Here is a 113194-nt window from a genome sequence, read left to right on the forward strand (position 1 = left end):
CAGGTTCGCCGATGCCCTTGGCACCGTACGGCCCCAGCGCCGTGGGCGCCTCGATAAAGATCGCCCGCACCTCGGGCATGTCGTGCACGGTCGGAATCAGGTAGTCATGCAGGTTGTTGTGCTTGCCGGGATGGTATTTCTCCATCAGCGCCAGGCCCACACCCTGCGCCACCGCACCTTCGACCTGGCCTTCCAGCAGCGTGGGATTGACCATGCGGCCCACGTCATGCGCGGCCACCACCTTCAACACCCGCACACGGCCGGTCTCGCAATCGACCAGCACTTCCGCGATCTGCGCGCCGAAGGCATAGGTGGCATAGGGCTTGCCCTGGCCTGCGCCGTCCAGCGCCGTAATCGGCGGGTCGAAGCTTTCCTCGGCTGCCACGGCGTAGCCGTGAGCGTCGACCGGCAGTGCCCGCAGGTCCAGCGGCCGGCCGTCGACGCGCAAGCCGTCAGCGTGGCCGGAAATCGTGGCATCTGCCGGCGCGTCCGCCAGCCGCAGCAACTGCTGCCGCAGCGCCGTGCCCGCCAGGAATGCGGCGCGGCCAGTGATAAATGTCTGCCGCGATGCCGAAGTGCGGCCGCAGTCCGGCGTCAGGTGCGTGTCCGGGCCCACGATCTGCAGACGGTCGACCGGCACGCCCAGCGCATCGGCCGCGATCTGCGGAATCACGGTGTTGGCGCCCTGCCCGGCATCCACCGCGCCCTGGTGCAGCACGATCACGCCGTCAGGCCGCACCCCGAATCGCACCGTCGACGGATTCGGCAATGCCGTGTTGCCACAGCCATAGAAGAACGCGGCAATGCCCACGCCATGGCGCAGCGGCCCCGGTGAGGCCGCATTGAGCGTGGCGATACGGTCGCGGGCCTCGCGCCATACCGGGCGCAGCGCATCCAGGCATTCGATCAGCCCGACGCTCTGGTCCAGCACCTGGCCCGTTGGCAACGAATCACCGGGGCGCAGCGCGTTCATCGCGCGGAACTCCAGCGGATCGATGCCGGCCCGGTGCGCCAGATCGTCGATCAACTGTTCCTGCGACATCATGGTCTGCGGTACGCCAAAGCCGCGAAACGCGCCGGCCGGCGTGATATGCGTATGCACCGCCCGTGAATGTGCGTGGTAGTGCGGCACGACATAGGGGCCGCCAGCATGCACCGGCACCCGGTTCGCCACGGCGGTACCCCACGACGCAAATGCGCCGGTGTTGTAGTCGCCCTCGAATTCCACCGCGCACAGGCGCCCGTCGGCATCGGCAGCCATGGTCGACACGATCCGGGCCGGATGGCGCTTGGTGGAAGTCGCCATCGACTCCTCGCGCGAGAACACCATGCCGACCGGCCCGTCCACATGCCACGCAGCAAGCGCCAGCCAGGGCTGGACGGTCATGTCCAGCTTGCCGCCGAACCCACCGCCCACGGCAGTGGCCACCACGCGCACGCGTTCGGGCGCAACGCCGAGGATGCGTGCCAGATCCCCGCGATGCGGGTGCGGTGCCTGCGTGGAAGAATGGATTTCCACGATGTCGCCTACGCGCCGGGCCCAGCCGGCCTCCGGCTCCAGATAGGCATGCTCGACAAAGCTGGACGTGAACGTGGCGCTGGCAACGTAGCGCGCATCCCGCCGCGCGGCCGCCGGGTCGCCCCGGCGTACCAGCCCTTCGATCAGGATATTGCCGGGTCGTCCGGCGTGTAGTTGCGGGCAGTCGTCCTGCGTGGCCTCATCCACGGTCAGCACTGGCGTCAGCGGCTGCCACGTCACCGGGAAACCCTGCAGGTCCAACGCAGTCACGGCCTCGCGCTCGCCCACGATCAAGGCGACGGCCTCAAGATAGTGGCGCGTTTCGTCAACCGCCAGCACGGGCTGGTCGGCGTAAGGCGTCGCCACGCCATGGAGATTCAGGCCCGGCACATCGGCATGCGTCAGCACGCGTTTCACGCCCGGGTGCGCCGCGAGCCAGGCATCGAGATCGCCAAAGGCAAAGCGCGCCCGGTGATGCGGACTGCGAACGGCCCGCAGCACCAGGCTGCCCGCCGGCCAGCCGTCTGCGCCAAAACACTGGCTGCCATCCGCCTTTTCCGGACCATCGAGCCGGGTCAGCGGCACGCCCACCGCAGGCCCCTGGCCTGGCGGCAAGGTACAGGGCCGGGCGGCGCCGCCGCACCCCACCTCGGTCACCGCGTCGACGATCTTCTGATAGCCCGTGCAACGGCACAGCACGCCGTCAATGGCGGCACGCGCGCTGGCGCGATCCGTGACGCGGCCGGCGTCGATGGCGGCGGCGGATGCCAGCAGCATGCCCGGCGTGCAGAAGCCGCATTGCACGGCCTGGTGCGCAAGAAACGCCTGCTGAAGGCGCCCGCCGCATTGCGTGCCCCCGGCGATGCCCTCCACGGTCACCACGCTGCGGCCTGCCACCTGCCCCATCGGAACCAGGCACGCGTAGCGCGCTTCGCCATCCACCAGCACGGTACAGCTGCCGCAATCGCCCTGGCGGCAGCCTTCCTTGGTGCCGAATTGCCGCAGGTCGGCGCGCAGATGGTCGAGCAGCCGCATCGACGGGTCGGCCGGCAATGCATGCCATGCGCCGTTGAGCGCGAACCCGTTGTCGTCTGCCGGAACGGCAGCCGCATCGGCGGCGACTGCATCGGCGCAGTTGTCCTCAAATACCGGAATCGTCATGCCCTGACTCCTCGATGCAATGGCCGACCGCCCGCGCAATGGCAAGACGGGCGAGATCGATGCGATGCGCAGCCGTGGCGCGGCAGTCGTCGATCGGTGACAACACCGCCAGCGATGCGTCTGCCACCACGGCCGCAAGCTCGCACCGCGGCCGGCCGGCCAGCGAGGCCTCCAGCGACGCCATGCGCAGCGGCACCGCCGACGCCCCGCCGACAACGATGGCGGCGCTTGCCAGCGTGCCGTCATCGGCCATGCGCAGACGCACCGCTGCCGAGACCACGGCCAGCGCCATCCCATCGCGATTGGTGTATTTCACGAACGCCGTGCGCTCCGTCACTGCCGGGAGCGCGAACGCAACCGCCACCAGCAGTTCATCGGCCGCGAGCACGGTACGGTGGCCGCCCAGCACAAAGTCGCGCAGCGGCAGGCGGCGCACGCCCCGTACGCTAGCCAGTTCGACTTCGGCATCCAGCGCCAGCAGCGGCGGCACGCCATCGGCCACCGGAGATCCATGGCACAGATTGCCGCCGACGGTGCCCTGCACGCGGATCTGCCGGGAACCGATGCTCGCCGCGGCATCGCGCAGGGCCACCGGCAGCCACGTTGCCTGCACGATGGCTTCCCAGGTTGTGGCCGCACCCATACGCACACCGCCGCCGTGCCGCGCAATGCCGCGCAGCGCGTCGATGCCGCTGATATCCACCCATTCGTGCCGGCCGGGCACCAGCGCCGGCGCCGCAAAGCAGTCCGTGGCGCCGCACAGCACGCGCCGCGGCCGCTCTGCGAGCCTGGTCAGCGCGGCATCGATGGTATGGGGGCGAAGGTAATGCATGGTCAGGCGGGCTGGCGGCTATCTCGCGCGTCCGCACGTACGGTGCGCAACACGCTGTCAATCACAAACGACTCCCAGTGTTGCACGGCCTCGGGAGTATCAAGTTCCTCGCCCAGAAACGCGGACAGCGTGTATCGGTTCGACGTATAGAAATACGCCGGCGAGGCGATCAGCAAAAAAACGTCGCGCGCATTGAGGTCCGGGCGAAACAGGCCTTTGGCAACGCCGCTGGCCAGGATCTGCTCGATGATCTGCATGGCATGGGACGAGTACTCGCCCCGACGCCCGGACTTGGATACGTGCCGGCCCTTGTGCAGATTTTCCGTATTGAGCAGATTGACGAAATCGGGATTGCGCCGGTAGTAGTCCATCTTGAAACGGATCACGGTCTTCAGCGCTTCCACGGGATCCGACGCATCTGGCGCCACCTTCGCCTCGGCCTCGTCCATCCGCCGGTAGATGCCTTCCAGCACGGCGATGAACAGGCCCTCCTTGCTGCCGTAGTAATAGTAGATCATCCGGTCATAGGACTTCGCCAGACTGGAGATCTTTTCCACGCTGCCGCCCTCGTAACCGTAGCGCGCGAAAATCTTGGTCGCCGCGCGAAGAATCTTGTCACGGGTGGCCTGCGCCGCGGCCTCCCGGACGCCGGTGCCACGTACGGCCTTTTTTGCTGCTTGTGTCATATCGCTCCTAGGACAGCGACCCGTCGCCGCTGACTCATGAATCCGCACCGATGGATTCGCTCCGCGTCATTTCATACAGGGAACACTACATGAGTGAACGGATGATACCCGGCGCGCGGTCCAGTCGCAAGATGAATCAATAAATCCTTATGATTCAATACCTTGTTCAGATCTTTGCACGACAGGAGGGCAGCTTTTCGGCACCCGCGCAACGCTTTCGAATTTGTCATTTCCGAAAACAATGTGCTAAGGTTGATTTATGGAGCGTTCACTACATGAGGGGCGATTCGAAAGGGCCTGGCCGGATCGAACGGAACGCACGATCAGCGGGCGGAGGTAAAAGAACATGAACCATGAACTCGACGATTTCCGCTGCACCGTTTCGGCGCATGCCACGCGGCCACCGGGCCACGACTTCGGCGCAGCAGAGATTGCGCCGCCCGACATGCAGGCCCTGCGCCAGATCTCGCACAGCCTTTCCACCGAAGTCATGCCTGCCAGGCGCATCGAAACGCTGTTGCAGGCGGCCTTGCAAAGCACCGACGCCTCCTGGGGCTGCCTGGCCGTGCTGCACGATGGCGGGTGGGACATCGCGGCCAGCGCCGTCGCCGCCGACCCGTTGCTGACACTTGCCGACCCGGACGCCTTCCTGCTGCCGGTCGCCATGGGCGTGCTGCCCATCGGCATCCTCGATGCGGCCGTGCGCCTGCGCAACGGGCTGGTGCTGCGCGATGCCCTGGATGCCCGCGATGCCCCCGCCTGGCAGGCCGACGACTATGTACGCCGCTTCCGGCCCCGCTCTGTGATCTGCGTGCCGATGCGCTGCAATGGCGGACTGGTCGGCGCCCTTTACCTGGAACACCTGCATACGCCGGGCGTCTTCACGCCGACCCGGACTGCCGTGGTGGAAATCATCGCGCTGCAGGCCGGGTTTGCGCTGGAGAATGCGCGGCTGCACGACGCGCTATCGGAACAGTGCGCGCGTCTGAGCAGCACCGAGGAGAAGATGCGCGACACGCTATCGGAACTGGCCCGCGCGAGCCGCTTCCAGGCGTATGGCGAACTGGTCGCGTCAATCGTGCACGAGGTGGCGCAGCCGGTCACGGCGCTGGACTCGTCGGCGCGGGCGGGACTGCGCTGGCTTGACCGCAGCAGCCCGAATATCGATGGCGCCCGCGAAATGCTCGCGCATATCTCGGCATGCGCGCTGCGTGCGCGCACCATCATCAACGGCCTGCGCGCCAAGGCCCGGCAGGCGCCCCCTGCGTTCGCCGTCTTCGATCTCGATGACGCCCTGCAGGAAGTGGCCGGCATGGTTTCCTGCACGCTCGATGCCATGCAGGTGGAACTTCGCGTGGATGGCCCGCCTGCCGCAACACCCTTGCGCGGCGACCGCGTGCCGCTGCAGCAGGCCATCATCAACCTGCTGATGAACGGCGCCGACTCGATGCTGGGCATTCCCACGGACAAGCGGTTGCTGACGCTGGCCTGCGAGCCCGCGCAGGACGTGTTGCATATCCATATCGACGACCATGGCGAAGGCGTCGCGCCCGAACTGGCCGACCGCATCTTCGAACCACTGTTCACCACCAAGCCCAATGGCATGGGCATGGGCCTGGGAATCTGCCGATCGATCGTCGACGCCCATCACGGCCGGCTCGACCTGACGCGGCGCGCCACGGGCGGCACACGGGCCACCATCACGTTGCCGCGCCTTGCCAGCTAGGCCAGCCGCTTGGCAACCGGCTATTTCCCACCGGCCGTCTCCATTGGCCCGCAGCACGTTTTCAAGTCGATCTTCCGGTCGCGGCATGCCGGAAGCGCTGGCGGGTTCCTGCATAGCAGCGAGGACGCTGGCCGTGCAAAGCGGAATTGCCGGTCGATCATGCACAACTGCGCCGCTGCAATGTCGTTCAGCTTCATGAAGTCGGCAGGTTGGATCAGCGTGGTATATCCACACGCCGTCATGGCCTGCCTGACACCTGCGATATCGGTGCCAGGCCGGCTCCATTGCGTGTAGGCCGGGGGCAGCCTGGGACGCTGGTCGAGCAAGGCGGGATCGAAATCGGCATCGGTGCCGAAGGTCTTGCCACGCGGCACGTCGGCGCAGGCGGGCAGTTCCGGCGCGTGGGCGCACACAATGCTTCGGTCGGTATAGGTGAAGCCATGATCGAGCATGCACAGTTGGGCACGGGCATAGTCGTTGCGCGCCATCTCCACCGGCGTGACATGCGCCGCATCGGGAAAGCCGCATTCGAGCAGCGCGCTGCGCACCACCTGCTGGCTTGCGCCCGGCTTGGCCCACGTCTCGAACAGCGGCGGTGGCGGCTGCATCGGCCGTGTCGTGCAGGCGCCAAGGCCGACGCAAAGCAGCAAGGGAATCAGTCTGGCAGGACGGAAAAGCATATTGATTTTCTTTTTGGCATTTTTGCCGACATTCTATGGCATGCCCCGATGCCGGCGCGCCGGCCTGCCACCGGGCGCGCGCCGTGCCGGACGTCGCCGACTACTTGCCCTCGACGTGCCGCCTGAAGTTGTCGAGGATGCTCTGCCAGCCCTGCTGCTGTTGCTCCACCGGGTATTCCGATTCCGGGTCGAAGGTCACGCGCACCGTCACGCCCTGGGGCGTCTCCGCAAAATCGACTTCCGCGTGCCGGTCGCCGAAGGCGTACACGATGCGCCGGTTCGGCACGATCTCTGTGTAGGTGCCCGCAAAGTCGAAACCCATGCTGCCGTCCTTGGCTTCCATCCGCGACGAGAACGCCCCGCCCACACGCAGATCGACTGACGCGGCCGTGGTGTGCCAGTCGTCGGACGCGGCATTCCATTGCTTGATGTCCTCGGGCGTCGTGTAGGCGCGCCACACATTGGCGATCGGGGCGGCAACCGTGGTGTGTACGGTGATCTTCATCGTGGCGTCTCCTTGATAGTTAGCCGGATGGATAACTATATGTCGCAAGGAGGCCAAACGCAATCTCAATCTTCCCGGGCATCCCGCACCCTGGCGGCCTGACCTGCCACATTTCCGAACGACAGCCGATTCTTTGGCAATGAGCAATATTGGCAGCACAACATGCTGCTACACCGCACTTCTGCCGCGTAATCCGAAACGTTCTGTTTCGGTTCGACACCTAGAATCGATGACACCACAAGGGCATTCGTATCAGGAGACAGGTCATGGGCCGCGCCGAACCGCTTCAGCCGTTGCAGATCGATGGCGATATCGATCCACTGGAAACCCGGGAATGGATGGATGCCCTGAGCGGCATCGTGGCGGCGGCGGGGCCGCAGCGCGCGGGGTTCCTGCTGGATCGGCTCGGCGAGCATGCCAGCCATCTGGGCCTGGACAAGCGCACGCATCCCTACTCCGCCTACCAGAACACGATTGCGCCGCAGGCGCAGCCACCCTACCCCGGCAACCTGGCGATCGAGCAACGGCTGACGGCCATCCTGCGCTGGAATGCGCTGGCGATGGTGGTCCGCGCCAACAAGGCCTACGGCGAACTGGGCGGCCACCTTGCCAGCTACGCGTCGGCCGCCGAGATCTTCGAGGTCGGGTTCCAGCATTTCTTCCGCGCCGACACGCCGGAGCGCAAGGGCGACCTGGTCTTCTTCCAGCCGCATTCGGCGCCGGGCGTCTATGCGCGCGCCTTCCTGGAGGGGCGTCTTTCCGAGACACAGCTGGGCCGCTACCGGCAGGAAGTCGATGGCGGCGGCCTGTGCTCGTACCCGCATCCATGGCTGATGCCCGATTTCTGGCAGTTCCCGACCGGCTCGATGGGCATTGGCCCCATCAGCGCCATCTACCAGGCGCGTTTCCTGCGCTATCTCGAGCATCGCGGCATCGCCACCACGGCTGGCCGGCGCGTCTGGGGCGTGTTCGGCGATGGCGAGATGGACGAGCCCGAATCGCTGGCTGCCCTGTCACTGGCCGCCCGCGAGGGCCTGGACAACCTGACGTTCGTGATCAACTGCAACCTGCAACGGCTTGATGGTCCGGTGCGCGGCAACGGTCAGGTCATCAACGAGCTTGAGGCGCTGTTCAGCGGCGCGGGCTGGAACGTCATCAAGGTGATCTGGGGTTCCGAATGGGACGCGCTGTTCGCGCGCGATACCCAGCACGCCCTGCTGAAGCGCTTTGCGGCCATGGTCGACGGCGAGTACCAGAACCTGGGCGCCAAGGACGGCGACTACAACCTGCTGCACTTCTTCCACCAGGACCCCGAGCTGAAGGCGCTGGTGGCGGGGATGAGCGCGGCCGATATCGACGGCCTGCGCCGTGGCGGCCACGACCTGCGCAAGCTCCATGCGGCCTACCTTGCCGCCGCCCGGCACCCTGGCCAGCCCACCGTGATCCTGGCCAAGACCAAGAAGGGCTACGGCATGGGCAATGCGGGCGAGTCGCGCATGACCGCCCATCAGCAGAAAAAGCTCGACCTCGATGCGCTGCACGCATTTCGCCAGCGCTTTGCGCTGCCCATCGACGATGCTGCGCTGGAATCGATGCAGTTCTACAAGCCGGCCGACAACAGCCCCGAGATGACCTACCTGCGCGAGCGCCGTGCCGCGCTGGGCGGGCACCTGCCGCGCCGCACCGACGCCGCACCGGTCTTGCCCGTGCCGCCGCTCGACAGCTATGCCAGCTTCGCGCTGGCACCCGACGGGCGCGAGGTGTCGACCACCACGGGTGTGGTGCGCCTGTTTACGAACCTGATCAAGGACCGCACGCTGGGCCGGCGCATCGTGCCGATCGTGGCCGACGAGGCGCGCACGTTCGGCATGGCCAACCTGTTCCGCCAGATCGGCATCTATGCGCCGCAGGGGCAGCTCTACGAGCCCGAGGATGCCGGCTCGATGCTCTATTACAAGGAAAGCCGCGACGGCCAGCTGCTGGAAGAGGGCATCACCGAGGCCGGCGCGATGGCGTCCTGGACTGCAGCTGCCACGTCCTACAGCGTCAGCGGCGAACCGATGCTGCCGTTCTATATCTATTACTCGATGTTCGGCTTCCAGCGCGTGGGCGACATGATCTGGGCCGCCGCGGACCAGCGCGCCCGCGGCTTCCTGATTGGCGCCACTGCCGGCCGTACCACGCTCTCCGGCGAGGGCCTGCAGCACCAGGACGGCAGCAGCCAGCTGGTGGCGGCCACGGTGCCCAACTGCCGCGCCTACGATCCGGCCTTCATCGGCGAGGCCGCCGTCATCATCGACCATGGCGCCCGCGCAATGCTGGAACAGCAGCGCGACGAGTTCTACTACATCACGGTCAACAACGAGAACTACGCGCATCCGCCCTTGCCGTCCTCGGCGCATGCCGACGTGGTGCGTGGGATGTACCGCTTCGGTACGCGCGGCGACGGCGCAGCCCGGGTGCGGCTGCTGGGATCGGGCCCGATCCTGCGCGAAGTGATTGCCGCCGCCGACCTGCTGGCGCAGGACTGGAATATCGCCAGCGAAATCTGGAGCGTGACGAGCTTTCCGGAACTGGCCCGCGAGGCGCGCGAGTGCGAGCGGCAGCAAATGTTCGGCGCCCATGCGACCAACGCCGATACCACCAGCCATGTCGCGCGCTGCCTGGCCGGCACGGCCCCGGTGATCGCCGCCACCGACTACGTCCGCGCCTACGCCCAGCTGATCGCGCCCTATGTTCCGGCGCGCTATATCGCCCTGGGTACCGACGGCTTCGGCCGCAGCGATACGCGGGGCGCGCTGCGGCGCTTCTTCGAAATCGACCGCCACCATATTGTCACCAGCGCGCTGCATGCGATCGACGCCACGCTGCATGCGCAGGCACTGGCGCGTTACGGGCTCGCTACGGGCGCCGCGCCCTGGGACCGCTGATCGGCAGAAAATCTCCGCAAACCTGACCGACGACACATCGATTTGTGGCGAACGCGGCACGGCGACACTGGACGCCGCGTCGTCGTTTGCCTAAAATGCTGCATCGCAGCGATCCACGCGTCTGCGCGCGCTGACATCGCGCAATACCCCAAGCCCCCGCACCGAGATCCCGATGTAACGCCACCGCGCAACCTCCCCTCGTTACCGACCCATCGACAGAAGCCGATGGTCCCAACCGAACGGAGGTTCGTGGAGCACGTTTACCCAGCGCATCGCAGTGCGCCGGACCATCGTGGCATCGCAGCATCGCCAATCCCCTCTTTTTCCGTCGTCGCCCGGCCTGGCCGAAGTCGACGTCCCAGCAGGTTTTTCTCATGCATTCGCGTACCTTCGCGCAAGCCTTCCGCGAGGAATGGTTCTCCAACGTCCGGGGCGACATGCTCGCCGGCATCGTCGTGGCGCTCGCACTGATTCCCGAAGCGCTCGCCTTTTCCATCATTGCCGGCGTCGATCCGAAAGTGGGCCTGTATGCCGCCTTCAGCATCGCGGTTGTCTCGGCCATCGCGGGCGGCCGCCCCGGCATGATCTCGGCCGCCACCGGCGCCGTGGCGCTGGTCATCGCGTCGCTGGTCAAGGCGCACGGCGTGGAGTACGTGCTGGCGGCGGGCATCCTGGCCGGCCTGCTCCAGATCGGCGCCGGCTACCTGCGGCTTGGTGCGCTGATGCGCTTTGTCTCGCGGTCGGTTGTCACCGGCTTTGTCAATGCACTGGCGATCCTGATCTTCCTGGCCCAGCTGCCGCAGCTGCAGGGCGGTGCCTGGTACGCATATGCGATGGTCGCGGGCGGCCTGGGCATCATCTACCTGCTGCCGCGCCTGACCCGCGCCGTGCCCTCCCCGCTGGTCTGCATCGTGGTGATGACGGCGATCTCGATGGCCCTGCAGCTCGACCTGCGCACTGTGGGCGACATGGGATCGTTCCCGGACGAACTGCCGGGCTTTGCGCTGCCGCAGGTGCCGCTGTCGCTGGACACGCTGCGCATCATCTTCCCGTACTCGGTCAGCATTGCCGTGGTGGGCCTGCTGGAATCGCTGATGACGGCCAGCATCGTCGATGACTTCACCGATACCGCCAGCGACAAGAACCGCGAATGCCGCGGCCAGGGCTGCGCCAATATCGTGGCGGGCTTCCTGGGCGGCATGCCTGGCTGCGCCATGATCGGCCAGACCGTCATCAACCTGAAGTCCGGCGGGCGCGGCCGCCTGTCTACCTTCGTTGCAGGGGCCTTCCTGCTGGTGCTGGTGGTGTTCCTGGCGCCATGGGTGCGGCAGATCCCGATGGCGGCACTGGTGGCCGTGATGGTGATGGTGTCGATCAGCACGTTCGACTGGCGTTCGGTCGCCAGGCTCCGGACGAACCCGAAAAGCTCGTCCGTGGTCATGGTCGCGACAGTCATCGCCGTGGTGTCGACCCACAACCTTGCCATCGGCGTCGGCCTGGGCGTGCTGCTGAGCGCGGTCTTCTTCACGGAAAAGGCGCGCCGCGTCCTGACCGTGTCTTCGACGCTCGATGCCGCCACGCAGGCCCGCCACTACGTGGTGCGCGGCCAGGTGTTCTTTGCGTCGTCGGAAGCATTCGTCGCCGAATTCGATTTCCGGGAGCCGATCCAGGCGGTCAGGCTCGACCTGTCACACGCCCATTTCTGGGACATCACCGCCATCGAGGCGCTGGACCGCATCGTCCACAAGTTCCGCCGCAACGGCATCGCCGTCGATATCGCGGGCCTGAACCGCGCCAGCGCGACGATGATCGAGAAGTACGCCACGCACGACAAGGCGGCCGGGGGAGCCGGAGCGGCCGGCGCCGAACTCTCGCACTAACCGCACCAAACCACATTAAATCGCGCGCCGGGGCGCCCGCAGGCACCCGACCCGCTGCCCACGTCAGGTCATCTGCTGGATACGAAGCATGTTGCCCGCGGGGTCGCGCACGCCCATGTCGCGCACGCCATAGGGCTGGTCGGCAGGCTCCTGGACGATCTCGGCGTCACAGTCCTGCAGCCGCTGGAACGTGGCATGCAGATCCTTCGCGCCCAGCAGCAGCATCGCGAACGTGCCCTTGGCCATCATTTCGGCGATCGTGCGCTTTTCGTCGTCGGTGACGCCGGGCGTGGCGTTGGGCGGATACAGGACGATCGATGTCTCCGGCCGGCCCTTCGGTCCAATGGTGATCCAGCGGTTGCCGCCGAACTCCACGTCCTTGCGGACCTCGAAATCCAGCGCGTCGCGGTAGAACGCCAGCGAGACTTCCGGGTCGCTGTGCGGCAGGAAGGTCGAATGAATGGTGATGTCCAAGATCGGTCTCCGTGTTGGGAATTGTCAGCAGCAGGCCCGGCCGGAGGCGCTGGCCGCTATGGCTGCTCCCGTGTCCGGACCCTGGAAGCCAGTCTAGCCGGGCGGCTACTCCTGCGCTTCTCGATTCCTGATCGGTCGTGTGACCTGCTTGGCGACGCAGGACGGCAGCCCCTCGGTCTGAAGCGCGCACGCGCGCCGGTAGGCACTGGGCGACATCCCGACCAGCTCGGCAAATCGCGTACTGAAGGTACCCAGCGATGCGCAGCCCACCTCGAAACAGACCTCTGTCACGCTCAGGTCGCCGCGGCGCAGCAACGCCATGGCGCGCTCGATGCGCCGCGTCATCAGGTACGCATACACGGACTCGCCGTAGGCCAGCCGGAACTGGCGGCTGAGGTGACCGGCCGACATATGGACACCCCGGGCCAGCGCCTCGACGTCGAGCGGCTGGGCATATTCGCGGTCGATGCGATCCCGCACGCGGCGCAGGCGGGCAAGATCGCGCAAGGTGGTGTCAGGGGCGGTGGCGGACATCGGCCTATTCTGTCATCGGCATCCGCCATCGATCAAGACGCTGCCCCGTACCGCCGGTCCGGCATCATCAGGCCTGGATGGCCCGCTGCGCCTGGCAGCATTCTCGCGGCAGCGTCACCGTGAATACCGTGGTGCGTTGCTCGGGGGACGATTCGGCCACCACGGTGCCACCGTGGAGCATAGCCAGTTCCCGGGCGATGTAGAGACCCAGTCCCAGCCCTTCGGAACTGCTGGCGCCAGTTGCAGCGGCCGTCGCGCCCATGCCCGAATGGAAGGCATCGAAGATATGCGGCAGCATGCGGGCATCGATCGCACCGCCGTTCGATATCGTCACCGTCACGCTGTCCCGGGCCGTGCCGTCCACGCGCACGGTCACCGGCGCACCGCCATCCCCATGCTGCAACGCATTGCCCACCAGGTTCTGCACGACCTGGGCGACCAGGTCCGGATCGATCGTCACGCGGGTATCGCCCACTTGCTCCAGCACCAGTTCCAGCGCCCCCCGCGACACCTGGCATTCATCCACGATGGCCGCGCAGATGGCGCCCAGGTCCGCCGGCTGCGGCATCAGGCTGACGCGCCCGCCATGCAGCCGGGCCACGTGCAGCAGCTGGTCCACCATGCGCGCCATGCGCTGGCTGCTGCGGGCAATCCGGTCGGTGGCGGGCCTGAGCTTTTCCTCTCCGCCAAAGCGGCCCAGGAACGACGCCGAGGCGATGATGGCCGACAGCGGCGTGCGCAGATCATGCGCCAGCACGGCCATCAGCATTTCGTTGGTCTTCAACAGTTGCTGGGCGGTTTCCAGCTGCTCGGCCAGCAGCTGCTTCTGTTGGGCCAGTTGCACGAACACATCGACCTTGGCCGACAGCACGCGCGCGTCCACAGGCTTGAACAGGAAATCGACCGCGCCCGACGCATAGCCGCGAAACGCGCGCTGGCTGTCCTGCCCCGCTGCCGTCAGGAACAGGATCGGGATCTGGCTGGTGCGCTTGCTGCCGCGCATCAGTTCGGCCAGTTCGAAGCCGTCCATCTCGGGCATGTGCACGTCCAGGATGGCCAGGCCGAAATCATGGTCCAGCAGCAGTTCCAGCGCCTGGGCGCCGGAGTTGGCGTGGACGATCTCCACGCCCGGCCTTGCCAGCACGGCATCGAGCGCGGTCAGGTTCGCGGCAATGTCGTCGACGGCGAGGATTTTCACGGGAGCTTGCATGGTAGGCATCATTCAATCAGGCGGGCCAGCCCGTGGCCAATCGCTTCCAGGTTCAATATGCGGTCGGCCGCGCCACGCGCGATGGCTTCTTGCGGCATGGTCTCCACCGTGGCGGATTCGGGCGACTGCACCCACGCCTGGCCGCCCGCCGCGCGAATCACGGCCAGGCCGCGCGCGCCGTCGTCGTTTGCGCCCGACAGCAGCACGCCCAGCACGCCTGCCCGCCAGGCCACGGCCGCCGATTCGAACAGCACATCGATCGACGGCCGCGAAAACCGCACGGGCGGCGCCACCGACAGGGCCAGCCGCGCGCCTGCCGGCGCTTCGGGGTCCTGTTCGAGCAGCAGGTGGTAATCCGGCGGCGCCAGGTAGAGATGGCCCGGCTGCACGGGCAGCTTGTCTTCGGCCTCGTGCACTGGCATCGCACAACGCAGGGCAAACAGTCCCGGCAGCAGGCTCGGGCCCGAAGACAGCTGGTGCATGACGACGATCACTGGCGGCATGAAACGCGCCGGCAGCATGGGCAGCACGGCGTTCAGCGCTTCCAGCGCGCCGGCCGACCCGCCGATCACCACCCCGCTGCACGGTTGCGTCATGGCTTTCATGATCGCGCCTCAGAGCTTGCGGTACAGCCGCTCGCGCGACGACACCGCCTCGAAATCCTGCACATGGGCACTGAAATGCAGGCTTTCCTTGCTACCCAGCCCCAGGAAACCGCGCCGCGCCAGTGCATCGCGAAACAGGCCGATGGCACGGTCCTGCAGCGGCCGGTCGAAGTAGATCAGCACATTGCGGCACGAGATCAGCTGGGCCTCCTGGAACACGCTGTCGGTTGCCAGGCTGTGATCCGCAAACACCGATTGCCGGATCAGCTGCCCGTTGAACTTGGCCTTGCCGTAGGCAGCGTGATAGTAATCCGACAACGACGCCCGCCCGCCGGCGGCCAGGTAGTTGTCACCGAAGCCGCGCAGGCGCCCGGCATCGTACACGCCCGCGCGTGCGGCTGCCAGCGCTTCCGGGTTGATATCGGTGGCATAGAACACGGTGCGCGACGCAAGCCCCTCTTCCTCGAACAGGATAGCCAGCGACCATAGTTCCTCGCCGCTGCTGCAGCCTGCCACCCAGACATTGACCGACGGATAGGTCTGCAGCACCGGCACCACATGCTCGCGGATGGCCCGATAGTACGAAGGATCGCGGAACATCTCGCTGACCTGCACCGTCAGGTATTGCAGCAACCGGCCAAACAGCACGGCGTCGCGCAGCATGCGGTCCTGCAACTGGGACAGCGTGACCAGGCCCAGGTCCCGCAATGCCTGTTCCAGCCTCCGCCGCAGCGACGCCCGCGAATAGCGCCGGAAATCGTGCTGGTACTTGCGGAAGATGGCCTCCAGCAACAGTTCCAGTTCGATGTCGAAATTGACGTCGAGCAGCACCGTGTCGTCGTCCGTCCGTGCGTCGACCAGGGGCTCCCCGCTCCTGGGTTTCAGTTTGCGTGTAGCCATACGCGACACAGCGAAAGCAGTTTGTCCACATCGATCGGCTTGGCGATGTAGTCGTTGGCGCCGGCCTGCAGGCAGGCCTCGCGGTCGGACTGCATGGCCTTGGCCGTCAGCGCAATGATCGGCAGCCGCGCATACTGGGGCATCTGACGGATATGCCGCATGGCCGTAATGCCATCCATCTCGGGCATCATGATGTCCATCAGCACCAGGTGGATGTCGTCCACCCGGTTCAGCAGATCCAGCGCCTCGCGCCCGCTGCGGGCAATTTCCACCGTGGCGCCCAGCGGCTCGATGACCTTGGACAGCGCGAAGATATTGCGCGCGTCGTCCTCCACCAGCAGCAGTTTGCGGCCGTCGAACGTGTCGTCGCGGCTGCGGGCGGCGCGCAGCATGCGCTGGTGTTCGGGCGGCAGCGACGACTCCACGCTGTGCAGGAACAGCGTCACCTCGTCGAGCAGCCGGTCTGGCGAGCGCGCGCCCTTGATGATGATCGACTTGGAATAGCGGCGCAGCTTCTGTTCGTCCTCGGCCGACAACTGCCGGCCGGTATAGATGATCACGGGCGGCATCGCGCCGGCATTGGCCTGCGCCCGCTGCGCCATATGGGCCAGCAGCTCGTGACCGGAGCCGTCGGGCAGCACCATGTCCATCACCACGCAGTCGAACGGCGTGCCGTCCAGCGCCGCCGTGGCCCCCGCCACGCTGTCGGCGGTCACGATCTCGGCCTCCAGCGACCTCAGCAGCGCGCGAATGCTCTCGCGCAGCGCCGGGTCATCCTCGATCACCAGCACCCGGCGCTGGCCGGCCGCCATGCGCGCCTCCAGGCCGCGGATTGCCGCAGCCAGCTTGTCGCGCTCGCTGGGCTTGAACGTGTAGCCCACCGCGCCCAGGTGCAACGCCGCTTCGGCATGGTCGCTGACCGATACCAGGTGCGTGGGGATATGGCGCGTGGCGGGGTCGCGCTTGAGCCAGTCCAGCAGCGTCAGCCCAGACTGGTCGGGCAGCGCCACGTCCAGCAGGATGCCGCACGGCTGGTGCTGGCGCGCCAGTTCCAGGCCCTGTGCCGACGTGGTGGCGTGGATGCAGTCGAAATCGAGTTCGTGGGCCAGGTCGTAGAGAATGCCCGCGAAGTCGATATCGTCCTCGACCACCAGGATCAGCCGGTTGCCACGCGTGCGGTGGTCGCGGTCGTCGGGAATCGGTGCCGGATAGCCCGGCTGCACCCGTTCCAGCGGCTCCTGCGCCGGTGCGGGTGCCGGAGCAGGCGGCACGGCGCGGGGTGGCGGCGCCATCACCAGTTGTGCCGGCGCGCCGGCCTGCTGCGTCATCAGGCCGGCCTGCGTGGCCGGGTCGCCCGCCAGCAGGCGTGGCACCGTAAAGGCAAACACGCTGCCCTGGCCTGGCTCGCTGGCGACCGAGATCACGCCGCCCAGCAGGCGGCCCAGTTCGCGCGAGATCGACAGGCCCAGCCCCGTGCCGCCATAGCGGCGGCTGGTGGTGCCGTCGGCCTGCTGGAACGCATCGAAGATCACCTGCTGCTTGTCCTTCGGGATGCCGATGCCCGTATCGCGCACCTCGAAGCGCACCGCGTCGTCGCCCTGCGCGGCCAGCGCCAGCGTGACCGCGCCCGACTCCGTGAACTTGAACGCATTGGACAGCAGGTTCTTGAGCACCTGCTGCAGACGCTGGTTGTCCGACACGATGGCGTCGGGCACGCCGGGCAGGAATTCGACCCGGAACGGCACGCCCTTCTGCCCCGCAATCGGCCCGAACATGCCCTGCAGCGTTTCGGCCAGCGCCTTCAGTTCGACCGTTTCGTGCTCGATCACCAGATGGCCGGCCTCGATCTTGGACAGGTCGAGGATGTCATTGATCAGGTTCAGCAGGTCGGTGTTGGCCGCGTGGATGGTGGCGGCGTAACGCACCTGCTCCGTGGTCAGCGTGCCTTCCTTGTTCTCCTGCAGCAACTTGGCAAGGATCAGCGCACTGTTCAGCGGCGTGCGCAGTTCGTGCGACATATTTGCCAGGAATTCGCTCTTGTACTGGTTGGAACGCTCCAGCGCGCGGGCGTTGGCGGCCAGTTCGGCCTGGAAGGTCAGCATCTCGCGCTTCTGGCCTTCCAGCCGTTGCGAGTGTTCTTCCAGCTGGACATTGGTCTGTTCCAGCTCGGCCTGCTGGGCTTCGAGCCGCGCCTGCGAATCCATCAGGGCGCGGCCACGCTCTTCGAGCTCCTCGTTCGATACGCGCAGCTCTTCCTGCTGGACCTGCAGTTCCTCGCTCTGGCGCTGGGTTTCGCCCAGCAGCTTTTCCAGGCGGCCCCGGTAGGCGGCGGCCCGCAGCGTCATGCCGATCGAGTCGCCGATGCGCTCCAGCAGTTCCACGATGTCGGCGGTATCGCGCTGCATGGCGACGAAGCCCAGTTCCACCACGCCCACCACCTCGCCCTCGGCCGTCAGCGGCGCGGCCACGATCTCGTTGGGCGACGTGCGGCCCAGCGCCGACGACACCTGCAGGTAGTTGGCCGGCAGGCCGCCGACCGCGATCACGCGGTTCTCGGCTGCCGCCTGACCGGCCAGCGTCTGGCCCGACGCCAGCGTCTGCGGCAGGTCGTCGTCATTGGCCAGCGCCCAGGTGGCTACGCGGCGCATCTGGTCGCCATCCACCTGATACACCACGCCCACGTGCGCCTGGAAGGCCTGCGCCAGCACGCGCACCAGCGCATCGGCCACGTTGCCGGCCGACTGCGGATTGCGTACCGCCTGATGCACCCGCACCTGCGCCTGCTGTAGCCACGCCGCGCGCTGCATGGCCACCTGCGACACGATATAGCGATAGACCACCGCCGCCAGGAACCACAGCATCACCACGCCCGCGCCACGATTGATGATGGCGTAGATCGGCCGGACGGTGCTGGCCGGCGACACCGCGTAGCCAACGCCGATCAGCACCGTACCGACGGCCGCAGTCATCAGCGGCAGCTTCGGGTCATTGCCGTACAGGGTCAGGCAGACCGGCACCAGGTAGAACAGCCACGCCGCCAGGCCCAGGGGTGTCAATGCATCGATGCCAAACACCACGGCCATCGAGACCGGAACAAGGATCGCGCCAAACAGGAAGCGTTGCAGGGAAGACGGTTGCATACCGGCCGGGTAGAAGGAAGTCGCGGCTGCACGCGCCGAACGACCGCACGGCGCGCAACAACAAGCCAAAGCGACTTATGCTACCCCGCGGCAGCCGAAATGGATGTCAGTGTCGCGCCGACATCGGGCGGGCCCCCGCCGGGCCCGGTAACCCTTCCGGATCAGGCCTTGGCCTTGGCTTTCGGCTTGCCGGCCGACTGGTTCAGCGCCACCGCCGCGCGGATCAGCGCCTTCAGGGCGGTCTTGTTGATGGCCTCGCCTTCGCGGAAGTCGATGGCACGGCGCACGTTACCGTCCAGGCTCGAATTGAACAGCCCCTTGGGATCTTCCAGCGACGCGCCCTTGGCGAACGTCATCTTGACGGCGGCCTTGTAGACCTCGCCGGTACAGAGGATGCCGTCGTGCGACCACACCGGCACGCTCCATTTCCATTCCTCGACCACATCGGCATCGGCTTCCCTGACGATGGCCCGCAGTTGGGCAAGCATCTCGCCGCGCCAGTCGCCAAGCTCCGCAATCCTCGCATCGATCAACTCGGCGGCCGGCACGCCAGCCTGCGGTTCTGCCTTCTTCATATCACTGTCTCCGGTGAGTTGTTATCGCCATGCAGCTTCCCCTGGCGGTAGGGCTCCGAGCCAGCCCGATGCCCGCCATGCGTTAGGGTGCCGCTGGCCGGGCATCACTATAAATCACAGGTCAGAGGTTAGGCCGGCAGCTGTGACCGTGGCGATCCTGGCCGCCGCCCGGTCCTTCCCGCCTTGACAAAACATTCTCCAATCACAATACTAATTACACTTTCATTCTCAATTGGAGAACGACACCATTGTGTCGTGACACAGCTTGGAACTGGCAGAACTGGAGATTTTTCGCGCGGTAGCGCGCGAACAGAGCATCACACGCGCCGCCAAATCGCTGGATCGCGTGCAATCGAACGTCACCACGCGCGTGAAACAGCTGGAAGAAAGCCTTGGCGTGGACCTGTTCCTGCGCGCAAACAAGCAGATGATCCTGACCCCTGCCGGGCAGCGCCTGCTGGGCTATGCCGACCAGTTGCTGGCCCTGGCCGAAGAGGCGCGCCAGTCTATGCGTGCCGATGCCCCGAGCGGCCGGCTGCGCGTGGGATCGATGGAAAGCACGGCGGCCACATTGCTGCCCCGGCCGCTGGGCCGCTTCCATGCCGCGTGGCCCGATGTCGAACTGGACCTGACCACCGGCACCTCGCAGGCACTGGCCGGTGCCGTGCTGGAACGCCGGCTCGACTGCGCGATCGTGGCCCACCCCGGCACAGGCAGCCCCCACGACATCGCCGTATCGGATATGGGCGACGGCCTGGAAGGCGTCTATCTGACCACCGAGGAGCTGGTGCTGGTGCTGCCGGCGACCCATCCGAAGGTACGGCGCCCCGAAGACGTAACGCTGCGCCAGCTGGCCGCCTTCTCGCGCGGCTGCACCTATCGCCGCTGCGCCGAAGACTGGCTCGAACAGGCCGGCGACGATGTGCGCCGCCATCTCACCGTGCTGGAACTCCCCTCGTACCACGCCATCCTGGCCCAGGTCACGGCAGGCTCGGCGGTAGCCATCGTGCCGCGCTCGCTGCTTGCCATGCAGGGCGATGCGGGCGCGCTGCAGACCGTTCCTGTCCGGAAAGTGCATACGTACCTGATTCGCCGTTCCGGCTTCACGACTTCCGCCTACGACGCGTTCGAACAGGAACTGCGCCGTAGCCAGCCCGCATGACAAGGATCTTCGCCATGGAACCCACCCGTCAGAACCCGTCCCGCAACCTGTTGTCGCGCCTGGGCATTCGCCTGCCCATCATCCAGGCCCCGATGGCGGGCGTCAGCACCCCCGCCATGGCTGCCGCCGTATCCAATGCCGGCGGCCTGGGCTCGCTCGGCGTAGGCGCCATGGATGCGGACGGCGCGCGCAAGGTGATTCGCGAAACCCGCGCGCTGACCGCCCGGCCGTTCAACATCAACCTGTTCTGCCATGTGCCGGCCACACCCGACGCCGAACGCGAATCCGCATGGCTGGGATACCTGGCATCGGCGTTCGCCGAGTTCGGTGCCACGCCGCCTGCTGCGCTGCGCGAGATCTACAAGAGCTTTGTGGTCGACGACGCGATGTACCAGATGCTGCTGGAAGAAAAGCCGGCCGTGGTGAGCTTTCATTTCGGCCTGCCGGCACAGGAATGGATCGATGCGCTGAAGGCAGCCGGCATCGTGCTGCTGGCCAGCGCCACGTCGCTGCAGGAAGCGCGGCGGATCGAAGCCGCAGGTGTCGACGCCATCGTCGCGCAAGGCATCGAGGCAGGCGGCCATCGCGGCGCCTTTGACACCGAAGCCGAGGACGAAGGCCTGGGCACGTTCGCCCTGACGCGCGTACTGGTGGCCCGCACCCGCCTGCCCGTGATCGCCGCCGGCGGCATCATGGACGGCGCCGGCATTGCCGCCGTGCTGGCACTGGGCGCCGCCGCCGCACAGCTTGGTACGGCCTTTGTCGCCACCGACGAATCGGCCGCCGACGCCGCCTATCGCACCGCGCTGACCGCCGCCGAAACCCGCCCGACCACACTGACCCGCGCCATCTCGGGCCGAGCCGCACGCGGCTTCACCAGCCGCTTCACGCGCCTGGGCACCGACGCAGGCGCACCCGCCATCCCCGACTATCCCGTGACGTACGACGCCGGCAAGGCCCTGCACGCCGCCGCCAAGGCCAAGGGCGTCAGCGAATTCGCCGCCCAGTGGGCCGGCCAGGCCGTGCCGCTGGCCCGCTCGATGCCTTCGGCCGCGCTTGTTGCCGTGCTGGAGCAGGAGTTGCGCGATGCGCTGGACCAGTTGAGCGGCGTGCGGGCAGCGCTGGGCTGACCCCCCAGGTTGGCACCCCGGCCCCTCTCCCGCATTGCGGGCGAGGGGCACAAACCGGTCTGGAGAGATTGTGGTGGGGGCGAAGCGAGCGAAGCTCCGGCGGTTTGATTCCCTCCCCATCTCATGGGCGACGGGAGCACATTGCGCCGGAGGCACTATCTCGCCAGATGCCCCTTCAACAGCCCGTTCACCTCCCCGGCCTTTTCCATCTGGCTCATATGGCCGGCGTCGTCGAACACCGTCACGGTGGCGCCTGCCGGGGCGTTTTCCGCGTGGGCGGGCGGGACGACCTGGTCCCTGGCACCCCAGATCACCAGCGTGCGCTTGCCGGACCCGGCCAGGCGGCGGCCCGGCTGTTCGCGCTGGCGGCCTTCGGCGAACAGGCTGGCGCCCAATGCGGCCAGCGCTTCGGGCACGCCATCAAGCCGCTTGTAGCGCAGCAGGTCGTCCAGCATCTGCCGGCTGACCAGATCGGGGTTGGCGAACAGCAGTTCGATGACCGGCTTCAGTTCGCGGCGCGACTGCGCGTTGACAAAGCCTTCCGTGTAGCCGTTGTTGATCTCGTCGCCAAAGCCCACCGGCGACACCAGCGCCACGGACAGCACGCGCTGCGGCGCGTCCACGGCCAGTTGCGCGGCGATGCCGCCGCCCATCGAATGACCCACCACGTGCGCCTGCCCGATGTCCACGGCATCGAGAAAGCGCGTCACGAACCCGGCCATCTCCGCCAGCGTCGTGCCAGCCAGGCGGGGCGTGGTCTGTCCGTGCCCGGGCAGATCCAGCGCCACCACGGTGTACGTGTCCGCCAGCGGGTCGAGGTTGAACAGCCAGTTGTCCAGATCGCCGCCAAAGCCGTGGAGGAAGAGCACCGCTTCGGCGCCGTGGCCCCGGCGGGCGTAGCGGACGCGGAGCCCGTCGACCTCCACGAACTGGTAGGCGGGGCCGGCTTCGTCTTCGTCCTCGTCATCGGCCGGCGCCTCATAGCCGGCGACATACGCGTCGATTTCCGCATCGCTGACCTCATCGGGCGCCAAGACGCCAAGCAGCGCCTTCACGGGCAGCACGTCGCCCGCTTCGGCCACCTTGCGCCGCAGCGTGCCGGCGTCGGGCGCCTCCACGGCGTTGGCAATCTTGTCGGTTTCCACATCAAGGATCGGCATGCCCACCGAAATCTCTGCGCCGGTGTCGACCAGCCAGGCATTGATGGTGCCTTCCTTCATCGACAGGCCCCATTTGGGCATCACGATCGGGGTGATTGCTGCGGCCATCAGTGCTTGCCTCCCTTCATGGTCTTGCGCACGGCTTCCACGATGCGGGCCGCGCTGGGGATATACAGGTCTTCGAGCGTGGGCGAGAACGGTACCGGCGTATGCGGCGGGCAGACCATCTCGATGCCCGCCTTGAGCGCGCCAAAGGCCTGCTGCGCGGTCTGGGCGGCGATGTCGGTGGCGATATTGCAGCGCGGGCTGGCTTCGTCCACCACCACCAGGCGTCCGGTGTTCTCCACCGATTCGAGCACGGTGTCCATGTCCAGCGGCGACAGCGTGCGCAGGTCGATCACCTCGGCCTCGATGCCGTCCTTTGCCAGCGTGGCCGCTGCCTCCAGCGCGCGATGCACCATCAGGCCGTAGGCAACGATGGTCACGTCCTTGCCGTCGCGCGCGATATTGGCCTCGCCGAACGGGATCGCGTAGGCGCCCTCGGGCACGTCGCCCTCCAGTCCGTACAGGTTCTTGTGCTCGCAGAAGATCACCGGGTCGTTGTCGCGGATGGCCTGGATCAGCAGGCCCTTGGTGTCATACGGCGTGGATGGGCACACCACCTTGAGCCCTGGGATATGCGTGAAGATCGGCGTCAGCATCTGGCTGTGCTGGGCGGCCGCACGGAAGCCGGCGCCGACCATGGCGCGGATCACCACCGGCGTTTCGGCCTTGCCGCCAAACATGTAGCGGAACTTGGCGGCCTGATTGAAGATCTGGTCGAAGCAGACGCCCATGAAATCGATGAACATCAGTTCGGCGATCGGGCGCATGCCGCACGCGGCGGCGCCGATGGCAGCCCCCACGTAGGCCGATTCGGACAGCGGCGTGTCCAGCAGCCGGTCGCCGTGCTTGGCATAGAGCCCCTTGGTCACGCCGAGCACACCGCCCCAGGCGTCTTTCTCTCCATCGGCGCCTGCGCCGCCGACGATATCCTCGCCGAGCATGATCACGCTCGGATCGCGGGTCATTTCCTGGTCGATCGCTTCATTGATCGCCAGCTTGATGCTGAGTTTGCGGGCCATGTTGATGTCTCCTTTTATCGGGATGGCTTGGATGCCTGGACGCTTGCGTCCGGCCGCTCAATCAGTAGCTCACATAGACATCGGTCAGCAGGTCTTCGGGCCCCGGCAGCGGGGCGGCCTTGGCTTCCTGCACGGCGTGGTCGATCAGCGCGGCCACCTCGCGGTCGATGGCATCGAACTCGTCGCGCGTCACCACGCCTGCCTGGGTCACGGCACGCGTGAACAGCTTCAGGCAGTCCTTGTTGGCGCGGATATCGTCCAGTTCGCCGGCGCCCCGATAGGTCTGGGCATCGCCCTCGAAGTGCCCGTAGAAGCGAACCATCTTGCATTCCAGCAGTGACGGGCCGCCGCCCTCGCGCGCACGCCGGATGACCTCGCCCGCTGCCTCATGCACGGCGAAGAAGTCGGTACCGTCCACGGTCACGCCCGGGATGCCGAAGCCTGCTGCGCGGTCGACATAGCTGTCGACGGCGGTGCCATAGTCGCGCGAAGTGGATTCCGCATAGCCGTTGTTCTCGATGACGAAGATCACCGGCAGGTTCCACACGGCCGCCAGGTTCAGGCTTTCCAGAAAGGTGCCCTGGTTGGACGCCCCGTCGCCGCAGAACGTGATGCCGACCTCGCCCTTGCCACGGAACTTGGCCGCCAGCGCTGCGCCGCAGACCAGCGGTGCCCCGGCGCCCAGGATGCCGTTGGCGCCCATCATCCCCCTGGACAGGTCGGCGATATGCATCGACCCGCCCTTGCCATTGCACGAGCCGCCCTTCTTGCCGTAGATCTCCTTCATCATCGCCACCGGGTCCACCCCCTTGGCAATGCAGTGGCCATGGCCCCGGTGCGTGCTGGCAATGCGGTCGCCATCGTGCAGATGGTGCAGGATGCCCACGCCCGCCGCCTCCTCGCCGGCGTAGAGGTGCACGAAGCCGGGAATGTCCCCCCGGCCAAAATCCACATGCAGGCGTTCCTCGAAATCGCGGATCGTCCGCATCTTGCGGTACACGGTCAGCAATGTCTCCTTGTCGAGGGGCATCTGCGCTGACTGCGAAGTGCTGGCGCTCATGGTCGTCTCCTTTGGTGGTGGTACTGCCTTGTAATGGGTGGGATAAAGGATTCAGGTCAGCGCCGGCACGCTGCGCATCAGGTGTTCGCACGCGGCATGGCGCATGCAGGCGGCCACGTCGATGCTGCGAAACGCGTGGTCGTGCAGCGTGACGGTGACTTCGTCGCGCGGCCCGAACGCCAGCTCGCGTTCGCCGTCCAGTGCAACGATGCCGGCGCGCTGGCGCACGCGATGGGGCCGCGCATGGGCGATGCGGTGCCAGCCCGCAATCGGCACGTTGCAGAGCAGCCCCGGGGCAATCGGTGCCAGCAGGTCGAAGGCGCCCTCGCCGGCCGGTGCCAGCTCGATCGCCAGGCCGCCCGGCTCGCGCCGGCCTACCGGTTCCAGCAGCCCGGCGATGGCGGACAGGCCAATCGCCTGGGGATCGGCATAGGCTACGTAGACGGCGGCCAGCGTGTCGGCGCGCCATAGCGCGCGGGCACCGATGAACTGCTCGTGCGCGATCACGGCGTCGACCAGCGCAATATCGCGGCGGAAGCCGCCATCGGCATCGCGAATCACGATATCGAGCCGCTTGTTCGATGCCAGCGCCCGGCTGGCCGGGATTTGCCCGGTGGCATAGAGGCCTGCGGCCAGCCCGGTGATGGTGGGCTCGCGCATTTCGGGAAAGGCGTTGTTGGTGCCGGTGGAGAGCCCGGCAATGGGCACCGCGCCGCATTCGCGCACCACCGCGCGGTGCGTGCCGTCGCCCCCCAGCACGATGATGACGGACACGCCGGCGTCGGCCATATGGCGGGCGGCATGCAGCGTATCGTCGACGCGCGCCGTCACCGGCATGTCGATGAACTCCACGGCCGGCAGACCGGCATCGGGGCCCTGATGACGATCCAGATGGCGGGTCAGCATGACGCGCAGGCCCTCGCGGTCGGGCATCATCATCACGCGGCCGATGCCGCAGGCGGACAGCGCCGCCAGCAGCCGCAGCACGATATTGACGCGATCAGCCAGCTGCAGGCTGTTGGCGTTGGCGATCACGCGGCGAATATCGCGCGCCGATACGGGATTGGCGATGATGCCGACCAGCGGTACCCCCATGGCCTGTCTCCTGTCGCTCTTGTCGTGACAGGGTCATTGCAATGGGTGTGCCAAGGGATTGCGGACGGCGCCAGCCGTCAAATCGGTGGAAAACCGGGTCCGATCCGCGGGATAACCCGCAGACGGCACGCCGTTCAGGCGTGCCAGGGTGTGACAGGTGTCACAGTACAGCTGTCCAGCGGTGGACAGTCGTCACGGCTCGCCGCCATCGCGCCGGTTGGGCGACGCGATGCCATACCGCTCCATGCGCCGGTACAGGGTCATGCGGCTGATTCCGATCTGCCTCGCCACGGCGCTCAGGTTCCAGCCCGATGCGCGCAGGTACTGCATCAGCAGCATGGCATCGGGAGATAGCGCCTGGGGCCAGTTGCCGGCATCGGCATCGGCAGCGGCGTCCGGCCCGACCTGGGCCGCAGCAAGGGCCCGCGCCGCGGTGGCGCCGGCGCCAAGACCGTCGGGCAGGTCGTCAGGCGTCACCACGCCACCATGACAGATCGCGCAAGCGTATTCGATGACGTTGCGCAGTTCGCGCAGGTTGCCCGGCCAGCGGTGGGCATGCAGCCGTTGGCGGGCCGTGTCGGCCAGCGTCACGCTGCGCTGACCACCATCGCCATCGGCCAGCATCTTGTCGATCAGCCAGTCCAGGTCCTGCCGCTCGCGCAGCGGGGGCAGTTCGAAGCGCGCCCCGTTCAGGCGGTAGTAGAGGTCCTCGCGGAACTGCCCGGCCTCCACAAGCTTGTCCAGCCGGTGATGGGTGGCCGAAATCACGCGCACATTGACCGGCACCGGCCGCGTGGCGCCGATGGGCAGCACCTCGCCCTCGGCCAGCACGCGCAGCAGCCGCGACTGCAGGTCGCGCGGCATGTCGCCGATCTCGTCCAGAAACAGCGTGCCGCCATCGGCCTCCTGGATCAGGCCGCGCTTGCCGCGCGCCCCGGCCCCGGAGAAGCTGTTGGGCAGGTGCCCGAACAGTTCGCTTTCGATCAGCGTCTCGGGAATTGCCGCGCAGTTGAACGCCACGAAAGGCTGCGCGCGCCGGCCGCTGGCCTGGTGCAGCGCCTTGGCAAAGTACTCCTTGCCGCTGCCGGTTTCGCCGTGGATCAGCAGATGGATGCGCGCATCCACCAGCCTTGCCGCGCGCAGCAGCTGCTGCTGCATGGCGGCGTCGCCACCGCTCAACGCCGCCAGCGCGGCCGGCAGCGGCGCTGCGGGCTGGGCCTGGGTACGGGACTGCCAGCGCAGCGCTGGCGGCATCACGCTCAGGTACAGCAGGCCGCCGCTACGGTGCAGGGCCACCAGCCGCTGTTCGCTGGGCCGGGAATACACAAAGCGCCCCAGATCGTTGATCCGGGCGTCGAACAGTGCCTCGAACGACTGCCCCAGCACAGGCGTGCCCGGGATTTCGCCCTCCAGCATCCGCCGCGCGCGGTTGTTGCAGCCGACGATGCGGCCGCCTTCATCCAGCGCCAGCAGGTATTCGGGGCTGACGTCGACGAACTCGGGCGCCACATTCAGCTTCAGGATCCAGTCCCGATGGTGGACGCGCAGGAAATTGGCGTTTTCGATATGGGCCGCGTAGATGCGCACCATCTGCAGGGCCAGGCCCTGGCTGGCCTTGGCGTCGGGCGACGTCAGCGCGGAGATGTCCAGGATCGCGTTGAGCCGGCCCTGCGTATCGAACAGCGGCGCGGCGGTACAGGTCAGCGGGATATGCGTGGCATCGAAATGGTCGGCCTGATGCACGGTCAGCGCCTCGCCCGTGACCAGGGCCGTGCCGACGGCACAGGTGCCCGCCCCGGCCTCGCTCCATTCCGATCCCAGGTACAGGCCGGCATGGCGCAATGCGGCGTCGGTGTTGGCATCGCCGATATAGTCGACAGTCACGCCCTGGGCATCGGTCAGCAGGACGACGTATCCAAGACCGGCCACGTGGCCATACAGCGATTCCAGGCCGTGCCGGGCGATGCGCGCAAAGTCGTCGATGCGCTGCTGGTGCTCGCGCAGGCAGGACTGTTCCACGATCCGCGCCTCCTGCATGCGCGATGGGTCCAGGCCGTATTGATGGACGCAACGCCGCCACGAATTCTGGATCATGGCGTCGTGCCCGATCGGCGTGGCGGATTCGGCAGGCAGGGGCAGCCAGGTGGTGGCATGCACCACGGTCTCGATGTGCTCGCGCTGCCGCAGATCCATCGCTGTCTCCTTATCGGTCTGCGGGGTACTGTATCCCACCGCCTTGCTGGCGCAAACGCGGCGCTGCAGCAAAGCGCCGCGCAATGCCTATGGCAGCGCGTCTTGGCGGTTAATCGCATTTTTAAATGCAGACCTGCCTGCCAAGGCCAGGCGACCGGAGTGGCGACAACGCCAACTGCCAGGGCCCTGGCCTGCTGTTTTGGCCCCTGGCTGGCAGTTAATGGCATTTTGTTGTCCGATCATCAAAACAGCGTTTCCAGTGCCGATACTTCACTTGCCTCCCCGTACGCGCCATCATCTGGGGTTGCCCATAAACCGAAAGAGTCCCTTATATGTTCGAGCGTCGTTATGGCGCCGTGGCCCTGTCGGCCTGCGGCCTGATCGTCCTGACCGCGCTGGCGGCCACGCGTGCCGTGTCGTGGTGGTGGGTGGTGCTGCCGCTGGCGCTATGCCTGGTGGGTGTCCACGACCTGCTCCAGCGGCGCCACGCCATCCTGCGTAACTATCCGATCTGGGGCCACGCGCGCTTCTTCCTGGAGTTCATCCGGCCGGAGATCCGCCAATACTTCATCGAGGACGACACGTCCGAGGCGCCCTTCTCGCGCGCCCAGCGCAGTCTGGTGTACCAGCGCGCCAAGAACGAGGTGGACAGCCGCCCGTTCGGCACGGAATCCGACGTCAAGCGCCCTGGCTACGAATGGATCAGCCATTCGCTGGCTCCGACAAGGATCGCATCGGCCGATTTCCGCATGACGGTGGGTGCCGACCGCGCCCAGCCCTACGACATCTCGGTCTTCAACGTGTCGGCCATGAGCTTCGGCGCGCTGTCGGCCAATGCCATCCGCGCGCTCAATCGTGGCGCGAAAATCGGCGGGTTCGCGCACGACACCGGCGAGGGTTCGATCTCGCCCTATCACCGCGCCGAAGGCGGCGACCTGATCTGGGAACTCGGCTCGGGCTACTTCGGCTGCCGCCGCCCCGATGGCGGTTTCGATCCCGACCTGTTCGCCAAACAGGCGGCGGACCCGCAAGTGAAGATGATCGAGGTCAAGCTGTCGCAAGGCGCCAAGCCGGGCCATGGCGGGGTGCTGCCGGCGGCGAAAATCACGCCGGAAATCGCGGCCACGCGCGGGGTGCCGATGGGTATCGATTGCGTGTCGCCCGCCGCCCATAGCGAATTCTCCACGCCGCTGGAGCTGCTCCAATTCGTCGATCGGCTACGCAACCTGTCAGGCGGCAAGCCCACCGGCTTCAAGCTGTGCATTGGTCATCCGTGGGATTTCTTTGGCGTGGTCAAGGCGATGCTGGAATCGGGCATCCTGCCGGACTTTATCGTGGTCGATGGCGCCGAAGGCGGCACCGGTGCGGCACCGCTGGAATTTGTCGACCATATCGGCGTGCCGCTGCAGGAAGGGCTGCTGCTGGTACACAACACGCTGGTCGGCGCCAACCTGCGCGACAAGATCCGCGTGGGCGCCAGCGGCAAGCTGATCAGTGCCTTCGATATCGCGCGCACGCTGGCGATGGGCGCCGACTGGTGCAATGCCGCCCGGGGCTTCATGTTCGCGCTGGGTTGCGTGCAGGCGCAGAAATGCCATACCGACCGTTGCCCGGTGGGCGTCGCCACGCAGGACCCGGTGCGCCAGCGCGCCATCGTGGTGCCGGACAAGGCCGAGCGCGTGGCCAACTTCCATCGTCATACCGTGCATGCGCTGCAGGAGCTGCTGCAGGCCGCCGGGCTGCATTCGCCTGCCGAACTGACGCCGCACCATATCGTGCGGCGCCTGTCCCCCAGCGAGGTCAAGCCGATGTCCGAGCTGTTCGATTTCCTCCAGCCGGGCGATCTGGTCAACGGCAACCTGCGCTTCAGCCTGTGGGAGAAATACTGGCCGATGGCCCGCGCGGACCATTTCGGCATGCCGGGCTGATCAGTACTCGCCGAGCATCCATCCGCTGATATAGGCGAAGTACTCGCGCAGCCAGGCGTTGTAGCGCACGTAGAGCGGCGTGGGCGCGGCCACACCCGACACGGCGCCGAATCCGGCCTTGCGCGCGATGCGCCCGGCGCGCGGCAGGTGGAAGTCGCTGGTGACCATGACCAGTGCCGCGTCCGCGCCGATGCCATGCTGTTCCAGCACCCGGCGCGAGAACCGCATGTTCTCGTCGGTGCTGGTGCTGCGGTCCTCGCGCAGAACGCGCTGCGGCGGCAGGCCCTGGCTGGTCAGGTAGTCAGCCATCAGCCCGGCTTCGGTGCAATCGAGCCCCCCGAAATCACGTCCACCGCTCACCACGACCGGCGCCGCCGGCCACTGGCGAGCCAGCGCAAGCCCCACGTCGAGGCGAGCTTTCAGCGTGGGCGAGACTTCGCAATTGGGGGATCCGGACCCCAGCACCAGAATGGCCGCCGGCGGCTGCGTGGCCGCTTCGGGCGTGATGGGCGCGTGTGCGCCCTGACTCAGAAAGCGGAAGAAGATGGCAACGCTGATCAGCCAGACGATCAGCAACGCCCAGCCGGCGCACCACAGCCAGGCCACGCCGGGATGCGTACGGCGCCAGCGCGCGACGGTGTCCCAGCGTGCCGCCAGGGCAAGCGCGGCCAGTCCGAGCACGCCCGGCACGACCACGCCAAAGTTCATCACGCCGCGTATCGCCAGCATCAGGGCATCGCCAAGCAGCAAGCTGCCCGGCAACGCCATTGCGATACGCCAACCCTTCGATTTGTTCGCCATCCTGATCCCGCAATCTTTACCAGGCGGCGATGCTACATCCGAATGGCGGCCCCTCGATTGTCAGCCGGCAAGAAACTTGACCACTGCCTCGGTGAACCCATCCACCTGCTGCAGGTTGGAAAGGTGCGCGGCGTACAGTTCGACGTACTGCGCGCCGGGGATGGTCTCGGCCAGGTAGCGGCCATCGGCGGGCGGCGTCGGGATATCGCCCGAACCGGCGATAACCAGCGTGGGCGTCGTAATACGGCCGATTTCGGCACGCAGGTCCGAATCGCGCACGGCCAGGCAATTGGCGGCGTAGCCACGCGCATCGGTGGCGCCCAGCATGGCGCGCAGCTGCTGCACCAGTTCCGGCTGCTGAGCCGCGAAATCGGGCGTCAGCCATTTGTCGACCACGGCGGCGGCAATCGATGCCACGCCATCGCGCTCCACGGCGGCAGCGCGATTGGTCCAGTTCTCGGGCGGGCCGATATAGGCGGCCGTATTGCAGAGCACCAGCTTCTGCAGGCGGTCAGCGTGGTTCAGCGCCAGCCACATGCCCGTGATGCCGCCCATCGACAGGCCGCAGAAATGCACGCGCTGCAGGCCCAGGTGATCGAGCAGCGCGATCACGTCGCCGCCCAGCTGGGCAATGCGGTACGGGCCCTCGGTCACGGCCGACTGGCCATGGCCACGCGTGTCGTAGCGCAGCACCCGGAAGTGCTTCGTCAGTGCAGCCACCTGCGGCTGCCACATGTCGAAGTTCGTACCCAGCGAGTTGGACAGCACCAGCACCGGCAGACTGGCATCGCCATCCAGCTGGTAATGGATCTTCACATCGGACGGCGCGGACAGTTCGGCGAACGGCATGATCGGGCTCCCGCTCAGTTCTGGGCGATGGCCGAACCGTGCTGCGCCAGCGCGGTGACCTTCATTTCCATGTACGGATACAGCGGCAGCGCCGTCAGCATCGTGTGCAGCTCGTCGGCATCCTTGACGTCGAAGATGCTCACGTTGGCGTATTGGCCAGCCACGCGCCACAGATGGCGCCACTTGCCGTCGCGCTGCAGTTGCTGCGAGTACGCCTTCTCTTCAGCCTTGATCTTGTCCGCCACCTGCGGATCGAGCGAATGGGGGATACGGACAGTCATTTCGACCATGAACAGCATGGTGGCTCCTTTGGATTGAACGGGGTGACAGGATCAGACAGTGGCAACGGGCGTCACTGGCGAGCCCATGGCGCCGGGCAGCCGCAGCGGCGGCGCCGACAGGAAAAAACGATGGCGGCCTTCGGCACGCAGACAGGCGGCCAGGTCGCGCAGGAGCCACAGTTCGCCCAGGGGCAAACCCAGCTTGAACAGGCAATGGTGATGCAGCGGCAGCATCGGCACCGGGCCGGCGCTGTCGGGTACCGGCCGCGCCGGATAGCGCTCCACCGCATAGTTGTCGGCGGCAATCGCGGCAATGCCGGAGTCGGTGATCCACTGCAGCAGGCGGTCGTCGCGCCCGTCGAGCGCGCAGCAGCTACGGTGCAGCAGGTCGGCGTCGGGCTGGCCGGCCATCTCGACCAGCATCTCGGCAAACCCGGTGCGCAGCACCAGGATGTCGCCGCTGCCCACTTCGACGCGGTCGGCGTCGATCACGCGCATCAGGTCATCGTAGCCCACCGTGCGGCATTCGCGGCCGTAATGATGGGCCAGGTCGACCAGCACGCCGCGCGCCTGGATGCCATGGGCGGCAAACGTTTCGATGCCAAGCGCTTCGGCGTGGCTGTGGTCGTGACCGCAGGCGTGCGCCGCGAAATGGTCGGCTTCGGCGTAGTCCACCGGGCCGACGATATCGGTATTGGGCCGGAACCCGTTGTAGTAGACCCGCTCGGCCACGCCGTCGCCGTCGGCATCGAACAGCGCGCCCACGTGCGCCAGCGAATCCCATTGGGTGGAGTACTGCATCGACAGCAGCACCTGGTCGTCGCTGAGCACGTCCAGCGCGCGCGGGTCGACCTTCGCCAGCGGAAAGTTGACGTAGGCCACGTCGTCGCGGAACGTGGGACGCAGCACCGGCGGATGCCGCCGCGGGTTCAGCACGTTGCCGCCGGGCAGGTCCAGCGGCAGCGACAGGCAGAACGTGCGGCCGGTGCGGATTTCCTGGGCGGCGGCCCGCACGCAGGCCGGGGTGATCAGGTTCAGGCGGCCAAGCTGGTCGTCATCGCCGAAGTCGCCCCAGTTGGCACCTTCGGGCCGTTGCTTCCATCGTTTCATGTGGACTGCTCGGATATCTGCTCAGATATGGCGGACGCCATCCAGGTACGCCTTGCGCCAGCGCACGATCTTGACTTCGGCAAACAGGTCCGCCTGGTGGAACGGGTCGGCCTCGATAAAGGCCTGGGCCGCCTCGCGCGTGTCGACGTCGAGGATGTAGATCCCGCCGCCGCCATCGCTGCCGTCGTCATTGAGCTTCGCGCCACAAGCCAGCAGCAGTTGCTTGTTGGCTTCCAGGTAGTCCAGGTGCGTGGGCCGGTTGGCCTGGCGCACGTGCTGGTGGTTGGGCTTGTCGAAGGTTTCGATCAGGTACGGCATGCGAGGTCTCCTGTTTGTACTGCGTTGTACTGCGCAATGACTTCAGTGGGTGGCCATGCCCCAGGCCAGCAGCGCCACGATGTAGATCGCGCCGACCCAGAACATCATGATCACGGTGTAGCCCATCACGTCCTTGAGCTTGAGCTTCGAGAGCGCCAGCGCCGGCAGGATCCAGAACGGCTGCACCAGGTCGTTCCACGCGTTGCCCAGCATCACCGACATCGACGTCTGTGCCACCGAGCTGCCGATGGCCTTGGCCGCATCGATCATGAACGGACCCTGGATCACCCAGTGGCCGCCACCCGACGGGGCAAAGAAGTTGATGACGAAGCTGCTGACCAGGCCCCAGAACGGCAGGGTCTGCGGCGTGGCGATATCGACGAACACGCGCGAGATGGTATCCACCAGCCCCGAGCCCGCCATCACCGCCATGATGCCTGCGTAGAACGGATACTGCAGGATGATGCCTGAAATCGTCTTGATGCCTTCGTTCAGCTTGGCGACGTAGTTGGCCGGGGTGCCCAGCAGCAGCACGCCGATAAACAGGATCAGGAAGTTGATCAGGTTCAGGTCCAGCGTGCCGCCCTGCACGAAGTACAGCGCCGCATAGGCCAGGCCGCACAGGCCGATCAGCAGGCTCAGCAGGCGGCTGTTGTTCATGCGCGCGGCCAGCGTGTTCTCGATGCCCATGCTGTGGCCGCCGGCCGCAGATTCCTTCGTCTCCGGTTCTTCCTTGATCTCGGCCACGTCCTTGGCGTCACGCGGATGCAGCATCGCGTTGAGCAGCGGCAGCGTGACGATCACGGCCAGGCTGGTCAGGAGCATCGGCACCGAGAAGATGGTGTCCTTGAGCGCGATCACGCCCATCAGCTTTTCCATCGGGTGTCCCGGCGTGGAGATCAGCACCGGGATGCTGGCGGACAGGCCCAGGCCGTACATCGTGAAGCCGCTGTAGGCCGAGGCAATGATCAGGGGGTAGTGCACGCCCTTGACCTTCACGGCCAGCTTGCGGGCGATGATGCCGCCGATCACCAGACCGAAGCCCCAGTTCAGGTAGCTGCCGATGCCGCCAACCAGCGTCGCCACAATGATGGCGCCACGCGGCGTTGCCACGCGCGCCACGATGCTGTTCAGGAAGCGGTCGACCAGCGGGGCGGTAGCCAGCACATAGCCCATGGCCAGGATCACGGCCATCTGCGTGGTGAACGAGAGCAGGTTCCAGAAACCCTTGCCCCAGTTCATGATGATGGCGTTGGCGCCCTGCCCCTCCACCACCATCGCCATCACCATGCTGAGCAGCGTCAGGCCGATGGCAAATACGAAGGGGTCCGGCAAGTACCGGCGCATCAGTTCGGTAAAGAACCCGGCAACCTTGTTCAAGGCTTGTCTCCTGAGAGTCGAAATGACCGCATATCGAACCAGCGTTCTATATGCGAACGTCTTTTGTACATGGCCGGGAGCGTAAGACTTTGGATCACGCAAAGTCAAGGCAATGAATTGCCTGATTCATTCTGCAGGGCACAACAATTCGATGTTGCAGCGCAGCGCAACATGACCCCGGCCGAATGGCAGGAAGTCTGGTCTGATTCAGGGGGAAATGGGGATTTTGCGCTGCAGCATCAACCTTTCAGGCCAGAAAGGCTGGTGACCGGTATCCGCACAGAACGCGCGGCCCGAAATGCGGGTATCAGGGCCCGATTCGCCAGCCAGGAAGGCCCGGGGCGCGGCCGGGCCCTCGACATCAACCGCCGTGGAGGATCGATCAACCGATTCGCCGATCCTTCGTATCAACGAATGCGCAGTTCGTTGTGGACGTCCTTCACGCCCATGACATGGTCGGCAATGTCCTCGATGCGATGCTTGTCACTGCGGTCGTGGGCCGCGCCTCGCAGGGTGACCACACCGTCGGCAACATCGACCTCTACTTCGCGCAGATCGACATGGCCGTCGTGGGCCAGGCGCATGCAGACATCGTCGCGAATGCGCGCGTCCGAGCGGACGTAGCCCTTGGGCCAGACTGGCTCGGATCGATGAACCGGCTCGCCATAGCCTCCGCCGTACCCTCCGCCATGGCCGTCACCGTACCCGCGCTCTGCCTCGCGTGGCACACCGGCGACGCGCCCCCCTGCCCCGGCCCGATGGCGCAGCGCGCCGTCCTCGTGCCGGTCCTGCCAGTTCACGTCGGCTGCGCGGTGCCAGCGGGCGCGGCCGGGCGCCGTGCGCAGGCCGTCGTCGTCGGCAATGCCATAGGCGGCCGGGTCGACATGCGATGTTTCGTAGGCGCTTGCGTCGGGGCGCGGCCCTCGTGCCCATGGCCGCGGATACGAATCCGGTCCACCGAAATCCTCGGTCTGGTCGTGCACGGCCCAGTCGCTGCCTTCACCGGGCACACCGGGGCGGAACCAGGGGTTTTTCTGCTGCGTCTTCTGTGTCATCTGGGTCTCCTTAGCGCGTCTGCCGCAATCTTCGGAATCCACGCAAGTTCTGTACCGCTGCGAATGGGCCGGAACTACCGCTGAAATCCCGCCATATTGGGGATACGCGAGGGCCACCCGTGTAGACCTGCCCCCCGCGATGGAAGATTTACCGCACGGTGCCTCAGTCCGTATCCAGCCTTGCGCGCAGGAAATCCACAAAGGCACGCACCTTGGGCGATGCCACGGCACCGCGCGGGAATACCGCGTTGAAGTCCTGCGCCGGGCCGGTCCAGTCGGGTAGCACGCGCCGCAGCCGGCCGGCCTTGACGTCGGCGGCCATGCTCCGGTGCATCGCCAGTGAAATCCCCTGCCCGGCGCACAGCGCATCGTGCAGCAACGCCGGATCGCTGGCGACGATGACCGGATCCACGCTGAAGTACTGGGTTCGCCCCCCTTCCTTGCGCAGCGGCCACGCATAGCCTCGCTCGCGGCGCGCCTGGTGCAGCGTCAGCGTGGCATGGCCTTCGAGTTCGGATGGGTGCGCCGGCGTGCCCGCGCGCTTCAGATAGGCAGGGCTGGCATAAACGCCCGTGGCAAAGCTGCCAAGCCGGCGCGCCAACAGGTCGGAATCGGGCAATACGCCCAGGCGCAGCGCGACGTCGATGTCATCGGCCACCAGATCCAGCGGCACGTGCGACGCCAGGATTTCGAGCCTGACGTCGGGGCAGGCCGTGCGGAAATCGGCCAGCAGCGGCGCAATCCACGCCGCGCCGAACGAATACGGCAGCGTGACACGCAGCCAGCCACGCGGGCCGGCCTGCAACTGCTGGACAGCCGCTTCGGCGTCGTCGATCTGGCGTACCAGATCGCGTGCATGCGCGTAGTACAGCCCGCCCGCCTCGGTCAGCCCGAGCCGGCGCGTGGTCCGATGCAGCAGTTGGGCGCCCAGTTGCGCCTCCAGTGCCATCACGCGGCGGCTGACGGTGGTCTTCGGCATCTTCAGCAGCCGTGCACCAGCCGTGAAGCTGCCCGCCTGCACCACGCGTACAAAGATCAGTGTGTCGTTGAGATCCGCAGCCATGGCGGTTCACTCCAGAATCGAAAGTGCGCCGATTGTCCCACCAATGGGCCAATGATGCCCATCTCGGACGGCTAATCAGCAGCCCGGGCCATCCGTACGATGAGCGCATTCCCACTGCATACCGGAGCAAACATGAAACTGAACGAATACGTCGGCCATGACGCGCTGGGCCTTGCCGCCCTGGTCGCCCGCAAGGAAGTCACGCCTCGGGAACTGGCCGAACTGGCGCGCCAGGCCATCGTCGCCGTCAACCCTGCCATCGGCGCGGTGGTCGAGCACTGGCCCTTGGCCGATGCCGGGCACGCTTCGCCCGATGGCCCCTTTGCGGGCGTACCGTTCCTGATCAAGGACCTGGCGATTGCCATGGCCGGCAAGCGGCTGGAACTGGGGTCGCGGATTGCGGCCAGGCTGGTGGCACGGGCCGATTCGACCCTGATGCAGCGGCTGCGCGCCGCCGGGCTGGTGACGCTGGGCCGCACGACAACGCCCGAAATGGCGTTCAGCACGGCCACCGAATCGGTCCAGCAGGGCCAGACCCGCAATCCGTGGGACACGCAGCGCAGCGCGGGCGGATCGAGCGGCGGCGCTGCCGCAGCCGTGGCGGCCGGCATCGTGCCGATGGCGCACGCCACCGATGCGGCGGGGTCGATCCGCGTGCCGGCATCCTTTACAGGCCTGTTCGGCCTCAAATCCACGCGCGGGCGGGTCTCGAACGGCCCCGCGCTCGATGAGGTATTCGCCGGGCTCGGCGTGCAGGGTGGCCTGAGCCGCACCGTGCGCGACAGCGCCGCGCTGCTCGATGCCATCCATGGCACCGCAGCGGGCGAGCCGTATCACACCGCGGCCCCCGCGCAGCCATTCCTGGCCGAAGTGGGCCGCGACCCGGGACGCCTGCGTATCGGGCTGATGCTGGCGCCCTGGAACCATGGCACCGTGTCACAAGTTGTGACGGACGCCACCAGCGATGCCGCCCGCAAGCTCGAGGCGCTGGGCCACCACGTCGATCTGCTGCAACCGGGCCTGGGCGTGTCATGGGAAGCCTTTGTCCATGCCAATGCGCAAATCTGGTGTGCCACGCTGGTGAACTGGACCGACGCCATCGCTGCCCAGACTGGCCGCCGCGTGGATGCCGATACGCTGGAGCCCGCCACGCTGGCCGCCTACCGCTACGGCCAGCGCGTTACCGGCCCGGCCTTCGCCGCGGCGCTGGACGTGCGAAATGCCGTCACGCGCGCCACGGCCGGCTGGTTCGAGAACGCCGATATCATCATGACGCCCACTATGCCGGACCTGCCCGAACCGGTGGGCACCTACGCCGTGGGCGCCGGTCAGATGGATGGGTTGGCGTGGACCGACCGCGTGTTCCGGCACTCGCCCTTCACCCCGGCCTTCAACGTGGCCGGCCTGCCCGCGATGTCCGTGCCGATGGCCGCCGCGCCGGCCGGGCCGCATGCCGGCCTGCCGATCGGGATCCAGTTCGGCGCCGCCTTTGCGCAGGAAGCCACGCTGCTGCGCCTGGCCGGACAGATCGAACAGGCCCACCCGTGGGCGAACCGGCGGCCGGCGGTATGGGCAGGGGCTGCCAACGCATTAGAATGATGCGCCGGTCCTGGCCCTGTCCTAGTCATCTCTGCACCCATGATTCCGTCCGTCTCCGCCCTGCACAACCGCCTGAAGATGCAGCACCTGCGCCTGCTGGTGGCCATCGAGGAACGCGGATCGCTGCGCCAGGCGGCCGAGGCGCTGACACTCTCGCAGCCGGCCGTCAGCAAGATGCTGCAGGACATGGAAGACCTGCTGGGCGTGGCGCTGTTCGAACGGCACGCGCGCGGCCTGCGGCCCACGCGCTTTGGCGGCGCGGCCACGCGTTACGCCAAGCTCGTGTTTGCCGACATGGCCGGGTTGCGCGATGAACTGGTGGCGCTGGAGTCGGGCAAGATCGGCCGGGTACGCGTTGGCGCGGTGATGGCCCCCACGCCGGGGCTGCTCGCCAGCGCGATCCGGCAGCTCAACCGCGATCATCCGCAGCTTGAGATCGCCGTGCAGGTAGACACCAGTGATGTGCTGATGCCCCAACTGGAGCGCGACCAGCTGGATGTGGTACTGGGCCGCGTGCCCGAGGGCTGGGACAGCGGCGCGCTGGATTTCGAGCAGCTTGGCGACGAAGGCCTGGCCATCGTGGTGGGGCCGCAGCATCCGCTGGCGCGCCAGCGCACCCCGGCCTTTGCCGAGCTGACCCGCTATCCGTGGATCATGCAGCCCCGCCCCAGCCCGATGCGGGCGCTGCTCGACCGTTCATTCGAGGACGCCGGCGTGCCCGCGCCACCGTCGACCATCGAGACGGCCGCCGTGCTGATGACCACTTCGCTGCTGATCGACAGCGAACTTGTCGCCGTGCTGCCCGAATCGGTGGCCGCGTACTACGCACAGCTGGGCGCGCTGGCCGTGCTGCCGCTGCCCCTGCCGATCAAGCTCGGGCCCTACGGCATCGTTACCCGGCGCGGCCGCCCGGTATCGGCGTCGATGAGCCTGCTGATCGATACGCTGCGCGCCCACGCCGCCTAGCCCCGCTGGCCGGCTCAGCGTCCCCAGCGCAGCACCAGCGGATCGAGCCGGCGGGCCACCTTCAGCAAACCCTCGCGCGTGGCCGGATGCATGGGCTGCAGCGGATGACGCACGGCATCCGAACGGATCACGCCGCCCTCCTGCATCAGCACCTTGGCCGTGGCCAGCCAGCCCTGGCGGTTTTCGTAGTTGATCAGTGGCAGCCATTGCTGGTAACGGTCTGCCGCCGCTTCGGCGTCGCCGGCCTGCCAGGCGTCCAGGATCTGGCGGATGCCGTCCGGATAGCCAGCACCGGTCATGGCGCCCGTGGCCCCGGCCTCCAGGTCGGCCATCAGCGTAATGGCCTCCTCGCCGTCCCAGGGCCCCACGATGGCATCGCCGCCCAGCGCGATCAGTTCACGCAGCTTGGCGGCCGCCTGGGGCACCTCGATCTTGAAATACGACACATTGGCAAGTTCGCGGGCCATGCGCGCCAGGAACGGCGCCGACAGCGTGGTGCCGCTGACCGGCGCATCCTGGATCATGATCGGGATGTCGATGGCTGCCGATACCGTGGCAAAGAACTCGTAGATGCTGCGTTCCGGCACACGGATCGTGGCGCCGTGGTAAGGCGGCATGACCATCACCATGGCGGCGCCGGCGTCCTGCGCGGCACGGCTGCGCTCGGCACAGATGCGCGAGCTGAAATGCGTGGTGGTGACGATCACGGGCACGCGGCCGGCCACGTGGTCGAGCACGGTCGTCATCAGCAGCTGGCGCTCGTCGTCGGTCAGCACGAACTGCTCCGAGAAATTCGCCAGGATGCAGATGCCGTGCGACCCGGCATCGATCATGAAGTCGATGCAGCGGCGCTGGCCGTCCAGATCCAGCCCGCCCTGGGCATCGAAAATGGTCGGTGCCACCGGAAACACGCCACGATACTGGGCCGGGGTGGGCACCGGGGCCGGGGTCACGGTCATGCTGGTCTCCTTGTTGTCATGTGCGGCCAACTATACGGGCCGCCGGGGCGGCCTGCCTATTGAATCCTGCGCATACGGTGATCGCCTGTGGTGATCGCTCGCCGGCATGGCCGTCCGGGCCGCATGCCGGCCGTGCCGCGTTAACCCGGATATCAGCGCCACTTATCGCCGCTTCAGAAATGCTCAGTTTTCGGAGGGTACTCATCTCCGTATAGTGGACGTCACGCAGCGCAGACTGCCTACGACGGAGACAGACATGAAGACATGGATGGCCGGCACCCTGGCCGGCATCGCGGTGTTTGGCATGGCGGCGCCATGCGCCTGGGCCGACGACGCCCGCCCGATCCGCATGATGGTGGGGGCGGCCCCCGGCGGCGGCACCGACATCATGGCGCGCATCGTTTCAGACAAGCTGTCCGCCATCCTGAAGCAGCCCGTGGTGGTGGACAACCGCCCCGGCGCCTCGAACACCATCGCCGCCGACATCACGGCCAAGGCGCAGCCCGATGGCAACACGCTGCTGATGGGCGTATCGACATCGCAGGCCATTGCGCCGCACCTGCTCAAGCTGCAGTTCAACCCGTTGAAAGACCTGGTGCCCGTGGCGCTGGTGGCCCAGGTGCCCAACGTACTGGTGGTGAACACCCAGTTGCCGATCCAGGACGCGAAGACGCTGGTGGCGCAGATCCAGGCCAACCCTGACAAGTATCGCTACAGCTCGTCCGGCGTCGGCAGCACGCAGCACCTTGCGGCGGCGGCCTTTGTACACCAGATCCACGGCAAGATGCTCCACGTTCCCTACAAGAGCAGCGCCAGCGGTCTGGTGGACCTGATGGGCGGCCAGGTGGACATGAGCTTCGAGACCATGCCGTCGGTCATCAACCATATCAAGGCCGGCAAGCTGCGCGCACTGGCGGTGACCTCCGACAAGCGCTCGGCGCTGCTGCCCAACGTGCCCACGCTCAAGGAAGCCGGCGTGCCCGATATCCAGGCCAACACCTGGTACGGTGTCTACGCCACCGGCGGCACGCCGCCGGCCACGTTGCAGAAGATCAGCGCAGCCATGGCCCAGGTCATGAAGGACCCCGACACGATCCGCCGCCTGGCCGACGTGGGTGCCGTGCCCGGCGCGATGGACCCCGCCCAATTCGACGCCTTCTCGCGCAGCGAATACGCGCGCTACGGCAAGCTGATCGCCGAACTCGGCGTGAAACTCGACTGAATGGACCAAGACATGCCCCAACGTCCCCGTATTGCCATGGTGCTCGGCGATCCCGCCGGCATCGGCCCCGAACTGATTGCCCGGTTGCTGGCCGACCCCGTTGCCGCGCAGGCGCGCATCCTGCTGATCGCCGACCGCGACGAATGGCGGCGCGGCATGGAAGTGGCCGGTGTGAGCCTGTCGCTGCCCGAAGTCGATCGGCCCGACTTCCAGGGCACCGAGCAGGGCCCGCGCCTGTATCACTGGAATCTGGACGACAAACCCGCCTACCCGCGTGGCGAGGCCAGCGCGGCCGGTGGCCGCTACTGCCTGGGTACGCTGCAGCTGGCCGTGACGCTGGCCCAGGCGGGCCAGGCCGATGCCATCCTGTTCGGCCCGCTCAACAAGAGTTCGATGCACGCGGCCGGCATGGGCCACAACGACGAACTGCACTGGTTTGCCGAGAAGCTGGGCTACCGTGGCCCGTTCTGCGAATTCAATGTGCTGGACGGCCTGTGGACATCGCGCGTGACGTCGCACGTCGCCATCAAGGAAGTGCCTGCGCTGATTACCCCGGCCCGCGTGCGCGACGCCATCGACCTGATCGACAACGCGCTGCGCCGCGCCGGCGTGACCACCCCGCGCATTGCCGTATGCGGCCTGAACCCGCATAACGGCGACAACGGCGCCTTCGGCCGCGAGGAAATCGACGTGATCGGCCCGGCCGTGGCCGAGGCGCAGTCGCGCGGTGTGGCGGCGCAAGGCCCATTCCCGGCCGACACGATTTTCCTGAAGGTACAGGGCGGCCCGGACCAGCGCCAGTTCGACGCCATCGTCACGATGTACCACGACCAGGGCCAGATCGGCATCAAGCTGATGGGCTTCTCGCGCGGCGTGACGGTTCAGGGCGGCCTGCCCGTGCCGATCACCACGCCGGCCCACGGCACCGCATTCGACATCACGCAGCAGGGCCGCGCCAATCCGGGCGCCACGCTGCAAGCCTTCCACCTGGCCTGCCAGATGGGTGCCCGCCGGCTGGCGGACGCCCGCGCCGCCTGACTCCAACGCCACCAGGACTCCACCATGAAAATCACCAGCGTCCGCGCCCGCGTCTTCGAATGGAAAGGCAAGACGGTGCCGCCACAGGCGCATTTCTGCACCAACGCCACCGACATCCTGTACGACCGCGGCGACGCCATGGGGTCGTTCCGCTTCCACGGCTGGCTTGTCGTCGAGGTGGAAACCGACGACGGCCATGTGGGCATCGGCAACTGCGCGCTGGCGCCGCGCGTGGCCAAGCAGATCGTGGACCAGTACCTGGCGCCGATCCTGATCGGGCAGGACCCGTTCGACAACGAATACCTGTGGCAGAAGATGTATCGGCGCACCCATGCCTGGGGCCGCAAGGGCATCGGCATGGCGGCCATCTCCGCCGTCGATATCGCGCTGTGGGACCTGATGGGCAAGGCCACCGGCCGCCCCGTGTTCAAGCTGCTGGGCGGACGCACCAAGGAAAAGATCTGGTGCTACGCGTCGAAGCTCTACAACAACGACGACCGCGATGCCTTCCTGGGCGAGGCCCAGCGCTACCTGGACCAGGGTTTCACGGCCATGAAGATGCGCTTCGGCTACGGCCCCAAGGACGGCCCGGCCGGCATGCTGAAGAACCTGGAACAGGTGCGCCTGCTGCGCGAACTGGTGGGCGACGGCGTGGACATCATGCTCGAATGCTATATGGGCTGGACGCTCGAATACGCGCGCCGCATGGTCCCGCGCCTGGCCGAATTCAACCCGCGCTGGCTGGAGGAACCGGTCATTGCCGACGATATCGAGGGCTATGCCGAGTTGAAGAAGATGAGCCCGTTCCCGATCTCGGGCGGCGAACACGAATTCACGTCATACGGCTTCAAGGACCTGCTGGAGCGCCGCGCCGTGGACGTGATCCAGTACGACACCAACCGCGTGGGCGGCATTACCGCCGCGCAGAAGATCAACGCGATGGCCGAGGCGTGGTCGGTGCCAGTGATCCCCCACGCCGGCCAGATGCATAACTACCACCTGACCATGGCGTCCACGGCGTCGCCGATGTCGGAATTCTTCCCGGTCCACGACGTGGAGGTGGGCAACGAGCTGTTCTACTACATCTTCAAGGGCGAACCGGCGCCGGACAACGGCTACCTTCAGCTGGACGACAACCTGCCGGGCCTGGGCCTGACGCTCAACGAGGCCTATTTCGACCAGTTCGACATTATCGAGTGATTGCCGGGAGGCCCCACACCATCGTCACCTGTCGCCATAGTGATAGCGGCAGCTGACGATGGACACCGCCGCGTCGTCGGCCTTGTAGACAAGGCGGTTTGTGTCATCAATGCGCCGTGACCAAAAGCCTGTCAGGTTTCCTTTCAGGGGTTCGGGCTTGCCGATGCCTTCAAATGGAGACCGCCGCGCGTCTTCGACCAGTTGATTGATCCGTTTCAACGTCTTGCGGTCCTGGCCCTGCCAGAACAGGTACTGGTCCCACGCATCGGCCGTGAACAGGATGTTGCGCGTCATTCGGCCGCATCGTCCGGGTCGACGAGTTTCCGCTGCTGCATCTCGCCTGCGCGCAACTGTTCCATGGAACGGGCAAGGTGAGCGGCGTTCGCCGGAGAGTTCAGCAGGTAGATCGTTTCCGCCCAACTATCGTATTGCTCCTGCGACATGATCACTGCGTTCGGCGCATCCCGGCGCGTGATCAGCACGGCGTCGTGGTCTTCAATCGCCTGATCGATGACTGCCTTGAGATTGTTGCGGGCGTCTGAAAAATGAACTGTGCGCATTTCATCACTCCGAATACATGTCCAATTAGCTGTACAAGTATAGCGGCATTGGCCCGGTCCAACAGTCAACCTTGCTGAAGTTGCACTGCACAACAAATAATAGAGCGGCTTGTACCTCACGTGAGTCACCTTCGGGAGTGCTGGATGAACGAGGAAGGCAAGACCGCCGCGGCGCGCGAGCCGCTGCTGATCGACCTGGCGCTGCAGGGCGGTGGGGCCCATGGCGCCTTTACCTGGGGGGTGCTGGACCGGCTGCTGGAAGAACCGTGGCTTGATATCGACGGGATATCGGGTACGCCGGCCGCGCAGTTCCTGGCGATGCACGGCGATGCGCTGGGCAACTGCTCCTCGTTCGATCTCGACGAACTGCTGCAGGAGGTCTGACCCATGGGCTTGCTCGGCATCGTCATCGCCCTGGCGGCGATGATCTGGATGGCATTCCGTGGCTGGAGCATCCTTCTTATTGCCCCGGCCGCCGCCCTGCTGGCTGCCGCCACGGCGGGCGAGCCTCTGCTGGCACACTGGACGCAAACCTTCATGGGCACGGCGGCGGGCTTCGTGGCCCAGTTCTTTCCGCTGTTCCTGCTTGGCGCGCTGTTTGGCAAGCTGATGGACGACAGTGGATCGGTGAGCGCGATTGCCGACTGGATGACACGCACGCTGGGCCCGCGGCGCGCGATGCTGGCCGTGGTGCTGGCCGGCGCACTGCTCACCTATGGCGGGGTCAGCCTGTTCGTGGCGTTCTTCGTGCTGGCGCCGATGGCCCATGCGCTGTTTCGCGCGGCCGACATCCCGCACCGGCTGATGCCGGCGGCCATCGTGCTGGGCACTTCGACCTTCACGATGTCGGCGCTGCCCGGCACGCCGGCCATCCAGAATGCGATCCCGATGCCGTTCTTCAGCACCACGCCGTTCGCGGCGCCAGGGCTGGGCATCATCGCCAGCCTGCTGATGCTGGCGTTCGGCATGTGGTGGCTGACGCGTTGCGAAGGCGCCGCGCGGCGCAAGGGCGAAGGCTATGGCGACGGGGTGTCTGCCGGCGTGGACGGGGCGGCGGAAGTGGCCGAGGTAGCCGAACGGCCGCTGATCCGCGAGCGCGCCAGCACCGCGCACGAATTCGATCCGGCCGAAGCGCGTCACGGCCAGCGCAGTGCCGAGCCGCCCGGCGCGCTGGTGGCGCTGCTGCCGCTGATCGTGGTGATTGCCGTGAACCTGACCATGAGCCTGGTCGTGTTGCCGCGCCTTGACGCGGACTATCTGGCCCTGCCCGAATGGGGCGCCACCACCTTGCAGGCCGTGGGCGGCGTGTGGTCGGTGATCGTGGCGTTGGCGGCGGCCATCCTCTGCCTGGTGCTGCTGAACTGGCGGCGCCTGACCGCGCTGCGCGAAACCATGGGCGCAGGCGCGCACGCGGCAGCCTTGCCGGTGCTCAGCGTTGCCAGCCTGGTCGGATTTGGCGCCGTGGTGGCCGCGCTGCCGGGCTTTGCCGTGGTACGGGACTGGGTATTGTCGATCGAGGGCGGCCCGCTGGTATCGCTGGCCGTCGCCACGAACGTGCTATCGGCGCTGACCGGCTCGGCATCGGGCGGGCTGACCATCGCGCTCGACGCGCTGGGCGGCACCTATCTGACACGTGCGCTCGAAATCGGGCTCGATCCGGCTGTACTGCACCGCGTGGCCGTGATGAGCGCCGGTACGCTTGACACGCTGCCGCACAACGGCGCCGTGGTCACGCTGCTGGCCGTCTGCGGCACCACGCACAAGCAAAGCTACGGCGGCATCGTGATGGTCGGCATCGTCGGGCCGCTGCTGGCGCTGGTGGCCGTGATCGTGCTGGGTACGCTGGTCGGGTCGTTCTGACCCGGCCAGCGCTGGCTCAGGCTCAGGCCGACTGCACGCGGTAGCGTTCCAGCCAGTGGGCGTACGGCGCGGGCAGCACCCACGACGGACGCTCCACGCCCAGCTTCATCGCGGTCTGGTACGGCCAGTGCGGGTTGCCCAGCAGCGCGCGCCCCACCATCACCAGGTCCATCTGGCCTTCCTCGACCACGCGGTTTGCCACCACGGGGTCGTCGATGCCCCACGACGATGCCACCGGCAGGCCGGCCTCGCGGTGCACGCGCTCGGCGATCGGCGCCAGGAAGGCCGGACCCCAGGGAATCTTCGCATCGGGCGTCGAGAAGCCGACGCTGACGTTGAGCATGTCCAGGCCGCCTTCACGCATGGCGCGCACCAGTTCGATCGATTCCTTGAGCGTCTGCTCGTCGTTGCCGTCGTACTCGATCACCCCGAAACGGGCGGTCAGCGGCAGGTTCTGCGGCCAGACCTCGCGCACGGCGGCCAGCGTTTCCAGCAGGAAGCGGCCCCGGCCGATGGCGTCCTTGCCATATTCGTCGGTGCGTTCGTTGCCGTGGACCGAGAAGAAGCTCTGCGCCAGGTAGCCGTGCGCGAAGTGCAGCTCCAGCCATTGGAATCCGGCGTCCAGGGCGCGCTTGGCGGCGGCCACGAAATCGGCCTGCACGCGGGCGATGTCGTCGTGCGTCATCGCTTCGGGCATCTTCGACAGATTCGCGCCAAACGGCTTGGCCGACGGCGAGATCGTTTTCCAGCCACGGGCGTCGCCTTCGGGAATATGGTCGTCACCTTCCCACGGGCGGTTGGCGCTGGCCTTGCGTCCGGCGTGGGCGATCTGGATGCCGGGAACCGCACCGCCGGCCTTGATGGCCTCGGCAATGCGCGCCATGCCGACGGCCTGCTCGTCATTCCACAAACCCGTGCATCCCGGGGAGATGCGGCCTTCCGGCGACACCGCCGTGGCCTCGACGATCACCAGTCCCGCGCCGCCACGGGCCAGGCCGGCGTAATGGGACAGGTGCCAGTCGTTGGTGAAGCCATCGATGGCGCTGTACTGGCACATCGGCGGCACCGCGATGCGGTTGCGCAGCGTAACGTCTTTCAGCGTGAACGGGGTGAAAAGTGCAGGCGTAGTCATGTGTGGTCTCTGCATGTTGCAATGCAGCGATCTTAGCGATCCGTCGCTATAATGAAAACCGTCTCCGCGTTATCGCTTCAATAAGAGTTCATTATGCTTAACCCCCAATGGCTGCGCTCGTTCGCGATGCTGGCGCAAACCGGCAGCTTTACCAGCGCGGCCGACGAGCTTGGCCTGACACAGGCGGCCGTCAGCCAGCACATCCGCCATCTGGAAGACGCGCTGGGTCCGCTGCTGATCCGGCGCCCGCGCGCCCTGGAACTGACGCCGGCCGGCCGCGCGCTGCTGGAATACTGCGCCGACATGGAACTGGCGAACGACCGCCTGCGCGCCCGGCTGGTCGACGATGGCGAAAGCGGCGTGGTCGGGCTGATCACGCCCGGCAGCATTGGCCTGTTCCTGTATCCGCGCCTGCTCGACCTGCAAGCCAAGACGCCGGGCCTGATCATCCGCCACCGCTTTGCCCCCGACGCCGAAGTGCTGGAAGGCGTGCTGCAGAACCGCTTTGATGTGGGACTGGTATCGCTCAAGCCCGATGACCCCCGGGTGACCGCGACCCCGTTCAGCGAAGAGCCGCTGGAGCTGGTCTATCCGGCGGCGGAACAGGTGCAGGGCTGGGACGATCTGCAGCGCATCGGCTTTGTCGACCATCCCGACGGCAAGACCATGGCAAACCGCCTGCTAAGCCGCCATTACCCGGGCAATCCGGGCGTGCATACGCTGCCGTGCCGGGGCTTCAGCAACCAGGTGAGCCTGATGCTGGAACCGGTGGCGCGCGGCTTTGGCTTTACTGTGATCCCGCGCTATGCGCGCCAGGCTTTTGTCCAGAAGGACCAGATCCGCGTGCTGGACTGTCATGCCCCGGTGATCGACAAGCTCTGGCTGATCCACCGCTCTGAGTGGTCGCTGGCGCCGCGCGTGGGGCGTGTGGTGGACTACCTGCGCACGCAGGTGAAAGTCGCGCCGTAGGGGGCTGGGGAGGCTGACTCGCAGCGGCTCAGCCCTGGCGCGGCAGGCAGCCCAGCCGGCCAATCACATCGGCATGGGCCGGGTGCGACGCCGCCAGTGGCACGGGGTCGGCCAGCTCGAATTCGCTGAACTCGAACCCCGGCGCCACGGTGCAACCAGCCAGTGCATAGCCTGCGGGGCTTGCATCGGCCGTCCCGGCGGGCGGCACGCGCTCGGCGGCGAACCAGCAGCCAGCCGGCACCACGGCCTGGAACACGGTGCCGGGATGCACCAGGGGATTGCCGAGCCGATGCGTGACCAGCGCACCCTCGGGCGTCAGCCAGTGCACGTGGATCGGGTCTCCGGCATGGAAGTGCCAGGCCTCGTCGGCGCGAATCCGGTGCCAGGCGGAAAACGCGGTATCGCACAGCAGGTAGTAGATGGCCGTCGATGCCGAGCGCTCGGCGCCGTCGGGCACGCGCCTCACGCGGGCTGCGTCGCGGAACGTCTCGCGGTAGTAGCCGCCCTCGGGGTGCGGAATCAGGCCAAGATCGTCGATCAGGCGTTGCTGGGGCGTATCGGGCATGGCGGAACGTTGGCGCGGCAGGCGGGCCGCCACCATACCATGGGCGCCCCCCCACCCCTCGCCCGTACCCCCTCGCCCGCCATCCCCCCGATGCAGGATTTGCCAAGACATCCCCGGCGCGCTGCGCTAGTCTGCCGGGCAACTTCCGGAAATCCGCCCGCGATCCGCCAACTGGTGACGATCCGGGCCTGCAATCTGCCCACTACCCACACGATGTCGCGCCCCATTCCCGCCTGGCTGCCCGCCATGGCCTTTGTCCTGATCTGGTCCACCGGTTTTATCGTCGGCAAGGCCGTGGTGCCGGTGGCCGACACCAGCCTGTTCCTGCTGGCGCGCTTTGCGCTGGCCGCGCTGATGTTCGCCCTGGTGGCTGCCGCCGGGCGCGCCGCGTGGCCGCCGCTGGCCCAGGTGCCGCGTCATCTGCTGGCTGGTGCGCTGATGCAGGGCATCTACCTGTGCGCTGGCTATGGCGCGGTGGCGCACGGCCTGTCGCCGTCGATCATGGCGCTGCTGGGCGCCCTGCAGCCGTTGCTGACCGCCCTGCTTGCCATCCCGCTGCTGGGCGAGCAACCGTCCGCGCGCACCTGGCGCGGACTGGCTCTGGGCGCGCTGGGCGTGGGTCTGGTAGTCTTGCCAGCCATGCAGGCTGGCGCGCCGCACGCGGTTTCCCCGTGGATCGTGCTGGTCGGCGTGCTTGCGATAGTGTCGATCACGATGGGAACCCTCCTCCAGAAAACCTCGATCCGCCGCGCGGATATCCGCGCCAGCTCGGCCTGGCAGAACGCCGGGGCGCTGCTGGTGGCCGGCGTGGTCGTGAGTGCTTCCGGCGGCATCGGCGCCTTGCGCTGGGAAGGCGGCTCCACGCTGTGGATGTCGCTGGCCTGGGCCGCCGTGGTGCTGTCCGGCCTTGGCACGTGGCTTTTGCTGGGTCTGGTCCGGCGCGGCCAGGCCGCCAATGCCGCCGCGCTGATGTTCCTGGCGCCGCCGCTGGCCGCGGTGCAGGCCGCGCTGCTGTTTGGCGACCGTCTTGGTCCCGTGCAGTGGCTAGGCATGGCCATCGCCGGGGTTGGCGTCTGGCTCTGCCAGACGCAGGGCAAGCCGCGTCATGCCGAAGCTCGTTGAGCATGCCTCACCCCTGGTCGAACCGCGCCGGTATCAGCCCCGGCCGTTCGGTCACGCGCATGATTATCACCAGCTGCTGTTTGGCGTAGACGGCCAGACCGAACTGGAAATCGACGGACATGCGTACCGGGTGGATGGCACGCACGGCCTGGTCATTCCAGCCGGCATGCACCACCTGTGCAGCGGCCTGACCGACAACCTGCAACTGGTGGCCGACTTCCCGTCCAGCTCCGTGGCCCTGCCCGCGCGGCTGATGGCAACGCCACGCATGTTCGCCATGGATGCCGCGTTCGCCACCCGGGTCCGCAGGCTCGCCACCGCACAGCAGGCATCGGACAATGTTCCGGCCCAGCACGCCTGGCAACAGGCGGCGGCGCTGGCGGGCGGCCTGTCCGCCATGCTCGGTCTCGACGACCGGCAGGCCGATGCGGCGCGGTTTCCTGTCGGCGCCATCGATCACTACCTGCGCGCGCATCTGTCCACGCCGTTACGGGTTGACCAGCTCGCCGCGCGCATCGGCTGGGGACCGAGGCGCTTTCACACGCTGTTCTGCGAGGCGTTCGGTGACACCCCCCACGGCTACCAGACACGCCTGCGGCTGGACCAGGCCGTGCAGTGGCTGATGGCCGGCGCGATGCCGCTGGCCGATATCGCGTCCGGTGTCGGCTATCCCGACCAGACCACGTTCACGCGCGCGTTCGCGCGCCGCTTTGGCATGCCGCCGGCCGCCTGGCGCATGGCCGCAGCGGCCTGACGCGCAAGTTTTACAAAGCCGGGCAAGCGGCACACGAGACGCATCGACCCGATCGGCCCCAGCCCTTGAAAGCCACGGGCTTACGCGACCGGTACGGAACTTGCGAAGCGTATCGTTCGCCATGACGATCGATGCCGAACCCTCCCTGCTACGCCCGGGCCACAATTGCTGGCGCGTGGCCCCCTGCACGCGACTGGCCATGCTTGTCGATGGCGATGCGTACTTCCCGGCGCTGCGCCAGGCACTGACGCGCGCAGAGCACAGCATCTTTATCCTCGGCTGGGACATCGACAGCCGCATGCGGCTGCAGCCGGACAACCCGGACGACCCAACGCCATCCGACGGCCTGCCCGCCGAACTGCGCGACTTCCTCAATGCCCTGTGCCGCCGCCGAAGGGGCCTGCGCGTCTACGTGCTGAGCTGGGACTACGCGATGGTGTTCGCGCTGGAGCGCGAATTCCTGCCGGCCGCCAAAGAGCACTGGCAAACGCACCGGCGACTGTCTTTCTGCCTGGACGGCAACCATCCGGTGGGCGCCTCGCATCACCAGAAGGTGGTGGTCGTCGATCATCGGCTGGCGTTTGTGGGCGGACTGGACCTGACCATCCGGCGCTGGGATACCCGCCACCACCTGCCCGACGATCCGCGCCGCGTGGACCCGGATGGCAAGCCCTATGCGCCCTTTCACGACGTGCAGTGCATGGTGGACGGCGCGGCCGCCCAGGCGCTGGGCGAACTGGCCGCCGAGCGATGGCTGCGTGCGACCGGCCGGCATCCGCGCGTGCCGACTGCGGCCAGTGTATCGGCCTCCACCGACCCATGGCCCGAACAGATCGCGCCCGATATCACCAACGTGCCGGTGGGCATCAGCCGCACCTTTCCCGCGCGCGACGACGAACCGGGCATCGGCGAGATCCGCACGCTGTACACCGATGCGATTGCCGCCGCCCGCGACAGCATCTATCTCGAAAACCAGTACTTCAGTTCCGGGCTGATCGCCGACGCGTTTGCCGGCCGGTTGCGCGAGCCCGACGGGCCCGATATCGCACTGGTGTCGCGCCGAACCGAAAGCGGCTGGCTCGAAGAAGCCAGCATGGGCGTGCTGCGCGCGCGCCTGTATCGTGGGCTGCGCCAGGCTGACCCGGATGGGCGCTTCCAGTTGTATTGTCCGCACATACCGGGGCTGGGCGATGCCTGCGTCAACGTGCATAGCAAGGTCATGGCCGTGGACGACCGCCTGCTGACCATCGGCTCCGCCAACTTGAGCAACCGGTCTTTCGGGCTCGATACCGAGTGCAACCTGGTGATCGAATCCCGGGGCGACCCACGCGCTGCCGCAGCCATCCGCGCCATGCGCGACCGCCTGCTGTGCGAACACCTGGCCGTGACGCCTGCAGCGCTGCACCAGGCCATGTCCGCGCACCCGCGTCTGAACGCCGCGCTGGCTGCGCTGCATCGGCCCGATGGGCGCACGCTGCAGCCGTTTGCGCCGGCCGTGCCCGACGACTTGGATGCCGCGCTGCCCGATGCCACCCTGCTCGATCCGATGGAACCCATCGACGCCGAACAGGTGATGACCGAATTCGTCAGCCACGAGGCCCGCCCTCATGTCGCCAGCCGCGTGGCGCTGCTGGTGGCCTTCGTGCTGGTGCTGGCCGGCGTGGTCTTTGCCTGGCGCTATACGCCGCTGCGCGAATGGGCCGACTTCCGGCATGTGCTGGCGCTGATGCACCGCGTGGACGACATGCCGCTGGCGCCGCTGGCGATGATGGGCGCATTCGTGGCTGGCGGGCTGGCGCTGTTCCCGGTCACCGTGCTGATCGTGGTGACCGTGGTGGTATTCGGCCCCCTGCACGGAGGCGCGATCGCGCTGGCGGGCACCGTACTGAGCACGGCGGCCGGCTACACCGTGGGACGCCTGCTGGGACGCAACGCCGTGCAGCGTTTTGGCGGCAGGCGCCTGAATCGCCTGAGCCAGCAGGTAAGCCAGCACGGGCTGCTGGCCATGGTGGTGCTGCGGCTGGTGCCCGTGGCGCCGTTTACGCTGGTCAACCTGGTGGTGGGCGCGTCGCGCATCCGCTTGCGCGATTGCCTGCTGGGCACGGCCATCGGCATGTCGCCGGGCATCATCGTCTCTGCGTCGCTGGTGGATCGCATCGCCGCCTTCGCCCGCAATCCCGACCCCATGACGTTTGCGCTGCTTGCGCTTGTACTGCTGATTCCCGCCGCACTATGGTGGGTGTTGCGGCGCCGGCGCCAGCGGCGCGGCCGGGCGGCGCATGGGCATGGGCGTGCTGGCGCCGGTTCGCAATCGCCGCATTGCTGCCGTCCGCCGTCAGGCGAGGGAGCCCGATGACTGCCCGCGATCCAGACCACGCGCCGCCAGCCGCGCTGCAGGCCGATATCGCGGTGGCAAGCTACAACATCCATGGCGGCGTTGGCACCGACGGGCACTTCGTGCCCAAGCGCATCTGCGAGGTCATCCACGAACTGCGGGCCGACATGATCGCCCTGCAGGAAGTGGAGACGCGTGGCACGGGCTTCGACATGCTGCGCTTCCTGTCCCAGCACACCGGCCTGCACGCGATTCCCGGGCCGACGCTGGTGCGCGACGATGGCGACTACGGCAACGCGCTGCTGACGCGCTATGCGCCGATGCGGGTGCGCCAGATCGACCTGAGCGTAAAGGGGTGCGAACCGCGTGGCGCCATCGACGCACTGCTGGAATGCAATGCCATCGGGTCCGGCACGTTCCTGCTGCGCGTGATCGCCACGCACCTGGGCCTGCGGCCCGGCGAACGCCGCTGGCAGGTACGGCGCCTGCTGACCGCGCTGGCCGAGGCCCCGGCGCAGCCGACCATCCTGCTTGGCGACGTCAACGAGTGGTTCCTGTGGGGGCGCCCGCTGCGCTGGCTGCACGCGTACTTCGAGCGCACGCCGCATGTGTCGACATTTCCGTCGCGGCTGCCGTTCCTGGCGCTGGATCGCATCTGGACCTCGCCACGCGCGCACCTGGTGGCGGTGTCCAGCCATCGCACGCCGCTGGCGCGGCTGGCGTCCGATCACCTGCCGCTGCTGGCGCAGATGCGGCTCACTTCAGGATAGCAACCGTTGCAGTATGATCGCCCGTGCTCATACAACACCAAGGGAGACAACGATGCACGAGAAGGCAGCAACGGCCATGAAGATGCTGGCCGCCACGGCGGCGCTGGGATGGAGCCTGGCCTACGCACAACCCGCGCAACCCACGCAACCCACGCAGCCGCTGCAGGCGAAAGAAGGCGATGTGGAAGTGCGCGACTTCCGCTTCCAGAACGGCCAGACGCTGCCGGCCGTGAAGCTGCACTACGCCACACTGGGCACGCCCACGCGCGGGGCCGACGGCAAGGTCAACAATGCGGTACTGCTGCTGCACGGCACCACCGGCACCGGGCGCGCCTTCCTGACGCCGCTGATGCAGAAGGAACTGTTCGCGCCGGGCCAGCCGCTGGACGCGTCGCGCTACTACATCATCATGCCGGACGGCCTGGGCCGTGGCGGATCGAGCAAACCCAGCGACGGCCAGCGCACCGGTTTTCCGCGCTATGGCTACACCGACGTGGTGGAAGGCCACTACCGGCTGCTGACCGAAGGCCTGAAGGTTGACCACCTGCGGCTGGTGCTGGGCACGTCGATGGGCGGCATGCAGACCTGGATCTGGGGCGAGCGCCATCCCGACATGATGGACGCGCTGATGCCCGTTGCCAGCCAGCCCGTCGCCATGTCCGGCCGCAACTGGCTGTGGCGCCGCACGCTGATCGAGGCCATCCGCAACGACCCCGACTGGAACGGCGGCAACTACACCCGCCAGCCCACCCGCTGGACCACCGCGGTGCCGGTCTTCGCACTGATGACGCAAAGCGCCGCCACGCTGCAGAAGGCCGCGCCCACCCGCGACCAGGTGAACCAGTACTTCGACAAGGCTGTGGCCGATAGCCGCAGCTTCGATGCCAACGACTACCTGTACTGGTTCGAGTCGTCATGGGACTACAACCCCGAGCCCGACCTGGGCAAGATCCGCGCGCCGCTGTACGCCGTGAACTTTGCCGACGACATGATCAACGCGGTGGACCTTGGCGTCATGCAGCGCACCGTGCCCAGGGTGCCGCGCGGCCGCTTCGTCGAGATGCCAGAAAGTGAACATACGTTCGGCCACCAGACGCTGCAGCACCCCGAGGTATGGAAGCCTTACCTGGTGGAACTGCTGCAGGGATTACCCGCAGCGAAGTAACGGGGCAACGCAGCGGACGAACAGAAGTCACCCGCTGCACTGCAATGCCGGCACGCGCGTCAGGGCGCGTCCGGCATGGCGTGCATCCGTTGCCGCAGGGCCGCAATACGGGTATTTCGCTAGGCAGGCGCGCTAGATTGGGGCCATGCCGGTGCCTATACTGACTTGCACACCGTGCATGTCATGGAGCGTGGACGTGTGCTTCCGATAATTACGGGCGGGTGAATGGTGGCCCCGGGAGGACGCCGCCGAAGGTCATGTCGATACGGCCTGCCCATGAACAGGAAAAGTGGAGATGGGCATGCCCAGCGAACAGTTCCTTGCAACCCAGGAAACCCGCCGCTCGGGGCTGCGTGCCTTGCGGGCGGCATTGCTCCAGGTCCACAAGGAGGTCATCGGCTATGACCGCGGCCAGTATGAAAGATTGCATGGCCCGATTCCCGCAGGACAGTTCGTGCAGCTGGTGACGGAAGAATCGTTCTTCCGCTGGCTCGATCCGTTGTCGCGCCTGATCATCGAGATCGATGAGGAACTCGACGGCGACGAGCACCATGACGAAACGTGCCGCGCCGTGGCGGGCGCCACGCAGAAGCTGTTCAGCGAGCACGGCGACCAGGCATTCCGCCGGCGCTACCAGGAAGCCCTGCAGGACGAGGCTTCCGTCACGGTGGCACACGGGCGGCTGATGTCTGTGATCGGCCAGTTGCGCCAGTTGCCATAACTTCACGCATTGCCCCACGCGTTGCCCCGCACATTGCCCGGACGGGCCGCCAGCTAGCGGCCCCTGCCGCCACCGCGGTAGCCACCCCGGTAACCGCCGCCATACCCGCCCCTGTATCCGCCGCCGTAGCCTCCGCCGTAGCCGTGGTATCCACCGTAGTAGCCACCGCGGTATCCACCGTGGTAGCCGCCGTGGTAGCCATACCCGCCACGGTAGCCATAGCCCCTGTATCCGTAGTAACCCCGATATCCGCAGCAGCCATAGCCGAACCAGACGCTGCCATACACGGGCCAGCCCGCGTAGCCATATGGATATCCGTAGGGATAGCCGGCGTAATAGCCCCCGTAGCCTCCGTAATAGTTGCCGTAGTAATACGGATAGGCGGGGTACCCGCTGTAGAACGTGCCGTAGGCGTTGACCGGATAGCTGCCCGAATCGCCCGTGCCGGAATAGCTGCTGTAGCTGCCGGCATAGCTGCCGTAGCCGCCATAGCCGCCATAGGCCGGGTCATAGCCCGGATAGGCCACGCACCCACCCAGCACCAGGGCAACTCCAGCCACGATTCCCGCCAGCTTGCCGCGTTTGGCAACCATTTCCCGTCTCCCGACTGCCCTTCGGGGCGCGCCCGCCTGCGCGTGCGCCCAGCTACTTGATTCTATTGCTTATTCGTCGGCAGACAAGGTTGCCCCGGGCCGGGCGCTCAGGCCCCCGATTGCCCCAGGGCGCCGCCAAAGCGGTAGCGCTTTCCCGGATGCCATAGCACCACCACCGATGCCACCGCGCCGCGCGAGAAGGTGCGCCGGCGCAGCACCAGCGCGGGCTCGGCGGTCTCGATCAGCAGCATCTCCGCCACATCGGCACCGGGCAGCAGCGCTTCGATCTGGTACTCGGCGCGCTGCAGCGGCGCCACACGCATCAGGTGTTCGTTCGGTGTGATGGCGCTGAAATCGGCGTCCATGTAGTCCGGCGCCACGGCGGGGTTGACCCAGCGATCCTCGACCTGGATCGGCGCATCGTTCTCGAAGTGAAGGATGACCGAGTGGAACAGCGTGCTGCGCTCCGCCACGCCGAACTGGCTCGCCAGGCTGCGCGTGGCGCGTTGCCGTTCCAGCCGGTACAGGCTGCTGCGGTGGCGGTGCCCCCGGGCGCGAATTTCCTCGGCGATGCTGCGGATCTCCACCACCGTGGCCTGGTAGCGCTGCTCCGCGACGAACGTACCCGCGCCCTTGCGCCGCACCAGGATCTGCTCGGCCTCCAGTTCGTTGAGCGCCCGGTTGACCGTCATGCGCGATACCGCGAAGGTTTCCGCCAGCCGCAGTTCCGGCGGTATGGCCTCGCCCTCGCGCCATACCCCGGCGGCAATCTGTTCCTGCACGTAGTCCTTGATGCGCTGGAATGCCGGCGTGGCCGCATCGCTGGGTCGGACGTTCGGACTGGTTGGCATGAGGCTCCCCTGCGCTCGACACAGGCGTTGGTGAATGGGGTGACGCGACGCGGGCGGCGTGACCCGCAACAGTGAAATGTGCCGCGCGTCTCACGCACGGCCCGCGCGCTCGCGCACAGCCCCGGTGCCACCGGCACCAGGCGCGTGCGGTTTCGCATCTTATGAGAAATCCGCTTTCCCATATGCGAAAAGTTGTCTATACAGTATCAGACAGCTTCGCTACGATCAGTCTATACAAGTCGATCCACAGTACAAGGGTCGCGACAGGATCGGCAGGGTCAAAATTGCAATCGAACTGGAAATACGGGGAGTCTCGCGTGAACCGTTACGTACTCAGGCCGGCATCGTGGCGGCTGCCGCTGCTGGCCGTCACCGCCATCCCGGCACTCATCTCCGCGCTCGCGGTCATGCCACGGACAGCGCAGGCACAGCCCGACGACTACCCGACACGCCCGGTGCGAATCGTGGTGCCGTTCGCCGCTGGCGGCGTGGCCGACGCACTGCCCCGGCTGGTGGGACAGAAGCTGTCCGAGCAATGGGGCAAGCCCGTGCTGGTGGACAACAAGCCCGGCGCGGCCGGCAACATCGGCATGGAGACCGTCGCCCGTGCCGCGCCTGACGGATATACGCTGGGCCTGGCGCCGGCGGGCAACCTGACCGTCAATCCGATCCTGTTCCGCAAGCTCGGCTTCGAGACCCGCGACTTCGTACCCGTGACGATGCTGGCCGCATCGCCCAATGTGCTGGTGGTCAACCCATCCGTGCCGGCGCGCTCGCTCAAGGAGCTTGTCACGTATGCGAAAGCCCATCCGGGGCAGTTGAACTTTGCATCGCCGGGCAATGGCAGCGGCGCGCATCTGGCTGGCGAACTGCTCAACCTCGAAGCGGGCGTGAAGACCGTCCACGTGCCCTACAACGGCATGGCGACGGCGCTGAACGACGTGCTGGGCGGACAGGTGCAGATGATGTTCGGCGGCATATCCACCGTCCTCCAGCATGTACGCACCGGCAAGCTTGTGGCCCTGGCCGTAGCGGGCCCACACCGGCTGCCGCAGTTGCCCAACGTGCCGACCGTGGCGGAATCGGGCTATCCGGGCTTTGACGTGACGTCCTGGTACGGCCTGGTGGCCCCCAAGGGCACGCCCGACAGCGTGGTCCGCAAATGGCAGAAGGATGTCGCCGCCGTGCTGCGCGACCCCGACGTGAAGCAGAAGCTGGACGGCCTGGGGCTGGAACCCGTGGGCAGCACCAGCCAGGCCTTCGGCGAGACCATCGCCACCGAAACCACGAAATGGCGCGCCATCGTCCATCGCGCGAACATTCCCCCGCTGCAGTAAGGAGACCCCCGTGAACGAGTTGTACCTGACCTACCTGAACGGCCCCGACGTGGCCGAACTGGCGCTGACCGACGCCGAGATCCTTGCCGCAGTGGAGGCCGCGCTGGCCGCGCAGGGCCGTGGCGAGACAGTGATCGAGCCGCGCGTGCATCTGGTACCGGAATCGTCGGACAAGGGGCACTTCAACGTGCTGCGCGGCTTTATCAAACCGCTGCACGTGGCGGGCGTGAAGGTCGTCTCCGACTACGTCGACAACTACAGGCAGGGGCTGCCGTCCGAGATGGCCCTGCTGAACCTGTTCGATCCCGACAATGGCACCCCGCTGGCCGTGATCGACGCCACCGCCATCACCGACATGCGCACCGGTGCCGTGACCGCGCTGGGCGCCAGGCACCTTGCGCGCAAGGACAGCAAGGTGCTGGGCCACATTGGCGCACGGGGCACGTCGTACTGGAACGTGCGGCTGCTTGATTCGCTGTTCGACTTCGACGAGATCCGCGTGCATTCGCGCCGGCCCGAAAGCCGCGATGCCTTTGCCGCCCGGCTGACGCGCGACCTGGGCAAGCCGGTGATCGTGACCGATGACTGGGAATCTTGCGTGCGCGACGCCGATATCGTGGTGGAAGCCTCGCGGCTGCCCGAGCCCACGCCGATGCTGCTGACCGAATGGATCAAGCCGGGCGCGCTGGTGATTCCCTACGGCACCATGAGCGCGGTGGAACTGTCGCTGACCGACATCATGAGCAAGATGGTGGTGGACGACTGGGGCCAGTGCCGCAAGGGCCTGCCATTCGGCGCGCTGCGCCAGCACGTGGACAGCGGCCGGCTGAACGAGGAAAACCTGCACGCCGAACTGGGCCAGATCGTGGCCGGCCTGAAGCCGGGCCGCGAGCGCGACGACGAGACGATCCTGTTCTGGCATCGCGGCCTGTCCACCACCGACATCGCACTCGGCCATGCCATGCTGACCAAGGCCCGCGCCATGGGCCTGGGGCAGACGCTGCGCTTTGCCTGAGATGGCCGCCGGCATTGCCTCGTTCCGCATGTACAACGCCACGCCGGCCGTCACCGGGGCGTGGCACGCGCTGTTCTCGCGCGTGTTCGCCGACCTGTCGTGGCCGGTGGACGTGGTGCCATTCGCCTGGCCCGCGCCGCTGCCATCACTGTGGCAACGGCCCGATCTGGTCTGCGGCTTCATGTGCGGACTGCCGTTCGCGCAGGGCATGGCACCGGTGGTGCCGCTGGTGGTGCCGGTGCCCTCTCCCCCCGCCTATGACGGCCTGCCGCGCTATCGCAGCGAACTGCTGGTGCGCGCCGGCAGCGGCTGGCAAACGGTGGAAGACACCTTCGGCCACCGCTTCGGCTGGATGGCCCGGCACTCCCAGTCGGGCTACCACGCCGCCCGGCAACTGCTGGCGCCGTTTGCCAGCGAGCGAGGTGCACTGTTTTCAGAATCGATCGGCCCGCTGGACACGCCCATGCGCGCACTGACCGCCCTGCGCGAGCGGCAAATCGATATCACGGCGCTGGACAGCTATTTTCTGGATCTGGTCCGGCGGCATGAGCCGGGGCTGCTCGACGGACTCCAGACCATCGCGTGGACGCCCTGGACGCCGAATCCGTTGCTGGTGGCGTCTGGTCATCTGGCGGCGACCGCGCGGGAACAACTGATCGCACGGTTGTGTGGGTTGCATGAGGACGACATCTACGCGCCGCTGCTTGATGCGGTGCTGGTGGGGCGATTTGTGCGGCCGGTGGTGAAAGCGTACGAGGCGCTGGCGGATAGGGCCAGCGGCGCCGGCGAGGATCTGGAGATTCGGTAAACGCGCGCAAGTTCGGGCATCAATGCACACCGGACTGAACCTATAATCCGCAACCACCGGCACCGCCCTCGACGGCGAAGCCGAAGCCCAACAAACACTCACCTGCCCACTCGCCCTGCCATGCGCCCCATTCGCCAGCGTACCGCCCGCGCCGTTCTCTCGTTCGCACTGACCACCAGCCTTGCCGTCGCAGTGCCCGCGCTGATTGCGCCCATCGCCCTTGCGCAACCGGCGCCGGTAGCGTGGCAGATGGCTACCGAGTATCCGGCCACGTCGATGCCTGGCGAGGGATTGAGCACGTTTGCACAGGAGGTAGCCGCCCGCACGCAGGGCGCGCTGGCTCCGCATGCAACCTTTGATGCGGCGGCGGGATACAAATCGGCGCAGATGCCGGCCGCGATTCGCGATGGCAAGCTGCAGGTCGGCGACGCATTCGGCGGGGCCCTGGGTGAAGTCGATCCGATCTTCCTGCTGTCGTCGCTGCCGTTTGTCGCCACGTCAGTCGACCAGGCCCATCGACTGGCCGATCTGGCGCGCGCCGATTACGCCAGGGCCTTCGAAAAGCAGGGGCAGCGCCTGCTCTACATCACGCCGTGGCCGCCCACCGGGCTTTGGTCGCGCAATGCAGTGGGGTCGCTCGACGCGCTACTCGCCTTGTCGGTGCGTGCCTACGACGAGACGTCGGCCGAAGTCATGCGCGCAGCTGGCGCCAAGGCGCAGAGCCTGTCGTTTGCCGATGCCATGCCGCGCCTGAAGGACGGCTCGGTCAATGCCGTGCTGTCGTCGGGCGATGGTGGCGCGGGCCGCAAGCTTTGGGATTACCTGCCCCACTTCACGGCCATCGGCTATGCCATGCCGCTATCGTTCACGACGATCAACCTCGCTGCGTGGCAGGCCCTGACGCCCGCCCAGCGCGACGCCGTCGCGGCGGCGGGCAAGGCGACCGAAGACCGCCAGTGGGCCAGGCTGAACACGCGACTGGCGGAGAACACCGCCCGCATGCATGCCAATGGCGTCACGATCGAAGACCATCCGGCACCGGCCGTGCAGCAGGCCCTGCGCGACGCCGGCACGAGCGCGATCGGGCTCTGGCAATCCCGCGTCGGTGAACGCGGCGCGGCCTTGCTGAAAACGTACCTCAGTACCGAGGCTGGCTTGCGCTAGTTCGGTCTGGGTATCCCCGGCACGGTATCGCACGCAACGGCCGCCGTCTCCTCAGATGGCGGGACGCACCGCCACCCACCCTTCCACTTCGCTGGCGGCGGCAACTTGCTGGCCGATCGAATCGCCCAGGCGCGTGGCATCGGCATGGATCGAGTCGTGCCTGACTTCAGATACGCCATGCACGCCCGATCCCGCTGCGGCGGCTACCGCCACGTGTCCGGCCACGGCGCCGGCACCGGCCGTTTCGGCAACACCGGGCATATGGCCGCTATCGGCATCGGCGTTGAAAGTCTGCAGCGGCACGGCCACGCCGTTGGCCGGCTTGTACGAAATCCGCACCTGCGTCACCACCTGGCTCTTGCCGGCACCCAGGCCAATCAGCAGGCGGCGACGGCCGCTGCCTTCGTCGATCTTGCGAAAATCGCCGTCGACGATCACGGCGTTGACGCCGGCCGGTGCCGGTGCGTCGGACCGCACCGCGTTCAGTCCCTTGGCCCGCAGCGTACGAACGATCTCGTCAGCCACCTGCTCGCGCGCCTCGGCTGCAGCCTCCGACTGTTCGCTGGCAGCCGAACCACCGGTAGCCATCGTCTTCACCTTCTGCATCATGCCGCCGTCAAGCTGCACCTGGCCGGCGTCGGCATGGAAAGCGTGTACGTAGATCACGTCCGCCTGCACCGATTCCATCAGGCCAGGCTGGTTGAGGCCGGTCACGCCGGCGTTGGCGTAGCCGGCAGCCAGCATCGCGCCGGTGGCGAATGCTGCGATGGTCAGGCGCTTGGTCTGGGCGGCGATGGTCTGGAAAGTGGTTTGCATCTCGACATCCTTCGTGGGGTTGGTCATCGCGCCTGACTTCTGCGGGTGTGCATGGCGGCGCGGTGACCAGAGTATGGAAAACACGCGCGCCAATCGCCAGGCAGCAATTATTTCGCCGGATGTCACGGGAGATGCGTACCGGCATGGCATGGGACAGACAGCGGGCAGGCAAGTGGCGGACCTTTCCGCGCCGCCACGAAAATGTGCCGCATACGCCGCGCAAACTTATGTCGCCCGGGCCAGCCGGCAGCCTTCGAAATTGCCCGCAAACCGTTGCCCGGCGCGGATCTCCGGACCATGACATGGGGCGACATACTTCCCACATGGCGTGCTGTCCGATCGCCCCCTACAGTTGGCTCACCGACGCCGCGACTGCCAAGCCAGGCGTCACCGCCAAACCGAAAGGACGATCATGCAACTCCATAAAATCACCCTCCTGGTCACCGGCTTTGTCGTGGCCGCGTCGATGGTCGAGGCCGCGTTCCTGGCCCGCAAGGCCCGCCAGCAAGGCAAGACCTATCCGTGGCACGAAATGGGCCTATCGCTGGTCGACATGATCGGCCGCAAGCTGATGGCATTCCTGCCGCTGTCACTGGCCACGCCGATCTTCGCGCTGGCCTGGCAGCACCGCATCTTCACCGTGGAGATCAACAGCGCGCTGGCCGTGCTGCTGCTCTTCCTCGGCCAGGAATTCTGCTACTACTGGTACCACCGCGCGTCGCACCGCATCCGCTTCTTCTGGGCCACGCACGCCGTGCACCACTCGCCCAATGAACTGACGCTGGGCACCGCCTATCGTCTGGGCTGGACCGGCAAGATCACCGGCACCGCCATCTTCTTCGCCCCGCTGGTGTTCCTGGGCGTGCGCCCCGAAGTGGTACTCGCCACGCTGAGCCTGAACCTGCTCTACCAGTTCTGGCTGCACACCACCTGGATTCCCAAGCTCGGCTGGCTCGAATACGTGTTCAACACCCCCTCGGCCCACCGTGTGCACCATGCCTCGAATGTTGACTATCTCGATGCCAACTACGGCGGCGTGCTGATCATCTTCGACCGCCTGTTCGGTACCTACGTGGCAGAGCGCGATGACGAACCGTGCCGCTTCGGCCTGGTACACCCGACCACCACGCACAACCCGCTGGTCAACCAATTCGAACACTGGATCAGCCTGGGCAAGGACATGCTGGCATCGGGCAACGTGCTGAACGCCTTGGGCTACCTGCTGATGCCTCCGGGCTGGGCACCGAACGGCCAGGGCACCACGACCGAAGCACTGCGCCAGCAGCAGAAGCTGCAACAGAGGCAGCAAGGACAGCAGATCGACACGGCAATGGAGGGCAAGGTGGCAGTTGCGCAGTAACGGGGAGGCGCAGCGGCGGGAAAACGGGCAGCGAGTGCTGCCCGTTCTGCTTTTCGCAGGCCACCAATGCCCGCAGACTGGCGGCCGTACACCGCTTGCCGGATACCTCCTACCGCGCCGCCCAATACTCCCGGAACGCCCGGCGCGGATCGTCCTGCGCGCGCGTGGCCGACGCATCGCCGTCGAACACCAGCGTGGTGCGGCGCGCCGCCGTATAGGCGGGCCATGCCGGGGTACGCGGATTGGTGGGGTCGCCCGTCGCCGCGAAGCTGATCCAGGCACTGGCCAGCTGGTCGGCCAGTCGCAGGCTGGCATCGCTGGGCCCGTTGAGCCCCAGGCGGACATCGTGCAGGCTCGGCCCGATATCCACGCCATGCGGCGCGCCGTAGCGGCCGCCATATGCCGGGCTGGGTGTCTTCCACAGGTACGTCCAGACCGGCGCCCCCTTGCCGGTGGCGTGCGCGGCCGCCTTGCGGTCACTCTGCAACTGGGCGCCGCGCCGGAACGTCATGTCGGTATCGATGCGGGCCTGCAGCACGAATGGCGTGGCGCGCGGGTCTTCGTCGCGATACATCGCCACCAGCTTCGCGGCATCGTCTCCGACACGGTCCTGGGCAAAACGCAGCAGCCCCGCTTCATCGAGATCGAAATTCACCTGGCGATACGCGCGCTCGTCGAGCGTGGTACTGACAATCATCGGCACCTGGGCCGACATGGGCGGGGCATCGGGATCAAATGGATGGCGCGGAATCGCCACACCGTCCACCACCGGCGCAAACGCGCGCGGCGCCTCGCCCTTTACGCGGTCGGCGTATTCGAACCGCATCTGCACCGCCAGCAACTGCTCGAACGGCATCGTGTGCAGGCGGTCGAGCGAACCCTTGCCGGCTTGCAGCGCCGCCAGGTACTTGCCGGTCACCTCGGTGGACTGCGCCGCCGTCATGACACGGATACCCGACCCGCTCATCACACCGGCACGATGAAACAGCCCCTGTGCCGATGGCATTGCCATCAGCGTGCTGGTCTTCAGCCCGCCGCCGGACTGGCCGAAGACCAGCACGCGCGACGGATCGCCGCCAAACGACTCCGCGTTCTCGCGCACCCAGCGCAGCGCCGCCACGATATCGAGCATGCCCACCGCCCCCGACTGCGCATAGCGCTCGCCGCCAATTTCGGCCAGGTTGAGGTAGCCGAACGCGCCCAGCCGATGGTTGATGGTGATGAACACGACATCGCCGAAGCGCGCCATCATCTCGCCGTCGAACTGCGGCGAGTTGCCCGATCCCGCATAGAACCCGCCGCCGTGCAGGTGCACCAGCACCGGACGCTTCGCCCCTTTGGCGGGCGACGGCGTCCACAAATTCAACACCAGGCAGTCTTCGCCCATGCCGCCGGGCTGCAGGTCGTAGGCGATCAGGTCGGCATACGCACGCCGCCGGTCTGCCGGCAGCTGGGGCGCATAGTTGCCGTAGGCGGTGGCATCGCGCACGCCGCTCCACTTCTGCACGGGTTGCGGCGGCAGGAACCGATTGGCGCCACTGGTATCGGCACCGTAGCGCAGGCCCTTGAACACGTGCACGCCGCCCGATTTGAGTCCGCGCACCTTGCCGTTGGCCGTCTCGACCACCGAGAACACCGGATCTTCGGTCATCGCCCGCGCCCCATCCGCCACCGTGCTGCCCGCCGCCAGCGCGGCCGCCGACTTCAGCCACTGCCGCCGCGACATTCCCCTCTGTCCCATTGCTGCCCCCTTTGTGGTTTCGCTCTGTCTTTTTGTCGTGAGTTGTCCTGCTCCAGCCTGTGCCGCTGTCAGCGGCCGGTGAATGCCGGGCGGCGCTTCTCCTTCCAGGCCAGCGCCCCTTCCCGGATATCGTCCGACTGCGTGGCGCGGCGAATGTCGTCGGCCAGCGCTTGCGCATCCAGGTCCCCTCGCGCAATGGCATTCAGGTGCTGCTTCATGCCTTGCACGGCGATCGGTGCCAGGCCCGCGACCGTCTCGGCCAGCTGGCTGCTGCGCTCGCGTAGCCGGTCGGCTGGCAGCAGTTCGGTCAGGAAGCCGCACGACAGCATCTCGGGCGCCTGGATCTTCTCTGCCGTCAGGAACAGGCGCTTGGCCTGGTTCAGGCCCAGCCGCGTGACGTAGCGGCGCATGCCGCGTTCATAGAAATGCAGGCCCAGCCGCGCGGCCGGCATGAACATCTCCACGGCATCGGTGCCCAGCCTGAAGTCGCAGGCCAGCGACAGGTCGGTGCCGCCTCCGTAGACCCCGCCCTGGATCTCGGCGATGGTCACGGCACGGCAATCCTCCAGCGCATTGACCAGCGGCTCGAACCCCGCGCCGCGCTGGCCGGCGGCCAGCTTGCCGATATCGAAGCCACTGCAGAAGTACTTGCCCGTGCTGCGCAGGATCACCGCGCGGACGCCACTGGCATTGATGGTGTCGATGTGCTGCAGCAATGCCTGCAGGTCGTCGGGGCCCAGCCGGTTGGCCACGTCGGGACGCTGCAGCGTCAGCGTGGCGACATGGGCGGAAATATCAAGGGTGGGAAGCGAACCTTCGGATGCCATGCGTGGGGTCTCCAGTATGAAATGCGTATCAGGTGTCAGGTGTCAGGCAGCAGGCGTGGCCGCCCCGTGGGTCTGCCGGATCGACCGCCGGTGCCTCAGCGCGTCATCGAAGCGTTCGATGCGGGCCTGGGCGAATGCCGGGCGTTGCTGCACACGTTGCCACCAATCCGCCACCGCCGGCGCAACTTCGCCAGCCAAGGCCTCGGGTGCCAGTTCGGCGAGCCGGGCAATAAAGGGGATGGCCGCGATATCGGCCAGCGTATAGCACGCACCCAGCAGCCACGGGCCCGTGCCGAGCATCGCTTCCATCCTGGGTATCAATGCGAGCAGCGCGCGGAGCGCCTCGGCCTTTTCCTGGTCCGAGTAAGGCTGCCGCGCGATACGGCGCCACGCCTCGCGCCGTTCCGCCGTGGGAACGCGTGCGAGCCGCGCAGCCAGATCGGCGTCGTTCCATTGCGCCGCCACCGGTTGCAACGCGATGCTCCAGTTCAGCACCAGCAGGTTCGGCAGCAGCCTTTCGTCCGTCCAGCGAATGAAGTTGCGCATCGAGGCCCGCGCGTACGGATCGTCCGGACGCAGTGGCGGCGCTGGCGCGATGTCGTCCAGGTATTCGCAGATGGTGGCGCTTTCGTGCAGGAAGCGGCCATCGTCGAGCACCAGCGCGGGCACCACGCCGTTCGGGTTCATCGCCAGGAATGCCGGGGAATGGTGCTCCTGCGCAGCCATGTCGACGGGCACGCTCTCGTAGCCGAGAGCCTTTTCGGCCAGGCACAGGCGTACCCGGCGCGACGCGCTCGACAGCCAGCCGTGGAACAGTTTCATGGGCCGGGACTCCGGTCAGGGAATCAGTACGGTGGCGCCCGTCGTCGCGCGCCCTTCGAGCATGCGATGGGCGTGGCGCACGTCCGCCAGCGCAAAGGTCTGCCCCACTTCCAGTTTCAGCTGACCGGCCGCCACCGCCGCGAATAGCACGCTTGCGGCACCGCGCAGCGACGCGGCATCGGCAATGAATGTGCGCAGCGTGGGACGCGAAACGATCAGCGACCGTGCATGCAACAGTTGCAGATCGAATGCCTCCACGTCGCCTGACGCCGTACCGTAGTTGATCGCCATGCCGCATGGCTTCAGGCATTGCAGCGACGGCACGAACACGTCCTTGCCGACGGCGTCGTAGACCACGGACACGCCCTTGCCCTGCGTAAGCGCCATGACCTCCGACACGAAGTCGGTCTCGCGATAGTCGATCACGTGGTGGCAACCGTTGTGCAGGGCCACGGCGCGCTTGGCTTCGCTGCCCACCGTGCCGATCACCGTTGCGCCCAGCGCGCGCGCCCATTGCGACAGCAGCACTCCCATGCCGCCGGCGGCCGCGTGCACAAGCACCACGTCCGCGGGCTGCACCACATAGAGCCGTCGCAACAGGTACTCGGCGGTCAGGCCGCGCAACAGCGTTGCGCCGGCCACCTGCTCGGAAATGGTTGCCGGTAACGGCACGACGCGATCGGCCGGCACGTTGCGCGTGACCTGATAGGCGCCGGGGTGCATGCAGGCCACGCGCTGGCCCACGGCGATACCCGCCACGTCGGGCCCCGTGGCCGTGACCACACCCGCGCCCACCGATCCCGGCGTGATGGGAAATGGCGCGGCCCCATGCGGGCCATGGGCGCCCTTGCGCTGGTAGATGTCCGCGAAGTTCAAGCCAATGGCCGACTGCCGGATCTGCACTTCCGAGCCAGAAGGTGCACCGACAGGCACTTCATCGAGATCGAGCACGTCGGCGTCGCCGTGGCTCTTTATACGGACTGAGATCGTATGCATACGGTCAGATATCTCCGGGCGGGCGGGATCGCAATCCCCAGCGATTCCCGCTAATTCTTCGCGGCGTCGTTGCCACTTCTGCCTTGGCAGGCCACAACGGGCCGGTGAAGCGTAGCGCATGCAGGACGCCGCCGCATCATGGTAAATCCGTATACGTATATTTATGAATGCTATCCGTATACTTTTGCACCCATACCCTGCACGCCAACGAAGTCCGGAAAAGCACCCATGACCCAAGACGCATCACTCCCACTGGCCGGCTATACCGTCCTGGACCTTTCGATTGCCCGGGCCGGGCCCGTTGCCGTGCGGCTGCTGGCTGACTGGGGTGCCGACGTCATCCGTATCGAGCCGCCGCCGCCACGCGACCGCGGATCGGTCACCGGGCGCCGGCGCGGATCGGACGAACAGAACCTGCATCGCAACAAGCGCAGCCTCTGCCTGGATCTCAAGACGCCGGAGGGCGCCGACATTTTGGCCACGCTGGTGCGCAAGGCCGACGTCGTGGTCGAGAATTTCCGCTCCGTCGTGAAAGAGCGGCTGGGCCTGACGTACAAGCGGCTGAGTAGCCTGAACCCCCGCATCGTGCTTGCCAGCATCTCGGGCTTTGGTCAGGACGGCCCCTATTGCGAGCGCCCCGGGCTCGACCAGATCGTGCAAGGCATGTGCGGGCTCAGTTCGGTGACCGGCATGCCGGGCGACGGCCCGCTGCGCGTCGGCATTGCCATCTCGGACACCACCGCCGGCATGTTCCTTGGGCAGGGCATCCTGCTGGCGCTGCTGCAGCGCGAACGCACGGGGCGCGGCCAATGGGTGCACACGTCGCTGATCGAGGCGATGCTCAACAAGCTCGATTTCCAGGGCGCACGCTATACAGTGGACGGCGTGGTGCCCACGCAGCAGGGCAATGCCCACCCCACGCTTGCGCCGATGGGCACCTACCGGTGCCGTGATGGCGTGGTCAACATCGCCGCCAGCACCGACCGCATGTGGATGAACTTCTGTCAGGCGCTGGGGGCCGACGCGCTGGGCGCCGATACGTCCCTGCACAGTGCGGCCGGCCGCAACAGCCAGCGCGAGCGCCTCGAAGCGGCCATCAATGCCTGTACCGAAGCGTTCACCGCCGCCGAACTGACCGAGCGGCTCAACGCCGTTGGCGTGCCATGCGGCCCGGTCTTCGATATCGGCCAGGCCTTCGAGGACGCACAGGTCCGGCATCTGCGCATGACGCGCCCTGCCGAGCATCCTGTGCTGGGCTCGCTGGCGTTGCTGCGTTCGCCGATCAACCTGTCGGCGGCGCCACACCCGGAGCGGTTTGACAGTGCCGCCCCCGATCCCGGCGCCCATACCGACGCCATCCTGCGCGATCTGGGCTATGACGACGCCCGCATCGCGGCACTGCGGGACGCCCACATCGCGGCCTAGCGGACAGCGCAGCCACCCGGGGCCACACGATGCCCCACACCAGAACGACAACACGGAGACAACCGATGAACCCTCGACGCCCGCGCGCCTGGTGCGCGTTTGCCGCCGCTGGCCTGGCGGTATCGTTCGCACAGCCGGCGCTCGCCGCCGACGACTATCCCAGCCGCCCCATCCGCATACTGGTCGGCTATACGCCTGCGGGCGCCGCCGATTACGTGGCGCGCATCTTTGGCGAAGCGCTGTCCAGGCAACTGGGCCAGACGGTCGTGATCGACAACAAGCCTGGCGCGGGCAGCACGCTCGCCTCGGCAGCACTGTCCAGCGCCCCGCCCGACGGATATACGCTGGCGCTCGCCACGGCCACGCTGTATGGCATCGACCAGCGTCTCTACAAGGCGCGCTACAAGGGCGAAGACTTCACCCCCATCACACGGCTGACGGTGTCGCCGCTGATTCTGGCCGTCAACAAGAACCTTGGCGTGTCCGATGTCAAGGCGCTCGTGACCAAGGCCAAGGCCGATCCGGGCAAGTTCAACTACTCGTCGTCAGGTGTTGGCGGTTCGCCGCATGTGGCCGGGCTGCTGTTCGAGAAAGCCACCGGCGTGCGCATGACCCACGTGCCCTACAAGGGTGGCGCGCCGGCCCTGCAGGCCGTGGCCGCCGGCGAGGTGCAGATGTCGTTTGGCACGGCAGCGTCCGTATTGCCGATGGGCTCGCAGGGGATTGTCAGGATGATCGGGGTGACCACGCCCAAGCCGTCGGAAGTGGCGCCGGGCCTGCCTTCGCTGGCCGAAACGGGGTTGCCGGGATTCAACTTCACGTTCTGGTTCGGCCTGTATGGCCCGGCGGGACTGCCGCCGGAAATCCGCGACCGGATCTTAGCCGCCGCAAGCAAGGCGATGGCGGACCCGCAGATCCGCGCCAGGCTGGCCTCGAATGGCAGCGAAGTGTCGCTGTCGGAATCGCCCGCGGCATTTGGGGCATGGGCCCAGGCCGATGGCCGCAACGCTCTCGACCGTATCGTCCAGGCAGGTGTGAAGATCGACTGAGCCCCGACCGGCAGGGGTCGGCCGGGGGATGCGTCGCCCCCGGCGCGGTTCAGCGGAGCGGTTCAGCGGCGCGCCCGGGTGCGCCCGGCGCCATCGCCGGGCATCGACGCAATCATGTCCGCATAGACATCGCCGCCGGTGGCGATATGCCGCACCATGGCGGCGGCGGCATCGTCCTCGCTGCCGCGCAGGATCGCCTCCAGCACCTGCTCGTGCTCGGCCAGCGAGGCGAGGATGCGGGCCGGTTTCTCGAAGCGCAGGTCGCGCATGCCGCGCATCCGCGCACGCATCGTCCGGATCTGGCGCGACAGGATGTCGTTGCAGCTGGCTTCGTAGATCAGATGGTGGAAGGCGTCGTTGGCCCGGCGATAGGCATCGCCATCGGCCTGCTCCGCCGCTGCCCGGCACGCATCCAGCGCGGCCTCCATCGCCTTGCGCTGGGGCGGCGAGATACGCCGGGCCGCCAGCCGCGCCGACAGCGACTCCAGTTGCACGAGGATTTCGCTCATGGCCACGTACTCGCGCAGCGAGATCGACGCCACGATGGCCCCCTGGCGCGGCACGAGATCCACCAGCCCGGCGGACTCCAGCTGGATCAGCGCTTCACGCACCGGCGTGCGCGACACATTGAAGCGTGCCAGCAACTGCTGCTCCTCCAGCTGCGTGCCACTGGGCAGCTTGCCGCTCAGAATGTCTTGCTCGATCGCAGCGCGGATCGTATCGGACAAGCTCTTCTTATCTTCGGGCATGAAAACAGGGCGAATGCGGAGTGGAGATGGCGCGATTCTACCCCCGCCGGGACGTTCGTATGCACAATCCCGCGCTATGTGCACAAATGCGCCCCCGCCGTGTTGTTCCGGGTGCCACTTCGGACCATCGACTTGATGCGCCCTGCCTTCTTCGGCAAGCAATCAGGTCCTGCTCCACGCGCAGAACCTGATCGTCACGCTACTTCTGGTCGGTCTCCGAATACCAGTAGATGCGCTTGCGCTTGCCCACGCCGGTCAGCGCCACCTTCTGCACGCCCAGCGCCGACTTGTCGTCGCCCCCGGCGCTGCTGGTCTGGTTGCCCACGCCGAACACCACCGGCACCACCACGCGTTGTCCATCCTTGTCGACGCTGATCACGCCGAACACCGGCGACGGCGGGAACCCGCCGCCATCCAGGATGATGGAGCGATCGGGATTCTGCCCCGCGCTGGTCAGGAAGCTGTATGCATAGCTGCGCGCCGTGCCAAGATTGGGGTAGCACACGCCGGCCTTGGGCATCGAAGGCGTATTCGTCCCGATGTTGGTCGTGCCGGCGACGGTCAGCGGCGCGTTCACGGCCTTTTCGCCCGGATTCACCAGTGTGATGTAGAAGCCCGAGCGCGAGCCGTCGTAGCCGGCCGTGGTGGCATCGACCAGGCTGGCTTCCGTCAACGGCGTCCAGAGCGCCGGCATGCGCGACGTGTTCGTATCGCGGATCATGTAGAGCCGGTTGACCACGTTGTAGGCCGTGCCCGGCGTGGAGGACGCCGAGTAAAGCGGATGTTCGCGATCGCCCGAGCCCAGCGACACCGCATCGTAGCCCCGCGTGGAAATCACGTCGGGCGCATAGAAGAACTTGCGCGCATTGTTGGTGTTCGCCGCGCCGCCCAGTGCCGCGAGCTTGTTCATCGCCCAGTTGGCCGGGGCATTGCCGCCAGCGGTCTCGAAATCGGCGCGCCAGACGTTGCCGCCCAGGTCGCCGACGTAGATCCGCTCCACATAGCCATCGCTGTCGCGGTCAACCGTGGTCACGTCCGACGGAATGGCGCGGGTCAGCCCCGGCACCGCCGTGCAGGCCCCGGAGACACCCGCGCACGACGGCTGGGCGGCCCACACCAGGTTGCCCGTATAGGCATCCAGGACCAGTAGGCCACGGCCCATGGTGTCGACGCCCGGCGCCGGGTCGCTGTCCTCGGCCGGATCGTAGCCCGCGCCCATGATGATGACCGGATTCGTATTGCCGCGCACACGCGCCACCTTCGGCTGCGACCACGTCTGCCCCAGTTCCGGGATATCCGCATTGGTGCGCTTCCACACAAAACGCGGGCTCGTCGGGTTGGTGACGTCGATCGCATAGACCAGGCGGCCGCCGCGCCGCGCGGTCAGGTACAGCAGCACACGCGGGTTGGCCGGATCACGCTGGTCCTGCATCACCGTGGTGCTGCCGTCAAAGAAATAATCGCGCGGCTTGGGCTCCGGCGAAATGCCGGCCGGCGTGGTCGACAGCTTGACCTCGGGCGTGTTCGTGTAGAGCCGGCTCAGCCTGTCCAGGAATTCCGGTGCGACAAAGCCCCACAACTCGCCGCCGGGCCGTACCGTGCCGATGCCCTGCGTCTGGTTGCCGTTCACCGCATGGAACACGCCGTCGTTGGTGCCGTAGAACACGACGACGCCCGTGGTACCGCCGTAGTTGACCACCGCCGGGCGCGAATGCAGCACATCGGCGTGGATCGACGAGCGTACCGTGACGGGCGACCCCGGACCAGCCTCGGATTCGATGCCCGCGATGCTCTTGTTGTCGACCGCTGCCTCGTCCTGGCCGCGCATCCAGGCGATCAGCTTTGGCAATTCGGTCGCCGTAATCGTGGCGCCGCCGTTGGTGCCGCCGTTGAACGCCGCCAGCCCCGACGATCCAGTCAGCCAGCTGTTCGACGTATCGAAGCTCGGGAATGCGGCCGACGCCGAACAATTGCCCACGCCATTGCACGTCAGCAGCGTGCGCGAATCCTGGCTGGTCAGCCATTGCACGCGCATCATCTCGCCAGCCCCGCCCTTTTCGACGATTTGTCCATCGGGCGAGTCGAGCTTCCATCCGGTGCCCGACGGGCTGTTTTGCCAATAGCCTGAACCCGGCCAGTTCTTGACGGTACCGCCATAGGCGCCGCCCGAGAACGACAGCGGCGCGTCGGCGGTCCAGAAACTCACCGCGTTGGCAGAAAGGAACCCCGTCTGGGCGTTGCTGATGGCCGCAGCGCCAAGCGAATCCTGCATCACGAGCTTGCCGGTCGGGTCGTAGCCCACCTTGTACTGCTTGAGGTTGCCCATCCAGCGCGGGGCGGCCGATGCGTCCGGCCGGAACATGCCGATATACACCTGGTTCAGGAACTGCCCCTGCGCATTGACCGAAGCCGGCAGGCTGACCGACGCAAACACGCTGTTCACGGCCTGCACTTCGTTGAAGATGGACAGCAGATCGGCCGCCAGGGTATTGGTGTCACCCAGCTGGACCGTATACGACTTGCCGCCGCCGTTCGTGCCCATGCTTTGCGCCAGTTGCACGTAGTCGGGGTTCTTGCCATCGGTCACCGCAATCGTGTACGTCGTCACGTTCTGGCGGTTGTCCATGTTGCCCAGCACATCGGTCTGGTTCAGGAAGCGCGCCCATTCGTCGCCCCAGCTGCTCTGGTACTTGGCATTCGTCGCCAGCACGATTTCCTGCTGCTGCGCCTTGGTGGCGCCGGCGCTGACCAGCGAATCGAAGGCGTTCTGTCCGGTGTCCTGCGGCTTGCCGTTATTGACCGCGTTGCCGATGTAGATGATGAAGTTGTGCTGGCACGCGTTGTCGACCGTCGACGTGTACTTGGTGCCGGACAGGCCGGTGTTGCCCGAAAAGAAGGCCCAGGCCTCCTGCATGGCGCCACCTACCTGCGAATTGTTCGAGTTGTCGGCCTGGCGGTCGATCGTTTTCAGGTAGTCCAGGAATGCGTCGATGCCATTGCCGTCCATCACCGGCAGCTTGTACGGCGCGGCCGCCGGATAGCGCATCTTGCCGCCCACATTGTTGCCGGTGCCGAACATCATCAACCCGACGTTGATATTGCCGTAGAGCGTGGGAGACGTCTTGATCGAGTTGATCGCGTTATAGATGGCGCACTGCAGCGCCCCGACGTCCTTGCCCGCGTTGTTGCTGCTGACCACCCCGCCCGTGGAGCAGGTGAAGCTGGCCGAAGCATCCCATGTCGACGCGTTGTCGAGGATGATCAGCACGTTTGGCTTGCCCGATTCCGGCTGCAGGCCCGTGTAGAGATCGATGTCCTCCGCCAGGCTCGGAGACGCCGCGGTGGCCAGGCTCAGGGCAAGGGCGATACAAAGCGAAGAGATGCGCATAGGTGCTGATGTCGGAAAAGCGGCGCGCTTGCACGCGGAGTGGCGATCGGCCAGGTAACCCCTCAGCCGATCGGCCCAGGTCTTGGTTCAGGACGGACACGCAGTGCCATACGGCACGCGTACGGCAACCCCCTGATGCAGGGCCGCACGGGTGGCGGTGCCGGCGGTGTCGCTGACCGTCGCGGACACATCCCATTGCGTACCGTTGCACAGCGAATTGCCGCCCCCGCCGGTGGTGGAAACGATGCCCGTGTTGTTGTTGCCGTTACCCACGAAGCACGACACGTCGTCGGCATTGCTGGTGTCGAGTTCCACGTTCTTGACCGGCTTGCTGGTTGTACAAACCGGGGCGGCCACCTGCGCCGTGTAGTCGGCATTGCCGTCGCCGGTCACGTCGACCGGCACGGTCCTGGCCACCGGCGCCGCCGTGAAGTCCTGGCTGATGACCTGCTCGATCGCCTGTTGCCCGGCGTGGCGAGCCTCCACCGTGTACTGCTGGTTGGCGGCCACCTTGGTATTGACCACGCCGGATCCCACCAGCGAGATGGTCAGCATCAGGAACACGACCAGGAAAACCAGCGTGATCAGCAGCGTGACCCCTTTCTGGCGTTTATGGATCGGACTCATTGGGACTCCCGGGGACCCGCCACGTTGGCAACGCGGGCCAGCTGCGCATAGACGTGGCGCTTGTATCCGTCACGGAACGGGCCACTTGCCTGCGCCCGGCCCAGATCGTAGGTGCGCTGGTCGGTCCAGCCATCGGTCACCTTGGCGGTGCGGGCCAGCAGTTGCACCCTCACTGCGGTGACGTTGTGCCAGTTGGTCAGCGCCACGGACCAGTCGTAGGCCGCCACGCCGGTGCAAATGGCCGAATTGTCGGTTCCGGGATCAGCGATGTAGCAGTCCGGCGCGCCGTTGCCATCGAGATCGATGCCATACGACAGGTGCATGTCCTCGATGCCTTCCGCCACGGCCTGCACGCGGAAGCCGCCATTGAACAGCTCCGCCATCTTCAACGTCGGCTTGCCGTCGCCAGTGCCGTTGCACTGGTCGCAGCCGGCCAGGTAGAAGATGCGTACCACCGCGGCACGCAGCTCTGCCGGCACCGTGCTGTCGCACGTCTTGGTGCGCAGCTTGAACGCTGGCGCGCTGGCATCGAAAACCAGCGGCACGGTGTCGTCCGCACAGCGCGAAGTCTGCAGGTACGGCGTGCCGACCGCCGCCGCGGACACCGGCGTGGTGCTCACGCGCCGCACGGCCAGGATCTCGGACCCGGGAAGCAGGTTGGGCAGGCATGGCGCCACGGTGCCCGGCGCAAAACCCTGCACGGCAAGCGGCACGGTGGCGGGCGATCCCGAAAAGCCGAGCGACGCGGGGTCGGTGGCGCAAAGGTCGGGCGCCGAAACCACTGCACTGCTTTCCAGGTTGGAGAGACCGAAGAAGCCGGCCAGCTCCACCTCGCGACTCATGATGTCGAGCGAATACCGGCCGTTCTCGATCTGCTCGCCGCTGTTCGCAAAGGCATTGCGCGCACGGCTGGTATTGAAATACAGCGTCGCCAGCGCCGTGAGCAGCAAAAGGCTCAGGGTCATCGACACCATCAGCTCCACCAGCGACAGACCTTGCTGGTGGCGCAAGGACCTGACATGCCGCACAGGAATTCGCCGCATCATGACAGCATCCCGATGCGTACCTGTACGCTGACGGCACGGCGGTTCGCATCATTGCCGAACTGGTTCTGGCCGCACGGCAAGGCCGGCGCCGCGGTCTTGGCCAGGCCTTGCCAGGCCACCGTGACACGATACGTCTGCGTGGCCGGGTCGATCGCCTCGATACAGCCCAGCGCCCCGATCATCGCCCCCACCTTGTTGGACCCATCGGCCTCCGCACTGCCCTGCAGGGCGGCGCCCCACGACGCCAGGTCGGCGGCGGCCACCGCGCGTTGCGCGTCGGTCCCCGCAGTGCATGCGGCCGGCGGCACCGTCGTGCTGCCTGCCACGGTGGCGTTCGCCCCGTTTGCGTAGCAGCCGATGACCTGCCGGTTGGCATTGAGCCGCGCCACCATGTCCTGCAGCAGCGTCAGCGCCTGGCCGCGCTGGTACGACTCCATTTCAGTCTGGCCCGAGCGCGCGATCATCCCGGCCGTGCCGAGCAGCGCCACCAGCACGATCACGACCGAGACCAGCACCTCGATCAGCGTTGCGCCGCGCTGCGACGCACGCGTGCCGCTGCCGGGACGTGGACGGCAGCGAGGACGGACAGATGCGCTCATGAGCAGGCTCCGCTGACGGTGGCCACGCGGCCGGTGCCATTGATCTGGACGCAGACGACGTTCGATGTGCCGGTGTTCGTCATCGACACCTGGAATGTCTGGCTGCCGTTCCCAGGCCGGCCATCGTTGCCGACCCACAGCGAATTGCCGCCACTGGTGCTGACGGTGATATCCGTGTAGGGGCCATAGCCGCGCACGCGTTCGGTGCCTGAGGTGACCACCCAGCCGGCCGACCATGTTCCATCGGCGGACAGCGTCGTGATGCCATTGCGCTTGACCGCCTCGCTGCGCATCAGCGTGAACGCAGACGCCAGGTCGCTCGCGGCATTGCGCACGCGCTGCCCGGCGATGAACTGCGAGAACGAAGGCGCTGCCATGGTGGCCATGACGGCCAGCACCAGCATCGTGACAACCAGTTCGGTCAGCGTGAAGCCTCTTGCCGCCGCCTTCGCGGCCGCCCGGCGGCGCGGCCGGGACGTCGTCATGTTTAGCGTCGTCCGCATGCGCTTATTTCCAGCAGCCGGCTTGCGCCGACCCGGTGGCAGTCTTGTCGCCCGCCTGATTGAGACTCAGCGTGCCACAGCTTGTATCGCGCGAAGCCTGGTTACCAGTGGGCGTGGCAGTGATCGTGTAGGCAGGCGGCGTGGCGGCAGCGATCGCGGTCAGCGTGACCTGGTAGTTCGCCGACACGCTGGCCGGCGTGGCCGGGGCGTTCAGCGCGCCCAGGTTGGCGGCATACGCGCGGTTGTCCACCATGAACCGTTCCTGCAGGCTCGCCAGTTCCAGCATGTAGGACTCGGCGGCCGCGCGGTTACCGCGGACGACATAGCTTGTGTAGGATGGAAAAACGAATGCGGCGATGATGCCGATGATGGCAACCGTCACCATCAGTTCGACCAGCGTGAAGCCGCAAGACGATGCACGGGCGCGCGAGATGCCGCCCAAGCCAGACCCGATGATCCCGTTTGGCGCAGGCGCGGACATGCATCCGCAAACCGGCTGCCTTGTGGGGCTATGTTTGCCCATTTTTTTTGCTCCCGTTCTTTCCGGCCGACCCTTAGCCGCGAGGAACTCTTGCCGGCGAGTGTAGAAGGAGCCCTCTAAATGAGTCAACGCCTTTTGAGTATCTTTTATGTACGGCGTTGCCGATTTGCAAATCGGCGTGAATTGCGCAGCCAGACACGCCGGCTGCCGCGCGGCTTAATGCGCGATTAATGTTCGGCCGGTAGCGTGATCCGGCCATGACTTTCCGTTCCGGCACATGAGGCTGCTTCCTTCCCCATTAGGAAGCGGCCTGTTTTTTTGGTCAGGCAGGTCCTGTCTGCACCGGCTGCATTGCCGGCCGGTCGCCATCCCCCTCGATCCGCAGCCTCGGCAGGAATTGCGGATACTCGCGCTGCATGAAGTCGATCAGCGCTTCGCGCACTGCGCAGCGCAAATCCCAGGCCAGTCCAGACGACGACGCCGTGCAAAGCACGCGCAACTGCATCGTCTTGTCGGTGGTATCGCTGACCACGAGATTAAAGAATCTGCCATCCCACTCGGGACGCGCATGCACGATGCGTGTCAGCGCTTCGCGCAACGGCGCCAGCGGCATGCCGTAGTCCACATGGAAAAAGACCGAACCCATGATCTGCGCACTGTTGCGGGTCCAGTTCTGGAATGGCTTCTCGATGAAATACTGCAGCGGAATGATCAGACGGCGTTCGTCCCAGATCTGCAGTACCACGTAGGTGCTGGTGATTTCCTCCACGCGCCCCCATTCGCCCTCGACGATCAGCACATCGTCAAGCCGCAAGGGCTGCGTCAGCGCCAACTGCAACCCGGCGATCATGTTGCTGAACACGGGCTTGGCCGCAAAGCCGGCGATCAGGCCCACCACGCCGGCCGACGCCAGCAGGCTCGCGCCCACCTGCCGGGCGCCCGGGAAGGTCATCAGCAGCATCGCCGCACCCACCACGATGACCAGCGTCATGGCGATGCGCGAGATGACGCGCGTCTGGGTATGGATGCGGCGCGCGCCCATGTTGTCGGCCACATTGACCGGATGCTGGTCCAGGATGCCCTGCGCAAACCCGGCGATGATGCGCACGAGCAGCCAGGTCATCGACACGATCATCAGCAGTCCGTTCAGGTGCCGGATGCTGTTGATCCAGACCAGGTCGTCGGGCGCCGCCTGCCATGTGGTCTGCAGCAGGAACAGCGGCACCACGAACCTGGCCGGCACACGCGCCTTGACCACCATTGCGTTGAGCACGGGCGTGTGCCGGGTCATCCGCAGCAGCAGCAGGCCGCCCAGCCGATGGACAAGCAGCCCGAGAAGAATGGCGGCAACGGCACCCATTGCCGTGCCGAACCAGGGATGACCCACCACGATTGCCATATTCATGTATCGGAGCCTCTGCGCTGTGGCATCAGGAATATGCAGATAGCGACGCCTGAGACGCCCGAAAGTTTCCCGGAAGGCAGTTTTCGATATCAGACAAATGCCGACACGTCGAGATGGCGCATCGGGCATAGGCGTATCGGGCATCTGGCGCCTAGACTCGTATCTGGTACGACGTGGAGTATCGCCTACGTACCGTGCATCTCAGACGCACCAGCAGGCGCTCATCCCGTGAGCAGGCCTTTGGTGCATTCCACGATCGGATATGGAGTCAATAATATGAAGTATCCCTTCATCGTCGTACTGGCGGCGGCCACGCTTGCAGGCTGCGCCGTCCCCTCTCCCTACACCCCGCCACCTACCCCCGCTACGCGCGCCGTTGGCGAAAGCAAGCTCGCGCCGAAGGACGCGGCGCAATGCATCGGGCAGAAATGGGCGGATGCCACGAAACAGCAGGTGTGGATGCAATACATGCTTGCCAATAACCAGGCATTCGACGTCTACGTGCCCGGCCAGCAGCCGCCTGCCGGTTCCGCAGCCGTCGTGCGCAAATCTGCCAACGGACCTGGCTCGTGGCTTGGCTTCCGAGGCGACGACAGCAACGCGGCCGGCGCGCTCAGCCAGTGCCAGTAAGGGCACGGCTGGCCTGAATGGCGTGTGGCACGCCTTGCCGGCGTGCCTGGTTCACGTCCTGGTTTGCGACGCAGCCGGCGCCCGCGCGCCGCGACCTCGCGTCGCAAGCCAGCACAGGATCGACCCGGCACACACCATGGCCGCACCCTTCCAGAACGCAAGGGAAAGCGGCGCGTGCAGCAGCACGGCGGCCACCGCGGCCGAAATCACGGGAATAAAGTACGACGCGCCCGCCAGCACGGTGACGTTGCCGTGCAGAATGCCCACGTTCCAGGCGGCATAACCAAAACCCATTGCGCAGGCGGCCAGCACCAGATAGGTGATGCCCTTGAGGCCGAACACCATCGTTTCGCCATCGGTGAACTGGTATTTGCCCCACAGCGCCAGCGCCGTCAGCATGAAGAACAACGTGACGGCGTTCTTGCCCTGGGCAATGCGGCTCGTCACGGTGCAATACGCAGCCCAGATCAGGGCGCCCGCAAACGCCAGGCCGTAGCTGAGCGGATTGTCCCGCACGTTGCCCGCCATACCGGCCAGATCCAGCCCCTGATCGCCGCCCAGCACCGAGGCAATCCCGAGGATGGCCACCAGGAAACCCGGCACCACCAGCCAGTTGGCCCGCTGCCCGTTGAAGGCGATGGCCGCCAGCATCGTGAAGCTCGGCCACAGGTAATTGACCATGCCCACCTCGATGGCCTGCCTGCCGGTGTTTGCATAGCCAATGGACAGCGACAGGCACAGTTCGTAGGTCACGAACAGCACGCTGCCCCAGATCAGATAGGCGCGCGGCAACGCACGCGTACGGGGCGGGCCCACCGTCAGCCAGAGTAGCGCGGCAGCCACCGTATACATCAGCGCTGCGCCACCCGTGGCGCCAAAGCTCTCGCTGACGCCCCGGATCAACCCGATGATCGAACTCCACAGGAGAACGGCGGCAAGCCCGATCAGCGTTGCCTGCCTTTTACTGCGCGTGACTGCCATTTTCGTGAGAAATACGATGGATGCGGGAGGACCGGCATTCTACCCGCTACCCGGCTCGCCCAGCCGCCAGGCCCCGCCAGAGGCCACTGGCCGGGTAGAATGCCGGCGATTGACAGACAACCTCCTCCGGGATGTACCGCCTCAAAACCATCCAGATAATGCTGGCCACCGCCCTGGCCACACTTCTGCTAGCGGGATGCTCGCGCGAAGCGCAGGCCCCTGCTGCACCATCTTCACAGGCCGACGTGCGCAGCGAACTTGAAGTGTCCGCCGGGCTGGTGCCCCTGATGGACGAAGCCGTGCTGCACAACACGGTGGAGTTCTGCATCGAACATGCGCCCCAGGCGCGCAAGACCGTCGAAGCGGCATGGTCGCTCTGGCATGACCGCAACGCGGGGCGGCTGGCCGTGGCCCAAAATTATCGCCAGCGCCTGGAAGATTCGGCCGCGAACGCCCCGACCGAGAGCGAGCGGCAGGCCAGCCAGGCGCTGCTGGACCAGAATGCGACGCTGATCGAGAGCTTTACCAACCAGCAACTCGACGTGATGCGCGTGGCCCTGGATCACGAGCAACCCGAAGCAGTGGAGCAGCTTTGCACCGAGCAGTTCGCGAAGGTCAACGCCGGCGAATGGGACATCGGGCAGCGCGACCCCGAGATCGCCGCATTGCTTGACGCCGGGCCGCCGAAGCCGCACGTGCCGGCATCCGCCCCGGTGCCAGCGGAATCCAGCCAGCGCTGATCACCTGCGCTTCACCCTTGCCCTTTGCCCGTCGGGACGGCCGGCGGGACGGCGCTATCGGCACAAAGCCTTGCCAGATAGTTGAATCTTTAGGTTCAAACGTCTTCACTTTGATCAAAGACAAATTGACGCACTTCAGGCTCTTGCAAACTTGCAGTTATGAATTCGAACTCTACTTCGTCCCCACTGGCTTCATCGCCTTCGTCTTCGCCCTCATCGTCCACTGCATCCAAGCCAATCGAAGAGCCCGGCCGGCCCCGGCCCAATGCCAGGCCGCGCCGCATGGCATGGCTGACCGGCCTGCTTAGCGCCACGCTGCTGGCACTCAACACGCTGGCATGCTTCGTACCGATCCTGCCGCTTGCGCTGCTCAAGCTGGCCGTGCCAACACCGGGGGTGCGCCGCCGCGTGGATCCCTGGCTGAACGCCATTGCAACGGGCTGGATATCGCGCAATTCCCGCTGGATCACACGGCTCCAGCCGGAAATCTGGGATGTCCAGGTCAATTCCGATCTGCGCCTGGACGACTGGTACCTGGTCAATTGCAACCATCAGTCGTGGGTGGACATTTTCGTGCTCCAGCGGGTGCTGAACAAACGCATTCCATTGCTGAAGTTCTTCCTGAAGCAGCAATTGCTCTATGTGCCCGTGATCGGACTGGCCTGGTGGGCGCTCGATTTTCCGTTCATGAAGCGCTACAGCAAAGCCCAGCTGCGCCGCAATCCGGCGCTGGGGCGCAAGGACCAGGAGACCGCACGACGCGCCTGCGAGAAATTCAAGCTGGTACCGACCAGCGTGATGGTGTTTGCCGAAGGCACGCGCTTCTCGCCCGCGCGGCGGCAGACGCAGTCGTCGCCGTACCGCAACCTGCTCAAGCCCCGCGCCGGCGCGCTCGCCACCACGCTGAACGCCATGGGCACGCAGTTCCGCTCGATGATCGATGCCACGATCATCTACCCTGACGGCGTGCCGAGCTTCTGGCACCTGGCCTCGGGCCGCGCGGGACGGATCGTCGTCAGAATTCGGCAAATTACGATCCCCGACAACTTCTGTGGCGCCGACTACGCCAGCGACAAGGCATTCCGGTCGGCGTTTCATCACTGGCTGGCCGATCAATGGAAAGCCAAGGACGATGAAATCGATGCGGTGATGCAGGACCAACGGCCCTGAGCGCTGCCGCCACTGAGACAAATTCGACGGGCATTTCGGAAGATTCCGATTTTCGTATGAGAAACGTCTCCATACACTGCAGTCGCCCGTGCAATGCGGGTGACCCAACGGAGTTCAGGGTTGACCCCTCCCCTGCTCTCTTCACTTCAGATGCCACGCGGTTCCCCGCCGCGTGGCATTTTTTTCGTCCTTTGCCGATGGCAACAGGCGCGTCGGCAGCCGGCTAATCCGGCATCCGCAACGACTGCAGCAGGGTCGGCACCAGTTCGGACACCGTGGGATGGATATGCATGGCACGGCTGACTGTCGTATAGGGTGCCTTGGCGTACATGATGTCGAGCAGTGTGTGCACGACCTCGTCCCCGGCCAGGCCGAGTATCGCGGCCCCAAGGATCATCTGTGTGTCGGCATCGACCACCACCTTCATGAAGCCCAGGCTTTCGCCTTTCTCGACAGCGCGCCCGACCCGGTTCATTGGCCGGGTGCCGATCAGCACCCTGTGTCCCGATTGCCGCGCCTCGCGCTCGGTCATGCCCACGCGCCCAAGCGGCGGATCGATAAACAGCGCATAGGCCGGAATGCGATCCGCCACCGAGCGCGGATCGTTGTCGAACAGGTTGGCAGCAACAATCTCATAGTCGTTGTACGAGGTATGCGTGAAGGCGCCACGGCCGTTGCAGTCGCCCAGCGCCCAGATGCCCGGGACACTGGTACGTAGCTGTTCGTCCACCTTGATATAGCCCCGCGCATCGGTATCGACGCCCGCCCTGTCGAGTCCCAGGTCGTCGGTATTGGGCACCCGCCCAACCGCCATCAGCAGGTGCGAGCCCAGGACCTGGGGCGACCCCGCTGCACAATCGAGGCCCACAGCCACCCCATCTCCCTCCATGCGCGCGCTCAGGCAGTTGGCATCGACACGGATATCGATGTCCTCGGCCTCCAGTATTTCCTGCACGGCTCGCGACACGTCCTCGTCTTCATGCTGGATCAGGCGCAGCCCTTTCTCGACGATGGTCACCTTTGCGCCAAAGCGCCGGTACATCTGACCAAACTCCAGACCGATATAGCTGCCGCCGACGATGACCAGGTGTTCGGGCAGGAAGTCGACGTCCATCATCCCCGCGTTGGTCAGGAACGGCACTTGGTCCAACCCGGGCATCGGTGGAACCAGGGCCCGGCCGCCGACGTTCACGAAAATCCGCTCGGCCTCCAGCAGTTCGCCGCCGACCCGCACCGTCCGCGCGCTTTCGAAGCGGGCGTGCCCCGCGAAGACCGTGGCGCTCTCCAGGCCGCGCATCCACTGCTCCACCCCGCTTTCGGACTGGCCCGAGATATGGTCCTTGCGCGCCTTGACCTGCTTCATGTCGACCGTGACAGGCCCGCCGATCGTCACTCCGAACCCGGCCGCGCGCCGGGCCAGATGCGCGGCATAGGCGCTGGCGATCAGGGTCTTGGTGGGAATGCAGCCGGTATTGACACAAGTGCCACCAAAGCGCCCCCGCTCGACCACGGCCACCGTCATACCCTCGCCCGCGAGCCGCGCGGCCAGCGCGGGCCCGGCTTGCCCGGTGCCGATGATGATTGCGTCAAACCGTCGCGTCTTCCCGCCTTGAGTCATCGCAGCTCCCTGACTTGAAATGGCCTCGCCTGCCCCCACACCAGAATATGTCATCGGCGCCAGCGTCATCTGCCCGTTACTTGTGTTGTAATGCGTCTTAAACAGCATATTTACAACGAAAAACGGGCCGCCGGTTATTGCACCGCACAACCTCGTGAAGTATGATGTGCGGTTCCTCATTTTGCGCACACTGGATTCTGCGGGAGGCCTCAGCCTCGACGTTCCGTGCGCCATTCCACGATTTCGTTCGCGCCCGCAGGCTTGACCAACAGTCATGTCCGCGACGATCGTCGGCCACCAGTCCAGGAGAATGTATTGGCAAATACGGTTCGTGACGATTCCGCATCCCGCATGACGACGGCTATTTCGAAGACCGCCCGCCGCAAGCCGGCCGGCAAGGCTCAGGCAGCGGCCACGCCACTGGACCTCACGTCCCTGGCGCGCCAGGACGAAGAGCGCCAGCGTCAGATGCGCGCGCTGATTGCGCTTGGCCGGGAGCGTGGCTACCTCACCCACGCGGACATCAACGATCACCTTCCCGACAATGTGACGCAGACGGCTGCGATGGAAACCATCGTCAGCACGTTCAACGACATGGGGGTGTCCGTCTACGAGCAGGCGCCGGACGCCGAAACGCTGCTGTTGAGCGATGCCGCCCCGGCTGCCACCTCGGACGAACAGGCGTATGAGGAAGCCGAAGCCGCGCTGTCGACCGTCGACTCCGAATTCGGCCGCACGACCGATCCTGTGCGCCTGTACATGCGCGAAATGGGCGCCAGCGAACTGCTGACCCGTGCCGGCGAGATCGAAATCGCCAAGCGCATCGAAAGCGGCCTGCAGGACATGATCCAGACCGTGGCCGCGTGCCCGTCCATCGTCTCGGCACTGCTGGCCGACGTCGACCGCATCGTCGCCGGCGAACTGCGCATCGACGAACTGGTCGACGGCATCAACGATGGCGCGGAAGACGTCGACATGGCCGCTGCGGCCGATGACGCATCCGCGGACGTGGACGCCGATGAAGACAACGCAGACTCCGATGACGAATCGGAAGATGACGACGACGGCGACACCCCGAACCCCGAAAAAGCGAATGCCGCCCGCCTGGAGCAGCTGACTGCCGACAGTCTGGCGATTTTCGCGCGCGTGCGCGCCCTGTACGAACAGCTGCCCGGCACTCCGGTGACGGGCAAGGCTCGCGCGGCGGCCGTGGCACGGCTGCTTGCCGAAATCCAGCGTGAACTGGCCCCGATCCGCTTCGCAGCCAAGATGATTGATCGCCTGTGCGCCAGCATGCGCGAACAGGTCGACGCCGTGCGCGCCATCGAGCGCAGCATCCTGGAGATCGCCGTCGACCGCTGCGGCATGCCGCGCGAGGCATTCGTGGCGTCGTTCCCGGGCCGCGAAACCGACCTCGGCTGGACCAGCCAGATGGCCGCCACGTCCCAGAAGTTCGGCCCGGCGCTGGAGCGTCACCTGCCGGCCATCCAGGCCTGCCAGCGCAAGCTCGTCGATATCGAGACCGCCGTCTCGGTGCCGCTGCAGCAGCTCAAGCAGATCAACCGCCAGATGAGCGCCGCCGAGCAGAAGATGCGCCAGGCCAAGCGCGAACTGACCGAGGCCAACCTGCGTCTGGTGATTTCGATCGCCAAGAAGTACGTGAACCGCGGCATGCAGTTCCTGGACCTGATCCAGGAAGGCAACATCGGCCTGATGAAGGCGGTGGACAAGTTCGAATACCGGCGCGGCTGGAAGTTTTCGACGTACGCCACGTGGTGGGTGCGTCAGGCCGTCACGCGTGCGTTGGCCGATCAGGCCCGCACCATCCGCGTGCCGGTGCACATGATCGAGACGATCAACAAGCTGAATCGCATTTCACGCGAAATCCTGCAGCAGACCGGCCAGGAGGCCCATCCTGCGGTGCTGGCAGAGCGCATGGAAATGACCGAGGAAAAGGTACGCGGCATCCTGCGCATCGCGCGGCAGCCGGTTTCGCTGGAAACGCCGGTGGGTGACGATGCCGATGCAACGCTGGGCGACATGATCGAGGACGTTTCGGCAAGTTCGCCGGCCGAAGCCGCGATTCAGGCCAACCTGCGCGCCGCGATCGATGAAGCGCTCGACGCGCTCACGCCGCGCGAGGCCAAGGTGTTGCGCATGCGATTCGGCCTGGACATGGTGTCCGATCACACGCTGGAAGAGGTCGGCAAGCAGTTCGACGTGACCCGCGAGCGGATCCGCCAGATCGAGACCAAGGCGATGCGCAAGCTGCAGCATCCCAGCCGCGCCGACAAGCTGAAGCTGTTCCTGGAGCGGTAAGCGGGATTCGAGCGGCAGAAATGATACGGCGCCCCGTTTTAAGGCGGGGCGCCGCAGATCACGCAATCAATGCGCGATAATTTACAGCGGCTTGATTGCGCCTGCCTGCTTGCCCTTCGGGCCTTGCTTCACTTCGAAGCTGACCTTCTGGCCTTCTTGCAGAGACTTGAAGCCGTTGCCTTGAATTTCGGAGAAGTGCGCGAACAGGTCTTCACCGCCATCATCCGGCGAGATGAAACCAAAACCCTTCGCATCGTTAAACCACTTCACGGTACCAGTTGCCATTTTCTGAATATTCCAACAAAAACGAGATAAAGACGACGCCGCCGGAACGGCGAGCGTGCAGCTACCTTGTATCACACCCCGGGCCTTGACCACAATCCGGATTGTTCTGATGTCCGCCGTTTATCCCCTGTCCGGCATCACACCGACATAGCGGCCCCTCGGGCGGATCACCTGCCCAACCCCCAGCTGTTCCAGACTGTGCGCCAAAAGGCCGATGCTGCGCGCCGTGGCGAACATCGCGAATGCCGAGTCTTCGGGAAGTCCGCAATCGATCATCAGTGCCGCCAGCGCCACATCGATATTGGGCTGCAGCCCGGTCAGGCGCGTGGCCTGCTCGATAAACCGGGCGATTCCCGGGGGTGGCGCGAACCGGCTCAGCAGCGCCACCGCGCGGGGGTCGCCGTCGGGGTACAGGTGATGGCCGAAGCCGGGCAGCGGCTGCCCCGTCGACAGGTAGTGCGTGATGACCTGGTCTTCGCCCTGCCGCTCCACTTCGTTGAACAGCGCCTTGACCCGCCCCGAGGCGTCGCCGTGCAGCGGCCCCGACAGCGTGGACAGTCCCGAGAGCAGGCACGCCGGCAAAGACGCCCCGTTTGACGCCGCGATACGGGCCGCAAACGCCGAACTGGTCAGCTCGTGATCGACCAGCAGCACCATCGCCACGCGCAGCAGTTCGGCCACTTTCGGCCCTTGCCCCCATCCCTGCGCAAACCGGATATGCAGCGGCTGCCCGCCCGGCTGCGCGCCGAACGCATTCGCCAGCTGCCCCACCAGACCCTGCCCCTCCCCGTGCAGCACGCGCGTCATGCGGCCGTGCGTGGAATGCCCGCGGGCGGCCAGTTCGGCCAGCGCCATGAAGGCCGCCACGCGCCCCGGCTTGTCCACCTGTACCGCTGAGGACAGATCCACCGTCTGCGCCGAATCCCACAGCAATTGCGCGGCCTCTTCCAGCGTGGCCGTCTCGGCCAGGGCCACCGCATCGCGGCCGCGGTAGTAGAGCCGCTCGCGGACAAAGGTCGAGATCGATGTCGGAATGCTGGGCTCGGCGCCAAACAGCGTGTTGGCGGCCAGCGTCTCGTGCTTGCGGCCCGCCTGCTTGCGCCGGGCCAGCGCCGCCACATCCTCGGCCCGATACAGGCTGCGGCGCGTATCGGCCGGGTCGGACGTCACTTCGATCTTGCCCCGGCTCACGTACGCATAGACCGTCTGCGGCCGCACGCCAAGGCGCGAGCACGCCTCGTCCATCGATATCCAGGCTCCCATCTGCAACTCCCGCACACGCTGCGAAATTTATTTATGTTGATTTTATATATCAATATTGCGCATCGAATCAACATTTAACTACCATGGGTTCCACCTTCCAGCCGACAACGACAGCCCATGAAGCCCCAGATCCTGCAACTGAATCCCATCCTGATTCCCGCCGCCAATGACGAACTGGCTTCGTTGTACCAAGTACACAAGCTGTTCGAGATCGAGGACCAGGACGCCTGGTTTGCGCAGCACGGCGCGTCGATCCAGGCCGTCATCACGGGCGGCCACACCGGCATTTCGCGCGCCATGCTCGACCGCCTGCCGGCCCTGAAGGTGGTGGCCGTGAACGGCGTGGGCACCGACGCGGTCGACCTGGCCTACTGCCGCGAGCGCAAGTTGCCCGTCACCGCCACGATCGGGGCGCTGACCGAAGACGTGGCCGACCTGGCGATCGGGCTGCTGATTGCCGCCTGCCGCAATATCGCCGCCGGCGACCGCTTTGTCCGCGATGGCCAGTGGGAACGCTTTCCGCAGCCGTCGGCCATCCCGCTGGCGCGCCGTTTCAGCGGCATGCGCGTGGGCATTGTCGGCATGGGCCGCGTGGGCCGCGCGGTCGCCACGCGCGCTGCGGCGTTTGGCTGCCCGATCCGCTATACGGACCTGCGCGCCATGGACGACCTGCCGCATGAATTCGTGCCCGACCTGGTCGATCTGGCACGCAACAGCGACGCGCTGGTGCTGTGTGCCGCCGCCGACAAGGCCGAAGGCATCGTCAATGCCGCCGTGCTCGATGCCCTGGGCCCGCGCGGTTTCCTCGTCAACGTGGCACGCGGGCGCCTGGTCAACGAAGACGACCTGACGCAGGCCATCGAGGCAGGCCGCATCGCCGGCGCGGGCCTGGATGTCTTCGTGGACGAACCGCGCGTGCCGCTGGCGCTGCGCCAGTCCGACCGCACCACGCTGCAGGCGCATCGCGCCAGCGCCACATGGGAAACGCGTGCCGCGATGATCCGCATGGTGCTCGACAGCGTGGCCGACGGCGTGGCCGGCAAGCGCCCCGCCATGAGCCTGACCACCTGATACGGCCAACGAACCCCGAACTGGAACTGGAACGTCGAGATGGAATTCGTCCTGCCCGCACCGGCGCCATGCGCGCTACCCGTGGCTCACAGCAATGCGCATTTTCCGGTTGGCAGGGTCTTCTGCATCGGACGCAACTACCGCTGGAGCGCGAACGAACCGGCACCGGCCGACATGCCCGCATGGTTCATGAAGCCGGCCACCGCCGTGGCACCGGCCAGCGGCACGCTGCCCTACCCTCCCGGCACCGAGGATTTCTGCCACGAAGTGGAACTGGTGGTCGCCATCGGCCGCGACGGGCGCGATATCGCCCCCGCGCAGGCGCACGCGCATATCTGGGGCTACGCCGTGGGCCTCGATATGACGCGCCGCGACCTGCAGCAGCAGGCCAAGCGCGCCGGTGGCCCCTGGGAGCCGGCCAAGGCCTTCGATCATTCGGCGCCGTGCAGCCCGATCGTTCCGGCGGCCACGATCGATCATCCGCGCGATGGCGAGATCCGGCTGGCAGTCAACGGCACCGTGCGCCAGCGCGCCACGCTTGCCGACCTGATCTGGCCCGTGGCCGACCTGATCGCCATGCTGTCGCGCTCGGTGACACTGCGGGCCGGCGACCTGGTCTTTACCGGCACGCCCGCTGGCGTTGGCCCGCTGCAGCGCGGCGATGTCGTCGACTCCAGCGTGGCCGGCATCGGCGCCATCTCGCTGACCGTTACCTGATGCCCGGCGACGGCTACCCGCCCGTCCGCCACGAACAAAACACCGAACAGACATCCTGGAGACCGCAATGAGCACTTCCAAAAAAATCGCGCTTGTCACGGGTGCCGGCAGCGGCGTCGGCCGGCTGACCGCATTGGCCCTTCTGGACGATGGTTGGACCGTCGTGCTGGCCGGTCGCCGTGCCGACCCGCTGCAAACGCTGGCGGCAGAAGCCGCGGCGCGCGGCCAGTCCGCCCTGGCCGTGCCGACCGACGTCACCGATCCGGCCAGCGTGCAGGCCCTGTTCGACACCATCGAACAGGAATTCGGCCGGCTCGACATGCTGTTCAACAACGCCGGCGTCAACGCGCCTGCCGTGCCAATGGACGAACTGCCATTGGAGAAGTGGTTCAACGCGATCAACACCAACGTGACCGGCGTATTCCTGTGCGCCCGGGCCGCATTCGGCCTGATGCGCCGGCAGTCGCCACAGGGCGGCCGGATCATCAACAACGGCTCGGTGTCGTCGCAAACCCCGCGCCCATTCACCGCGCCCTACACGGCCAGCAAGCATGCCGTCAGCGGACTGACCAAGGCGCTGGCGCTCGATGGCCGCGCGTTCAACATCGCCGCAGGCCAGATCGACATCGGCAACGCGCTGACCGAACTGTCCGAACGCATGACGCGGGGCGTGTTGCAGGCCAATGGCACGACGGCCCCGGAGCCGATGATGGACGCCCGCCACGTCGCCAATGCCGTGCGTCATATGGCATCGCTGCCGCTCGACGCCAACGTGCTGAACATGACGGTCATGGCCAGCGCCATGCCGTTCGTCGGCCGCGGCTGACAACCGATCGAGCGCCCCGGGGCCTCGCATCCCCGGCGGTGCCACCCAGAGTTGACTCAAGTTAACCAGCATCCCAAAGGAGACCCCTCATGCAATTCACCTCACGGAAGTTCACCGCTCTTGTCGGCACCCTGGCTGGCTGCGCCACGCTGCTGGCGGCGCCAGGCGTCGCCTCGGCACAGAATTACCCGACCCGCCCGGTCACGATCATCGTCCCCGCGCCGGCCGGCGGCGGCATCGACCTGATTGCACGCGTGGTTGGCGAAAAGCTGTCGGTCAAGCTCGGCCAGCCGTTTATCGTCGAGAATCGCCCGGGCGCCTCGAACAATCTCGGCACGGCCGTGCTGGCAAACGCCAAGCCCGACGGCTATACGATCGGCATCGTCGGCGGCAGCCATAACATCAACAAGTTCCTGTTCAAGAACCTGGGTTGGGACCCGGAAAAGAGCTTCGAGCCGATCGTGTACACGCATGAGATCCCGCTGGTGTTCGCGGCCTATCCCAAGCTGCCGGTCAAGACCGTGCCCGAACTCGTAACGTGGATGAAGGCCAACCCGGCCGAGGCCAAGGTAGCCACCTCTGGCCGCGGCAGTGCCCAGGAGATGGCTGCCGAGATGTTCCGCATGGTCAGCGGCGCGCCGGTGCTGCTGGTGCCCTACAAGGGCTCGTCCGCGGCACATCCCGACCTGATTGCCGGCCGCACCGCCCTGTACATCGACACGATCAGCGCCATCCAGGAACAGGTGAAGTCCGGCAATGTCCGTGCGCTGGCGGTATCCACCCGCAAGCGTTCGAAAGCGCTGCCCAACGTGCCGACCGCCGATGAGCAAGGCCTGAAGGGCTACGACGCCAGCACCAACGGCGGCTTCCTGGCCCCGGCCGGTACGCCCAAGGACATCGTCGCGAAGCTGAATACCGAGATCAACGCCGCGCTGAAGCTGCCGGAAGTGCGCGCCAAGCTGGAGACCGCGGGCATCGAGATCCAGGGCGGTACGCCGCAGGAGTACGCCGCCGTGATCAAGTCGGACCTGGTCAAGTGGGGCAAGGTCGTCAAGGAGGCCAATATCCAGGCCGAATAATTCCAGGCCGGGCAATAACAGGACGTGCCCGGGTGGCATGGGGCTGGCTGGCGACTCGGCTAGAATGCCAGCCTTTCGGCCCCACCCGCTCCCGGGCGCGATTGCAGCGGTGGCGGTGGCCGTCCCCGTGCACCGTTTTTCCGCGTTATGCCTCAGTCCCACACCGACACCACCGCTTCCGAAAGCGATTTCGACCCGATTCACGAGCCGCGGCTCTGGCGGGACAAGGGCTGGACTGCACGGGTCATCAAGAACGAGGATGGCGACGGCTGGGCCGTCGAGATGATTCGCGAGGGCAGTGTCGAACCCGCGCTGGTCGGCCCGTGGACCATGGGCAGAAACAAGGTCGATCCCAAGCCGCTCGATGCCACCGCGCACCAGACCCTGGTGAAGACCGCCTCCGAGGTGATCCGCCGCCACGAGCAGCAGTTGCACGCGCAACTTAACAAGCAGATTACGATTGAAGTCGACGATCAGGTGATCAGCGTCAGGCTGGCCATCACGCCGGACGAATTCGAGCCCTTTGGCACGCTGACGGCCACCAGCCCGTTCGGTGACCTGCTTGCAAGCACCCATGTGCGGCCCGATTTCCGACTGAACCGCGACAGCGCGTCGCGCTGGGCCGCCGACGGATTCGGCAAGATCCGCTGACAGAATTCCACGCCCCCTGGTGACGCCGGGGCGGCAATTTCCGACGCACATCCGGCCTTGCCGGTATCCACGCTATAATCCCGCGTCGTTTGACTGAGCTAGAGCAATGGGTTTCGAACAACTGGCAGGACTGAGGGCAAAACTGGCCGAGCAGGCAAAGAAAGAGGCGCGCGAGAAAGCCCCGCGCCGCCCTGCGCCTGCCGCCAAGCCGGGAGCGCCGTCCGCAAAGCCGGCCAAACCGGCTAATCCGGCTAAACAGGCCAGGCCGGCAAAATCGGGCAAACCGGCCAGGCCGGATGCTCCGGCCGCCCGGCAGCAGACCGCGCCTGTCGATCCGGTGGTGCGCAATATCGGCAAGCTGCAAAAGAAATTCCCGCTGGCGTTCCCCAAGAACCCGGCGCCCAAGGTACCGCTCAAGATCGGCGTCTTCGACGATTTGCTGACGCACGCCACCGAGCTGGGCCTGTCCGAAGCCGAATTGCGCGAGGCGATCCGCACCTGGTGTCGCGGTGCCCGCTACTGGGCCTGCCTGACCCAGGGCGCTGCGCGACTGGACCTGGCCGGGCAGCCTGCCGGTGAGGTGACCGAGGCCGATGCGGCCCGTGGCCGTCAACTGCGCTCCGCCCGTCCGAAGCAGAAGTCCGCGCAGCAAAAGCCGGCCGGGCAAGGGGCACAGCAAGCGGCCCAACCGGCGGCACCTCAAGCCGGGGCGCAAGCGGCTCCCCAGCAGGAGGCCGCACCGGCCGACACGCCTGCGATTGCCGGGACACCCGCCGGGACACCCACCGAGACGCCAGCCGCCACGCCCGCCGCACCCGACACGCCTGCCCAGCCCGAATAAGGCGCACAGGCACACCAGCAGCCCGTCGCACGCATCCGCGTACGAACGGGCTGTTTTTCTGGACGAATCGCCGTCCCATGGAGTTTTCGCCGCCGCATACTGCCGCAGTCATGCAGCCGGAGATCCCCCACCATGAGCGAAATTCGTCCACAGCCCGCACCCGCCTGGGCCGTCCAGCAGTGGTTCAACACTGACCGCCCCCTGTCGATCGAGTCCTTGCGCGGCAAGGTCATCGTGCTGGAAGCCTTCCAGATGCTGTGCCCGGGCTGCGTCTCGCACGGCCTGCCCCAGGCGCTGCGGGTGCACCAGACCTTTCCGTCGTCCGAAGTGGCCGTCATCGGCCTGCATACCGTATTCGAGCACCACGACGCCATGACGCCCACGGCGCTGCGCGCGTTCCTGCACGAGTACCGGATTCCGTTTCCGGTGGGCGTGGACACGCCCGATGGACACGGTGGCGTTCCGCTGACGATGCATGCCTATGCCATGCGCGGCACGCCGACGCTGATCGTGATCGACGCTCGCGGCCGGCTGCGCCGACAGTACTTCGGCTCGGTCAGCGATCTGACGCTGGGTGCCGTGATCGGCGAGCTGATCCTGGAAGCCCGTGCGGAAAATGGGGCCGCTGCCGCGCTATCCCCGGGCATAGCAGCCGACATATTGACCAACGATTGCGCGTCGGGCGCCTGTCCGGCCGATACGAAATAACCCTGCGAAACCTTATGGCAGACACCGGGCCCGGCCCTCATGTTGACGATACCGAGCGCGCCGCGCTCTACCGCATCCTGGCGCTGCGGCGCGATTGCCGGCACTTCACGCCGGGGCCCCGCCTGCCCGATGACCAGCTGGAACGCCTGCTGCACGCCGCCCATCAGGCGCCCTCGGTTGGCCTGATGCAGCCGTGGCGGTTCATGCGCCTGAGCACCCCTGACTGGCGCGCGCGCCTGGCGCCGCTGGTGGAAGCGGAGCGACAGGCCACGGCCCATGAACTGGGCGAACGCGGCGCGGAATTCCTGCGGCTCAAGGTGGAGGGCATTCGCGACTGCGCCGAATTGCTGGCAGTCATCCTGGCGCCCGACGACGGCACGGTCTTCGGACGCCGCAGCATGCCGGCCGAAATGGCCTGGGCTTCGGCCGCGTGTGCGGTACAAAACCTGTGGCTGGCCGCGCGCGCGGAGAATCTCGGGCTGGGCTGGGTATCGATGTTCGATCCCGCGGCCCTGGCCAGCGAACTGGGCCTGCCAACCGGTGCAAAGCCGTTCGGACTGCTATGCCTTGGGCCGGTGCCCGCGTTCTACGAGGCGCCCATGCTCGAACAGGAAGGCTGGCGCAAGCGCGCCCCATTGCAGGACATTCTCTGGGAGCCTTCGGCGCCACCCGAGCCGCCTGCCGGCTAGCGACCCATACCGCAAGATCGGATTCCAGGGGTCGGGCATACGGATTTGCTATACCATCTGCGCAGCTATCCCCCAGAGGCCCCTGGCATGAAGTTCAAGGAAATCCACGCGTTCCAGGCCGTGATGCGTTCCGGCTCGATGACCGCGGCAGCCACCGAGCTCTATACGTCACAGCCGAACGTCAGCCGGCTCATCGCGCAACTCGAATACTCCACCGGCCTGACGCTGTTCACGCGCACCGCTGGCCGCCTGCATCCCACCGAGGAAGGGCTGGCCTTCGTGCGCGAGGTGGAACGCGCTTTCGTGGGCCTTGACGCGCTCAAGGACGCCGCGCGCAATATCCGCCAGTTCGGCAAGGGGCGGCTGCGCATTGCCACGGTGCCGTCGCTGGCGATGACCGTGCTGCCGCTGGTGCTGCAGCGGTTCCATGCCGAGTACCCCGACGTCAATGTCGCCATGGAAACGGGCAGCACCCAGCTGGTGGCGGACCAGGTCGGCAGCCGTTATTGCGACCTGGGGCTGGTTTCTTTCCTGCCGCCCGCCGCCGTGACCGAGGCCCAGCCCGTGGCCGAACTCGCAGGTTGTTGCGTGCTGCCGCCCGGGCACCGGCTTGCCGGGCTTGACGCCATCACGCCCGCCGACCTGGCCGGCGAATCCTTTATTTCGATGAGCCATGGCGACGGCCTGCGCGCGGCCGTGGATGCCGCCTTTGCCGGCGACGACCGGCGCGTGATGCATTTCGAAACCCCCTACGGCGCCACCATCTGCAAGATGGTCGGCCTGGGCCTGGGGGTTGGCATCGTCAATCCGCTGGTCGCCCGCATGCATGCCGCCGAAGTGGTGATCCGGCCATTCCGGCCGCAAATTCCGTTTGTCAGCTACCTGCTGCTGGCCCGCAACCGGCCCGCCAATGTGCTGGTGGATCGATTTACCGAACGGATGATCGAGGTTATCGCTACCGAAACCGCATCGCTACCAGCCGCCCTATCAGGTTTTGGTATGGACGCCTGACAGACTCGTATTTGCGCGCGGGGTGCTGGCTCCGCAATACTCGACCGGACAGACACATCGGCCAGATCGCGCCAGACGGGCCGATGTTGTCACGATTCTTGCGAGTACCCGACATGATTTCCAGCAGGGCCCAAGGCCCGCACATCCCCCACGGGAGGCCCCGCTGATGGTGGCCTCCAGCTCCCGATTCCCCGTGTTCGACGTTGCCGTGGTCGGCGGCGGCCTGGTCGGCTCTGCCGTGGCCTATGGCCTGCGCAATGGCGTCGCCTCCATCGCCGTGCTGGACGAAGGCGATATCGCGCTGCGCGCCTCGCGTGGCAATTTCGGCCTGGTCTGGCTGCAGAGCAAGGGCTACGGCATGGGCGCCTACAGCCGCTGGACGCTGAACTCCACGCGCCTGTGGCCGCAACTGGCGGCCGACCTGCTCAAGGAAACCGGCATCGACGTGGCGCTGGAGCAGCAAGGCGGCCTGACGCCGCTGATGGGCGACTACGAGGTGGAAGCGCGCCTGGCCTGGGTCAATACGCTGATGTCCCAACCCGGCGTGGAACCCTATGAGTGGAAGCTGCTCGATCACCACCAGGCCGCCTCGCTGGTGCCCGGCCTGGGCCCGGACGTAACGGGCGCGATCTGGACTCCGCACGACGGCATCGTCAATCCGCTCAAGCTGCTGCGCGCATTCCATACCGCGTTCAGCACCAGCGGCGTCGAATACCTGCCGCACCACGGCGTGACCAATATCGTGCAGCAACCCGGCGGCGAGTTCTTGCTGACCACGGGCAATGGCCAGGTGCGGGCGCGCAAGATCGTGCTGGCCGGCGGCCTGCGCAATGGCGATTTGGGCGCGATGGTGGGCATCGACATGCCGATGGCGCCGCAGCGCGGCCAGATCCTGGTGCTCGAGCGCACGCGCCGGCTGCTGGACACGCCCATGGTCACGCTGCGCCAGAACGACGAAGGCAGCTGGCTCGTTGGCGATTCGCAGGAAGACGCCGGGTATGCCGACCAGGTGACCACGCTGCCCGTGCTGGCGACGCTGGCCGACCGCGCCGTGCGTACGCTGCCCGCGCTGCGCGACGTGCGCGCCGTGCGCGCGTGGTCTGCCCTGCGCGTGCGCGCCAAGGACGGTTTTCCGGTCTACGAGCAATCGGCCACCCATCCGGGCGCATTCATCGTGACCTGCCATAGCGGCGTGACGCTGGCCGCCACGCACGCGATGCACCTGGCCCCGATGATTGCCGCGGGCGCACTGCCGCCCGAACTGGACACCTTTTCGACCCGGAGATTCCATGTTCAGAAGAATTGATGCGGCTGTCCTGCAAGGGACGGCGCGCAGCGTGCGGGTCACCGTGGATGGCACCGCCCTGGAATGCCGCGAGGGCGACAGCGTCGCCGCGGCGCTGTTTGCCGCAGGCGTGCTTGCATGCCGCGACACCGCCGTATCGGGCGCCGCTCGGGGGCCGTACTGCATGATGGGCGTCTGCTACGACTGCCTGGTCAGCATCGACGGCCGCCCCAACCAGCAGGCCTGCATGACCCGCGTGCAGGACGGCATGAAAGTGGAGCGCCAGCTTGGCGCGCGCGAGGTGGCAGCATGACGGCCGATATCACGACGTGCGACCTGCTGGTGATCGGCGCAGGCCCGGCCGGGCTGGCCGCCGCCACCCAGGCAGCCCAACTGGGCCTGTCGACGGTGCTGATCGACGAGCAGCCCGCGCCGGGCGGCCAGATCTACCGCGCCATCGGCAATACGCCGGTACAGAACCGCGCCATCCTGGGCCAGGACTACTGGCATGGCCTGAGCCTGCTCGAACCGTTCGCCCGCAGCGGCGCACGCCATCTTCCGGCCGCCACCGTCTGGTCGATCAATGCGCGCGAAGCCCAGCCCGGTGTCGCCGATAACGGCCAGTCCGCCGGCTACGAGGTGGCCTACTCGGTGGCCCGCGCCGGTCAGGACCCGCAGGCCGCACTGCTGCACTGCCGCCATATCATCCTGGCAACCGGTGCCCAGGAACGGCCCTTCCCGATCCCCGGCTGGACCCTGCCGGGCGTGATCACGGCCGGTGCCGCGCAGATCCTGCTGAAGACTTCGGGCGTGGTGCCCGAGGGCCGTACCGTGCTGGCTGGCGGCGGCCCGCTGCTGTACCTGCTGGCCTGGCAATACCTGAATGCCGGCGTGAAGCTGGAGGCCATCCTGGAAACCACGGCCAGCGGCCAATGGCGCCAGGCGCTGCCGCATGCATGGGGCTTCCTGCGTTCGCCCTATGTGGGCAAGGGCCTGAAGCTGCTGCGCGCGGTGCGCAGGGCCGTCCCCATCATCAGCGGCGTAACCGCGCTGGAGGCCGTGGCAGGAGCCAGTGGCGAGGTTGCAGAACTGCACTACGAGGCAGCCGGCCAGCGCCGCACCATTGCCATCGACCAGTTGCTGCTGCATCAGGGCGTGGTGCCCAACACCAACCTGTCGCGCGCCGTGGGCGCCGAGCATGTCTGGAACGAACGCCAGGACTGCTGGGAACCGCAGGTCGATGACTGGGGGGCCACGTCGGTGCCAAACATCAGCATTGCCGGCGACGGGGCCGGCATCGCGGGCGCCGTGGCAGCCGAGCATCGGGGCCGGATTGCCGCCGCGCATGCCGCCGCCGCCCTGGGCCGCATCAGCACCGCCACGCGCGACCGCACCGCGTCCCAGCCACGCGCCGAACTGGCCCGTGCCACGCGCGGCCGCGAGTTTTTCGAGGTGCTTTACCGCCCGCTGCCGCAGTTCCGCCGCCCTGTGGGCGACACCATCGTCTGCCGCTGCGAGGAGGCCACCGCCGAACAGGTGCGCCATGCCGCGCGCATCGGGTGCCAGGGTCCGAACCAGCTCAAGGCGTTCCTGCGCTGCGGCATGGGCCCCTGCCAGGGCCGCTTCTGCGGGCTGACCGTGACCGAACTGATCGCCGACGAGCAGCAACGCCATCCCCGCGACGTGGGCTATTACCGTCTGCGATTCCCCACCAAGCCCGTAACGCTTGGCGAAATTGCCACGCTGCCGCAGACCCAGGCATCGCGCGAAGCGGTGGTGCGATTCAAGAAGTAAGCCACGACATGGCCGAGCGCGTGGCCGGATTGCAGTGCAGGCCGGCCACGCAGCAGTCCAGAACACGAACACACAAAATGAGCGGGAGCCGGGATACACCGCGCCTCGCCAGTTGGACCAGCACAGCGAGTTCATCCTGAGAGCACTTATCAATCCATCTATTCGAGAATCAACCATGGTGTTTTCCAAGATCGTCCCCGCTCTCGCGCTCGCCCTGGCGGCCACCTCGGCCGCCACCCCTGCCCTGGCCCAGGAACTGCCCCCGGGCCCGCTCCGCATGCTGGTCGGCTTTGCCCCGGGCGGCGGCAACGACGTCATTGCCCGCACGGTTGCCACGCAATTCCAGCTGAACACCAAGACGACGATCGTGGTGGAAAACAAGCCTGGCGGCGGCAGCACGCTGGCAACGGCCGAGATGGCGCGCTCGAAGCCCGATGGCTCAGTGCTGCTGCTGGGTTCCGTTGGCGGCCAGGCCATCGCGCCGTCGATCTACAGCAAGCTGCCCTACGATCCGGTCAAGGGCGTGCAGCCGGTGTCGCTGGTGGCAAAGTCGGCCAACGCACTGGTGGTGAACAACGACCTGCCGGTCAGGAACGTGCAGGAGCTGCTGGCCTATGCCAAGGCCCATCCGGGCAAGCTCAACGTGACGTCGCCCGGCAATGGCACGATCTCGCACCTGTCGGCCGAACTGTTCAAGAGCATGGCCGGCGTATCGATCACGCATATTCCGTATCGCGGCGACGCACCGGCCATGCAGGATGTGATGGCCGGACAGGCCCAGATGACGTTTGCAAGCCTGCCGTCGGCCAAGGCCGGCGCCGATTCGGGCAAGGTCCGCATCCTGGCCGTGACCAGCACCCGGCGCGTGGAAACGATGCCGAACGTGCCGACCATCGCCGAATCGGGCGTGCCGGGCTATGAAGTGGTGTCCTGGTATGGCGTTTTCACGACCGGCGGCACGCCGATGCCGACGGTCAACCGCCTGGCCCAGGAAATCGCCGCCGTGGTGGCCCAGCCTTCGATCCGCGAATCGATTGCCAAGCAGGGCATGGAGCCCAGCGCGCTGGGCCCGGTCGAGTTCACGCAACTGGTGAACCGCGACACCCAGAAGTGGGACAAGGTGGTGAAGAGCGTTGGCATCAAGCTGGACTGACCGCGCCCCGATCCCGCTGGTCCGCCTCCTGCCCCTCTCCCATTTGCCGGAGCATCGCAGACACTGAGGATAAAATCCGCGGCTGAGTCACCTTTGGCGCAACACTGACACAGGAAATGGCACACTCAAGCCGCGCTCTGCACTGGTCCGCCCTCATCGTCGGTACGCTCGGGCTGAGCTATCTGCTGCAACCCGTGATATCGACGGCCAGCGTGCTGGTGGCCGCGATGGCGTGCGCCATGGTGGCCGGCTTCCTGGACGTAAAACTGCGCATCCGCCCCCCGCTGACGGCATTCGCGCAAGCCATGACCGGAACGGCCATCGCCAGCACGCTGCATCTTGCCGAATTGCTCGAAGCCGCGTCGGACGGGCTGGTGGTGCTCGGCGTGGCCCTGACCATCGGCAGCGCCGTGGCGGTGGGCTGGCTGCTGATGCGTTTTTCGTCATTGCCTGGCACAACGGGCGCCTGGGGCAGCCTGCCCGGCGCGGCATCGATCATGGGCGCGCTGGCAACCGAGAACGGCGGCGACGGCATCCTGGTTTCGCTGATGCAGTACCTGCGCGTCGTGCTGGTCGTCGTTACCGGGCCGCTGGTGGCCCATGCCATCGTGGATGCCCAGATGGCAACTGCCCCGGCATCGGCGGCGGTCGGCCAGGCCTTGAAGCACTTCTCGCCAGTCGGCACGCCGGTTGCCATTGGCATCGCCGCGCTGGGCTGCTGGATCGGCGTACGCTTCCGCATCCTGGCCGGTGCATTCCTGGTGCCGCTGGCGCTGGGCGCCGTGTGGGTGACGGTGGTGCCGGTCCCGGTGGCGGTGCCCACGCCGCTGCTGGCCTGCGGCTTCGCGGTGCTGGGCTGGACCATCGGCCTGCAGTTCCGGCGCGACCTGCTGGGGCCGCTGGTGGCATCGTTGCCGATCATGCTGGCCGCCATCGTGGCGATGATCGCGATGTGTGCGGCCTCTGCCTGGCTGATCTCGGCCAGCCGCAAGGTCAGCTTCCTGACCGCCTATCTGGCAACGTCGCCGGGTGGCGTGGAATCGATCGTCGCCATTGCGCTGGGCACCAACGCGGACATGAATTTCGTGGTGGCCACCCAGACGCTGCGGCTGTTTTCGGTCGTGCTGATCGGGCCGTGGCTGGCAAAACGGATCAGCCGGTTGCCCGGCTAGCGCGCCGATCGTCCAGACATTGCGCCTTCCGGGCCGTCAGGCCTGCAGATACGCGGCGGCACCCGCACCGGCCACGCGACCGCTGGCAAAGCACGCCGTCAGCAGATAACCGCCGGTCGGCGCCTCCCAGTCAAGCATCTCGCCGGCGCAGAACACGCCCGGCATCGCGTTCAGCATCAGCTGGGCGTCCATCGCCTCGAAACGGACGCCGCCAGCCGTGCTGATGACTTCATCGATGGGCCGCGCGCGCACCAGCCGCAGCGGCAGCGCCTTGATGGCCGCAGCCAGCGCCACGGGGTCGTGCATCGTTTCCCTGGGCAGGACTTCGCGCAACAGCCGCGCCTTGACGCCGGTAATGCCCAGCCGGCTCTGCAGATGGCTGGACACCGAACGCGAACCGCGCGGACGCCCGACTTCTGCGGCAACGTGCTCGGCGGAGCGCCCCGGCGCCAGGTCCAGCGTGATGGTGGCGCTTCCGTGCGCATCGATCAGATCGCGAATCGGCGCGGACAGCGCGTAGACCAGACTGCCCTCGATACCTGACTCGCTGATCACGAACTCGCCTTGCCGGTAGAGCGCCGTGCCATCCGCCGTGGTCACGCCGATGGCGACCGATTTCACGGGCTCGCCAGCGTGCTGGGACCGGAAGACATCGCTCCAGTCGATATCGAAGCCACAGTTGGCAGGCCGCAGCGGTGCCACATCGACACCGCGCGCTGCCAGCATCGGCAGCCACGCGCCATCGGACCCCAGGCGCGCCCAGCTGCCACCGCCCAGCGCCAGCACCACGGCGCGCGCCGCGACGTCGACCTCGACTTCCTTGTCGCCCTGGCGGGTCGCAAAGCGCAACACATGCCAGCCGTCGACAGGTTGCCCGAAACCAATCCAGCGATGCCGGACATGCAGCTGCATCCCGGCCTCGCGCAGCCGATGGAGCCAGGCGCGCAGCAGCGGCGCAGCCTTCATGTCGGTGGGAAACACCCGGCCGGAACTGCCGACGAACGTATCGATGCCCAGCGCATGTACCCAGGCACGCAGCCGGGGGGCGTCGAAGGTGTCGAGCAGCGGGCCGATCCGCTCTGCACGCGCCCCGTAGCGGCCCAGGAAGGCGTCGGCTGGCTCCGAATGCGTGATATTCATGCCACCCTTGCCGGCCATCAGGAACTTGCGCCCGACCGACGGCATGGCGTCGTAGACATCCACCGGCACACCCTGCGCGGCGAGCATCTCGGCCGCCATCAGGCCAGCCGGCCCCCCGCCAACAACAATGGCGCCGGCGTGGCGGACGGGTTCGGCGGCAGTAACGGCGGGCATGGAATCGATAATGGGGCGATGGCGGAAAGCCGGCGAATTATAAGGGTAGCCAACGGGCAGCCATGGCGAGCGACCGGGGCGGGTCATTCGGGAATACCGTTGCCACGGCGTTGGTGACTTCGTCGGCAAAGGCGTTCTCCTCGATGGCTGGCGGGCCCGTCAACGCTGTCTGGTGACCATTGCCGTCCGGCCTGCCTTAGAATCCCTCACCATCGACATCCTCCGGATGCCGCCGCGCGGGCCCGGCTGGCCGCTGCGGCAGGCGCCCGGCAGGTGTCCTTTTCCAGATTCGCAGGAGTTCGCCATGCAAGACCCACAGAAATCGCCGCCCAACGTTGCCGAGGGCTGGCAGGCCCCGCCCGATCGCACGAGCGTGACCGATGACGCGCATGTGGACGACATCATCCCCCTGCCCCCGCCGGAACACCTGATCCGCTTCTTCCCGATCCGTGGCACGCCGGTCGAATCGCTGGTCACCCAGACGCGCCACCGCATCTCGCGCATCCTGCACGGCCAGGACGACCGCCTGCTGGTGATCATGGGCCCCTGCTCGATTCACGACCCGCAGGCCGCCCTCGAATATGCGCGCCGGCTGCTGGCGCAGCGCGAGCACTACGCGGATTCGCTGGAAATCGTCATGCGGGTGTATTTCGAGAAGCCGCGCACCACGGTGGGCTGGAAGGGCCTGATCAACGACCCGTACCTGGACGAGAGCTACCGCATCGACGAAGGCCTGCGCATCGCGCGCAGCCTGCTGCTGGACATCAACCGGCTGGGCCTGCCGGCCGCCGGCGAATTCCTGGATGTGATTTCGCCGCAGTACATCGGCGACCTGATCAGCTGGGGGGCGATTGGCGCGCGTACCACCGAAAGCCAGGTCCACCGGGAACTGGCGTCGGGCATCTCTGCGCCGATCGGTTTCAAGAACGGCACCGACGGCAATATCAAGATCGCCATCGACGCCATTCAGGCCGCATCGCGCCCGCATCACTTCCTGGGGGTGCACAAGAACGGCCAGGTGGCCACGGTCCATACCAAGGGCAACCCGGACTGCCACGTCATCCTGCGCGGCGGCAAGGTGCCCAATTACGATGCCGATTCCGTGGCGACCGCGTGCCGCGAACTGGAAGCGGCCGGGCTGCGCAATTCCCTGATGGTCGATTGCAGCCACGCCAACAGCAGCAAGCAGCACCAGCGGCAGATCGACGTGGCGGCCGACCTGGCAAAGCAGGTCAGCGGCGGCAGCGGCGCGATCTTCGGCGTCATGGTGGAGAGCCACCTGCTGCCTGGGGCCCAGAAATTCACGCCGGGCGAACACCAGACTTGCAACCTGACCTACGGCCAGAGCATCACGGATGCGTGCATCGGGTGGGACGATTCGGTGGCCGTGCTGGAAACGCTAAGCCAGGCGGTGCAGGCGCGCCGCGGGCTGTCGAAGCCGTAGCGCGCGGCGACACCAGCGACTCCGCCAGCGCCTACTGAAACCCATCTCCCAAAACACACCAAGGCATTCCACAGGGCCACACGGGACCGGCGTGAGGCCGACGTGAGCCCGGCATGAGACCGGCATGAGGCCGGGTAGAATCCCGCCTCATGTCGAGTCTCATTCATTACCTTCGCGGCGCAGTGGTCGCCGTTGCCGCCATCGTTGCCTGCGCGGCCCATGCCAGCGATATCGCCTGCGAGGCGCCCGCCACGCGTGCCAGCCAGATCATCTGCGAGACCGCGCTGTTCTCGATGGGGTACCAGCGCATCTATGCCGACCAGCAGCGGCTGCTCAAGGCCGGCGTGATTTCGCAGGCGGACATCGACGCCTTCCGGCGCCAGCGCGACGCCTGCGATTCAGCCAGTTGCCTGGATACCGTGTTTTCCGCCTGGCGGCAGCATCTGACGGATATCGGCGCACCGCGATCGCGCCAGGGCAGATAACGGACTCCTACCCGGCCCGCTACCTGCCCGTTACCCGGCTAGGCAGCGGTGCCGCTCCGCAACCGGCCCAGCACCTCGGGGTTGGCCAGGTTTGCCGGCGCGCCTGCAAGGAAACTGTTGATATTGTCGAACGCGCCCCCGAAATACGCCTCGTAGTTGTCTTTCTCGACAAAGCCGATATGGGGCGTGCATAGCGCGTTGTCGAGCCGCAGCAGCGGGTCGTCGGCACCCAGCACCGGCTCGCGCTCATAGGCGTCCACGGCAGCAAACCCGGGCCGGCCGGCCCGCAGTGCATCGACCAGTGCTCCCGGCGCAATCAGTTTGGCCCGGCTTGTATTCACGAGCAACGCCGTGGGCTTCATGCAGGCCAGATCGGCAGCCGTGACGATGCCTTCGGTGGCCGGGCCAAGCCGGACATGCAGGCTGACCACATCGCTCTGCGCAAAAAACGCTTCGCGCGACGGCGCCACCTCGAATCCATCGTTGCGGGCATCGGCGGTGGAACCCTCCCGCCCCCAGACCCATACCTTCATGCCGAACGCCTGGCCGAAGCCTGCCACCTGCCGGCCAATGCGGCCATAGCTCCAGACGCCAAGCCGCTGGCCGCGCAACTGCTGCCCCAGATGGCCCTGCCACTGTCCCGCTCGCAGCCGGTTGGCCTCGGCCACCAGATGGCGCCGGCTGGCAAGCATCAGCGCCCAGGTCAGTTCGGCCGTCGCCGCGCCGGAGCCGCTGCCTTCGGTCACCGCAATCCCGCGTGCCGTGCAGGCAGCCAGGTCGATATGCCCCGCCACCTTGCCGGTCTGGCTGATCAGCCGCAGCCGGGGCAGGCGGTCGAGCAACGCAGCCGTGATGACCGTGCGCTCGCGCGTCAGCACGATGGCGTCGGCATCGGCCAGGCGCGCCGCCAGCGCGTCGATGTCCTTCACGTTGTCGTGGAAGACGGTCACGTCGTGGCCAGCCAGCCGGCCGAAACAGTGGAGGCAGCGCACGCAGTCCTGGTAGTCGTCGGGAATCGCAATTCGCATGGGAAATCGGGCAGAGACGGCGCCGGCGGGTAGTGGAGTGCCAAAAGTGTAGGAAGAAAACCACGACGGGGAAGCATCCATTTCCATTCACCAGAAACAGACTGCCTGCAACGCTGTTCGGCGCGGGCTGGCTGGCCTAGATTTGAGGCTGCGTCCCGACAGCGCCGCCCCGGATCCGCCGGTCGGCGACGGACGCATCCCACGATAACAACGACAAGCAAGACAAAGGAGCGCCCCATGCCCACCTACCAGTTGCAGGTCAACGGCAAACAGCATGCCGTCGACGTCGATAGCGATACGCCCCTGCTCTACGTGCTGCGCGACAACCTGGCCCTGCACGGCCCCAAGTTCGGCTGCGGGCTAGGGCAGTGCGGCGCCTGCACGGTGCTGTTCAACGGGGCGGCCACGCGATCCTGCGTTCTGCCGGTGGCGTCGGTCGGCGATGCGCGCATCACCACGCTGGAGGGGCTTGGCACCGCCGACAAGCCCCATCCCGTGCAACAGGCCTTTATCGACGAGCAGGCCGCGCAGTGCGGCTACTGCATCAATGGCATGGTGATGACCTCGGTCGGCCTGCTCGCGCAGACGCCGAAGCCGTCGGAAGACCAGATCCGCAACACGCTGGCCGGCAACCTGTGCCGCTGCGGCACGCACACCCGCATCATCAAGGCCGTGCAGCGCGCGGCCCAAACCACCGCGACGGAGGCCTGACATGGATCGTCGCGCATTCCTCAAGGGCAGCGGCGGGCTGCTGGTCTCGTTCACGCTGCCGGGGCTGCTGCCGGCCGCCCACGCGCAGGCCGCAGCGGGTGTCGACGCCGCGGGACAGAGCGTCAGGAAGGCCTCGACAGCCAAAGGAGACGTCGATGCCTGGCTGGCCATCGCGCCGGACGGCCGCGTCACGGTGTACAGCGGCAAGGTGGACCTGGGCACCGGCGCGCGTACCGCGCTGGCGCAGATGGTGGCCGACGAACTCGATGTCGGCTTCCAGCAGGTGGACCTGATCATGGGCGACACGCTGCTGACGCTGGACCAGGGCCAGACCGCCGGCAGCCTGACCATCCAGGACGGCGGCGGCACGCTGCGCCGCGCGGCCGCCTGTGCGCGCCGCGCGCTGGTGACCCGGGCGGCTGCGCAATGGTCGGTCGACGCCGCCACGCTCGCCGTGACTGACGGCGTGATTGCCACCCCGGGCGGCGAGCGCAGGATCGGTTACGGCGAACTGGTTGCAGGCAAGCCGCTGCAGGTGGCGCTCGATCCCAATGTCCCGCTGAAAGCCCCGGCGCAGCACAAGCTCGTCGGCAAGAACGTTCCGCGCGTGGACATCCCGGCCAAGGTCACCGGCCGGTTCACGTTCATGCAGGATTTCCGCCTGCCGGGCATGCTGCACGCCCGCGTGATCCGCCCGGCCGGCCCCGGCGCCAGGCTGGTCAGCATCGACGAGGCGTCGATCCGCGACCTGCCCGGGGTACGCATCGTCCGCAAGCAGGACTTCCTGGCGGTGCTGAGCCCGAGCGAATGGGGCGCCGTCAAGGCCGCGCGCCTGCTGCAGGTGAAATGGGACGATCCGCCCCACTTCCCGGACCAGGCCGAGCTTTACGCCTGGTGGCGCAAATTGCCGGTCAGCAACGTCGAAACACCTGCCAGCAAGGGCGACGCCGCCACCGCGCTGGCCGGCGCGGCCCGTCGCATCGAAGCCACCTACGAGTTTCCGCCGCATACGCATGGCTCCATCGGCCCGGCCTGTGCCGTGGCCGACTTCCGCGACGGCCAGTGCACGATCTGGTCGGCCGCGCAGTCCACGCATTCGCTGCAGGGCGAGATCGCGCTGACCCTGGGCGTCGACAAATCGAAGGTGCGCCTGATCTACCTGGACGGCGCCGGCTGCTACGGCCGCAACGGTCACGAGGATTGCTCGGCCGACGCGGCGCTGGTGTCGCAGCTCGCGGGTGCCCCCGTGCGCGTGCAGTGGATGCGTGCCGACGAGCACGGCTGGGACCCGAAAAGCCCGCCCACGGCCATCGACCTCAAGGGCGGCCTGGACGCGCAGAAGCGCCCCGTCGCCTGGCAATCGGAGTTCTACGTGGCCGCCCAGAAGGGCTCCATCGCCGAATTTCCGCTGCTGGCGACCGTCACCTCCGGCATCAAGCGGCCGGCCTATGTCACCGGCAATATCTCGAAGAATGCCGACGTGCTGTACGCGCTGCCGAACGTCAGCACCAAGGTCTACCGGCTGACCGACAGCGCCTTCCGCACCGCGCACCTGCGCTCGCCGGGCCGGCTGCAGAACGCGTTTGCCAACGAGGCGTTTTTCGATGAACTGGCGATGGCCGCCGGCGCCGACCCGCTGCAATGGCGGCTGGATTACCTGCCCGATCCGCGTGCGCGTGCCGTGCTGGAGGACGTGGCAAAGCTCTCGGGCTGGAATCACAAAACCGCCAGGTCGATCCGACGCAAGGGCGATCCGCGCGACGTGGTCCGCGGCCGGGGCCTGGCCTTCGTGCGCTACGACAACGACCGCACCTACGTCGCCACCGTGCTCGAAGTGGCAGTCAACCGCAACGACGGCCATATCCGCGTGACCGATGTCTGGTGCAGCCACGACTGCGGCCAGATCATCAGCCCGGACGGCACGCGCAACCAGATCGAAGGGGGCATCGTGCAGACCATCAGCCGTGTGTTGATGGAGGAACTACGATTCGATGCGCATCGCATCACGTCGGTGGACTGGGCCAGCTATCCGATCCTGCGCTTCCCCGATGTGCCCAACATCCATATCAGCCTGATCGACCGGCCTGAAGCACCGCCCTGGGGTGCCGGCGAAATGGCGCCTGCCACCGTTCCGGCTGCGATTTCGAATGCGGTATTTGCGGCAACGGGCGTGCGGCTGCGGTCGGCGCCGTTCCTGCCCGGGAAAATGCTGGCGGGGCTGAAAGGCGCGGCGGGCGGGAAAGCGAAAGCCGGGAAGGTGACGATGGAGAAACCGGCCACGGAAAAAGCCGTCGCCTGACAGCCTGCGGCGGATGGCTCAATGAACAAGGCCCCCGATGGCGAAACGTCGGGGGCCTTTGGCCTCTGGCCTTTGGGTCCTTTGATCCCGGTCTTGCAATGCTCAGCCGCCAGTCTGCAGCCCGCGCTCCACCATCTCCAGCAGGCGCTGGCCGATCACCGCAGCCTGCTCCCTGGCCCGGCTGCGCAGCGGCCCATCGATCAGCAGGACCGCCAGGCCATGCACGGCAGACCACGCGATGTATTCGGCGCCAGGCCGCCGATCCGCCGCCAGCAGGCCGGCTTCGACCCAACGATCCAGTGCGGCACCGAGCAACTCGAACGGGTTCAGGCCGCTGTTGCCCGCCTTGGCCGGATCGGTGTCCTGCTCCACATCGTCAGGCACCGAAAACGCCGTGCGGAACAGACCGGTCTCGGCCAGCGCGAATTGCAGGTACCCCATGCCGACCGCACGCAGACTGCCGCGCGCGCGCTCGGCGGGCGATGCATCGGGTGGAATCGCCGCCATTTCGGCCTCCATCGCCATCGCCAGGCTCGACAGCGCCCAGGCACGCACGGCCTGCAACAAATCCTGCCGACTGGCGAAATGGCGATACGCGGCGTTGGGCACCACCCCCGCGCGACGCGTGGCCTCGCGCAGCACGATGGCATCCGGGCCGCCATCGCGGGCCAGGTCGATCCCCGCCTCCAGCAGCGCGCGGCGCAGGTCGCCATGTCGATAGGTCGTGCGCGTGGGAGGCGTTGCAGCAACGGCACGGTTCATGTCATCTCCCATGTGGACGGTGTCCACGCCATGTTGTTTCATAGTAGACAGTGTACACAAATACTGCCAGTGCCTGACACGTCAGCGGCCCCGATGCGGACAATACGGCACAGCGGGAAACGATGACTACAGGATCGGCGCAAACAGCTTTGCCACGTGCATGGCCACCCGCAGGATGGCGGGCGAGCCAAGGAAATCATTCGGACCGATCTGCCGCGCCTGCGCGAAATCGGCTTCGAGCATGCGCGCCACATCGGCCGCGAATGCGGGGTGGGCGGTCATCACCATCAACTCGAAATTGAGGCGGAAGGACCGGTTGTCCAGGTTGGCGGTGCCCACGGCTGCGGCCTCGTCGTCGATCAGGATCACCTTCTGGTGCAGAAAGCCGGGCTGGTAGCGATAGATCTTCACGCCCGCGCGAATCGCCTGGTATGCGTAGATGGTGGAGGCGCCGTAAACCACGCGGTGATCGGGGCGTGACGGGATCAGGATGCGCACGTCCACGCCGCGCAGCACCGCAAGCCGCAACATCGCGAACACGGCTTCGTCGGGCACGAAGTACGGCGACGTCATCCATAGCCGGCGCGTGGCGGACTGGATCGCCTCGACAAAGAACAGCGAGCAGGTCTCCTGCGCATCGGCCGGCCCCGACGGCACGACCTGGCACACCATGTCGCCCACGTAGCCCGACGGCGGCGTCATCAGGTACGGCACTTCCCGCGCGGCCCAGTACCAGTCCTCGGCAAACGCCATCTGCAGGTCAAGCACGGCCGCGCCCCGGATGGCGATATGCGTATCGCGCCACGGCGCCAGCGGCGGACGGCGCCCCAGGTACTCGTTGCCGACGTTGTGCCCGCCCACGAAGGCCTGCGCGCCATCGACGACGACAAGCTTGCGATGATTTCGGAAATTGAGCTGGAAGCGATTGACAAAGCCGGGATGCGTGGAAAACGGTCGCACTTCCACGCCCGCCTGGTGCAACACGCGCACATAGCCGCGCCCCAGTGCATGGCATCCGATACTGTCGTAGAGGAAATAGACCCTGACCCCGGCGCGCGCCCGATCGCACAGACGCTTTTGCAGCGCGCGCCCGACTTCGTCGTCATGCACGATGAAGAACTGCACCAGCACTTGCTGGGTGGCCGCGTCGATGGCGGCGAAGATGGCATCGAACGTGGCATCGCCGTTGACCAGCAGCCGCACATCGTTGTTCATCAGGCATGGCACGCCGGTCAGGCTGGGCAGCGCCCGCATGCAGGCCTGCTCGGGCTGCAGCACCACGCTGGCAGCCAGCGCCTCGCGATCCTGAGCCGTCATGCCGTGGCGGATCTCTCGCAGCCGGTCGTTGTTGAACCGGCGCGCATTGACATAGCCGGCAAACCGGCTACGCCCGAAGATCAGGTACGGAATGATCGTGAAGTACGGCATCATCACCAGCGACCCCGCCCACGCGATGGCGCCTGGCGCCGTGCGCACCGTCATCACGGCATGCAGCGCCGCGATGATTCCGACGATGTGGAACGCGAGGACAACCGTGGCAATCACGCTGGGACTGAGCATAGGCACTGGCACCATGAGCGGCCCGGATTCGATGAACCGTATTCTGGCATAGCGGGTCACTTTGGCGCAGCCCGATATCGCACCCACCCGATCCTGCAGTTCGGCCCGGCGGCCCGGAACCCGGATACGGCGCCCCATTGCCTAATTTTTAATCACGCCGACCGGCCACCCGTCCTGCCGCACCACACCGCGCACGCCTGCCCCGGTTATCCACAAAATCTGTGGATAACGATGGCAGCACGCAACAACCGGTTGGCACACAACCGGACGTCACGCCCCCATTTAAAGAAACGCTGATTGTTGGACCTTCCCCTGGCCGATACGCTGCATCGTGTTTGCCCGATTCAATGCATTTTGCCCGTTCGATAGTGTCCGATAGTGTCGTATGAATGCCCAATTTAATATTGCGCTGCTCGCCAGCCGCAACTCCCCTCTCCACCCGATGCAGGAGTTGCTCTCCATCGCCGGGTTCCAATGCAACGTCTTCCAGACTGGCCGCGAGTTGATCCACGGCCTGGGTCACGACAGCTACGACATGCTGCTGATTGACCGCGACCTGCCAGATATTTCCGCCATTGACGTCATCCGCGCCGTGCGCGCGGTACGCAATCGCGACGTGCCCATCGTGATGTTCTCGGGCGAAAGCGACGACGACGACATGGTGGAAGCGCTGGACGCCGGCGCGGACGACTACATCGTGCGCCCGCTCAACGCCCGCGTGCTGCTGGCCCGCATCGCCGCATTGCGCCGGCGCATGTCCGGCACCCGGCTCAACGCCAGCATGCCGCTGCGTGCCGGGCCGTACGAGCTCAACAATCCCGGCCGCTTCGCCACGCTGCATGGGCAACGCATTCCGATGACGCCCAAGGAATTCGACCTCGCCATGCTGATGTTCGCCAACGCGGGCCGCATCCTGGCCACGCAGCGGATCGAAAACACCATCTGGGGACACACGCTGCCGCACTCGTCGCGTGCGCTGGCCGGGCTGGTCTCGCGAATGCGCCGCACGCTCGATCTCTGCGCCGAGAACGGCGTGACGATCACCGTGGTATACGCGCAAGGGTACCGGCTCGACATCCTGGACAGTGCCGCGCGCGCCGAACTGACGGCGCACCGCCGGCCCGGATTGGCCGGCAACGGTGCGCTGGCCGACTACTAGCGCGCTAGCTGTCCAGTTCTCCGCGTGCGGCCAGGTCGGCAATGTCGATACACACCACGCCCCGCGCCACACCTTTTGCCCTGCGCTTGGCAACGGCGGCAGCCGCCCCGACATGCTGGCTGCCAAGCCGCCAGGCGGCCATGGCATCGGCGCCCACGCGCACCGCGCCAACCGCCATCGTCACGGGCGGAAAGAACATCGGATGTCCGTGCCGGTCTTCCGAGCGGATGCCCCCGGCCACGCGGTCAGACGCCGCGTACATGGCGAGCGCGCCGTCGTTGAAGCGCGCCATGGCGTCATGGATGCGCGATTCCCAGTCGTCGCCCTGAAACAGCACCAGGTAGTCGTCGCCGCCGATATGACCCAGGAAATCGCGGGCTGGATCGCAGGCCTGCGCCAGGATGGCCGCGGCCCCCTTTAACAGTTCGTCGCCCTTCCAGTAGCCGTAGTGGTCGTTGAAAGACTTGAAGTGATTCAGGTCGGCATAACAGGCATGGAACGGACTGCGCGCCTCGATCAGGCGGTCGATATGCTGGTTCAGCAGGATATTGCCGGGCAGGAAGGTCAGCGGATTGGCATAGCGCGCGGCCTCCATACGCACATCGGTAATCGCGCGTAGCAGGTCGGCACCGGTGCCCAGACCCACATAGCGGCCTTCGTCGGTGATGACGAAACCATCCGCCAGCGCGCGGGTCGGCTCTCCGGCCACATGCTGGGCCATTTCCTCCAGCGTGGTACGCCGGTCGAAACAGACCGGCTGCGGATCGGCCAGCGTAATGCAGGCCTTGCGGCCATACAGTTCGCGGTGGAACGGCGTGGCATAG

The 113194-nt window shown here is 66.6% G+C and carries 104 protein-coding genes and 1 pseudogene (1 of these 105 cut by a window edge); 50 read left to right on the top strand and 55 right to left on the bottom strand.

The features are described 5' to 3' along the window. The 3 genes from A9J21_RS24635 to A9J21_RS24645 form a co-directional block, all read right to left on the bottom strand. Positions 1–2680 (bottom strand): molybdopterin cofactor-binding domain-containing protein (locus A9J21_RS24635; RefSeq protein ID WP_066740222.1); only part of this gene is annotated, 2680 nt, incomplete at its 3' end. Then, entirely contained in the window at positions 2661–3512 is an 852-nt protein-coding gene (locus tag A9J21_RS24640; protein ID WP_066740224.1) for a xanthine dehydrogenase family protein subunit M, read from the bottom strand. The genes A9J21_RS24640 and A9J21_RS24635, both read right to left, overlap by 20 nt. 2 nt (positions 3513–3514) lie before the next feature. Then, on the bottom strand, positions 3515–4198 hold the full coding sequence (locus tag A9J21_RS24645) for a TetR family transcriptional regulator (RefSeq protein WP_066740226.1): 684 nt from the start codon (positions 4196–4198) through the stop codon (positions 3515–3517). Positions 4199–4544: 346 nt separating this feature from the next. On the opposite strand from A9J21_RS24645, the gene A9J21_RS24650 reads away from it, so the two are divergent. Next, positions 4545–5924, top strand: a complete 1380-nt coding sequence (locus A9J21_RS24650) for a sensor histidine kinase (protein WP_066740228.1) — start codon at positions 4545–4547, stop codon at positions 5922–5924. Between the two features lie 20 nt (positions 5925–5944). On the opposite strand, the gene A9J21_RS24655 is transcribed toward A9J21_RS24650, so the two are convergent. Together A9J21_RS24655 and A9J21_RS24660 are read right to left on the bottom strand one after the other, a co-directional pair. After that, complete coding sequence (locus A9J21_RS24655; protein WP_231907030.1) at positions 5945–6532, bottom strand: hypothetical protein; 588 nt, start codon at positions 6530–6532, stop codon at positions 5945–5947. A gap of 172 nt (positions 6533–6704) precedes the next feature. Beyond that, complete coding sequence (locus A9J21_RS24660) at positions 6705–7109, bottom strand: SRPBCC family protein (RefSeq protein ID WP_066740230.1); 405 nt, start codon at positions 7107–7109, stop codon at positions 6705–6707. 266 nt (positions 7110–7375) lie between these two features. Here A9J21_RS24660 and mdeB point away from each other — a divergent pair, with 266 nt between their 5' ends. Together mdeB and A9J21_RS24670 are read left to right on the top strand one after the other, a co-directional pair. After that, positions 7376–10039: an alpha-ketoglutarate dehydrogenase gene (mdeB, locus tag A9J21_RS24665; protein WP_066740231.1), complete on the top strand. Its 2664-nt coding sequence runs from the start codon at positions 7376–7378 to the stop codon at positions 10037–10039. Between the two features lie 374 nt (positions 10040–10413). After that, positions 10414–11919 carry a SulP family inorganic anion transporter gene (locus A9J21_RS24670; protein ID WP_066740233.1) on the top strand — a complete coding sequence of 502 codons (1506 nt, stop codon included), beginning with the start codon at positions 10414–10416 and terminating at the stop codon, positions 11917–11919. 63 nt (positions 11920–11982) lie between these two features. Here the strand turns inward: A9J21_RS24670 and A9J21_RS24675 are convergent, their stop codons facing one another. The 7 genes from A9J21_RS24675 to A9J21_RS24705 all read right to left on the bottom strand — a co-directional run bounded on the left by A9J21_RS24675 (position 11983) and on the right by A9J21_RS24705 (position 19357). Further along, positions 11983–12393 carry a VOC family protein gene (locus A9J21_RS24675; RefSeq protein WP_066740235.1) on the bottom strand — a complete coding sequence of 137 codons (411 nt, stop codon included), beginning with the start codon at positions 12391–12393 and terminating at the stop codon, positions 11983–11985. A gap of 105 nt (positions 12394–12498) precedes the next feature. After that, a complete protein-coding gene (locus A9J21_RS24680; RefSeq protein WP_066740237.1) occupies positions 12499–12927 on the bottom strand; it encodes a helix-turn-helix transcriptional regulator in 429 nt (142 codons plus the stop codon). Between the two features lie 67 nt (positions 12928–12994). Continuing rightward, entirely contained in the window at positions 12995–14137 is a 1143-nt protein-coding gene (locus A9J21_RS24685) for a hybrid sensor histidine kinase/response regulator (RefSeq protein WP_066740510.1), read from the bottom strand. An 8-nt stretch (positions 14138–14145) separates the two neighbouring features. Further along, positions 14146–14742, bottom strand: coding sequence for a chemotaxis protein CheB (locus A9J21_RS24690; RefSeq protein ID WP_066740239.1), 597 nt, complete (start codon positions 14740–14742; stop codon positions 14146–14148). 9 nt (positions 14743–14751) lie between these two features. Further along, entirely contained in the window at positions 14752–15642 is an 891-nt protein-coding gene (locus tag A9J21_RS24695; RefSeq protein WP_066740241.1) for a protein-glutamate O-methyltransferase CheR, read from the bottom strand. After that, positions 15624–18782, bottom strand: a complete 3159-nt coding sequence (locus A9J21_RS24700) for a response regulator (RefSeq protein ID WP_066740245.1) — start codon at positions 18780–18782, stop codon at positions 15624–15626. The genes A9J21_RS24695 and A9J21_RS24700 overlap by 19 nt, the downstream gene beginning before the upstream one ends. A gap of 161 nt (positions 18783–18943) precedes the next feature. Beyond that, positions 18944–19357, bottom strand: coding sequence for a DUF1801 domain-containing protein (locus A9J21_RS24705; RefSeq protein WP_066740247.1), 414 nt, complete (start codon positions 19355–19357; stop codon positions 18944–18946). Positions 19358–19622: 265 nt separating this feature from the next. Between A9J21_RS24705 and A9J21_RS24710 the strand changes: the two genes are divergently transcribed. Both A9J21_RS24710 and A9J21_RS24715 read left to right on the top strand, forming a co-directional pair. Continuing rightward, complete coding sequence (locus A9J21_RS24710) at positions 19623–20519, top strand: LysR substrate-binding domain-containing protein (protein ID WP_066740249.1); 897 nt, start codon at positions 19623–19625, stop codon at positions 20517–20519. A 14-nt stretch (positions 20520–20533) separates the two neighbouring features. After that, complete coding sequence (locus A9J21_RS24715; RefSeq protein ID WP_066740251.1) at positions 20534–21649, top strand: nitronate monooxygenase family protein; 1116 nt, start codon at positions 20534–20536, stop codon at positions 21647–21649. Between the two features lie 155 nt (positions 21650–21804). Here the strand turns inward: A9J21_RS24715 and A9J21_RS24720 are convergent, their stop codons facing one another. From A9J21_RS24720 to A9J21_RS24740, 5 genes are all read right to left on the bottom strand, one after another. Further along, positions 21805–22917 (bottom strand): acetoin dehydrogenase dihydrolipoyllysine-residue acetyltransferase subunit, encoded by a 1113-nt coding sequence (locus A9J21_RS24720; RefSeq protein WP_066740252.1) that lies wholly within the window; start codon positions 22915–22917, stop codon positions 21805–21807. Continuing rightward, complete coding sequence (locus A9J21_RS24725) at positions 22917–23933, bottom strand: alpha-ketoacid dehydrogenase subunit beta (protein WP_066740254.1); 1017 nt, start codon at positions 23931–23933, stop codon at positions 22917–22919. Before A9J21_RS24725 ends, A9J21_RS24720 begins: the two co-directional genes overlap by 1 nt. Before the next feature lie 61 nt (positions 23934–23994). Beyond that, positions 23995–24993 (bottom strand): thiamine pyrophosphate-dependent dehydrogenase E1 component subunit alpha, encoded by a 999-nt coding sequence (locus tag A9J21_RS24730; protein WP_066740255.1) that lies wholly within the window; start codon positions 24991–24993, stop codon positions 23995–23997. A gap of 51 nt (positions 24994–25044) precedes the next feature. After that, the gene (locus tag A9J21_RS24735) at positions 25045–26088 is read right to left on the bottom strand and encodes an ATP-NAD kinase family protein (RefSeq protein ID WP_066740256.1); all 1044 of its coding nucleotides are present in this window, start codon (positions 26086–26088) and stop codon (positions 25045–25047) included. Positions 26089–26280: 192 nt separating this feature from the next. After that, positions 26281–28281 (bottom strand): sigma-54-dependent Fis family transcriptional regulator, encoded by a 2001-nt coding sequence (locus A9J21_RS24740; RefSeq protein ID WP_066740512.1) that lies wholly within the window; start codon positions 28279–28281, stop codon positions 26281–26283. Positions 28282–28613: 332 nt separating this feature from the next. Here A9J21_RS24740 and A9J21_RS24745 point away from each other — a divergent pair, with 332 nt between their 5' ends. Next, complete coding sequence (locus A9J21_RS24745; protein ID WP_066740257.1) at positions 28614–30209, top strand: FMN-binding glutamate synthase family protein; 1596 nt, start codon at positions 28614–28616, stop codon at positions 30207–30209. Here A9J21_RS24745 and A9J21_RS24750 read toward each other — a convergent pair whose 3' ends face one another. From A9J21_RS24750 to A9J21_RS24785, 8 genes are all read right to left on the bottom strand, one after another. Then, positions 30210–31010, bottom strand: a complete 801-nt coding sequence (locus A9J21_RS24750) for a YdcF family protein (RefSeq protein ID WP_066740262.1) — start codon at positions 31008–31010, stop codon at positions 30210–30212. It abuts the gene before it with no gap. Between the two features lie 60 nt (positions 31011–31070). Then, positions 31071–31859 (bottom strand): 3-oxoadipate enol-lactonase, encoded by a 789-nt coding sequence (pcaD, locus tag A9J21_RS24755; RefSeq protein ID WP_066740263.1) that lies wholly within the window; start codon positions 31857–31859, stop codon positions 31071–31073. A 14-nt stretch (positions 31860–31873) separates the two neighbouring features. Further along, positions 31874–32158, bottom strand: a complete 285-nt coding sequence (gene catC, locus A9J21_RS24760) for a muconolactone Delta-isomerase (protein WP_066740264.1) — start codon at positions 32156–32158, stop codon at positions 31874–31876. Positions 32159–32191: 33 nt separating this feature from the next. Beyond that, positions 32192–33250, bottom strand: coding sequence for a cyclase family protein (locus tag A9J21_RS24765; RefSeq protein ID WP_066740265.1), 1059 nt, complete (start codon positions 33248–33250; stop codon positions 32192–32194). A 21-nt stretch (positions 33251–33271) separates the two neighbouring features. Next, positions 33272–33568, bottom strand: a complete 297-nt coding sequence (locus tag A9J21_RS24770) for a YciI family protein (protein WP_066740266.1) — start codon at positions 33566–33568, stop codon at positions 33272–33274. 42 nt (positions 33569–33610) lie between these two features. Beyond that, positions 33611–34948: a short-chain fatty acid transporter gene (locus A9J21_RS24775; RefSeq protein ID WP_066740268.1), complete on the bottom strand. Its 1338-nt coding sequence runs from the start codon at positions 34946–34948 to the stop codon at positions 33611–33613. A gap of 407 nt (positions 34949–35355) precedes the next feature. Then, entirely contained in the window at positions 35356–36003 is a 648-nt protein-coding gene (locus A9J21_RS24780) for a BON domain-containing protein (protein ID WP_066740270.1), read from the bottom strand. A gap of 163 nt (positions 36004–36166) precedes the next feature. Next, on the bottom strand, positions 36167–37066 hold the full coding sequence (locus tag A9J21_RS24785; RefSeq protein WP_066740272.1) for a LysR family transcriptional regulator: 900 nt from the start codon (positions 37064–37066) through the stop codon (positions 36167–36169). 132 nt (positions 37067–37198) lie between these two features. Between A9J21_RS24785 and A9J21_RS24790 the strand changes: the two genes are divergently transcribed. Together A9J21_RS24790 and A9J21_RS24795 are read left to right on the top strand one after the other, a co-directional pair. Continuing rightward, positions 37199–38665, top strand: coding sequence for an amidase (locus A9J21_RS24790; protein ID WP_066740276.1), 1467 nt, complete (start codon positions 37199–37201; stop codon positions 38663–38665). Positions 38666–38704: 39 nt separating this feature from the next. Continuing rightward, positions 38705–39631 carry a LysR family transcriptional regulator gene (locus A9J21_RS24795; protein ID WP_066740278.1) on the top strand — a complete coding sequence of 309 codons (927 nt, stop codon included), beginning with the start codon at positions 38705–38707 and terminating at the stop codon, positions 39629–39631. A 14-nt stretch (positions 39632–39645) separates the two neighbouring features. Here A9J21_RS24795 and A9J21_RS24800 read toward each other — a convergent pair whose 3' ends face one another. Then, entirely contained in the window at positions 39646–40590 is a 945-nt protein-coding gene (locus tag A9J21_RS24800) for a dihydrodipicolinate synthase family protein (protein ID WP_066740516.1), read from the bottom strand. A gap of 256 nt (positions 40591–40846) precedes the next feature. On the opposite strand from A9J21_RS24800, the gene A9J21_RS24805 reads away from it, so the two are divergent. Genes A9J21_RS24805 through A9J21_RS24815 form a run of 3 tightly spaced genes read left to right on the top strand, consistent with a single transcriptional unit; the run spans position 40847 to position 44050 of the window. Beyond that, the gene (locus A9J21_RS24805) at positions 40847–41812 is read left to right on the top strand and encodes a tripartite tricarboxylate transporter substrate binding protein (RefSeq protein WP_066740280.1); all 966 of its coding nucleotides are present in this window, start codon (positions 40847–40849) and stop codon (positions 41810–41812) included. Positions 41813–41824: 12 nt separating this feature from the next. After that, the gene (locus A9J21_RS24810; RefSeq protein WP_066740518.1) at positions 41825–42850 is read left to right on the top strand and encodes a 4-hydroxythreonine-4-phosphate dehydrogenase PdxA; all 1026 of its coding nucleotides are present in this window, start codon (positions 41825–41827) and stop codon (positions 42848–42850) included. Between the two features lie 24 nt (positions 42851–42874). Next, complete coding sequence (locus tag A9J21_RS24815; RefSeq protein ID WP_066740283.1) at positions 42875–44050, top strand: L-rhamnonate dehydratase; 1176 nt, start codon at positions 42875–42877, stop codon at positions 44048–44050. Positions 44051–44074: 24 nt separating this feature from the next. Here A9J21_RS24815 and A9J21_RS24820 read toward each other — a convergent pair whose 3' ends face one another. Beyond that, positions 44075–44344, bottom strand: coding sequence for a Txe/YoeB family addiction module toxin (locus tag A9J21_RS24820; RefSeq protein ID WP_066740284.1), 270 nt, complete (start codon positions 44342–44344; stop codon positions 44075–44077). After that, a complete protein-coding gene (locus tag A9J21_RS24825) occupies positions 44341–44610 on the bottom strand; it encodes a type II toxin-antitoxin system Phd/YefM family antitoxin (RefSeq protein WP_066740286.1) in 270 nt (89 codons plus the stop codon). Before A9J21_RS24825 ends, A9J21_RS24820 begins: the two co-directional genes overlap by 4 nt. Positions 44611–44754: 144 nt before the next feature. Here A9J21_RS24825 and A9J21_RS24830 point away from each other — a divergent pair. Together A9J21_RS24830 and A9J21_RS24835 are read left to right on the top strand one after the other, a co-directional pair. Further along, positions 44755–44913 (top strand): annotated as a pseudogene (locus A9J21_RS24830) (patatin-like phospholipase family protein); the annotation flags it as partial. Positions 44914–44997: 84 nt separating this feature from the next. Beyond that, on the top strand, positions 44998–46470 hold the full coding sequence (locus A9J21_RS24835) for a GntP family permease (protein WP_066740294.1): 1473 nt from the start codon (positions 44998–45000) through the stop codon (positions 46468–46470). 22 nt (positions 46471–46492) lie between these two features. Here A9J21_RS24835 and A9J21_RS24840 read toward each other — a convergent pair whose 3' ends face one another. Next, the gene (locus tag A9J21_RS24840; protein ID WP_066740296.1) at positions 46493–47602 is read right to left on the bottom strand and encodes an NADH:flavin oxidoreductase/NADH oxidase; all 1110 of its coding nucleotides are present in this window, start codon (positions 47600–47602) and stop codon (positions 46493–46495) included. A 93-nt stretch (positions 47603–47695) separates the two neighbouring features. On the opposite strand from A9J21_RS24840, the gene A9J21_RS24845 reads away from it, so the two are divergent. Next, on the top strand, positions 47696–48571 hold the full coding sequence (locus A9J21_RS24845) for a LysR family transcriptional regulator (protein WP_066740298.1): 876 nt from the start codon (positions 47696–47698) through the stop codon (positions 48569–48571). Between the two features lie 28 nt (positions 48572–48599). Here A9J21_RS24845 and A9J21_RS24850 read toward each other — a convergent pair whose 3' ends face one another. Then, positions 48600–49136 carry a cupin domain-containing protein gene (locus A9J21_RS24850; RefSeq protein WP_066740520.1) on the bottom strand — a complete coding sequence of 179 codons (537 nt, stop codon included), beginning with the start codon at positions 49134–49136 and terminating at the stop codon, positions 48600–48602. Between the two features lie 213 nt (positions 49137–49349). Here A9J21_RS24850 and A9J21_RS24855 point away from each other — a divergent pair, with 213 nt between their 5' ends. From A9J21_RS24855 to A9J21_RS24880, 6 genes are all read left to right on the top strand, one after another. Further along, positions 49350–50258 carry a DMT family transporter gene (locus A9J21_RS24855; protein WP_066740300.1) on the top strand — a complete coding sequence of 303 codons (909 nt, stop codon included), beginning with the start codon at positions 49350–49352 and terminating at the stop codon, positions 50256–50258. Beyond that, on the top strand, positions 50242–51012 hold the full coding sequence (locus A9J21_RS24860) for an AraC family transcriptional regulator (RefSeq protein WP_066740301.1): 771 nt from the start codon (positions 50242–50244) through the stop codon (positions 51010–51012). Before A9J21_RS24855 ends, A9J21_RS24860 begins: the two co-directional genes overlap by 17 nt. 121 nt (positions 51013–51133) lie before the next feature. Next, the gene (locus tag A9J21_RS24865; protein ID WP_066740303.1) at positions 51134–53368 is read left to right on the top strand and encodes a VTT domain-containing protein; all 2235 of its coding nucleotides are present in this window, start codon (positions 51134–51136) and stop codon (positions 53366–53368) included. Further along, positions 53365–54117 carry an endonuclease/exonuclease/phosphatase family protein gene (locus tag A9J21_RS31735; protein WP_066740305.1) on the top strand — a complete coding sequence of 251 codons (753 nt, stop codon included), beginning with the start codon at positions 53365–53367 and terminating at the stop codon, positions 54115–54117. The genes A9J21_RS24865 and A9J21_RS31735 overlap by 4 nt, the downstream gene beginning before the upstream one ends. Positions 54118–54169: 52 nt before the next feature. Then, positions 54170–55282, top strand: coding sequence for an alpha/beta fold hydrolase (locus A9J21_RS24875; protein ID WP_066740306.1), 1113 nt, complete (start codon positions 54170–54172; stop codon positions 55280–55282). A gap of 295 nt (positions 55283–55577) precedes the next feature. Beyond that, positions 55578–56003, top strand: a complete 426-nt coding sequence (locus A9J21_RS24880) for a hypothetical protein (RefSeq protein ID WP_066740307.1) — start codon at positions 55578–55580, stop codon at positions 56001–56003. Positions 56004–56056: 53 nt separating this feature from the next. Here A9J21_RS24880 and A9J21_RS31175 read toward each other — a convergent pair whose 3' ends face one another. Both A9J21_RS31175 and hutC read right to left on the bottom strand, forming a co-directional pair. Next, the gene (locus A9J21_RS31175; RefSeq protein ID WP_082926592.1) at positions 56057–56596 is read right to left on the bottom strand and encodes a hypothetical protein; all 540 of its coding nucleotides are present in this window, start codon (positions 56594–56596) and stop codon (positions 56057–56059) included. 107 nt (positions 56597–56703) lie between these two features. Then, complete coding sequence (hutC, locus tag A9J21_RS24890; protein ID WP_066740308.1) at positions 56704–57447, bottom strand: histidine utilization repressor; 744 nt, start codon at positions 57445–57447, stop codon at positions 56704–56706. Between the two features lie 317 nt (positions 57448–57764). Between hutC and A9J21_RS24895 the strand changes: the two genes are divergently transcribed. The 4 genes from A9J21_RS24895 (at position 57765) to A9J21_RS24910 (ending at position 61771) form a co-directional block, all read left to right on the top strand. Beyond that, complete coding sequence (locus A9J21_RS24895) at positions 57765–58784, top strand: tripartite tricarboxylate transporter substrate binding protein (RefSeq protein ID WP_231907031.1); 1020 nt, start codon at positions 57765–57767, stop codon at positions 58782–58784. 10 nt (positions 58785–58794) lie between these two features. Further along, positions 58795–59799: an ornithine cyclodeaminase family protein gene (locus tag A9J21_RS24900; protein ID WP_066740309.1), complete on the top strand. Its 1005-nt coding sequence runs from the start codon at positions 58795–58797 to the stop codon at positions 59797–59799. Between the two features lies 1 nt (position 59800). Continuing rightward, on the top strand, positions 59801–60607 hold the full coding sequence (locus A9J21_RS24905) for a phosphate/phosphite/phosphonate ABC transporter substrate-binding protein (RefSeq protein WP_066740311.1): 807 nt from the start codon (positions 59801–59803) through the stop codon (positions 60605–60607). A 120-nt stretch (positions 60608–60727) separates the two neighbouring features. Beyond that, on the top strand, positions 60728–61771 hold the full coding sequence (locus A9J21_RS24910; protein ID WP_066740313.1) for a TRAP transporter substrate-binding protein: 1044 nt from the start codon (positions 60728–60730) through the stop codon (positions 61769–61771). A 51-nt stretch (positions 61772–61822) separates the two neighbouring features. On the opposite strand, the gene A9J21_RS24915 is transcribed toward A9J21_RS24910, so the two are convergent. Further along, entirely contained in the window at positions 61823–62614 is a 792-nt protein-coding gene (locus A9J21_RS24915) for a DUF4410 domain-containing protein (protein WP_231907032.1), read from the bottom strand. A 385-nt stretch (positions 62615–62999) separates the two neighbouring features. On the opposite strand from A9J21_RS24915, the gene A9J21_RS24920 reads away from it, so the two are divergent. Further along, positions 63000–63947, top strand: a complete 948-nt coding sequence (locus A9J21_RS24920) for a sterol desaturase family protein (protein WP_066740314.1) — start codon at positions 63000–63002, stop codon at positions 63945–63947. A 109-nt stretch (positions 63948–64056) separates the two neighbouring features. Here the strand turns inward: A9J21_RS24920 and A9J21_RS24925 are convergent, their stop codons facing one another. The 4 genes from A9J21_RS24925 to A9J21_RS24940 all read right to left on the bottom strand — a co-directional run bounded on the left by A9J21_RS24925 (position 64057) and on the right by A9J21_RS24940 (position 68333). Further along, positions 64057–65673, bottom strand: a complete 1617-nt coding sequence (locus A9J21_RS24925) for a carboxylesterase/lipase family protein (RefSeq protein ID WP_231907033.1) — start codon at positions 65671–65673, stop codon at positions 64057–64059. 83 nt (positions 65674–65756) lie between these two features. Continuing rightward, a complete protein-coding gene (locus A9J21_RS24930) occupies positions 65757–66515 on the bottom strand; it encodes an enoyl-CoA hydratase/isomerase family protein (protein ID WP_066740315.1) in 759 nt (252 codons plus the stop codon). Between the two features lie 42 nt (positions 66516–66557). Beyond that, positions 66558–67337: a glutathione S-transferase family protein gene (locus A9J21_RS24935; protein ID WP_066740316.1), complete on the bottom strand. Its 780-nt coding sequence runs from the start codon at positions 67335–67337 to the stop codon at positions 66558–66560. Between the two features lie 15 nt (positions 67338–67352). After that, the gene (locus A9J21_RS24940) at positions 67353–68333 is read right to left on the bottom strand and encodes a quinone oxidoreductase (RefSeq protein WP_066740318.1); all 981 of its coding nucleotides are present in this window, start codon (positions 68331–68333) and stop codon (positions 67353–67355) included. 228 nt (positions 68334–68561) lie between these two features. Between A9J21_RS24940 and A9J21_RS24945 the strand changes: the two genes are divergently transcribed. Further along, complete coding sequence (locus A9J21_RS24945; protein ID WP_066740320.1) at positions 68562–69758, top strand: CaiB/BaiF CoA-transferase family protein; 1197 nt, start codon at positions 68562–68564, stop codon at positions 69756–69758. 65 nt (positions 69759–69823) lie between these two features. Then, entirely contained in the window at positions 69824–70807 is a 984-nt protein-coding gene (locus A9J21_RS24950; protein ID WP_066740322.1) for a tripartite tricarboxylate transporter substrate binding protein, read from the top strand. Between the two features lie 62 nt (positions 70808–70869). Here A9J21_RS24950 and A9J21_RS24955 read toward each other — a convergent pair whose 3' ends face one another. The 8 genes from A9J21_RS24955 to A9J21_RS24990 all read right to left on the bottom strand — a co-directional run bounded on the left by A9J21_RS24955 (position 70870) and on the right by A9J21_RS24990 (position 79605). Then, on the bottom strand, positions 70870–71535 hold the full coding sequence (locus A9J21_RS24955) for a GntR family transcriptional regulator (RefSeq protein ID WP_231907034.1): 666 nt from the start codon (positions 71533–71535) through the stop codon (positions 70870–70872). 220 nt (positions 71536–71755) lie between these two features. After that, positions 71756–74944, bottom strand: a complete 3189-nt coding sequence (locus tag A9J21_RS24960; protein ID WP_066740326.1) for a pilus assembly protein — start codon at positions 74942–74944, stop codon at positions 71756–71758. Positions 74945–75031: 87 nt separating this feature from the next. Further along, positions 75032–75571 carry a PilX N-terminal domain-containing pilus assembly protein gene (locus A9J21_RS24965; protein ID WP_066740328.1) on the bottom strand — a complete coding sequence of 180 codons (540 nt, stop codon included), beginning with the start codon at positions 75569–75571 and terminating at the stop codon, positions 75032–75034. After that, entirely contained in the window at positions 75568–76614 is a 1047-nt protein-coding gene (locus A9J21_RS24970) for a PilW family protein (protein ID WP_066740529.1), read from the bottom strand. The genes A9J21_RS24965 and A9J21_RS24970 overlap by 4 nt, the downstream gene beginning before the upstream one ends. Then, positions 76614–77216 (bottom strand): type IV pilus modification protein PilV, encoded by a 603-nt coding sequence (pilV, locus tag A9J21_RS24975; RefSeq protein ID WP_066740330.1) that lies wholly within the window; start codon positions 77214–77216, stop codon positions 76614–76616. Before pilV ends, A9J21_RS24970 begins: the two co-directional genes overlap by 1 nt. Further along, complete coding sequence (locus A9J21_RS24980) at positions 77213–77719, bottom strand: GspH/FimT family pseudopilin (RefSeq protein WP_231907035.1); 507 nt, start codon at positions 77717–77719, stop codon at positions 77213–77215. The genes pilV and A9J21_RS24980 overlap by 4 nt, the downstream gene beginning before the upstream one ends. 4 nt (positions 77720–77723) lie before the next feature. After that, complete coding sequence (locus tag A9J21_RS24985) at positions 77724–78200, bottom strand: type IV pilin protein (protein WP_082926594.1); 477 nt, start codon at positions 78198–78200, stop codon at positions 77724–77726. 322 nt (positions 78201–78522) lie between these two features. Continuing rightward, on the bottom strand, positions 78523–79605 hold the full coding sequence (locus A9J21_RS24990) for a mechanosensitive ion channel family protein (protein WP_066740333.1): 1083 nt from the start codon (positions 79603–79605) through the stop codon (positions 78523–78525). 276 nt (positions 79606–79881) lie between these two features. Between A9J21_RS24990 and A9J21_RS24995 the strand changes: the two genes are divergently transcribed. Next, complete coding sequence (locus A9J21_RS24995; protein ID WP_066740339.1) at positions 79882–80235, top strand: hypothetical protein; 354 nt, start codon at positions 79882–79884, stop codon at positions 80233–80235. Between the two features lie 51 nt (positions 80236–80286). Here A9J21_RS24995 and yddG read toward each other — a convergent pair whose 3' ends face one another. Further along, positions 80287–81216 (bottom strand): aromatic amino acid DMT transporter YddG, encoded by a 930-nt coding sequence (gene yddG / locus A9J21_RS25000; RefSeq protein WP_066740341.1) that lies wholly within the window; start codon positions 81214–81216, stop codon positions 80287–80289. 158 nt (positions 81217–81374) lie between these two features. On the opposite strand from yddG, the gene A9J21_RS25005 reads away from it, so the two are divergent. Further along, on the top strand, positions 81375–81956 hold the full coding sequence (locus A9J21_RS25005; protein ID WP_156546140.1) for a hypothetical protein: 582 nt from the start codon (positions 81375–81377) through the stop codon (positions 81954–81956). 95 nt (positions 81957–82051) lie between these two features. Here A9J21_RS25005 and A9J21_RS32400 read toward each other — a convergent pair whose 3' ends face one another. After that, positions 82052–82189 carry a hypothetical protein gene (locus tag A9J21_RS32400; protein ID WP_231907036.1) on the bottom strand — a complete coding sequence of 46 codons (138 nt, stop codon included), beginning with the start codon at positions 82187–82189 and terminating at the stop codon, positions 82052–82054. A 49-nt stretch (positions 82190–82238) separates the two neighbouring features. Between A9J21_RS32400 and A9J21_RS25010 the strand changes: the two genes are divergently transcribed. Further along, positions 82239–83126, top strand: a complete 888-nt coding sequence (locus A9J21_RS25010) for an acyltransferase (RefSeq protein ID WP_066740348.1) — start codon at positions 82239–82241, stop codon at positions 83124–83126. Positions 83127–83349: 223 nt separating this feature from the next. Here the strand turns inward: A9J21_RS25010 and A9J21_RS25015 are convergent, their stop codons facing one another. Further along, positions 83350–84744 (bottom strand): FAD-containing oxidoreductase, encoded by a 1395-nt coding sequence (locus A9J21_RS25015; protein WP_066740350.1) that lies wholly within the window; start codon positions 84742–84744, stop codon positions 83350–83352. A gap of 315 nt (positions 84745–85059) precedes the next feature. Here A9J21_RS25015 and rpoD point away from each other — a divergent pair, with 315 nt between their 5' ends. Then, positions 85060–87063: an RNA polymerase sigma factor RpoD gene (gene rpoD / locus A9J21_RS25020; protein WP_066740352.1), complete on the top strand. Its 2004-nt coding sequence runs from the start codon at positions 85060–85062 to the stop codon at positions 87061–87063. 81 nt (positions 87064–87144) lie between these two features. Here rpoD and A9J21_RS25025 read toward each other — a convergent pair whose 3' ends face one another. Together A9J21_RS25025 and A9J21_RS25030 are read right to left on the bottom strand one after the other, a co-directional pair. After that, positions 87145–87348, bottom strand: a complete 204-nt coding sequence (locus A9J21_RS25025) for a cold-shock protein (RefSeq protein WP_066740354.1) — start codon at positions 87346–87348, stop codon at positions 87145–87147. Between the two features lie 120 nt (positions 87349–87468). Then, complete coding sequence (locus A9J21_RS25030; RefSeq protein WP_066740356.1) at positions 87469–88611, bottom strand: citrate synthase family protein; 1143 nt, start codon at positions 88609–88611, stop codon at positions 87469–87471. A gap of 117 nt (positions 88612–88728) precedes the next feature. Here A9J21_RS25030 and A9J21_RS25035 point away from each other — a divergent pair, with 117 nt between their 5' ends. The 14 genes from A9J21_RS25035 to A9J21_RS25100 all read left to right on the top strand — a co-directional run bounded on the left by A9J21_RS25035 (position 88729) and on the right by A9J21_RS25100 (position 101608). After that, positions 88729–89682 (top strand): 2-hydroxyacid dehydrogenase, encoded by a 954-nt coding sequence (locus A9J21_RS25035; protein ID WP_066740358.1) that lies wholly within the window; start codon positions 88729–88731, stop codon positions 89680–89682. A gap of 39 nt (positions 89683–89721) precedes the next feature. Then, the gene (locus A9J21_RS25040) at positions 89722–90399 is read left to right on the top strand and encodes a fumarylacetoacetate hydrolase family protein (protein WP_066740360.1); all 678 of its coding nucleotides are present in this window, start codon (positions 89722–89724) and stop codon (positions 90397–90399) included. A gap of 67 nt (positions 90400–90466) precedes the next feature. After that, a complete protein-coding gene (locus A9J21_RS25045; RefSeq protein WP_066740361.1) occupies positions 90467–91225 on the top strand; it encodes an SDR family oxidoreductase in 759 nt (252 codons plus the stop codon). A gap of 89 nt (positions 91226–91314) precedes the next feature. Then, positions 91315–92304, top strand: a complete 990-nt coding sequence (locus tag A9J21_RS25050) for a tripartite tricarboxylate transporter substrate binding protein (protein ID WP_066740363.1) — start codon at positions 91315–91317, stop codon at positions 92302–92304. 147 nt (positions 92305–92451) lie between these two features. Beyond that, positions 92452–92955 carry a hypothetical protein gene (locus A9J21_RS25055; protein ID WP_066740364.1) on the top strand — a complete coding sequence of 168 codons (504 nt, stop codon included), beginning with the start codon at positions 92452–92454 and terminating at the stop codon, positions 92953–92955. Positions 92956–93061: 106 nt separating this feature from the next. Continuing rightward, on the top strand, positions 93062–93796 hold the full coding sequence (locus A9J21_RS25060) for a ProQ/FinO family protein (protein ID WP_066740365.1): 735 nt from the start codon (positions 93062–93064) through the stop codon (positions 93794–93796). A 132-nt stretch (positions 93797–93928) separates the two neighbouring features. Then, positions 93929–94504: a redoxin domain-containing protein gene (locus A9J21_RS25065; RefSeq protein WP_066740367.1), complete on the top strand. Its 576-nt coding sequence runs from the start codon at positions 93929–93931 to the stop codon at positions 94502–94504. 14 nt (positions 94505–94518) lie between these two features. After that, a complete protein-coding gene (gene bluB, locus A9J21_RS25070; protein ID WP_066740369.1) occupies positions 94519–95193 on the top strand; it encodes a 5,6-dimethylbenzimidazole synthase in 675 nt (224 codons plus the stop codon). Between the two features lie 87 nt (positions 95194–95280). Beyond that, a complete protein-coding gene (locus tag A9J21_RS25075) occupies positions 95281–96204 on the top strand; it encodes a LysR substrate-binding domain-containing protein (protein ID WP_066740371.1) in 924 nt (307 codons plus the stop codon). A gap of 166 nt (positions 96205–96370) precedes the next feature. Then, positions 96371–97510, top strand: a complete 1140-nt coding sequence (locus A9J21_RS25080; protein WP_066740373.1) for an FAD-binding oxidoreductase — start codon at positions 96371–96373, stop codon at positions 97508–97510. Then, complete coding sequence (locus A9J21_RS32075; RefSeq protein ID WP_066740374.1) at positions 97494–97802, top strand: (2Fe-2S)-binding protein; 309 nt, start codon at positions 97494–97496, stop codon at positions 97800–97802. The genes A9J21_RS25080 and A9J21_RS32075 overlap by 17 nt, the downstream gene beginning before the upstream one ends. Further along, positions 97799–99283: an NAD(P)/FAD-dependent oxidoreductase gene (locus A9J21_RS25090; RefSeq protein WP_066740377.1), complete on the top strand. Its 1485-nt coding sequence runs from the start codon at positions 97799–97801 to the stop codon at positions 99281–99283. The genes A9J21_RS32075 and A9J21_RS25090 overlap by 4 nt, the downstream gene beginning before the upstream one ends. Before the next feature lie 175 nt (positions 99284–99458). Further along, entirely contained in the window at positions 99459–100436 is a 978-nt protein-coding gene (locus A9J21_RS25095; RefSeq protein WP_066740380.1) for a tripartite tricarboxylate transporter substrate binding protein, read from the top strand. Between the two features lie 116 nt (positions 100437–100552). Further along, positions 100553–101608 (top strand): AbrB family transcriptional regulator, encoded by a 1056-nt coding sequence (locus A9J21_RS25100; protein WP_066740382.1) that lies wholly within the window; start codon positions 100553–100555, stop codon positions 101606–101608. Positions 101609–101644: 36 nt separating this feature from the next. On the opposite strand, the gene A9J21_RS25105 is transcribed toward A9J21_RS25100, so the two are convergent. Continuing rightward, positions 101645–102922 (bottom strand): TIGR03862 family flavoprotein, encoded by a 1278-nt coding sequence (locus tag A9J21_RS25105; RefSeq protein WP_066740384.1) that lies wholly within the window; start codon positions 102920–102922, stop codon positions 101645–101647. A gap of 304 nt (positions 102923–103226) precedes the next feature. Here A9J21_RS25105 and A9J21_RS25110 point away from each other — a divergent pair, with 304 nt between their 5' ends. Together A9J21_RS25110 and A9J21_RS25115 are read left to right on the top strand one after the other, a co-directional pair. Beyond that, the gene (locus tag A9J21_RS25110; protein ID WP_066740533.1) at positions 103227–104366 is read left to right on the top strand and encodes a 3-deoxy-7-phosphoheptulonate synthase; all 1140 of its coding nucleotides are present in this window, start codon (positions 103227–103229) and stop codon (positions 104364–104366) included. 149 nt (positions 104367–104515) lie between these two features. After that, entirely contained in the window at positions 104516–104851 is a 336-nt protein-coding gene (locus A9J21_RS25115; protein WP_066740386.1) for a hypothetical protein, read from the top strand. 38 nt (positions 104852–104889) lie between these two features. On the opposite strand, the gene A9J21_RS25120 is transcribed toward A9J21_RS25115, so the two are convergent. After that, the gene (locus A9J21_RS25120) at positions 104890–105879 is read right to left on the bottom strand and encodes a D-2-hydroxyacid dehydrogenase family protein (RefSeq protein ID WP_066740389.1); all 990 of its coding nucleotides are present in this window, start codon (positions 105877–105879) and stop codon (positions 104890–104892) included. 237 nt (positions 105880–106116) lie between these two features. On the opposite strand from A9J21_RS25120, the gene A9J21_RS25125 reads away from it, so the two are divergent. Both A9J21_RS25125 and A9J21_RS25130 read left to right on the top strand, forming a co-directional pair. Next, positions 106117–106590: a (2Fe-2S)-binding protein gene (locus A9J21_RS25125; RefSeq protein ID WP_066740394.1), complete on the top strand. Its 474-nt coding sequence runs from the start codon at positions 106117–106119 to the stop codon at positions 106588–106590. A gap of 1 nt (position 106591) precedes the next feature. After that, entirely contained in the window at positions 106592–108889 is a 2298-nt protein-coding gene (locus A9J21_RS25130; protein WP_066740396.1) for a molybdopterin cofactor-binding domain-containing protein, read from the top strand. Between the two features lie 102 nt (positions 108890–108991). On the opposite strand, the gene A9J21_RS25135 is transcribed toward A9J21_RS25130, so the two are convergent. Together A9J21_RS25135 and cls are read right to left on the bottom strand one after the other, a co-directional pair. Beyond that, complete coding sequence (locus A9J21_RS25135; protein WP_066740535.1) at positions 108992–109651, bottom strand: TetR/AcrR family transcriptional regulator; 660 nt, start codon at positions 109649–109651, stop codon at positions 108992–108994. 126 nt (positions 109652–109777) lie between these two features. Continuing rightward, positions 109778–111211, bottom strand: a complete 1434-nt coding sequence (gene cls / locus A9J21_RS25140) for a cardiolipin synthase (RefSeq protein ID WP_066740398.1) — start codon at positions 111209–111211, stop codon at positions 109778–109780. Positions 111212–111596: 385 nt separating this feature from the next. Here cls and A9J21_RS25145 point away from each other — a divergent pair, with 385 nt between their 5' ends. Further along, on the top strand, positions 111597–112370 hold the full coding sequence (locus A9J21_RS25145) for a response regulator transcription factor (protein ID WP_066740400.1): 774 nt from the start codon (positions 111597–111599) through the stop codon (positions 112368–112370). 4 nt (positions 112371–112374) lie between these two features. Here the strand turns inward: A9J21_RS25145 and A9J21_RS25150 are convergent, their stop codons facing one another. Next, on the bottom strand, positions 112375–113194 hold the end of the coding sequence (locus A9J21_RS25150; RefSeq protein WP_066740402.1) for an EAL domain-containing protein. The gene runs 1013 nt beyond the window's last position; 820 of the gene's 1833 nt are visible here — the last part of the coding sequence; its start codon lies off the right edge, out of view; it ends in the stop codon at positions 112375–112377.

The organism is Cupriavidus sp. D384 (genome assembly GCF_001652915.1).
In the GTDB taxonomy this organism is placed as follows: Bacteria; Pseudomonadota; Gammaproteobacteria; order Burkholderiales; family Burkholderiaceae; genus Cupriavidus.

What these genes read in the sequence shown, in the direction of transcription:
- A9J21_RS24640 (WP_066740224.1), bottom strand. Translation starts at nt 3,512, where the DNA reads ATGCATTACCTTCGCCCCCATACCATCGATGCCGCGCTGACCAGGCTC.
- A9J21_RS24645 (WP_066740226.1), bottom strand. Translation starts at nt 4,198, where the DNA reads ATGACACAAGCAGCAAAAAAGGCCGTACGTGGCACCGGCGTCCGGGAG.
- A9J21_RS24650 (WP_066740228.1), top strand. Translation starts at nt 4,545, where the DNA reads ATGAACCATGAACTCGACGATTTCCGCTGCACCGTTTCGGCGCATGCC.
- A9J21_RS24655 (WP_231907030.1), bottom strand. Translation starts at nt 6,532, where the DNA reads ATGCAGCCGCCACCGCCGCTGTTCGAGACGTGGGCCAAGCCGGGCGCA.
- A9J21_RS24660 (WP_066740230.1), bottom strand. Translation starts at nt 7,109, where the DNA reads ATGAAGATCACCGTACACACCACGGTTGCCGCCCCGATCGCCAATGTG.
- mdeB (WP_066740231.1), top strand. Translation starts at nt 7,376, where the DNA reads ATGGGCCGCGCCGAACCGCTTCAGCCGTTGCAGATCGATGGCGATATC.
- A9J21_RS24670 (WP_066740233.1), top strand. Translation starts at nt 10,414, where the DNA reads ATGCATTCGCGTACCTTCGCGCAAGCCTTCCGCGAGGAATGGTTCTCC.
- A9J21_RS24680 (WP_066740237.1), bottom strand. Translation starts at nt 12,927, where the DNA reads ATGTCCGCCACCGCCCCTGACACCACCTTGCGCGATCTTGCCCGCCTG.
- A9J21_RS24685 (WP_066740510.1), bottom strand. Translation starts at nt 14,137, where the DNA reads ATGCAAGCTCCCGTGAAAATCCTCGCCGTCGACGACATTGCCGCGAAC.
- A9J21_RS24690 (WP_066740239.1), bottom strand. Translation starts at nt 14,742, where the DNA reads ATGAAAGCCATGACGCAACCGTGCAGCGGGGTGGTGATCGGCGGGTCG.
- A9J21_RS24695 (WP_066740241.1), bottom strand. Translation starts at nt 15,642, where the DNA reads ATGGCTACACGCAAACTGAAACCCAGGAGCGGGGAGCCCCTGGTCGAC.
- A9J21_RS24700 (WP_066740245.1), bottom strand. Translation starts at nt 18,782, where the DNA reads ATGCAACCGTCTTCCCTGCAACGCTTCCTGTTTGGCGCGATCCTTGTT.
- A9J21_RS24705 (WP_066740247.1), bottom strand. Translation starts at nt 19,357, where the DNA reads ATGAAGAAGGCAGAACCGCAGGCTGGCGTGCCGGCCGCCGAGTTGATC.
- A9J21_RS24715 (WP_066740251.1), top strand. Translation starts at nt 20,534, where the DNA reads ATGGAACCCACCCGTCAGAACCCGTCCCGCAACCTGTTGTCGCGCCTG.
- A9J21_RS24720 (WP_066740252.1), bottom strand. Translation starts at nt 22,917, where the DNA reads ATGGCCGCAGCAATCACCCCGATCGTGATGCCCAAATGGGGCCTGTCG.
- A9J21_RS24725 (WP_066740254.1), bottom strand. Translation starts at nt 23,933, where the DNA reads ATGGCCCGCAAACTCAGCATCAAGCTGGCGATCAATGAAGCGATCGAC.
- A9J21_RS24730 (WP_066740255.1), bottom strand. Translation starts at nt 24,993, where the DNA reads ATGAGCGCCAGCACTTCGCAGTCAGCGCAGATGCCCCTCGACAAGGAG.
- A9J21_RS24735 (WP_066740256.1), bottom strand. Translation starts at nt 26,088, where the DNA reads ATGGGGGTACCGCTGGTCGGCATCATCGCCAATCCCGTATCGGCGCGC.
- A9J21_RS24740 (WP_066740512.1), bottom strand. Translation starts at nt 28,281, where the DNA reads ATGGATCTGCGGCAGCGCGAGCACATCGAGACCGTGGTGCATGCCACC.
- A9J21_RS24745 (WP_066740257.1), top strand. Translation starts at nt 28,614, where the DNA reads ATGTTCGAGCGTCGTTATGGCGCCGTGGCCCTGTCGGCCTGCGGCCTG.
- A9J21_RS24750 (WP_066740262.1), bottom strand. Translation starts at nt 31,010, where the DNA reads ATGGCGAACAAATCGAAGGGTTGGCGTATCGCAATGGCGTTGCCGGGC.
- pcaD (WP_066740263.1), bottom strand. Translation starts at nt 31,859, where the DNA reads ATGCCGTTCGCCGAACTGTCCGCGCCGTCCGATGTGAAGATCCATTAC.
- catC (WP_066740264.1), bottom strand. Translation starts at nt 32,158, where the DNA reads ATGCTGTTCATGGTCGAAATGACTGTCCGTATCCCCCATTCGCTCGAT.
- A9J21_RS24765 (WP_066740265.1), bottom strand. Translation starts at nt 33,250, where the DNA reads ATGAAACGATGGAAGCAACGGCCCGAAGGTGCCAACTGGGGCGACTTC.
- A9J21_RS24770 (WP_066740266.1), bottom strand. Translation starts at nt 33,568, where the DNA reads ATGCCGTACCTGATCGAAACCTTCGACAAGCCCAACCACCAGCACGTG.
- A9J21_RS24780 (WP_066740270.1), bottom strand. Translation starts at nt 36,003, where the DNA reads ATGACACAGAAGACGCAGCAGAAAAACCCCTGGTTCCGCCCCGGTGTG.
- A9J21_RS24785 (WP_066740272.1), bottom strand. Translation starts at nt 37,066, where the DNA reads ATGGCTGCGGATCTCAACGACACACTGATCTTTGTACGCGTGGTGCAG.
- A9J21_RS24790 (WP_066740276.1), top strand. Translation starts at nt 37,199, where the DNA reads ATGAAACTGAACGAATACGTCGGCCATGACGCGCTGGGCCTTGCCGCC.
- A9J21_RS24795 (WP_066740278.1), top strand. Translation starts at nt 38,705, where the DNA reads ATGATTCCGTCCGTCTCCGCCCTGCACAACCGCCTGAAGATGCAGCAC.
- A9J21_RS24800 (WP_066740516.1), bottom strand. Translation starts at nt 40,590, where the DNA reads ATGACCGTGACCCCGGCCCCGGTGCCCACCCCGGCCCAGTATCGTGGC.
- A9J21_RS24805 (WP_066740280.1), top strand. Translation starts at nt 40,847, where the DNA reads ATGAAGACATGGATGGCCGGCACCCTGGCCGGCATCGCGGTGTTTGGC.
- A9J21_RS24810 (WP_066740518.1), top strand. Translation starts at nt 41,825, where the DNA reads ATGCCCCAACGTCCCCGTATTGCCATGGTGCTCGGCGATCCCGCCGGC.
- A9J21_RS24815 (WP_066740283.1), top strand. Translation starts at nt 42,875, where the DNA reads ATGAAAATCACCAGCGTCCGCGCCCGCGTCTTCGAATGGAAAGGCAAG.
- A9J21_RS24820 (WP_066740284.1), bottom strand. Translation starts at nt 44,344, where the DNA reads ATGACGCGCAACATCCTGTTCACGGCCGATGCGTGGGACCAGTACCTG.
- A9J21_RS24825 (WP_066740286.1), bottom strand. Translation starts at nt 44,610, where the DNA reads ATGCGCACAGTTCATTTTTCAGACGCCCGCAACAATCTCAAGGCAGTC.
- A9J21_RS24835 (WP_066740294.1), top strand. Translation starts at nt 44,998, where the DNA reads ATGGGCTTGCTCGGCATCGTCATCGCCCTGGCGGCGATGATCTGGATG.
- A9J21_RS24840 (WP_066740296.1), bottom strand. Translation starts at nt 47,602, where the DNA reads ATGACTACGCCTGCACTTTTCACCCCGTTCACGCTGAAAGACGTTACG.
- A9J21_RS24845 (WP_066740298.1), top strand. Translation starts at nt 47,696, where the DNA reads ATGCTTAACCCCCAATGGCTGCGCTCGTTCGCGATGCTGGCGCAAACC.
- A9J21_RS24850 (WP_066740520.1), bottom strand. Translation starts at nt 49,136, where the DNA reads ATGCCCGATACGCCCCAGCAACGCCTGATCGACGATCTTGGCCTGATT.
- A9J21_RS24855 (WP_066740300.1), top strand. Translation starts at nt 49,350, where the DNA reads ATGTCGCGCCCCATTCCCGCCTGGCTGCCCGCCATGGCCTTTGTCCTG.
- A9J21_RS24860 (WP_066740301.1), top strand. Translation starts at nt 50,242, where the DNA reads ATGCCGAAGCTCGTTGAGCATGCCTCACCCCTGGTCGAACCGCGCCGG.
- A9J21_RS24865 (WP_066740303.1), top strand. Translation starts at nt 51,134, where the DNA reads ATGACGATCGATGCCGAACCCTCCCTGCTACGCCCGGGCCACAATTGC.
- A9J21_RS31735 (WP_066740305.1), top strand. Translation starts at nt 53,365, where the DNA reads ATGACTGCCCGCGATCCAGACCACGCGCCGCCAGCCGCGCTGCAGGCC.
- A9J21_RS24875 (WP_066740306.1), top strand. Translation starts at nt 54,170, where the DNA reads ATGCACGAGAAGGCAGCAACGGCCATGAAGATGCTGGCCGCCACGGCG.
- A9J21_RS24880 (WP_066740307.1), top strand. Translation starts at nt 55,578, where the DNA reads ATGGGCATGCCCAGCGAACAGTTCCTTGCAACCCAGGAAACCCGCCGC.
- A9J21_RS31175 (WP_082926592.1), bottom strand. Translation starts at nt 56,596, where the DNA reads ATGGTTGCCAAACGCGGCAAGCTGGCGGGAATCGTGGCTGGAGTTGCC.
- hutC (WP_066740308.1), bottom strand. Translation starts at nt 57,447, where the DNA reads ATGCCAACCAGTCCGAACGTCCGACCCAGCGATGCGGCCACGCCGGCA.
- A9J21_RS24905 (WP_066740311.1), top strand. Translation starts at nt 59,801, where the DNA reads ATGGCCGCCGGCATTGCCTCGTTCCGCATGTACAACGCCACGCCGGCC.
- A9J21_RS24910 (WP_066740313.1), top strand. Translation starts at nt 60,728, where the DNA reads ATGCGCCCCATTCGCCAGCGTACCGCCCGCGCCGTTCTCTCGTTCGCA.
- A9J21_RS24915 (WP_231907032.1), bottom strand. Translation starts at nt 62,614, where the DNA reads ATGACCAACCCCACGAAGGATGTCGAGATGCAAACCACTTTCCAGACC.
- A9J21_RS24920 (WP_066740314.1), top strand. Translation starts at nt 63,000, where the DNA reads ATGCAACTCCATAAAATCACCCTCCTGGTCACCGGCTTTGTCGTGGCC.
- A9J21_RS24925 (WP_231907033.1), bottom strand. Translation starts at nt 65,673, where the DNA reads ATGTCGCGGCGGCAGTGGCTGAAGTCGGCGGCCGCGCTGGCGGCGGGC.
- A9J21_RS24930 (WP_066740315.1), bottom strand. Translation starts at nt 66,515, where the DNA reads ATGGCATCCGAAGGTTCGCTTCCCACCCTTGATATTTCCGCCCATGTC.
- A9J21_RS24935 (WP_066740316.1), bottom strand. Translation starts at nt 67,337, where the DNA reads ATGAAACTGTTCCACGGCTGGCTGTCGAGCGCGTCGCGCCGGGTACGC.
- A9J21_RS24940 (WP_066740318.1), bottom strand. Translation starts at nt 68,333, where the DNA reads ATGCATACGATCTCAGTCCGTATAAAGAGCCACGGCGACGCCGACGTG.
- A9J21_RS24945 (WP_066740320.1), top strand. Translation starts at nt 68,562, where the DNA reads ATGACCCAAGACGCATCACTCCCACTGGCCGGCTATACCGTCCTGGAC.
- A9J21_RS24950 (WP_066740322.1), top strand. Translation starts at nt 69,824, where the DNA reads ATGAACCCTCGACGCCCGCGCGCCTGGTGCGCGTTTGCCGCCGCTGGC.
- A9J21_RS24960 (WP_066740326.1), bottom strand. Translation starts at nt 74,944, where the DNA reads ATGCGCATCTCTTCGCTTTGTATCGCCCTTGCCCTGAGCCTGGCCACC.
- A9J21_RS24965 (WP_066740328.1), bottom strand. Translation starts at nt 75,571, where the DNA reads ATGAGTCCGATCCATAAACGCCAGAAAGGGGTCACGCTGCTGATCACG.
- A9J21_RS24970 (WP_066740529.1), bottom strand. Translation starts at nt 76,614, where the DNA reads ATGCGGCGAATTCCTGTGCGGCATGTCAGGTCCTTGCGCCACCAGCAA.
- pilV (WP_066740330.1), bottom strand. Translation starts at nt 77,216, where the DNA reads ATGAGCGCATCTGTCCGTCCTCGCTGCCGTCCACGTCCCGGCAGCGGC.
- A9J21_RS24980 (WP_231907035.1), bottom strand. Translation starts at nt 77,719, where the DNA reads ATGCGGACGACGCTAAACATGACGACGTCCCGGCCGCGCCGCCGGGCG.
- A9J21_RS24985 (WP_082926594.1), bottom strand. Translation starts at nt 78,200, where the DNA reads ATGTCCGCGCCTGCGCCAAACGGGATCATCGGGTCTGGCTTGGGCGGC.
- A9J21_RS24990 (WP_066740333.1), bottom strand. Translation starts at nt 79,605, where the DNA reads ATGAATATGGCAATCGTGGTGGGTCATCCCTGGTTCGGCACGGCAATG.
- A9J21_RS24995 (WP_066740339.1), top strand. Translation starts at nt 79,882, where the DNA reads ATGAAGTATCCCTTCATCGTCGTACTGGCGGCGGCCACGCTTGCAGGC.
- yddG (WP_066740341.1), bottom strand. Translation starts at nt 81,216, where the DNA reads ATGGCAGTCACGCGCAGTAAAAGGCAGGCAACGCTGATCGGGCTTGCC.
- A9J21_RS25005 (WP_156546140.1), top strand. Translation starts at nt 81,375, where the DNA reads ATGCTGGCCACCGCCCTGGCCACACTTCTGCTAGCGGGATGCTCGCGC.
- A9J21_RS25010 (WP_066740348.1), top strand. Translation starts at nt 82,239, where the DNA reads ATGGCATGGCTGACCGGCCTGCTTAGCGCCACGCTGCTGGCACTCAAC.
- A9J21_RS25015 (WP_066740350.1), bottom strand. Translation starts at nt 84,744, where the DNA reads ATGACTCAAGGCGGGAAGACGCGACGGTTTGACGCAATCATCATCGGC.
- A9J21_RS25025 (WP_066740354.1), bottom strand. Translation starts at nt 87,348, where the DNA reads ATGGCAACTGGTACCGTGAAGTGGTTTAACGATGCGAAGGGTTTTGGT.
- A9J21_RS25030 (WP_066740356.1), bottom strand. Translation starts at nt 88,611, where the DNA reads ATGGGAGCCTGGATATCGATGGACGAGGCGTGCTCGCGCCTTGGCGTG.
- A9J21_RS25035 (WP_066740358.1), top strand. Translation starts at nt 88,729, where the DNA reads ATGAAGCCCCAGATCCTGCAACTGAATCCCATCCTGATTCCCGCCGCC.
- A9J21_RS25040 (WP_066740360.1), top strand. Translation starts at nt 89,722, where the DNA reads ATGGAATTCGTCCTGCCCGCACCGGCGCCATGCGCGCTACCCGTGGCT.
- A9J21_RS25045 (WP_066740361.1), top strand. Translation starts at nt 90,467, where the DNA reads ATGAGCACTTCCAAAAAAATCGCGCTTGTCACGGGTGCCGGCAGCGGC.
- A9J21_RS25050 (WP_066740363.1), top strand. Translation starts at nt 91,315, where the DNA reads ATGCAATTCACCTCACGGAAGTTCACCGCTCTTGTCGGCACCCTGGCT.
- A9J21_RS25055 (WP_066740364.1), top strand. Translation starts at nt 92,452, where the DNA reads ATGCCTCAGTCCCACACCGACACCACCGCTTCCGAAAGCGATTTCGAC.
- A9J21_RS25060 (WP_066740365.1), top strand. Translation starts at nt 93,062, where the DNA reads ATGGGTTTCGAACAACTGGCAGGACTGAGGGCAAAACTGGCCGAGCAG.
- A9J21_RS25065 (WP_066740367.1), top strand. Translation starts at nt 93,929, where the DNA reads ATGAGCGAAATTCGTCCACAGCCCGCACCCGCCTGGGCCGTCCAGCAG.
- bluB (WP_066740369.1), top strand. Translation starts at nt 94,519, where the DNA reads ATGGCAGACACCGGGCCCGGCCCTCATGTTGACGATACCGAGCGCGCC.
- A9J21_RS25075 (WP_066740371.1), top strand. Translation starts at nt 95,281, where the DNA reads ATGAAGTTCAAGGAAATCCACGCGTTCCAGGCCGTGATGCGTTCCGGC.
- A9J21_RS25080 (WP_066740373.1), top strand. Translation starts at nt 96,371, where the DNA reads ATGGTGGCCTCCAGCTCCCGATTCCCCGTGTTCGACGTTGCCGTGGTC.
- A9J21_RS32075 (WP_066740374.1), top strand. Translation starts at nt 97,494, where the DNA reads ATGTTCAGAAGAATTGATGCGGCTGTCCTGCAAGGGACGGCGCGCAGC.
- A9J21_RS25090 (WP_066740377.1), top strand. Translation starts at nt 97,799, where the DNA reads ATGACGGCCGATATCACGACGTGCGACCTGCTGGTGATCGGCGCAGGC.
- A9J21_RS25095 (WP_066740380.1), top strand. Translation starts at nt 99,459, where the DNA reads ATGGTGTTTTCCAAGATCGTCCCCGCTCTCGCGCTCGCCCTGGCGGCC.
- A9J21_RS25100 (WP_066740382.1), top strand. Translation starts at nt 100,553, where the DNA reads ATGGCACACTCAAGCCGCGCTCTGCACTGGTCCGCCCTCATCGTCGGT.
- A9J21_RS25105 (WP_066740384.1), bottom strand. Translation starts at nt 102,922, where the DNA reads ATGCCCGCCGTTACTGCCGCCGAACCCGTCCGCCACGCCGGCGCCATT.
- A9J21_RS25110 (WP_066740533.1), top strand. Translation starts at nt 103,227, where the DNA reads ATGCAAGACCCACAGAAATCGCCGCCCAACGTTGCCGAGGGCTGGCAG.
- A9J21_RS25115 (WP_066740386.1), top strand. Translation starts at nt 104,516, where the DNA reads ATGTCGAGTCTCATTCATTACCTTCGCGGCGCAGTGGTCGCCGTTGCC.
- A9J21_RS25120 (WP_066740389.1), bottom strand. Translation starts at nt 105,879, where the DNA reads ATGCGAATTGCGATTCCCGACGACTACCAGGACTGCGTGCGCTGCCTC.
- A9J21_RS25125 (WP_066740394.1), top strand. Translation starts at nt 106,117, where the DNA reads ATGCCCACCTACCAGTTGCAGGTCAACGGCAAACAGCATGCCGTCGAC.
- A9J21_RS25130 (WP_066740396.1), top strand. Translation starts at nt 106,592, where the DNA reads ATGGATCGTCGCGCATTCCTCAAGGGCAGCGGCGGGCTGCTGGTCTCG.
- A9J21_RS25135 (WP_066740535.1), bottom strand. Translation starts at nt 109,651, where the DNA reads ATGAACCGTGCCGTTGCTGCAACGCCTCCCACGCGCACGACCTATCGA.
- cls (WP_066740398.1), bottom strand. Translation starts at nt 111,211, where the DNA reads ATGCTCAGTCCCAGCGTGATTGCCACGGTTGTCCTCGCGTTCCACATC.
- A9J21_RS25145 (WP_066740400.1), top strand. Translation starts at nt 111,597, where the DNA reads ATGAATGCCCAATTTAATATTGCGCTGCTCGCCAGCCGCAACTCCCCT.